Source organism: Cytophagaceae bacterium ABcell3 (genome assembly GCA_030913385.1).
Classification (GTDB): domain Bacteria; phylum Bacteroidota; class Bacteroidia; order Cytophagales; family Cytophagaceae; genus ABcell3.
Genome location: CP133159.1, coordinates 2079286 through 2194628, shown reverse-complemented (window position 1 = coordinate 2194628; position 115343 = coordinate 2079286). Strand labels below are relative to the sequence as shown.

Genomic DNA, 115343 nt, shown 5'->3' with positions numbered 1-115343 from the left:
AAGCTTGTAATAACCTCCAAACTGGCAAGGGCCGAAAAGTAGACAAATAGATTAACACAATAATCAGCAGTCCGGTAGCTACTAAGGGCGGGTGGGGATTCTATGGCTGGCGTGGGCATATTGCGGCTTGTGGGGTGCCGGATTTTTAAAAATGCCGCCCCACTATTCATTTACATTACCCCATTACCCCAACGTCATTGCGAGGAGGAAACGACGAAGCAATCTCATCGTCAGGTTTAGTATTAAACACTTACACTGTCAAGAAAAGGTTGTGCGTTTAGTGCGTGGCAATATGCCTTTCAGCCATAGTGTCCTTTTTTGGTTACCTTTTTTGGACAAGCAAAAAAGGTAAGAAAAAATGGAGAATGAGCTTTAGGTAACATTAGCTCATTAGGTTTATTAACAAGGTGATCACCTTAATAATTTGATAATGCTATAATCGTCAGGTCTAGTACTATTCCCCACAAAGAATCAACCAGCACAGCTTACCGCAAACAGATTGCCGCGGCATTTTTTCATAAGAAACTTAAAGACTTAAAATTCAACCCAAAGAACTTTACCCACTATTACCTCGTGCCTCGCAATGACGGTTACATTCTGGTTTTTCTGCTAATTAAAACCTTCACTCATAATTGGTATCGTTACTGATCAATTAAACAACCACAAGTCCTTAACCCAAACAGACCCCGCAACAGGTGCGGGGAGACAGCTATATTGTTTATTTTTAGCGTTTAAAACAACTGTCTGAACCGGGATTTTCAGGATTAAAGGATAGACAGGATTAAAGGGAAGATGTTTTTACAATCTATCAAAAAAACTAACACCCGAAGCTTGTAATAACCTCCAAACTGGCAAGGGCCGAAAAGTAGACAAATAGATTAACACAATAATCAGCAGTCCGGTAGCTACTAAGGGCGGGTGGGCTTACCCGTCAGCGTCCAAAGACCTGACGGCGTATGGAGGCAAGAAGGATCTGTCAGACGCTGGCATTTGCTTTGATGGTGTAAAGATTTGAATGTAGTGCCGATTTTTTATCGGCATGAACTATATTGTTTGTTTTAGACCTTTTACCCCAACGTCATTGCGAGGAGGAACGACGAAGCAATCTCATCGTCAGGTTGTTTAACACTTACGCTGTCAGGACCAAAGGACGCTGACAGGTAGTAATCAACTTGGGTATTTAATACGCTCCCGCAAACAATCAACCAACACAGCTTATTGACATAGTTTAATATTTGGAAAGTCACATCCTACCTTACCCCAACAGACCCCGCAACAGGTGCGGGGAGACAGCTATATTGTTTATTTTTAGCGTTTAAAACAACTGTCTGAACCGGGATTTTCAGGATGAAAGGATAGACAGGATTAAAGGGAAGATGTTTTTACAATCTATCAAAAAAACTAACACCCGAAGCTTGTAATAACCTCCAAACTGGCAAGGGCCGAAAAGTAGACAAATAGATTAACACAATAATCAGCAGTCCGGTAGCTACTAAGGGCGGGTGGGCTTACCCGTCAGCGTCCAAAGACCTGACGGCGTATGGAGGCAAGAAGGATCTGTCAGACGCTGGCATTTGCTTTGATGGTGTAAAGATTTGAATGTAGTGCCGATTTTTTATCGGCATGAACTATATTGTTTGTTTTAGACCTTTTACCCCAACGTCATTGCGAGGAGGAACGACGAAGCAATCTCACCGTCAGGTCTAGTAATATACTGTCTGAACCGGGATTTTCAGGATGAAAGGATAGACAGGATTAAAGGGAAAAGATGTTTTTACAATCTATTAAAAAAACTAGCACCCAAAGCCAGCGGTAACCTCCAAACTGGTAAGAGCCAAAAAGTAGACCAAAAAAACAACTTCATAATCAGCAGACCGGTAGCTACTAAGGGCGGGCGGGGACTCTATGGCTGGCGTGGGCATATTGCGGCTTGTGGGGTGCCGGATTTTTAAAAATGCCGCCCCACTATTCATTTACATTACCCCATTACCCCAACGTCATTGCGAGACCTAATTTTTGGCTCTGCCAAACACACAAAATAAGATGACGTGTATTATTTTTATTTTTGTAGAACCTGTACCCATGGCCGCGTTACATTTAGTGCTATTGCCTGCTTGCGAGTATGGTTGGGAAGGATGGAGTCACAAATTTTGGTACTTTCTTTTAATTGGAAATGTCCGTTCGGTAGTCTTTCATGCGATATCTCCTTCCTGTACAGGATTTTATCACTAAAAGTTAATATGATCGATGGAAAAATTAAGAGCTAATGCTGCTGGAGTAGACATTGGGGCAAAGAAGATCTTTGTCTCAGTTGGAGGAGAGCAAGTGCGCTCCTTTGGTACATTTACAGAAGAATTTCGTTTGGCCTGTGATTACCTGGTGTCAAAGGGCGTCGAATCGGTAGCGATGGAAGCTACCGGTGTTTACTGGGTTATCTTATATGAGATACTAGAAAAGGCCGGTTTAGATGTATGGTTGGTGGATGGAAGACAGACCAGACAGGTTCCCGGCCGAAAAACAGATGTTAAAGACTGTCAGTGGATACAGCAGTTGCATAGTTACGGACTGTTGAACCGGTGTTTTGTGCCTGATGAGCAAGTTAAAGAAATCAGGAGATATCAGAGGTTGCGGGAGGACCATATCAGAACAGCATCGATGCACATCAACCATATGCAAAAAGCTTTAACCGAAATGAATATCCGCCTCAAAGAGGTTATAAACCAAATACAGGGAGCGAGTGGCCTGAGAGTCATAGAAGCAATCATAGAAGGAGAAAGGGACAAGCACAAACTATTAAGCCTTTGCCATAAAAGTATCAAGGAAAAAAAAGGGGACTTGGTATTGAAGGCTTTAGAGGGACATTATACAGAAGCTGGGCTATTTGCTTTACAGCAAGCTTACGAAGCGTATCTTTTTTACCAAGGGCAAATCTCCCAATGCGATAAAAAAATACAGCAAGCGATGGAAAGAAGTAACAGGTACCACCAGGACAAAGACGCCAAAGACGAAATAGAGTCAGTAAAAGGCCGTAAGCCGATCAGGCACAACAAACCTCAGGTAGATAACCTGGGAGGCCATTTAATTAAAATATTTACAGGTAGAGACGCTACAGACCTACCTGGCATAACGGACTATACATGGCTACAACTCTATGCTGAAGTAGGGTATGATCTAGAAAAGTGGCCTTCGGAAAAACAGTTTACATCTTGGCTAGGGTTGTCCCCCGGACAGAATGATTCCGGGAAAATGAAAAAAAATGCAAAAAAGAAATTTAGGCCAAAAGCAGGGCAAATTTTCAGGCAGATTGCACAAAGTTTGATTGAGAGCAAAAAAATTGCACTAGGCGCATTTGGCAGAAGAATAAAAGCCAAACGAGGCCCTGGCGTAGCTGTGAAAGCAACAGCTAGAAAACTTGCTGTTCTATATTGGCGGTTAATGGTTAAAGGGCTTGACTATACAGAAAGGGGAATAAAGAAATATGAAGAACTAATGAAAATTCAGCGAGAAAAGTGGTTGATGAAAACGGCAAAGAACCTAGGATACCAACTTACTGTTTGTGAGGAAGTTTGAAAGATACGTCATCGGTAGGAGGAAACGACGAAGCAATCTCATCGTCAGGTTTAGTATTAAACACTTACACTGTCAAGAAAAGGTTGTGCGTTTAGTGCGTGGCAATATGCCTTTCAGCCATAGTGTCCTTTTTTGGTTACCTTTTTTGGACAAGCAAAAAAGGTAAGAAAAATGGACAATGAGCTTTAGGTGACATTAGCTCATTAGGTTTATTAATAAGGCGATCAATTTAATGATTTCAAAAGAATACATCCTGCCTTAACCCCAAACAGCCCCCGCAACAGGTGCGGGAAGCCAGCTATATTGTTTGTTTTAACAAACCTACATCACCTAGCTAAACGATAGGCAACACCTCCGGTAAAACCATAGTTAATATTCCCTTTTGCATTATACATAGTACGAAGAAAAACACCAGCGAAACCGCGGATTTTGTCGGCTATGTAAAACTGAACACCTGGCTCAATTTTTAATCCAAATGCAAGGGCGGGGATATCATTATACTCAAAATCAGCTTGTCCGTCTGAGAAAGTTCTACGATTGGCAATGAGATAGTTTACATTAGGACCAAAAGCAAGGTAAAAGTTGCCCTGGGAAATAATCATCTCCGCAGGTAGGGACAGGTAATAACAATACATCCTATCTGCCCTCACCGGGTAATTATTAGGCTGCCTGGAGTAGTAGGTTTTGTAGCCGTTGCTAAGCAAAAACAAACCTGTACGGATACCGATTCCTTCTTTAAAGTAGTGGGTAAACTCTACCCCACCGGAATGGGCAAACCTAGAACGGATTTCCTGATACTCCGACTGAAAGCCCCAAGAAGGCTTGTCCCAGAAAAGCAAGTTGGCAAACCCAGGCTCTGACCGCAACCCTATAAAAGTTTGGCTGCTTGCCTGAAACGACAAAAATAGTACAAGAGTAGATAGTAGAATATTGCGCATAGCTGTAAAAATATAAGAAACCTTTGTACAACCCAAGTTACACCCGAACTGTTTGTACCTCAGCATCAAATTTAATAAAAATATTTTTCTTTCTTACTACAAAATTTCTTTAACCGAAAAAGAACTTTGACTAAAAATCATAATACTTGTTTCGTAGATTCGTGCTTAAGCCTACGGAAACAAAATTCATTCCCTGCTGTCCCAGTTCAGAATGTTGATAGCGGCGCATGAAGTTTACCTCAAAACGCATATTGGTATGCGGATTTATAATGTAGGCAAACAAACACCCGAACCAGTGCAGATGGGTAGTGACACCTTGGCCGATCTCTCCTGGAATCTGGTTAGAACGAATATTAATGTCTGATTCTGTTAAAAGAACATTCTGTCCCCAAGCAACATTCCCCGTATCAGCACCAAACATTGCATAAGAATATCTGCCTTCTATAAAAAAACGCTTATAGCGATAGCTAATAAAATTCACATTCTCTCTAAAATTAGCTCCTAAAGGATGCGCCAATGCCTGATTGTAGTGGGTATAGGTCTGTGAGGCTAGACGATGGGTATAGGTATAAGGACTTACTTGATTATATTCGCTTTGCAGCCTCAGGTTTTCCACCTTGAAGGCGTCCAACCATACAAAACCTGTCTGAAAGCCCCACTTTTGGCGGTAATGTGTGGGGTTTCTAAACTCAGAAAGTCTCAAATCATCTATTACCCCTTGTCCATAGACCCAAAACCTATCTCCAATAAGGTATTTGAGGTTAATCCCTATCAATGCCCTGTCTTCTGAACCGAGTGCAAACTCCAAGGGACGGTACATAATGACCGGGTTCAGGTAATTGACATCAAAACCTCTGGATATGGAATCGCCACTATGCCACATCACATTTTCAAACAAACCGACCTGTAGCCGTTTACCAATGGTGGTACTGAGGTAGTGAAAAGCGGAATACTTTTTGGGGTGTGTGACATTCCTGTCCTCGGCAAGGTTCAAGAATTCGGTAAACATATTGGTATATTGAAACTTCCAGATGGTGGTGGTCAACTGTATATAAGGATAAGCAAATGCATTGTCTGACAACAAAAGCGAGCGGTAACCGTCTCCTATAAAATGTTTTCCATGTCCTGCACGGACATTAAAGTATTTGGAAGGCGTCCACGAAATATGCCCCATGGCCATATTGTAGTCAAAAAACTGTCCTTTAAAAGGTTTCTGTTGCCCTTGCCCAGGTACCACGTCATATTCCCGCACCCATGAATCCAAATAGTGGGGGAAAGCCGCCTGATTTTCATAAAAAGAAGACTCAAAGGAAAAGTTTTTGCCTATCGCCCCCCTTACCCAAACGCCGCGAGTATTTACCCAAGTATGTTGACGCCTATTGATATCCATCCCCCTTTGAAAGTCAAACAAAGGATCTATGGTTAGGTAAAAATCTCCCGTGTCTACTTTGATGAAATGATGGTTCAAGAAATTATCAAGCGCCCGTCCGAAAAACCTTTTTCTACTGATCTTATAAGGCTTAAAATCATATAAAGGATCTTCTTGTAAAACAGTATCAGCCTGCGGCTGCAAAAAAGGCCGCATAGAAGTATGCATCTTTATCTCCCCATCCTGGTGAATAAAAGGTTCATACGCCTGGTGTACATGCCGGTTCAAAGGAACATTGAAGGGCTGAGCCAAACCTGATGAAGAAAATAAAAGAAGTAAAATCAGTATGCGATACACAGTATCTCAGGAATATAAATTATAATATAAATTAACCACCAAAGTCGACAATCCAAGCTACCTAATCACATCATCGAATCATCAATAACCGTCATTGCGAGGAGGCAACGACGAAGCAATCTCATCCCCCAAACGTCATTGCGAGGAGGTAACGACGAAGCAATCTATCGTCAGGTCTAGTATCATTACCCCACAATTAACAACCACCCACCCCAACGTCATTGCGAGGAGGAAACGACGAAGCAATCTCATTACCCCCAAACGTCATTGCGAGGAGGAACGACGAAGCAATCTATCGTCAGGTCTAGTATCATACCCCACTATTAACAACCACCCACCCCAACGTCATTGCGAGGAGGAAACGACGAAGCAATCTATCGTCAGGTCTAATATCAACCCCCCAAACAATCAACCGACACTGCTTACCCACACAGATTGCCGCGGCATTACTTAACCCACCACCTGCTAAAAACTAAAAACTTCCCCCCTTAATCCATCAAAACCTCGCGCCTCGCAATGACGGTTAATAAATAACGAAGAGGAACAACGAAACAAAATAAACGTCAAACCAACAACGAACAACCTAACCGTCACCCCTCAACGTCATTGCGAGGAGGCAACGACGAAGCAATCTAATCGTCAGGTCTAGTATCATACCCCACAATTAACAACCACCTACCCCCACGTCATTGCGAGGAGGTACGACGAAGCAATCTAACCGTCAGGTCTAGTATCATTACCCACAATTAACAAACACCCACCCCTACGTCATTGCGAGGAGGAACGACGAAGCAATCTCATCGTCAGGTCTAGTATCATACCCCACAATCAACAACCACCTACCTCCACGTCATTGCGAGGAGGCAACGACGAAGCAATCTCACCGTCAGGTTTAGTATTACCCCCAAACAATCAACCGACACAGCTTACCCCAAACAGATTGCCGCGGCATTCTTTCATAAGAAACTAAAAGCCTTTAAATTTCAAACCAAGCACTTTATCCACCGCTACCTCTCGCCTCGCAATGACGGTTAAATTCTGGATTCCTGCAAATTAAAATCTTTGACTAGTATAATAAAAACCCACCGTAAACATTATTCATCACATTACCCCAAACGTCATTGCGAGGAGGTGACGACGAAACAATCTAATCGTCAGGTCTAATATTAAACTCCACAAATAAGCACCGAAACGACAAAGACCAAACAGATTGCCGCGGCATTGTTTCATAAGAAACTAAAAGCCCTAAATTTCAAACTAAGCACTTTATCCACCGCTACCTAATGCCTCGCAATGACGGTTAATAAATAACGAAGAAGAACAACGAAACAAAATAAACGTCAAACCAACAACGTCATTGCGAGGAGGAACGACGAAGCAATCTATCGTCAGGTCTAGTATCATACCCCACAATTAACAACCACCTACCCCCACGTCATTGCGAGGAGGTACGACGAAGCAATCTAACCGTCAGGTCTAGTATCATTACCCACAATTAACAAACACCCACCCCTACGTCATTGCGAGGAGGAACGACGAAGCAATCTCATCGTCAGGTCTAGTATCATACCCCACAATCAACAACCACCTACCTCCACGTCATTGCGAGGAGGCAACGACGAAGCAATCTCACCGTCAGGTTTAGTATTACCCCCAAACAATCAACCGACACAGCTTACCCCAAACAGATTGCCGCGGCATTCTTTCATAAGAAACTAAAAGCCTTTAAATTTCAAACCAAGCACTTTATCCACCGCTACCTCTCGCCTCGCAATGACGGTTAAATTCTGGATTCCTGCAAATTAAAATCTTTGACTAGTATAATAAAAACCCACCGTAAACATTATTCATCACATTACCCCAAACGTCATTGCGAGGAGGTGACGACGAAACAATCTAATCGTCAGGTCTAATATTAAACTCCACAAATAAGCACCGAAACGACAAAGACCAAACAGATTGCCGCGGCATTGTTTCATAAGAAACTAAAAGCCCTAAATTTCAAACTAAGCACTTTATCCACCGCTACCTAATGCCTCGCAATGACGGTTAATAAATAACGAAGAAGAACAACGAAACAAAATAAACGTCAAACCAACAACGTCATTGCGAGGAGGAACGACGAAGCAATCTATCGTCAGGTCTAGTATCATACCCCACAATTAACAACCACCTACCCCCACGTCATTGCGAGGAGGTACGACGAAGCAATCTAACCGTCAGGTCTAGTATCATTACCCACAATTAACAAACACCCACCCCTACGTCATTGCGAGGAGGAACGACGAAGCAATCTCATCGTCAGGTCTAGTATCATACCCCACAATCAACAACCACCTACCTCCACGTCATTGCGAGGAGGCAACGACGAAGCAATCTCACCGTCAGGTTTAGTATTACCCCCAAACAATCAACCGACACAGCTTACCCCAAACAGATTGCCGCGGCATTCTTTCATAAGAAACTAAAAGCCTTTAAATTTCAAACCAAGCACTTTATCCACCGCTACCTCTCGCCTCGCAATGACGGTTAAATTCTGGCTTCCTGCAAATTAAAATCTTTGACTAGTATAATAAAAACCCACCGTAAACATTATTCATCACATCATTACCCCCCCCAACGTTATTGCGAGGAGGTACGACGAAGCAATCTAACCGTCAGGTCTAGTATCATTACCCACAATTAACAAACACCCACCCCTACGTCATTGCGAGGAGGAACGACGAAGCAATCTCATCGTCAGGTCTAGTATCATACCCCACAATCAACAACCACCTACCTCCACGTCATTGCGAGGAGGCAACGACGAAGCAATCTCACCGTCAGGTTTAGTATTACCCCCAAACAATCAACCGACACAGCTTACCCCAAACAGATTGCCGCGGCATTCTTTCATAAGAAACTAAAAGCCTTTAAATTTCAAACCAAGCACTTTATCCACCGCTACCTCTCGCCTCGCAATGACGGTTAAATTCTGGCTTCCTGCAAATTAAAATCTTTGACTAGTATAATAAAAACCCACCGTAAACATTATTCATCACATCATTACCCCCCCCAACGTTATTGCGAGGAGGTACGACGAAGCAATCTAACCGTCAGGTCTAGTATCATTACCCACAATTAACAAACACCCACCCCTACGTCATTGCGAGGAGGAACGACGAAGCAATCTCATCGTCAGGTCTAGTATCATACCCCACAATCAACAACCACCTACCTCCACGTCATTGCGAGGAGGCAACGACGAAGCAATCTAATTGTCAGGTCTAATATCATTACCCACAATTAACAACCACCCACCCCCAAACGTCATTGCGAGGAAGAATGACGAAGCAATCTCATCGTCAGGTCTAATATTATTACCTACAATTAATAACCCCCACCCCAACGTCATTGCGAGGAGGCAACGACGAAGCAATCCATCGTCAGGTCTAGTATCCTGCCATTTACCAATCCATAACATCCTCATATAAGTCCTTCCATTCAGGATTAAACTTATCAATTAATTCAACCTTCTTCTTCCTTGACCCACCTTTCAACTGCTTCTCCCTTGCAATAGCCTCTTCTATACTGTGAAAATTTTCATAATAAACAAGTACAGTAAGATTATAACGGGCAGTAAAACTATTTGGATACAGTTTATATCTATGCTCTTGTACTCTCGCAACTAAATCTGCTGTAACACCTATATACAGCGTAGTACGGCTTTTATTCGTCAGAATATAAACAGAACCACCTTTTTCCATGCTAAAAAAATATTAATAACACCCCCAACCGTCATTGAGAAGGGATGCGAAGAAGCAATCTCTTTACCCTCCACGTCACTGCGAAGAGATGCGAAGAAGCAATCTAATCGTCAGGTCTAGTATCAAACCCCCAAACAATCAACCAACACAGCTTACCTCAAACAGATTGCCGCGGCATTATTTCATAAGAAACTAAAAGCCCAAAATTTCAAACCAAGCACTTTATCCTACGCTATCTTACGCCTCGCAATGACGGTTAATATTAACGAAGACCCACAACGAAACATAATAAACGTCAAACCAACAACGAACAATCTCATTACCCTCCACGTCATTGCGAGGAGGAAACGACGAAGCAATCTCATCGTCAGGTCTAATATCAACCCCCCAAACAATCAACCAACACAGCTTACCACAAACAGATTGCCGCGGCATTGTTCCATAAGCAACTAAAGGCTATAAATCACAAACCAAGTACTTTATCCACCGCTACCTAATGCCTCGCAATGACGGTTAAATTCTGGCTTCCTGCAAGTTAAAATATTTGACTAGTATAATAAAAACCCACCGTAAACATTATTCACATCATCACCCCCAACGTCATTGCGAGGAGGTGACGACGAAGCAATCTCACCGTCAGGTCTAGTATCATTACCCCACACCCCACAATCGCATCATCACATCATCATATCATCGTACAACCTTCTCCTTAATCTTACAATAAATCTGCGTAAAATACGCCATCTTCATAATAGCAAACGCCAGACCACGTGCCCCATCTTTAAATCCCCCCATCAAAAAGAAACTACCAAAGAAATATGCAGGGCCAATAAAAGGACTATTCATCAAACGGTATTTCACACGTTGTTTCCAAGTCCAGCCAGACTTGTTTACCGCACTTTTTATGAAACGAAACGCCTCCCAGTCTGAATAATCATTATGCTTTGCAATATAATGTGAAATATCCCTGAAGTCCCTATGGTCAATCTTGCTCTTAATCGTCCCGACTTCTCCATTCAATACCGGGTGCTCGTGAATCTCCATATCCAACCTGCTCCAGTTATCCTCTTCTATCTTTTCATATTCACCAGCTCCGACCTTAAACAAAGCCAGTTTGCGCAAAGGATATCCTCCCTTCAGTTCCTTACCAAGAAAGTAAATAGTATAACTCAGCCAGAATCCAACTTTATGTTTCTCAGACAAAGCTGTTTTTAATTCTTGCTTAAAACTGTCTGTTAAATATTCGTCAGCATCCAAAAACAAAACCCACGTGGTATCAGGTGTGTGGTTTCTCAAATACCAATTCCGTTTTTTAGGAAACTTTCCATTCCATTTGAAATCAACTACCTCTACCCCATACGTACAGGCAATCTGACAAGTTTTGTCTGTGCTGCCAGAATCGATGACTACAATTTTTTTTACAAAATCTTTCCCAATGGACGCTAGACAACCCGGCAAAAGTTTTTCTTCATTTTTTACAGGTATGGCAATGGTAAGGTCAAGCATCTACAGCAGGTTTGTTATCTTTTAGTATATATTCTCTTTCCTTCAAAGGCTTACAGGCAAACCCTGCACAAACCATCCATTCTGGCATGTCTTTGGTCACCACCGACCTGGCACCTACCACACATCCTTCTCCGACCGTAACCCCAGGATGGACAAAAGCCTCTGCGGCTATCCAAGCATGAGCGCCAATATGAATGGGTTTCGTTACCAAAGGAAACCCTGGCTGGTTATAATCATGGGTACCAGCACACAAATGCGCCCCCTGAGATATGACAGCATAAGCGCCGATACTGATTTTGCCCTGGGAATACAATGTTGTATCACTGGCAATACCGCAATGATCCCCTAATTCCAAATTCCATGGCGCCCAAATGTTTACACCAGGGTACACATGCACCCCCTTCCCCACCTTCGCCCCGAACAAGCTAAGCAAAAAAGCCCGCCAAGCATGTAAAGGCCTTGGGGAAAAGCGAAAAAACAAGATATAGACAATTCCCCATACCACACGCATCAAACGGTTTTTCAAAGAGAATGATGGCCCCGTATGGGTATTTTGATTATGCATTAGTAACTAATTCTTTACACCTTTTAAATACGGTAAAACAAGCACGAAATTATAAAATTGCTTGAAAAGATCTGTAGATTTGTTAATTTATATTTCATACTATTCATCAACCACGCTCTTACAAAGATGAAGCACTAACAAAGGTCATTGCCAGGAGGGACGGCAAAGGCAATCTCACCGTCAGGTCTAATATCATTACCCACAATTAACAACCTCACCCCCAACGTCATTGCGAGGAGGAACGACGAAGCAATCTAATCGTCAGGTCTAACATAAATACCCCCATTAACCAACCGTCACGGCACCTAACAAACAGATTGCCGCGGCATTACTTTAACGCACCAACTGCTATAATCTATCACTTCACCCCTTACCTTATAACCATCTCGTGCCTCGCAATGACGTACGTTGTTAAAGCCGTCACTGCGCAGCCCCCCACCGTCATTGCGAGGAGGAACGACGAAGCAATCTAATCATCAGGTCTAACACAATATCCCCATTAATCAACCGTCACTGCCTTAACAAACAGATTGCCGCGGCATTACTTTAGCGCACCAACTGCTATAATTACCACCTTCACCGCTTACCTTATAACCATCTCGTGCCTCGCAATGACGTACGTTGTTAAAGCCGTCACTGCGCAGTCCCCCACCGTCATTGCGAGGAGGAACGACGAAGCAATCTAATCGTCAGGTCTAACATAAATATCTCCAATAACCAACCGTCACTGAACCTAACAAACAACTTAAATAACATCACCAATCACCTCCACCATCCTCTGCGCCGCAGGCCCTATCGAAAACTTCCCCTCAAAAACCTTCCGCGCATTTAAACCCATATCCTTTTTACCCTCCGCTTCCATTTCAAACCACGCCATCAACAAACGTTCCGTACCCTCCAAAGTATCCGGCGCTACCATACCACCGCCACCCTCTTTGATCTCCCGCCAAATATTCACCTGGTCCGAAATAAGCACCGGCTTGCCACAGGCCAGGGCCTCCGCCACGGCAATGCCAAAATTCTCCTGGTGACTGGGCAAAACAAAGGCCTCACAGCCATAAAATGCGCCCCATTTCGCATCACCACTCAACATCCCAGGAAAAAGTATGTCAGGATCCCCAGCAGCAACTTTTTCTAACTGCCCCCCATATTCCGTATCCATGCCTGGGCCGGCAACAACCAGCTTTGGAATTGGCAAATCCGGATGCTGAGCTTTAGTATTTAAATAAGCCTGGATTAGAAAATCCACACCTTTTTTCTCATGCACTCTACTGAGGAATAGTATATATGAAGCCCCATTTAATCCTGGACAAATATTTTGAAAAGCTTTTATTTGCGCTTCGGATTTTCCCGGTGGCGCAGGGACGCCATAACCGATATTTAATTCCCTTTTAGGTCGATAAGGCTTAAAAGGCTTCCTGGCCAGGAGCAGTTCCTGTTCGCAGGTAAACAAAACCCCATCAGCACCATTGACGACTTCACTTTCTATAAACTTCCAATACAGTACATTTCTAAGCGCCTTTAGCTTCCGGCCTTCTGCTTTTTGAAAATATGGATCCAGCATGCCGTGAGGCATAACAAAAAACCTGGGGAGCTTATTGGGCGACTTTTTTCTTAAAATTTTCAAGGCTTTTAGAACTGCAAAGCCATGAAACAGCCAGAGCCCATGAACAATAACCGCATCATACTGAGCAAGATTGTTTACCAGCCAAGGGACAAATTCTTTAGTGTACCTCCAGGGATTTTCCGCAGGCCCTAGGGTCTGGATGGGAAAATTATCCTTACCCAAATAAGAGGCAGAAGGACCATCAAGACAAAGCACTTCGTTATGAACTCCCAACTTCTCCTGTTCAGGAATGGAATTTCTGATGCCCTGGCAAGGCCCTCCGCTGACAGGATCCATACTGGCTATAACCCGAAGTAGTTTCATTCAGAATTAACTTCTATTAGTTTTAAATCTTGATTTAACCATCCGAAAATAAGACCCTTTAATTTTATACAACCTTTTTAACTTTTGATAAGAAAGTGTATGCCATGACTTATACCCTTTCTTACTAGTCTGATCCAAAAAAGACTTAAACCACTGATAATTAGGATGCAAAAATTCACTACCCATCTCCCATGGTTTAGGACTACCCAAAAAATGATATACACCCGGAGCAGCCTCAGTTTCTAGCGCTTTACCCAATGGATAACAATGAATATTATAATGAGATGAAATAATTTTAACCTCATTATTGATTACAGCATTAAGCAAGGTCTGGTCTGCTGTATGTAAATCATTTGGATACTCCGACGCCAGTTTAAGGCAACGTTCTGTAACACTCCTCTTTTTCCACTCATTGATATTAATAAGCACAACACCTGTATTAAAATAAACAGACTCACCCGACAAACCTAAACTTAAAAGGAAGTTCTTTTCTTTGTTCCAGCAACTATTAACTTTTGTTCCATGAACAACTCCGGCTACTGAGTTTTCTAAATCTTCCTCAAATAAAGTAGACAAGTCAGTTTTCACCACCATATCCGCATCTATACAGAGAACCTTATCGGATTCTACATAGTGAGGAACATTTATTATTAAATAAGGCATCTTATTCCCATGAAGGCCTATTCCATTTCCAGTTTCAATCTGATCGGCGTCAAAAACATTAAACTTGTACCTGTCACAAAATGGCTTTAGAGACGTATGTAAAGAGTTAATATGAAGAGAGGTATAATCCTTAAGAAAAAGATTGAAAATCACAAAAGCATTTTGGTTAATGTACTTCAAACAGGAATATAATGCCACATGAAGACCTATTTCCATATTCAAGTCTGCACATACGGCAATATTAACATGACGTATTTTATCTAAATTCATTACCAGATATTTTTATTTGTACCTAATCAGGATTACCTTATAAATTTCTTCTATTTTACTTAATGCCTCCTCACTGTCAAAACGTCTAGAATTTTTGATCCCCCTTTGGATTAACTTTTCTCTTTCATCTAAAGGTAAAGCAATTACAGAATTAAGCACATTAGCAGCATTACGAGTTTTGGCACTGTTTTCTACAGTTTTCTTAATAAAAAAAGCAGCCTCACCCGTCACTTCGGTCATAGGTGCCTCTCCAGTAGTAATTACAGGACAACCACAGGCCATAGCCTCTGCAATGGGCCAGCCAAAACCTTCTGCCAATGATGGGAAAAGAAAAACACTTGCCCCAGCATACGCACTGTTGATCAGTGCATCACTTATTCCGGACAGGAAGTGAATATCCCTTTTGAAAGCGGAACCTTCTCTTATTTGCCTCAACTTCTCTGTAGGTTCAGCACCTATGAGCAAAAGTGGTATTTCTCCTCCAAAATTATTTCTCCAACAGTCGTAAATCTGTATTACACCAGCCCGATGCTTATACCACTGATTACCGCCTACATGCAAAATATACCCCTTGCTTAAATCCTTAGCTATCGCTTTTCCAAAAGCTTCACGGGCTTCATCACTATTTTGAGGATAAAAATTTCTGTTCAAGCCATTATACACCACTTCTGACACATAGACTTTGCTCTTCAGAAACCGGTGCAGATCTTCCTGGGTCTTTTCCGAAACGGAAATAAAATTCTTGCCTTTTGAATAGCCCTTACGTATAAATTTCTGATAGAGACGCCCTGTAAAACTTGTAGGATTCTCAGGAATTTCTCCAAGGGCAGAACGCTGTGCCAGAAAGTCGTGGCAGTGAATTACATGAGGTCGGTTACTTACAAGTGGCACCCAAGGCCCCTGGGCATGATCTGTAAATACAAAAAGTGTATCTACAGGCAGTTTCTTTACCTGTTTTTTTACCCATTCAGGAAAAATAACATATTGATCTATATAGCCAAGCCACTTTTTAAATATCTTAGGAAAGGGAAGCTTATAAAATTTCGGCTCCGGCGCCCAGACCTCTACTTTATGTCCCTTTGCCCGCATCCCTTCCAACAACATGGCTGCAAAACGTGGCATGCTTTGGGATGTCATAAATGAAGGATGAGCAAAAAAAATAATATTCAAGGCTATTTATTGCTTTTCTTTTGTGGTTCATTGAAAGATGCCAATATTAATCCTCCTATTAAGGTACTAAAGCCCAAAACTGTAGGTTTTGCCCATTGGCTTTGAGGTATTACTAAAAGGCCAAAACTTAAGAGCATCCATGGTAAAGTATCACCTTTTAGCATTTTAACAAAGCCTTTATTAGCTACATTAAAACTAAAGGACAAGCGAAGGATAATAAGCAAAATACCCAATATAGGTCCCATTTCTCCTATAAGACGCCCCCACTCTCCTTCAGAAATTAAAAACTTCCTTTCACCTGACAACAACATACTACCCACATTTGTCCCCATGCCCATACCATGCCCCCAAAAAGGAGTATCGGCAGAACCAAATAAAGCTTTAATCATCCCGCCAAAATAACGGTCAAGTAAAACCCCCTCCATGCCACCCTCAATTCTATTTGCTGAATCAAAACGGTGACTAAAAACTTCAATACCTATTTGAAAAATAGGGGTACTAGCCAACACCAATAGTAATATAAAACCAACAAAAGCAAATTTTAGTAGTTTTGCAAAAGTTTTATGGTTACCCAAAACTGTTAATGACGCAAAAATAAGGCTCACTCCAGTATGAAACAACAAAGAACGGCTTATAGCAAGCGGAATAGCTATCATTAAGGAAAGAGACGCTAAACATAGTACTGGCAAATTACATTCCTTTTGATTTAACCAAAAATATCCTACAAAGCATGCAACAAAAGCAAAAAACAAGGTATTCCCATCTGTAAAAGAAAAAGTACCGGAAGGGCGGTAATACCCTAACGCTCCAGGAAACCCAGCTCCGGCTTCATCCCCTCCTACACCAAGGTTCACCCAAGCATTCTGAGGGCTGGTAAACTGTAAAGCAATTAAGATAGCCATCGGAATAGCCATAAACAAAACCACGTTTCCCACTTTCTGAACATCACTTCGTGTAAAAACTGTGCCTATAATAAACATAACAGGAAAATGGATTAAAAAAATACGCGCTCCATATAAAGCAACTCCAACACTTCCATGCCCAAATAATAAAGCAGTATAAAAACCAATTAAGGTTATAAAAAATGCTGACAATAAATAAGGGTTTAAAACTAAAATTTTACGATGAATACTTATCCCTATCAATACTAACGCAACAGGATCCCTTACAATCAACAATGGATTAGCCAAGCCTGGTAGAAACCATTTTCGAAGCGCACCCTCCAAAATCAATAGGAAAAAATATAACCAGACACCTCGTTTTAACAACTTAATAGTAGCACACTCATCGACCATTTGTTGTTGCATGTCATCTGATATAAGAGCCGTTGTTTGAAGTCTAGTACTCATTAAGTTTCTCCAGTATAAGGGGTTTAAGTAAGTCAGCTATTTGCCTCTGCCCTTGACAATTTGGGTGTATCTGATCCCTGTAATACTGTTCATTCCAAAAAGATAAAGCCTCTAAAACTTGAATATTATTACTATGAGCAAAAGACACAATCTCATTGCCTTGTTGGTTATAAGCTCCATTCTTAACTTCTTTCCTTTCAGGATGGAGATATATCGTAAATGGAATATTCAAGCTATCTGTTAAGCGTTTAAGGTCTCCAAAACCAGTATTAAAACTCTTGCCCTCCTTGTTGATCATTGTTTGTCCTTGACCAGCATTATTTCGATTTTTTTTAACATATCTACTCCAGACATATCGGCTAAAAAATTCTGAAACCGCACTCATAGGCTGTTCGGTGGGATAAGAAGCATGAACCCCAACAATATTTTTAAATTCCATATTATCATGAGCATCATGAGAGGAAGCGACTAAAACAACCATATCTGCATTAAAAACACCGTGTTTTTCCAAATATGCATAACAGTTATCAGGCCCCCATGAACCTGCTGAAATATTTAATACCCTTACTTCTCTTTGAGACTCTTGCGACAATTCCTTTTCAAGAATAGTAGTAGCCAAACTATCATGATCTGTTAATACACCACCATTAATAACTGAATCACCAATAAGAAGAATTACCGTAGTATCAGAGGGTTCTATCTTCAAACTTCTCATTCCATATTCATTAACCAAAACCTTGTTGCCAAACCTAACAAGATCCTGATTAGGTGCCGCAATATACTCATATTCTTTACTATCGGTAAAAAGCAATGTCTTACCAAGTCCATACTGGGCTCTTAGCAACACTTCAAGACCTACAGCAAGGAGGCTAACAACTGTTAAAAGTAATATATATATGTTATACTTTTTGAACATCAATTACTACAGATGTAAAAATTTTTAAAATTAATTATTTACTTGAACGTGTTTAACTGTCTGATAATTGCTTCCGACAGCTCTATACCATAAACTTTCCACGGCCGCTTTCTGGCTGTTTCCATAGCTGCCTGTCCAGTTTTCGCGACAAGTCCAGGATTATGCAAAATATTCTCAATACTTTCTAGCAAGGCTGCAGTAGATCCGGCCCTTATCAACCACCCATCTTTCCCATGGGTAATCAAATCTGGCCCCGCCGTACGATCTGTGGTAATGACGGGTGTGCCCTGGGACATGGCTTCGGTAATGACCAGGCCAAAACCTTCGAAAAGCGAAGGAAATAACAAAACATCATGGTTTCGCATGAGTGTTAAAACCTCCTGGTGCGGCAAGGAAGGGATATAGGTATGTTTGGCCAATGCTTTTCTCAAAGGGATACAATCCATGTTCCCCTGGCCCACCACCGTCAAGGTGACCGCATCCCCCAAGGACTCCGCTACGGAAAACACATCGGCGATGCCTTTACGCTGCGATAAGCCTCCAACAAAGAGAAGCTTTAAGGGGCCTTTGTCCCTTAAAGGGGTATAAGTTCTGTCCTTGGCGACAGGAGGAAAGCCATAAGGGATAATGTCAATGGGTGCAAGTGTCCCAGGAAAATCCTCTAAGGTTTTGGCCGTAAAACTGCTGGCCACAAAAATTTTATCGGCGAGACGCAATTCACCCTCTTTCCTAGCAAGTTTTTCCTCTGAGTCCCTAAACCCTCCTAAGGTGGAGGCCCAATCCGGCCAGCGTTCCTTTTCGGCTTCCAGCATTTTACGCATGGCCCGCCAATACCCTATAGGAAGATCATACAAACATTGTATACTCTTGGTTTTGGCTGCTTGAAAGGATGCCAAAGCACCGTCTTCATAAGCATAAATCCCAGCTATCGGGCTTTGAGTTGTTTTATCTATTTTCTTTGCCACCCGCGCATCAAAATTCTGGTAAACGGCATCGACACTAAAAACACCCCGCTCATGTTCAACCAGCCCCTTCATTCCTAGTTTATTAGCCATCATCCTGCCAATTTCAACCCATGGCCACATACGGATAAAAGGTTTTAAACTTTCATCATATTTTCGACGGTGTATTTCTTTAAGGGGTTTTATATGACCAAGAGTATAGAGAACACTGCCTGGCACAGCGGCTATGCAGGTATAGAAGTCCGACAGCATATCTGCATCCTTCAACCCATTTACGGCGTTTCTGACATTGGCATTTCCTGTGGGATGGGATAAAGCTATCATTTTATGTTTTCTATATTTATGATAAAGTCAACACTTGTTTCCATTGCTTAACTAAAGCATCTGAGGAAAAATGAAGATCATACATATTCACCTGCGATTGCTTGTTCATCTTTCCAGCACGAATATCATTTGCAAAGTCAACAACATATTCCTTAAGTTCTTGATAATCGGCTGTAGCATCAACAACCCTTGTTGCCATAGGGTCAAATGCTATATCAGAAATACCACCTTTATTGGTAGCAAGCCAGGGAAGCCCGGCACTCATAGCCTCCAACAGACAAATAGGGAGGCCTTCAGGGTGAACCGACAACAACAGAAAAGCATCTATTGAGGACACGACAGTTTGCAGGCCTTCCAAACCGTAAAAACTTCCATGGTAACCGACGGATGGGTAATTTAGAAAATATGATGGAGGGTATGCAGGACCAGCCCCCCAAATATGGAACTCAGTATTTTCCAACTCTGGTTCTAAACTTAACTGGCACAAAGTAGAAATACCTTTCTCAGGAATTAATCTTCCATAATAACCAAAACGAACTATATTTGAGGATTTTGTTACTAAAGGTTTTTCTACTATTACTTTTCTTGAAAAGCAGGTAACTACTTTAACATTCCGTGCAAGAGCAAGTGTTATATCAGTAGCATTAATTTTAGAACAAGCAACTACTGTATCGGCACGTAACAATGACCTTTTATAACTTGATGACCAAGTATTCTGATCAGCTTCATCTCCTGATGTATGGTGGTGATGAACCCAAACACTCCTTCTAATCATAGAGGCAATTAATTCAATACTACTACCTTGCCCATTAGTGTATAAAGCATTGTACTTATTAAAGAAAAGTCTTAAGCCAAGTAAAAAAAGCCAGGCAATTCTTAAATGTGACTTCCCAATTTTACAAACATATACCTTTCGACATCTTTTTCTCAGAAAACTTTCTGTTTCTAAGGACATACATGAATTTAACACTACAAGATCGATGGATGAACCAGCTTTAGAAAAATGCAAACAAAACTCGTTCAGGTGGCTCTCTATACCTCCTGTTTCCATAATCTGAGTGGTAAACACTAAAACTTTTGACACTTAATAATATTTATGTTTAAAAACAGATAATGCATCCTAATTATTAAAAACTCTATTAATTTTAGAGTTGGCAATGCCAAACATCTGTAAAAAAAGAACACCTTTTCTGAATAAAAAAGCTAAAACCCTGCTTTTTAAATTAATAAAAGCATAAGAAAAGCTATCAGGTTTAGCCAAAGGATTATACCCAACTTCAATTGCTTTAGAAACAAAATCAGAAAGAAATTTTTTCCTTCTATTTAAAACATCCTGATTTACTACCGGAACCTCTAAAGAGTCCATCTTTTTAACGTCTTCATAAGAAATTATTTCTATAAATTGAGAAAGAGGCTCCAACCTTTCCTCTAAAGGGTTAGGGTGAATAAATAATACCTTAACTCCCATACCAAGACAAGGTAAGGCACAATGAATTTTGGTAGTAATCAACAGTTCAGCATTACAGTATTTGGTAAGTAGTGATTCCATATGCTGTTCACTTTTTTGCGCATACTCTTCTATAGTGCCTGATATATCAGGCGGATTGTGTGAAATACTAGTTAATGGTTTACCTGCAAGCCTTTCAAGCTTTATCCTAACATCCTCAGGAATAGGATGATCAACATTGTCCACAAGTAAAACATCCCCAGTGGTAGGTATCACTGAAGTCCGAGGCACACAAGTTGTAGTTAAGCAACCTGAATAATAAGCAGGAATACCCCAACCTAAAAAAAGCTTTAAAGTCTTTTTATCCCGGCATCCTATGGGACTATGTTTTTTAAAATGTGCGCGCACTTCAGTACTTAAAAGAAGAGCAGAGTTAGCAATATGCACAGAGGCATAAACTGGAGAAACATTCTCTGGAGGAGGGAACTTGTCAAAGGAATGCATATACCACCCATTAGCAATTAGTAACAGCTTACCTTTATCATTAAGATCAGCCAAAGCCTCACGATCAGCCACACGTGCATTACCAGGGAGAAATCTTTTAGCTACCATTCCTTGTAGAACATCACCAATATTGTTTCTTAAATGCCCTTCTATTTGATAATAATAATTCATAACACTGATTAATGGGAAGTCCCAGTGGTTAAAGAAACTTCATGTAAAAAATCTAAAAATTTTTGACTAAACTTATTGACACCAGCCATAGGTTTATTTTTTTGTGGCAATGAAGTAATAAGATCATTATAAAATAAGATCTGACTTCTAAAAGAATTACAAAGAGCACTATTATTAGGCCGCTTACCTCTAAGAATTACAGGTAGGCCATGTTCAAGCATAGCAGTAGTTGTACCACTCTTAGTAAACAAAATAGCGTCAGCTCTTGAAATTCCAATATCCGACTTCAACAGAGCCCTTGAAATATCTGATGGTGATAGTTCGCCCATATCTGTTATACACCCTTTACCAACAATTTCTTCAACGACTTCTAAAGATTGATATTTATAAGTCCCGCCCCTTCCTATTACAATGAGGTGAAACTTTTTACCTTGTACTTCAGAAATATGATTTATAAATTTAATTTGACTTTCAAAACCTTTGATATCATTTGAAAAAGTACCAAAATAAACTGCTGTAATTAGATTATTATCACAAAAACTTTTATTACTTTCACTTATAGGTATATTTCCAAAAAGAGGAAGAATTTTAACCCCCTCACATCTAAGTTTCCTTTTATAAATTTCTGTAGTAGTGGTTATTAATTTAGGAGAAGTATTTTTAACTAGTTGAAAAATAGCTTTTTTCTGCAAATAAGCTATAAGCAATTCCTTAAAAGAAATTTTTCCATGTATACCTAACCAAAGTTCATGAAACATAATGTGCCACTTTTGACTACCCCGAACTTTAGTTAGCTCTTTTATAAAGGAAAAAGGCAATCCCCTTCTTTGAAAAGAGTAAGGAACAAATTGAATACTTACCCACGAAGGTTTATATTCATCAATATATTGTTTAGCTATTTTAAATTTATCACTATATTTCAAATTAGAAGATAACCTGACCACATTCAATTTGACATTATTGATATCTTGGACATCGTACAGTATACCTTCAACATTTTTATCATTTATAGAAAGGATGCTTATACCAATCCCATTATCAACAAGTTCTCCTGCCAGCCTTCTTGTATAATCCCCCACCCCATCTTTTCCTGGTTCTAAAGAACCGCATATGAATATAATTTTCATATAAATATCACAAAGTAGTCAATTCAACATTAAATAAAAAAGTCAAAACACCTTATTAAAGTTGGCTAAAGGTATAAATTCTACTCAATATTTAATTTAGACAAGGCTTTCTACTTAATTTATCATTAAATATTTCAACACCCATTTTATAAATCTCCTGATCTAAGCTATGGTTTTCTTCTAGAACTTGCACAACTGACTTATCGAAACTTACAGGCTTACTACTAGTGCTTTTTTCTCTTTGGGTAGGCGCAAACGACCAACCGAAATAAGTCTCAAATAAATTTATGGAATCTTGATAATATTCTTGAATTCCCAAAAGCTGGTATTTCTCTAAATTCTTTTTGGCAACATCAAGCATTTGATCCTTATTAGTTAGCCAAAACCCATGTCTTAATCCTGCTAAATATCGAGTTTGCAAATTATCTTTTAGAGGAAAAAAATAAAATGAAGATTTTTTAGTTTTAGAAAACAAGTCAACTAACGGCGTGCTGTCATAAAACTTCCATTCAGGGTGTTCATAGTTATTACTCTTAGTTTGTTTAACCCAATAATAGTGTGATATTGCTCTTTGAATGGGTTCTCGTAAAAATGTAAAATATTTAGGACTACCTGGAAAAAAATGATGTCCTCCATAAGGGAAGTGTCCCATAAAAACATCGATTTTCTTTTTATCTTTTAACAGTAAATTTTTAAACCCTTGATACTTATATAAATTAATTTTATCAAAATTATTATATAGAATAGAATTTATAAATGATGTTCCTGCAGTCTTAGGTATATGAGTAAAAATAAAGATATTTTTCATTATTAAGTTAGTTTTTAAATATTTTATAAAGTTGAAAAAAAGTAATTATAACTATTATAAATAGAATTTTTTTTTGACATAAAATAGTGTTTGACACCCTAAAGTTTTAAGTAGCCGAACATTCTATGTTTTAATAAGACAACATACTCCTTAACTTTAAAGATAAAATAGCTTATGTAAGGGTTGAATATAATTGAAACCCCTTCTCTACTTACATAAGAAAACTCACTATCTGTACGTATTAAACCCTTATCAACTTTTTCATAAAACATGTTTGAATATTTAAAATTTCTAACACAAATTGCTTTATAGGACTGTATTAAATAATGTTTATGTAGTGCTAATCTACGTGACTTACTCAACAAAAGATTTTTACTATACATTTCATCTACCTTCTCTAGCATTACAAATGTGTTCTGAACTAATTGTTTTTTCCCTTGATTACTAATTCTAAACGCACTAGAATGAACCCTAATCTTGCAAACATCTTCATCCACATAGAGAAATTTAAACTGGTTCAATATAATGCAGAACCAAAGAAATTTTTCCTGCCCAGACTTTAAATCAATTTCCCACCTAATAGTATTGAACACCTCGGCTCTTAATAAAACAGCACTAGTATTTGGGTGATTATCCAAAATCCCAACAAAACGATCACTTGTATTAATGTTTGGTTTTTTTACTTTAAAAGGTTTATTCAAAAAATCATTTTGATAATAATATTCATTACCACATACACCATCAAAATCACCAATATTATTAACAAGCGTTTCTATAGCACCTTCAAATAAAGCATCATCAGAATCTAAAAAATGGACAAAATCACCTTTTGCCAACTCTATCCCCTTGTTCCTTGCAGCAGGGGCACCGTTTTTAGACTCAAATGCAGTAGTAACTTTACTTGGATATCTTAACTGCAGTTCTTTTATTTTATATTTTGTATTATCTTTAGAATTATTATCTACGCATATAATTTCAATATTATCATAAGATTGTTTAATGCATGACAAAACAGCTTCTTCTATAAAGGCTTCACAATTGTAACAAGGAATAATAATTGAAACTAAGTCTTTATCTTTAGACATAAGGAAAAATTTAACATTGCAAAAACGTATAAAAATAATAATATATTGCTAGTCTCACAAAAATAAACATAATAATGGATAAAAAAACTATAGAAATTACTGGAACAAATTTTCATAACAAAGGAGCGGAGCTTATGCTTCAATCTGTTGTTAAAACTTTTCAGCCATTACATGACCAAGTTCGGTTAGCTGTTCATGGATACCAAGGCTCCTATGAACAAAAAGCAGATCTCAAACTTTACAGTAAAGCTGTCTATAAACGCTTTAGGAATAATTGGCTTAATATTTTAAATTTAGTACCGGAAAATTTTTTACTAAAGCAAGGGTTAACAACTGATAAATTAATATCTGCTTATTTAGATGCCTCCGGTTTTGCCTATACGGATCAATTTCCCGAATCTTTCACTAAAAACTTTGCATTAAAATACCAAAAAGAAAAAAAAGCCGGAAAGAAAGTTATCCTTTTACCTCAGGCCTTTGGCCCTTTTACAAAACAGGAAACGAAAAAACACCTTAAAATACTAGTCGATTCATCTGATTTAGTATTTGCAAGAGATATAGTATCTTATAACAACATCATAGAACTTACTGGGGAACAAAGCAAAGTCAAAATAGCACCCGATTTTACAAATCTAACAGAAGGGTTACTTCCTGAAAACTTCAATATACAGACAAAAAGCATATGCATCGTACCCAACCAAAGAATGTTGGACAAAACAAGTAAAGAAGAAAGTAAGAATTATATTAAATTTATTTCAACTTGTATAGAGTTGACCATTTCCAAAGGGTACAATCCATTCTTTCTAGTTCATGAAACTAGTACCGACCTTGCTTTAGCAGAAAAAATCAAGAATGCTGTAAAGTTAGAAGTTGAAATTGTCAAAGAAAGTAATCCTATACATATAAAAGGAATTATACAAAATTGTGATGCCGTAATTGGTTCAAGGTTTCATGGTTTAGTTGCCGCCTTATCCCAAGGAGTACCTGCAATAGCTTCTGGATGGAGTCATAAATACAACATGCTCTTTAAAGATTACGACTGTGAAGAACTTATTCTAACGCCATCTTCGTCTGAACAAAACATTAAAGAAAAAATTGATTTAATAACAGATAAAGACCATCGAGAAATGTTGATCAAAAAATTAAAACAAAAGTCAAACGAACAAAAAGAATTGACAAGAAAAATGTGGCAAGATGTATTTAATGTTCTTGGTGTTGTTTAAAACATCAGGGATATTAAGTTTTTAACCACATAAAATAGGCTACAGGCAGCTCCGAGCAAAAGCACTTTCTTAAAAATTATAGAAAGTGCTTTCAATTTTAATAAATTTAATATTAAATAATTATTAATCAAATAACCAATTAAATTACCTGTACAATATCCAGCAACAACTAAAACAGGATCGTTCATGTATACACCTACAGCTAAACCAGTAGTTCTTAAAACAACTAAGACAATGCTTATATAAAGAGTATGCTGTTCTTTTCCATAAAGCCTTCTAACGGAAATAATGGAAGTAGAAGAAAGCTTAAACAAGGATACAACGGCCATAAGCTGAACAAAAACTCCTGCATATTCCCAGTTCGTACTAAAAACAAATGAAAACAACCAATCGGCATTCACAATTAAAAAACTTATTGGAAGCAATCCTAAATAAAAAATTCTATTATGAAGCTTTAGGGTAAGACCAGCCAATTGGTCAGGGTTAGAATGATAAACCTCGGCTCCTTTCTGTAAAAAAACAGATGAAAATGATCTTGCCAATAAACTCATAGGCATAGATAGCATAGCCCCCCCAAATCCATAAGCACCGGTAAAAGCAGTAGAGAAATACGCTCCTAAAACAAAAAGTGGCAACTGTTCGGAAAATAGGTTGATATAATTACCAGGCAAAACATACTTTGGGTACGAACTGTATTCAAAGAAAGTGCTTTTTATCTTTTTTAAAGAAAAAGACCTAAAAAGTCGCTTAAAACGATTAGATGTAAAAAGGGAAAATCGTGCAATAAAAAATGTGGTACGGGAAAAAATATCACTAAATATTAATCCAAATGAATTACCAGCTAAAAAATACCCAAAAAAAACAGAAATTGCTTTTGCATTTAAGCTACTAAATACTTCTACTCCTGCATTAAGCTTAAACAATTTTTTTCTAAGACAGTACGCTTTAACAATCTCATTGGTAATGACCAATAACACTACAAAAGGGATTACAAAATACCATCCTCCCAAAGCTTCCAGACCAAAAGTCTTTGTAATTAAAGCTTTGAAGCTATATAAAGAAAAACCAATCAAGAGGATATAAATCAGTCCAAGTAAAATTGTCAGTTGAAAAAGTGGCCGAAACTGTTTAGTGTTTTTAGGCAAAACAAAAGCTTGGGTGTATCTTAATGTACCCAGCATACTAAGGTTCAGGACAATTGCAGAGAAAAGAGAAAAGACTCCATAAGCATCAGGCGCATACAATCTTGTAATAACAGGGCTTAGCAATAAACTAAGTAGTGCTGTAAAAAAACCTCCTGAAAATGTGAATGTCACATTTTGTGCAAAAGAGCCTTTTTTTAAAATTGGGGCAAGCGCATTTTTAAACTTGGTTCTTAACAATAACATGTTAGTATTTATAGATATATCTTTTTCCCAACCTTCACCTTAAAACGCTATGATGTTCCCTCTAAAATTGTTTTAAAAGAAGCATAACAGGGAGAATTAGCTATTATTAGACAAGCAAAAAATTTATCATTTCCACTTCACTTGCGCTCTAAACTTCATAAAATAAAGGTTTATACTTGTGTTTTATTCCGGCGAAAGAGCTTTTTCAATCGTAACTTTTTCTTTTCTTCGGATGCATCATATCCATAGTTCGTATAATACCCATAGGAATACCCATACCCATATCGGGCATCCCGCTCACATAAATCGTTGATGATGATGCTGACATTGTCCAGCTTGCCTTCCGCATGGAGGGTATCGACCTTTTCCAGCATTTTCTTGGCGGTATATTTATGGCGGACAATGTATAGGTTCACATCCGAATACCGCATCAGTAGAAGGGCATCCGCCACGAGTCCCACGGGGGGCGTGTCAATGATGATGTGGTCATAAGATTTTTTCAAAGCTTCTATCAGCCCCTCCATCCTCGGCACCTGGAGCAGGTCCCCAGGGTTGGGCGGCACAGGGCCGGAACAGATAATGTCCAGGCAATCCACCCCGGTAGGGTGTATAATTTCCTCCAAGGCTGCCTTTCCGGCCAAAAAGGTGCTCAGCCCGATATCGTTGGAAAGCTTGAAATCCTGGTGTATTCTAGGCTTCCTCAGGTCCCCCCCGATCAGCACCGTCTTCTTTCCGGAAATGGCAAAGACCGAGGCCAGGTTCATGGAGGTAAAGGTTTTGCCCTCCCCGGAAATGGTAGAAGTAATGGCTATGACCTTTTGGCCCTTGCCCAGGTACTGCATGTTCACCCGTATGGACCGGAAGGCTTCCGCAATGGCAGACTTGGGCTGCTCATGCACCACCAATTGGCTGTCCTTGCGGCTGTGGCCCACGGTGCCCAGCACGGGAATTTCCGTATTGTTTTCTATATCTTCCCGGCTCTGTATCTTATCGTTCAGGAAATCCCGCAGGAAAATGCCTATAATGGGAAGGAGAAAGGCCAGACTGAAAAAGGCGATCTTAATGGAATCCTCCTTGGGGGCAATCTTAAAGGAATTGAGGAGGCTGGCCTTTTCCAGGATTTTATGGTCTATTTGGGTAGAGGCCTTGGTAATGCCTGCCTCCGCCTTGCGCTCCAGGAGAAAATTGTAGAGGTGGTCGTTGAGGTTAAACCTACGCTGAATGTCCAAGAGCATGCGCTCCGTCTTGGGCAAGCTGTTCACAGTCCTCTCTATGCTGGTAATCCGGGTATTCAAATCTTTCAGGGTGACCCTGGTGCCATTGATCACGTTTTTGATGCTTTCCTCCAAGGACTTCATGGTATAGTCAATCTTACGGTCCAGGGCCCTCAGATAGGGGTTTTTTTCCGTGGAGGTTTCTTCCAGCTGCGTCCTTTCTGCTTTATATTGTATCAGCTCCCCGATGAGCTTGTTCAGCACCGGATCGGCAATGCCTATGGCCGAGGGCACCACCACCTCCCGCATGTCCTTGTTGCTGCGCACATAGTCCTGTATGTAATCATAGTACTTCAGCTCCAGGAGCACATTGGATTTTTCATTTTCAAAACGCTCCAGCTTGGCATAGGCCTCCTCGGCGGTAGCCCCCAGGTTCATGACCCTATGGCTGGCCCGGAAATCCTCCATTTCCCCTTCGGCGTTTTTCAGGGCTGCAGATACCTGGGTAATCTGGTCGTCTATAAAACTGATGGTACTGCTTGCTATTTGCACCTTTTCATCGTAACCGCTCTGCAGGTAGACCTCCGCCACCTTGTTCACAAAATCGATCTCCTTTTTCAGGGCCGGGCCACTGACCGCAAGGTTGATGATGGAAGACTCCTTACTGGCCGGCCCCACCTGTAGGCGGTTTTTGTATTGGTGGGCCAAGCGGTTGCGGTCATTGATGTAAAAATAGTTCTTACCGTCGCCCTGTTGGTAATAGGGGTTTTTCAAGTACACCGTAAAAGAGGTATTTTCCAGGGATACCGGCTCTCCAAAGGTGCACTTCTTTTTAAGGGTAAAGGGCTCCAGGCGTCCCTCGCTTTGTTGGGTTTCCAGGTTGTGGAGGCTGGCCCCATTGGGGGCTTCCGCCTCCAGGACAAAAGTATTGGCCGAAAGAATGGTAATGTAAAAAGGTACTTGGATGATCTGTGGGCTGCCGCTGTCCGGCACCACCCGGAAAGGGGCGTCCTTGTAGAGCTCATTGGTCAAGATCTTGCCCTCATGGTAATAAGAAATATCAAAATCCAGTTCGGACATGACCCGGTACATCATGTCAAAGGACCGTATGATGCCTATTTCATTGTGCAGGTTTTTTTGGTCCCCGAACATGTCCAGACCGCCCAGTCCCCGCATATTTTTGCCATCGTCCTTGATCAGCAATTTGGAATTGACCTGGTAAACATTTTCCTGATAGCGCAGGTACAGTTCACAAAGCCCATAGGAGATGGCCAGGGAAATCACGAACACATACCAGCGGCTGGCAAAGCGCATGCCCAATTGCTTATAGTCAATGGTTCCTTCCTGTATGTTGTTGCTATGCTTTTTCACCTTATCCTTTTAAAATGTTTGTATCACAAGTCTGGCCACAATTGCTAGTCCAGAAAGAATACCAACCACTCTGGCCACTGCAGAGATATTTTCCCGTTTAGACTTCTGCTTCAGGGGCTCTACATAAAGAACATCATTGGGCTGCAGGTAGAAGTAGGGCGAGGCAATAAGCGCACGGTCGGTCAGGTCCAGGTTCACAATCCTAGTCCTGCTACCCTCCTTACGCACCAGGCGCACATTCTGCCGATCCCCAAGCTCCATGACATCCCCGGCATCAGCAATGGCCTCCAAGATGGTATATTCATTGGCCTCCACCGGATACAGTCCGGGTCTACGCACCTCCCCAAGGATGGTTACTTTAAAGTTTACCAGTTTCACAATGACATTAGGACCCGTCACATACTCCCCAATCTCGTCCCGCAGTTTTTTTTGTATGTTCTGCACGCTCATGCCCGCCACATGAAGGCTGTCCAGCACCGGCACATGGATATAGCCGTTGTTGTCAATGGTATAGCCTGTATAAAAGAAAGCCGTGGAGCTATTGCGTTCGGCCGTTACGTTGAAGAAATCCGTCAGTTGGCTGTTGTAACTGCTGACACTGATATACAATACATCGCCAGGCTGAACCCTATATTCAAACTTTTGCCGTTCTAAGGTATCCCTAGGAGGTTCACCGTCCTGTAAGTAGACGATGTTTCTGTGCGGGACACAGGAGTAAATCAAAATCCCTAACAATAAATAAGGGAAAACTTTTCTTAGCATTTGGAATGGTGTATTTGCTACAGTTTAAAACGACAATTTATGCAATTTTAACGGAAGGGAACAAAGGAAATTTTAATATGTGGAAAAAAATTCCATATTTTTTTAAACAAACTCACTCTAAGACAGTTTAGATACATTTTCATATTCAAATAGTTATATTTGGGAATGGAGGGGTGGTGCTCTAATCGTCAGGTAAGGTATTTTACTGTCTGAACCGGGATTCGCAGGATGGAAGGATAGATAGGGTTACAATTCACCCCTCGCCGTCATTGCGAGGAGGCAACGACGAAGCAATCTCATCGTCAGGTTGTTTTAATACTTACGCTGTCAGGAACAAAGGACGCTGACAGGTAGAGTCTACTTGGGTATTTAATACGCACTCATAAACAATCAACCAACACAGCTTACCGCAAACAGATTGCCGCGGCATTGTTTCATAAGAAACTAAAGACTTAAAATTCAATCCAAAGAACTTTTTCAATCATTACCTCATGCCTCGCATGACGGTTAAATTCTGGCTTTCTGCTAATTATAATTTCAAGATATAACAAAATTTCCAAGCTATCCCTGCTCACTGTAGCCTGTAAAGGCAAATAACGAATCAATCGAACACAACCATCCTACCATACCCAAACAGACCCCGCAACAGGTGCGGGGAGGCAGCTATAGTGTTTGTTTTTGAGTCTTAAACACCACCCCAAAAAATAACAACCAAAACCTGCGATAACCTCCAAACTGGTAAGAGCCGAAAAGTAGACAAAAGAACAACTCAATAATCAGCAGTCCGGTAGCTGCTAAGGGCGGGCGGGGGCTCTATGGCTGGTGTGGGCATATTGCGGCTTGTGGGGTGCCGGATTTTTAAAAATGCCGCCATAAAATACTGCCTTTGACAATGAATCGTCAGTTAAGGCATTTTTTTGGCAGGGAGGGATTGTGCGTTTAGCGCGTGGCAATATGCCTTTCAGCCATAGTGTCTTTTTTTGGTTACCTTTTTTGGACAAGCAAAAAAGGTAAGAAAAAATGGAGAATGAGCTTTAGGTAACATTAGCTCATTAAGTTTATTAATAAGGCGATCAATGTAATGATTTGATAATACACTAATCGTCAGGTCTGGTACATAACACCCTCTATTACAACTCACACTTAACATCATTGCGAGGAGGAAACGACGAAGCAATCTCATCGTCAAGTTTAGTATCATTCCCAACAACCAGTACAGCTTATCGCAATCAGATTGCCGCGGCATTGTTTCATAAGAAACTAAAGACTTAAAATTCAATCCAAAGAACTTTTTCAATCATTACCTCATGCCTCGCATGACGGTTAAATTCTGGCTTTCTGCTAATTATAATTTCAAGATATAACAAAATTTCCAAGCTATCCCTGCTCACTGTAGCCTGTAAAGGCAAATAACGAATCAATCGAACACAACCATCCTACCATACCCAAACAGACCCCGCAACAGGTGCGGGGAGGCAGCTATAGTGTTTATTTTTAGAGCTTAAAACTACCATACTATAGTTTTATTAATAGAGAAAAGCAGAGTCTCAAAAACTAACAACTAAAACAATCGGTAAGCGCTGCCCCTCCAAGTGGTTACAACCCTTGGAGGGGTGAAGTCTCCCCTCCCCCATTAACACCTTACATTTCTTAACAAATCCACACTTCTTCTGCTTAGTATACAAGGGCGACTATGCCAAAAACTGGTTCATTTATGAGAAGGGTTGGAATTAAACAAATAGCAAACAATGGATTACGACAAAGGCAAGAAAAGAAAGCGTCTTAAAAGGACAGAAAAGACTGTCAGGGTTGTGCTGGCGGTATTATTGTTCTTGCTCAGTGCCCCATTTTTTGCATACGGGATCTATAACATAATAGAACATTGGCCTGAAAACTGGCTGCTTGTCACCTCTTTATTTATAATAGGACTGGTTTTTCTTGTCCCTGCTATTGTATTACTAGTGTGGCCATTTAAAAATAAACTATAACAGCAATGACTAAATTATCAAAATATGGGTTGGTATATTCTATAATAAAAAAGTTATTCCCTGAGGTATCCAAAGCGGAAAAGAAGTTTCTAAAAACGTCGGGGATTTTTATGATTGTCATCAGTCTGCCTTTTTTGGGCGTAGGGCTTTATTATGCCACACAACATTGGGATGCACATTGGCTACTGGCAACCATACTATTAGTCATAGGAGCAGTAATGTTTATTCCAGGGCTGATATTGTTTATACTTTCTTTCACTTCATCTGATGATCAATAGGTACGCTGCGGAGTGGGCAACCCTAATAATTCCAATGAAATGATTGTATTTTTTATGGTTACATCTTTTTTATGTCACCCCTTCGGGGTTCATCGGTATTGAAATGTTTGTTCTATAATCATATCGCCCCTTTCGGGGCTTTGGCGTATCCCTGAAATCTGAAGGTTAGCAACCAAATGTTTTGTTTTATAGGATGATAAAAGGTCTCAAAGCGCAGATGGGGGTCGAAAGAAGATATGTTGCGGAGTGGGCAATCCTAAGAACCCCGACGAGGTGAAATGATTACAGTTATTTGGTTGAATTATTAAACCAAGCCCTGAAGGGGCGTTATAGGGTTCCATGATATGGTTAGGTACTTTTTATGCCACCCCTTCGGGACTCATTGGTAATGAATTAATTACCCTATAGTCATATCGCCCCTTTCGGGTCTTTGAGGTATCCTTGAAACCTGACGGTTAGCAACCAGAATATAATTTTGTAGCATGATTTAAGGCTCCAAAATTTAGATGGAAGACGAAAGAATATATGTTCCGGGAACGGGCAAACCTAAGAATCCCGACGGGATGAAATGATTATAGTTATTTGGTTGAATTATTAAACCAAGCCCTGAAGGGGCGTTATAGGGTTCCATGATATGGTTAGGTACTTTTTATGCCACCCCTTCGGGACTCATTGGTAATGAATTAATTACCCTATAGTCATATCGCCCCTTTCGGGTCTTTGAGGTATCCTTGAAACCTGACGGTTAGCAACCAGAATATAATTTTGTAGCATGATTTAAGGCTCCAAAATTTAGATGGAAGACGAAAGAATATATGTTCCGGGAACGGGCAAACCTAAGAATCCCGACGAGGTGAAATGATTACAGTTATTTGGTTGAATTATTAAACCAAGCCCTGAAGGGGCGTTATAGGGTTCCATGATATGGTTAGGTACTTTTTATGCCACCCCTTCGGGACTCATTGGTAATGAATTAATTACCCTATAGTCATATCGCCCCTTTCGGGTCTTTGAGGTATCCTTGAAACCTGACGGTTAGCAACCAGAATATAATTTTGTAGCATGATTTAAGGCTCCAAAATTTAGATGGAAGACGAAAGAATATATGTTCCGGGAACGGGCAAACCTAAGAATCCCGACGAGGTGAAATGATTATAGTTATTTGGTTGAATTATTAAACCAAGTCCTGAAGGGGCGTTATAAAAAGTTTTTTGTGGTATGGCTTACGTTCTTTTCATTATCAGATTACCAGGGCAATGCTTTAAAATTTATCCTAATTACACCTCGTTTAATGGCATAAAAAAATGCTCCAACGAGAACGAAGGAGCATTTTCAAAAAAAATTAAACTTAAATAAACCTGAAATATGCAATAGAATTTTCTATTACGTAATTCAAATTAAAAGTAGAAGAACAAGTTAATATTAGCATTGATCTGGTCTAATCCAGCACCTAAAAACCTAAAGTTTCTACCATCATTAGCAGTAGACTCCACGTCATAAGAAATAACATCGTTCGTGTTAGGATCGAAAGCCTCAATAGTGTTAACCTGAGTCCCGGCAGTTCTCATGCCCAAAGTATAACCTAATTCACCACCTAAAGAAATTTTAGGGGCAAAGAAGTATTCTATACCAGCAAAACCTCTAGCTCCGAAGAACCAGTTCATGCCAAGGTTTTCTTCTACAGTTCTAGGTCCTGGACTTTCAGGCGTCAAAGGGTTTCCAAAGTCTCTTGAAATAGACTGAGAAGCCATACCAACAAGAAGCTCACCTCCATAAACACCTTTTACTCTGCCTTGCCCTCTTCTGAATTCTAAACCACCGGCAAGAAGCGCATTAGAAAACCCTACAGTTTCAACATTTTCAACCATTTGAGGCTGTAATGGGTCAGGAAACTCTACCGTTTGATCAGCAACTAAGTCAACTTCTGACTCCCTATAGAAATCTAACTGTAATCTACCTCTAAAAGCAACATCATCAGAGAGCATGTATTTAAACATAATGGCAGCCGGGATATTTCCCAATGGCCTTGTTTCTAGCCCAGCAGGTGCGTCAATCACAGGAGCATTGGCACCGGCAAGACTAAAGAAGCCACCCACATAGTTAAGAAAAGGGTTAGCAGAGAAACCCAGTGAAAAATCACCAGCTTCAGGGAAGATATAGACACCTCTTTTAGATACCCATTGTCCCCTGTCCTCGCCTGGCTCCTCAAACTCTTGCGCACTAGAAATCAAAGGTGCGCAAAAAGTCAATAAAAATATTGATAGGAAAAATTTCAACTTCATTTTAAATGTATTTTGGTTCTTAAATCAAAGAAAGTAAAAGTAGTATTAAGCGTCATCTTCTTCATCTTCAGGATTGATAGCTGCTTTGCTATATGTAACTTCTACATACTCAGTAGACCCGCTAAATACACTGGCACCACTATCTCCGGAAGTTTTAGTATATCTATAGTTTCCAGCACGGTGCTCCTCAAACCTGAAAGAAATTGTATTACCAGAAGCTCTTGCAGGTACACTAAAGCTAAAGTTACCAGCAGCATCGATCCTACCTTCAATTAGTCTTTCTGCCGGGCGACCATCAAGGTCTCCATCTATTAATTGAGAGTTATCCACTACAGCAAATATTTTTGCACCATCAAGTTCTGAAATATTGGCGTCTTCATCATCAATTTTAGCTGTTCCATTAATGGTAGCAGTACCGATAGAGCTAGAAGGGCTTGTTTCCTCTTCTTTTTTACAAGAAGTTAATGCAAAAAACGCAGCGAAAATAACCGCAGCAAACTGACCGAAATGTAATCTTTTCATCGAGTTTTAAATTAAAGTTTAAACAAGTAACATTTTTATCTAAATGCAAATATAGTTTTTTTTTCTAAAGTACAATACAACAAACCTCATTCTATACCACACAAACCCTCCCTTCAAGAACAAAAACCTATTCCTATGGAATACACAAGGGTTATTAAAGAAAAAATAAAAGTATTCAAAACATTTTCCCTCAAATTATATTATAAAAAAAATCATAAAACATATAACAATTACAAGTGTCATGATATGATGATGTGATGATTTAAATGTAGAGCCGATTTTTTATCGGCACAGCTACATTACCCCACCACGTCTGCGAGGAGGAACGACGAAGCAATCTAGTCGTCAGGTTTGGTATGATACTGTCTGAACTGGGATTTGCAGGATGAAAGGATAGACAGGATTACAACTCCCCCCCACATAAATGCGAGGAGGAAACGACGAAGCAATCTAATCGTCAGGTTTGGTATTAATCCGCCACAATCAACCTATACATCTCACCGCTAACAGATTGCCGCGGCATTGTTTCATAAGAAACTAAAGGCTTTAAATTTCCAACCAAGAACTTTACCCACTACTACCTAATGCCTCGCAATGACGGTTAATTTTTGATTTTCTGCTAATTACAACCTTCATAATAACCTGTCATTCCGAGGCACGAGGGATATGTCAGACACTGGCACTAAGGCAATAAAAGAGCAAAAGGCGAACATAGATCAATTAACAAACACAAGTCCTTTAACCAAACAGATCCTTCCTGCGTCAGGATGACAAGAAGAAGTGTCAAGGGCAGAGGGTAATACGGCATTGGCTACAAATTGAGAAAAGCAGAGTCTCAAAAATTAACAACTAAAGACAGCGATAACTTCAAACTGGCAAGAGCCGAAAAGTAGACAAAAAGAACAACTCAATAATCAGCAGTCCGGTAGCTACTAAGGGCGGGCGGGGGTTACCCGTCAGCGTCCATAAGACCTGACGGCGTACTTCCCCAAGTAACTATGACGCTCTCGCAGGGTACAACAAATAGATTTTTCATTAATTCTCATATGATATGACAAAATTTATTATATTTAATCTTGTAAAAGTCTAACTACCGTTTATGATCCGTTTTTTGCTAAGTTTTTCGCTTTTTCTGATCCTTCAACCATCTTTTGGACAAATCAAAACCTTGTCAGCACCTACCCCAGAAGAAAAAAAGGGTGCCTTACATATTGTTGGCGCTTATAATGCATTGACCAATGTCATGCGTACAGACAATGAAGCGCTAAGGAAGAAAATATCGCAGGAGTTCTTGAAAAAATATATGGTTCACACCAATACGTTAGTTTACAACGACATTGACACTTCTGCCGCTCCTGATGACAATATAAGGTTCTTTTCGTATACCATGCAGCTAAAAGATGCTTGGCACCCAAAAGCTAAAGTAAACACCGATAAAGAGAACATTAAATTAAGTCCTGTCAAATATGATCAATTAAGAAATTACCACTTTTTGGAAATAACAACCACTAAGACCATTGAGTGGAAAGAGTTAAAAGACACGCTCCAAGAGGTTTGGGACGCACCTGAGTTCTTTACTGCCGACGGTGGAGACTCCGCAGATTTTGCTCCCCAAAGAATATTGATGCCTGCCAGGGAAAATGTCACCCATACAATCACCGTTCCGCTTGTTTTCTATATTCGCTTTGTCAAAACCGAACATGCTTCCAGCGAGTTTAAACTATTGGCGATTACCCATCCCGACGGGGAACCGTCTCTAGACCCACTACACCGCTTGCAAACCTGGTGGCTTGAAATGGACCCTGAATGGAAAAGTTACATTAGAAAAACTCAAGGACTCCCTGAATTTCCAGCTATCCATGAAATACAAAAAGTGACCGGAACATACGAACTAGATCTATCTGATGCCCAATTCAAGAACTTTAGTGGCTTGAGCCATTTCAACAATGTAAAGAAATTGACCTTGACAGGATCTTCTATTGCCACCTTAGAGGACATTAAGGGCATGAGTAGCCTAAAAGTGCTAGATATGAGCAAAACGAAAATCAATGATCTCTCTGGCATCGAGTCATTAACAAACCTTGAAGAACTTATCTGCAAAGGACAAAAACTTACCAGTCTAGCCCCTTTAAAGAGACTAACAAACCTTATCGAACTGGACGCTTCCGAAAATGAGCTTGAAGACATTGAAGCTTTAAGGGGTCTGAAAAACCTTCTCAAATTAAATATTTCCCTTAATTACTCTTTAAAAGATATAGAGCCAGTTTCCGGTTTGACCAATCTGGAAAAGCTCGATATGCGAAAACTTGAAATAAAAACTTTAGAACCAATAAGAAACCTTACCAATTTGGTTTATTTAGACTGTTTTAATTCAGGTATAGAAACACTTGAGCCAATCCGCAACCACCGTAAACTAATGTACCTTGACTGCGGCCATAATAAAATAACATCGCTAGAACCTATCAAAAACCATGTGTTTATTACTGATCTGATCATTTCAGGAACATCGATTACAGACCTTTCCGATATAAAAAACTTTGAATACCTCCGTTCATTCATTGCCAACAACTCACCTCTTGCCTCTTTAGGGCCGCTGCATAAGTTCGATACCTTACAGGAAATAAAGGTTTACTATACCAAAATCGACAAAAACGAAATTCAAAAATTCAAGAAAAACCACCCAAAGTGTAGGATTACGTATTATTAATAAATCTAATGATTTGAGGATGCGATTATACGACGTTAAAATGTAGAGCCGATTTTTTATCGGCCAAACTACATCACCCCACCGCGCCATTGCGAGGAGGAACGACGAAGGATCTAATCGTCAGGTTTGGTATGATATTGTCTGAACCGGGATTCGCAGGATGGAAGGATAGGCAGGATTTAAGGATAGATGTTATTACAACCTTCCCCCTTGTTGGTGTTTTCACCAACAAGTAAACCCCTTACACATCAAGATACAGGGTCTGACAAGTCAAAGTTATTTTTCACAAAATCGGGCAATATTTCTGGGCTTTCGACCAACTGGCCTTTCTGGCAACAAAGGACTGCTTTGGAGGTCTCGCCATCAATCAGGTAAAAATTATCGAACTCAGAATAGCTATTTTTTACGTTACAAAGGCCATTCTTGAACCTATGCTCTATCTCTTCAGCCGGTACGTAGTGTCCTCCGAGCTTTACACGTATGTTTACTCGCTCTTTGGATATCTCCACATCTTGCAAATAAACAAAATAAAGATCTATATCATACCCTGCATTTTTAAATCGTCTGGGCGTATCCATGCAGGTCTCAGTGAAAAAATTTGTTTCGTATGCAAAGGAGTCCTTTTTATTCAAGGCATTCTCTTTAGCTGCTTCAAAAGCCTTCTGAGCTTTGGCATGCGCAAACTGCTCCCTAAATTCGTGATCTTTATCAGCTTTATAAAAAGCCTGTTTCAACTCGTCAAAGTCAAAATGATCTAGTTCAGGAACTATATCAGGGGCGTTAAAGGATTTTCCCGCACCATTAGGGCCAGCGATGAGAATCAATTTAGGTTTCAATTCACTAATGTGCTTTATGTATTCAAACAAATACTTTCAATATTTGTTTGAGCCACAATCGCCGTTTTACCATTGGCCCATTCATAAATCATTTGACCCTGAGGATCTCTGGTAACGATGGGAAGGTTAAGTTTAGAGTGGTGTGCCAAGGCTTTTCGTTTGGACTGTTTTATCCTGTTTTGCAGCTCTTTCAGACTTGGACTTTTCATAACTATGCAGTTTAGATAACGAATATACAAAAAAATGCGCGATTTTATAAGAGAAACATAAGTTAAATGTAGGCAGTTCTTCTAGGCATACGAAAAAAGGTACTTATAAGCCCGTTTTTACCGGCAAACCAGGAATTGATGATTTAATGATGCGATGATATGAATGTAAAGCCGATTTTTTATCGGAAAGACTACATCACCCCACCACGTCATTGCGAGGAGAAACGACGAAGCAATCTAAACGTCAGGTTTAGTATTATACTGTCTGAACCGGGATTCGCAGGATGAAAGGATAGACAGGATTAAAGGAAAGACGTTATTACAATCTACCAGATAACAACATCCCCTATTACAACGCACCCCCAACGCCATTGCGAGGAGGAACGACGAAGCAATCTCATCGTCAGGTTTAGTATCATTACCCACAAAAATCAACCTATACAGCTTATCTCAAACAGATTGCCGCGGCATTGTTTCATAAGAAATTAAAGACTTAAAACTTCAAACCAGGAGCTTTAGCCTCTACTACCTAATGCCTCGCAATGACGGTTAGTTTTTTTTTAATTTTCTGCTAATTAAAACCTTAAAAATAACCTGTCATCCCGAGGAACGAGAAATGTAGTGCCGATTTTTTATCGGCACAGCTTGTTACCTCTAACGCTGTCAGGTACAAGGGACGCTGACAGCTAACCAACATATCATCCCACTCAACCGTCATTGCGAGGAGGAACGACGAAGCAATCTAGTCGCCAGGTTTGGTATTATACTGTCTGAACCGGGATTCGCAGGATGAAAGGATAGACAGGATTAAGGGATAGATGTTATTACAACCTATAAGATAATAACACCCCCACAATCACCAAATTACCCCCAACGTCATTGCGAGGAGGAACGGCGAAGCAATCTAATCGTCAGGTCGGGTATTATACTGTCTGAACCGGGATTCGCAGGATGAAAGGATAGACAGGATTTAAGGACAATAGATGTTATTACCACCTATCAAAAAACTAACAACTAAAGCCAGCGATAACTCCAAACTGGTAAGAGCCGAAAAGTAGACTAAAAGAATAACTTTATAATCAGCAACCCGGTAGCTACTAAGGGCGGGCAGGGACTCTATGGCTGGTGTGGGCATATTGCGGCTTGTGGGGTGCCGGATTTTTAAAAATGCCGCCATAAAATACTGCCTTTGACAATGAATCGTCAGTTAAGGCATTTTTCTGGCAGGGAGGGGCTGTGCGTTTAGTGCGTGGCAATATGCCTTTCAGCCATAGTGTCTTTTTTTGGTTACCTTTTTTGGACAAGCAAAAAAGGTAAGAAGAAATGGAGAATGAGCTTTAGGTAACATTAGCTCATTAGGTGTATTAATAAGGCGACCAATTTAATGATTTGATGATGCTCTAATCGTCAGGTCTGGTACATAACACCCTCAATTACAACTCACCCCAACGTCATTGCGAGGAGAAACGACGAAGCAATCTCATCGTCAGGTCTAGTATTATACTGTCTGAACCGGGATTCGCAGGATGAAAGGATAGACAGGATTTAAGGACAATAGATGTTATTACCACCTATCAAAAAACTAACAACTAAAGCCAGCGATAACTCCAAACTGGTAAGAGCCGAAAAGTAGACTAAAAGAATAACTTTATAATCAGCAACCCGGTAGCTACTAAGGGCGGGCAGGGACTCTATGGCTGGTGTGGGCATATTGCGGCTTGTGGGGTGCCGGATTTTTAAAAATGCCGCCATAAAATACTGCCTTTGACAATGAATCGTCAGTTAAGGCATTTTTCTGGCAGGGAGGGGCTGTGCGTTTAGTGCGTGGCAATATGCCTTTCAGCCATAGTGTCTTTTTTTGGTTACCTTTTTTGGACAAGCAAAAAAGGTAAGAAGAAATGGAGAATGAGCTTTAGGTAACATTAGCTCATTAGGTGTATTAATAAGGCGACCAATTTAATGATTTGATGATGCTCTAATCGTCAGGTCTGGTACATAACACCCTCAATTACAACTCACCCCAACGTCATTGCGAGGAGAAACGACGAAGCAATCTCATCGTCAGGTCTAATATTCATTACCCCACAAACAATCAACCTATACTGCTTATCTCAAACAGATTGCCGCGGCATTTTTTCATAAGAAAACTAATGGCTTATAACTTCAATCCATAGAACTTTACCCACCACTATCTTGCGCCTCGCAATGACGGTTAAATTCTGTTTTTCTGCTATTTACAACTTTCGGTTATAAGATAATGCGCAACTTATCCTTATCAACCTATAAACAAAAACAGGCTGAAGGATATCCCCCAGCCTGTCTTGCTAAATCAACTTATTATCAATTAATACCCGAAAATATCATCTAACTGAAGTTGTTGCACTTTACCAAACTTATCGAGTGCGTCAAAGTCAATATGATTTTTCGAACCTACTATCAATATTGCTTTAGGTTGCCCTTTCACATACTTTTCTTGGAAAGCTCCTATTTCCTCTAAAGACAAGTTGTCGATAGCTTTAAACATGTCCTTTCTAACATCATGCTCCAAACCTAGTTTTAACGCACTTTCATAATTGTACAGCTTGCTAGCCTTGGTAATTCTGGAAGAGGTGATACTTTCCCTTAAAGACTGTCTGGCATTCTTAAAGTGAGATTTTGAATGTGGCATATTGTCCAGCAGATCTTCAAGTCCAGTAATAGCTTCTTCTATTTTATCTGCTTGGGTTCCTATATAAGAAACGATATAATTAGGTTCGCCTTTACGGGAAGCATTTTCATATCTAGACCTTACAGAATAGGCCAACGCTTTTGACTCCCTCATTTCCTGGAACACCAGCGATCCCATGCTTCCACCGAAATACTCATTGAACAATGCACTTACAGGAACCAGCTCGATATCAAATGGTACACATTTTGACAGCATCAGCACTTCCGCTTGTACCATATCATAGTCTACCCAATAAACCACATTCTCATCTATAGGCTTATGAGCAAAACGCTCTACAGAAGGTGGTTCTTCAAGCTTGGACTTCAACTTAAAGTTTTTCGCCAAGGACTTAGTTAGTTTTTTAGGCTTCTTTGGCCCATAGTAAAGCACCTTATGGTCATACCCTTTCATCTTACTGATCCTTTCGGTAAGCTCTTCAGGCTTCAGCTCCATAAGTTCTTCCTGAGAAAGCACATTTTTAAAAGATGACTCTGTTCCATATTTAGCATAGCTAGGCATAGCACTTCTTAAAATAGCATCTTTAGAAAGCTTCTTGTCTCTTCTGGACTTCAATATGTCCGCAATTTTATTGTTCAAAACATCTTGGTCCGGCTTTGCATCAGAGACAATTTCATCAAGTAGCTTTAGCGCTTCCCCAAAATTTTCGTTAAGCCCACTTAGGACTATATGAAATTCATCGTCAGACACAGAGAAATTGTAAGAACAACCGAGTTTAAAGAACTCCTTCTTTATATCCTCCGCACTCTTTTCCGAGGTGCCCAAGTAATTCATAAAACCAGCCGCTACTGAAAGTGCAGGGTCTGCGTCTTTACCAGTATTCCACTTCATATGCAGGGTAAACAGATCGTTTTCCTCATTGTGCACATAGTTTACCGGTATCTTATTCTTTGTTTTTAACTTTTTGATATCCTTATCATAGTCAAGAAAAACAGGCTCAATGGCAACAGATGGTTTGGCCATAACCTCTCTGTAAAAGACAGATGAGGTGTCACGATTTACAGGCACAGGAGTTATTTTAGGCTTCGGCACTTTTTGTATGGTCGTGTCCCTACCGGTTTTCTTAAGCACGGAAACAAAGTTGTCTCCATAGCGTTCATTGGCAAATGCCATCAAGTCTTCTTTTTCAATAGATTCAAGCGTCTCTATTTCTTTCAAATACGCCTCCCATGAACGGTTAGAAATGAAAGCATCAACAAAAGCATCAGCCCTTGACTTGTTGCTTTCGAACTGCTTCATTCTTGTAATCTTATAGTCATTGATTACCGCTTCCATAAGCCATTCATCAAACTCTCCCCCTTTGATCATTTCAATTTGGGTTAGCAGATGTTCCTGCACTTCTTCCAGCGATTGTCCGTCTCTTGGTCTTCCGCCCAAAATATGAGCAGAGTAATCATTAAGTGTCAATTCGTAAGAATAACCACCTATTATTTTTTGCTGTTGGTTCAGGTTCAGGTCAATCAGTCCCGCCTGACCATTAGACAGTAACATAGAAATGAGTTTGACATAAGCTGGATCTGGAACATCATTACCATAATCATTGCTTACACCTCCAAAACGGAAAGCCAAAGCTATGTTTTCAGCATCTGGTCCATAAACCGTTTTCACTATCGGCTCCGTGATTTCCTCTTCAACTCCCGGTTCAAACTCTGGCACCTCTTTGGCTTGTAAATGCCCAAAACTCTTCTCTATGGTTTTAATAGTCTCAGTATAGTCAATATCACCACTAATACATATAGCTATATTGTTAGGCACATAGTAAGCATCGAAATACTTTTTAATTTCTGTAATAGAAGGGTTTTTCAAATGCTCTACCGTTCCAATCGTAGTTTGGGTACCATAAGTGTGGTTTTTAAACAAACCAGAAAGCATAGCTTCCCAGGTTTTCCTTCTATCATTGTCAAGACCTTTGTTTTTCTCCTCATACACAGCTTCCAATTCTGTATGGAAAAGCCTAGGGACAACTTCACTGAACCTTTCCCCCTCAATTTCAGCCCACTTCTCAATTTGGTTGGCCGGAATATTGTTTACATATACCGTTTGCTCAACAAAAGTATAGGCATTGGTTCCCGTAGCGCCGATGTTGCTCAACATTTTGTCATACTCATTGGCAATGGCATGAGATGCGGCCACCAGCGATATACTGTCTATCTGATGGTATATATCAGCACGAGCTTCTTCATCAGTAGTCCGGCGATAGGTTTCAAAAAGCTGCTCAATCTTATCGAGTTCAGGCTTTTCAGCGCCCCAGTTAATAGTACCAATCTTGGACGTACCTTTGAACAAAATGTGCTCTAAATAATGGGCAAGTCCAGTAGCGTCGGCCGGGTCATTTTTACTACCAGCCCTCACGGCAATATATGTCTGTATCCGGGGGCTTTCTTTATAATCTGACAAATAAACCTCCAGCCCATTGTCCAAGGTGTAAATACGAGCGTTCAGTGGGTCGTCCTCTACTGTTTCATAAGTATAACCATCTTCTGTATGGCTTGTAGTCTTAGCACTTTTTCCTTCTTGAGACCAAACCTGCGTGCTGGATACCCCAACCAGTAAAAGAATAAAAATAAATATGCGATGCTTCATGAAATGAAAACTATTGTGATTTAAAACAAATTTGATTGACTTCATCAGAGAAACCAAAAATTATTCCAAAAGATTTCTAAAAAGGTCAAATTTTACGATAGCAACAAATATGAAACAATGATCCTTAAATCTAAAATATGCATTAGAACTTTTTTACTAAGTAGCAAAACAACTTCAAATTAGCCGCTTGATCGCATAAATGCACTGATTTATTGTTATTTTGCCCCATGACAAATCTATCGCATAATTCAGGTTTAACTGTGAATGGAGGGAATCTGTTCCCGGTAATAAATGCTTAAACTACTTCAAAGTTCAACAATTGCCCTATAGCAGCCTTTAATAACCTCTGCCATTTTTTCGTAATCCAAGGTTTCAGGCGTGTCAGTTTTTTCGTGGTAATTTTTGTTGCGGTAGAACGATGTGTTCGTAATCATTATCGCAGGGTATCCAAAAATCCAATAATTCAGGTGGTCTGAAAAATCAATTCCCTGAACAAATTTTGGAGCATTAATAGATTTAACAGGAATGGCTGAAGCACTTATCATGCTAGTCTTTACTTTTTTCGTCAGACTCCTCTGCCCTACTTTGCCAACCACTGCAATAAAATTCCCCTTAGTCGGGTACAGTAATTTCATCAGGGAGAAAGGGAAGTCTTGGGAGTCCTCTTCCTCTGAAAAATACCCAATCATTTCAAGAGAAATCATTGCCTTTACAGGTATCTCATTATCCTTTAAATATTTTGCATGCACATAACTTCCCATATGTGGCGTTTTGAAGAAAGGTGGTTCTTCAAGAGAGTAAGCAACTAAATCTATTCTGTGTTCTGGACTTCTTACTTTCAGTATCCGTGCAAGTTCAAGCAATCCAGCCACCCCACTGGCGTTATCATCAGCACCAGGTTGTTCATGGCATACATCGTAATGTGCGCCCACGATAACACGTTCACCCTCTTCTGGTCCAAATGAGCAAATTATATTTCTGAAGTCATTGTTTTCTACCTGATAAACTTGTTCTTCAACCCGATCAGAAATATTCGAAAACTCTTGCTTAATATAATCTGCTGCCAAGTTTAATGATTGAATATTAAAAGAATTTCTAGGCTCAGGCGTATTGGTCAATAGATATACATCATTTTTTATCCGCTCAATATCGACAGGTACATCTAAAGACCTTTCAGGTAAAGAATATACCGGGCTAACAATGTAATTGACTATAAAAAAGTCTGCAAGCAGGAATACTGATATAATGTATACCAAAGCTTTACGCATTTTGATCCTCTGTTAACAACGCAAAAAAGTACCTTCTGTTAAAAATATTTATTACCGATCAATCCTCAAATACAACTTTAAAATTGTACATCCAGTCCCAACCTCACCCTCATTTCATCCAGCAAAGGGTATTTTTCAACCAGATACCGATATTTATCTTTATCGGTATACAGCATATTTTTCTCATTCTCAGGAGGAAGTTCAATATAATGTTCCAGCATAATACTGCTGTTGCACAGATTTTTACGTAGGAAATCTAGTAGCTCACTTCTAAAGCTGTTTAGAATATCCTGCTGAAGCACATTATCTAATCGGAGGATTATTTTTGTTTCTTCAAGTCGGAATTCCCTGTCCATCACCACTATTTCATTCTTCATTCCCTTTTTTCGGAAATCTTGGGTATACTGTTCCCAAAGGCGCTTAACATCCTCAAAAGAAAAAGCTTTACTCTCCTGTTGGTAAGGGTTTACAGGAAGTTCTTTCGGCTCTTCTTCAGCTTGAGCAGTAACTGGAGCGGGCACCCCCTTTTTTAAATCCTTTAAAGAGGGTATTTTTAAAGTACTTTTAAGGCCACTTGTAGCAGGCCTTTGCTTGACCGAAGGCGAAATGGCAGCCTTTCCATCATTTTCGCTTAGGTCGTCATTTTTTTTTTTACATCTCCATTGATCAAAGACTGAGAAGCCATTTGAAGCGCTGAATCGAGATAAGCCATCTTCATCAGTGCCAGTTCAACATGAAGGCGTTGATTTTTGCTCCCTTTATATTGCATATCACATGCAGAGGCAATGCTCAAACAAGACATAAGCCATGAAACTGGCAGGGAGGAGGCCTGCCCAGCATATTTCCTTTGTACTTCTTCCGAAACCTCGAGAAGCTTAACGGTGGCAGGATCTTTACAGACCATCAGGTTACGTAAATGCCCTGCAAGCCCAACAATAAAATTATGACCATCGAACCCTGCCCTAATAATTTCATCATAGGTCAAAAGGATATTGGCTGTATCGCCACTATGCATTAAGTCTACCATTTTGAAATAGTAGTCATAGTCCAGAATATGCAGGTTTTCTATGGTAGTTTGGTAGGTAACATTCCTATCAGAAGAAAAAGTAACAATAAGGTCAAAGATAGAAAGCGCATCTCTTAAGGCGCCATCAGCTTTTTGTGCTATCAGGTGCAATGCTTCCGGTTCGGCTTTGATACCTTCTTTTTCAGCAATTTTTTCGAGGTGTCCAGAAATATCTTTTACCTGAATCCTGTTAAAGTCAAAAATTTGACACCTTGACAGGATGGTAGGGATAATTTTATGCTTTTCTGTAGTAGCCAGAATAAAAATGGCATAAGAAGGCGGTTCTTCCAATGTTTTCAGGAATGCATTAAAAGCTGCATTTGACAGCATGTGCACCTCATCTATAATATATATTTTATATTTTCCTGAGTGAGGCGGGTAACGCACCTGGTCAACCAAGTTTCTGATATCGTCTACAGAGTTGTTTGAAGCTGCGTCAAGCTCATGGATATTAAACGAGGCGCTTTTGTTAAAGCTGGTACATGATTCACATTCATTACACGCTTCTACATCTTCCGTAATGTTTTGACAGTTGATGGTTTTAGCCAAAATCCTGGCATTGGTAGTCTTTCCTACCCCTCTTGGGCCACAAAAGAGGAAAGCCTGTGCCAAATGATTGTTTTTTATGGCATTTTTAAGCGTAGTAGTAATATGTGACTGTCCTACAACGGTATCAAAGGTTGCGGGTCTGTATTTACGTGCTGAAACAACAAAATTATCCATCAGTGCAGCTATAATTGATTCTGATCTGTCGCTAAAGTTAACGAAGATTTTTCAAACTACATTGCTAAAAACAGGAAAAATGATTTTCGAACATTCTTTGCATGCTAAAGAATGAACTTCAAGCATTGTTTTACAGTTATAATTGGAGTATAAGGAAATTAAATGTAAATTTGCAGTAACTTATACAAGTTCTTTCACATATGGGGCCGACTGGTTTTGACAGCATGAGTAGTCGTAAGTAAGCATGCCGGGTGTTGTAAGTATTACCTGATAACAAACTTTCAAACCAATAAATGGCGAAGAAAACTACGCCCTTGCTGCTTAATTAAAGTAATTTTGTAGCATGTGTTCCGCGAACCCTTTGCTTTGCCGGGTTTGCAACTCGGAACATCGACCGCAAAGCTGGCTGTGCTGCTTGGTATGACAGTACAGTGAGATTAAGTACCTAAGGTAGGAATACGGTTTGTTACCAGCCAGTTCCTTCCCGACAATTAATTGGTAACTAAGCATGTAGAAAGCTTAATGATTTCCTTGCCTGGACCAGGGTTCGACTCCCTGCGGCTCCACAATTAAACCTGAAATATGCGAGGCAAAATCTAATGCATAATCCAGGTTAAAAGACTTAAACTTACCTATTAGATCAAGCTTGCTAACATTAGCAGGCTTTTTTTGTTTATCCCCAAACGGACAGAGGGCGATAAAGCATTGTTTATCATTACTACAATTAGTAATAACCAGTCACCTCATATATATGTAGAGCCGATTTTTTATCGGCATGACTACATCCCCACCACGTCATCAGCAGGCGGAACGACAAAATAAATCTCATCGTCAGGTTGTTTAACACTTACGCTGTCAGGACCAAAGGACGCTGACAGGTAAACAATCTATATACCAACACTATAGCTCTCTCCGTCATTGCGAGGAGGACGACGAAGCAATCTCATCGTCAGGTTTAGTATTATACTGTCTGAACCGGGATTCGCAGGATGAAAGGATAGACAGGATTTAAGGATAGATGTTATTACAACCTATCAAAAAACCAACACCCAAAGCCAGCGGTAACCTCCAATCTGGTAAGACCCGAAAAGTAGACTAAAAGAATAACTCCATAATCAGCAGTCCGGTAGCTACTAAGGGCGGGCGGGGACTCTATGGCTGGTGTGGGCATATTGCGGCTTGTGGGGTGCCGGATTTTTAAAAATGCCGCCATAAAATACTGCCCTTGACAATGAATCGTCAGTTAAGGCATTTTTTTGGCAGGGAGGGTTGTGCGTTTAGTGCGTGGCAATATGCCTTTCAGCCATAGTGTCTTTTTTTGGTTACCTTTTTTGGACAAGCAAAAAAGGTAACCAAAAATGGAGAATGGGCTTTAGGTGACATTAGCTCATTAGGTTTATAATAAAGCGATCAATGTAATGATTTGATAATTCGAAGAAATACATCCTACCATACCCAAACAGACCCCGCAACAGGTGCGGGGAGACAGCTATAGTGTTTGTTTTTGAGTCTTAAACACCACCCCAAAAAATAACAACCAAAACCTGCGATAACCTCCAAACTGGTAAGAGCCGAAAAGTAGACAAAAAGAACAACTCAATAATCAGCAGTCCGGTAGCTACTAAGGGCGGGCGGGGACTCTATGGCTGGTGTGGGCATATTGCGGCTTGTGGGGTGCCGGATTTTTAAAAATGCCGCCATAAAATACTGCCCTTGACAATGAATCGTCAGTTAAGGCATTTTTCTGGCAGGGAGGGACTGTGCGTTTAGTGCGTGGCAATATGCCTTTCAGCCATAGTGTCTTTTTTTGGTTACCTTTTTTGGACAAGCAAAAAAGGTAAGAAAAAATGGACAATGAGCTTTAGGAGACATTAGCTCATTAGGTTTATTAATAAAGGATCAATTTAATGATTTGATGATGCTCTAATCGTCAGGTCTGGTATATAACCTCCACTACTACAACTCACTACACCAACGTCATTGCGAGGAGGAACGACGAAGCAATCTAATCGTAAGGTCTAATATCATTCCCCACAAACAATCAACCTACACCGCTTACCCCAAACAGATTGCCGCGGCATTTTTTCATAAGAAAACTAATGGCTTATAACTTCAATCCATAGAACTTTACCCACCACTATCTTGCGCCTCGCAATGACGGTTAAGTTTTGATTTTCTGCTAATTAAAACCTTAATGTTAGACGCTGGCACCTGCCTAATATTTAGCAATTCACATTCCTGCTTTACCCCAACAGCCCCCGCAACAGGTGCGGGGAGACAGCTATAGTGTTTACTTTTAGAGTTTAAAACACCATCCCTAAAATTAACAGCTAAAACAAGCGGTAACCTCCAAACTGGTAAGAGCCGAAAAGTAGACAAAAAGAACAACTCAATAATCAGCAGTCCGGTAGCTACTAAGGGCGGGCAGGGACTCTATGGCTGGTGTGGGCATATTGCGGCTTGTGGGGTGCCGGATTTTTAAAAATGCCGCCATAAAATACTGCCCTTGACAATGAATCGTCAGTTAAGGCATTTTTTTGGCAGGGAGGGACTGTGCGTTTAGTGCGTGGCAATATGCCTTTCAGCCATAGTGTCTTTTTTTGGTTACCTTTTTTGGACAAGCAAAAAAGGTAACCAAAAATGGAGAATGGGCTTTAGGTGACATTAGCTCATTAGGTTTATTAACAAGGTGATCACCTTAATGATTTGATAATGCTATAATCGTCAGGTCTGGTATTATACTGTCTGAACCGGGATTCGCAGGATGAAAGGATAGACAGGATTAAAGGAAAGATGTTTCTACAATCAACCAGATAATAACACCCACTATTACAACTCACCCCTCCACGTCATTGTGAGGAGGCACGACGAAGCAATCTCATCGTCAGGTTTGGTATTATTCCCCCACAAACATATCAACCAACACAAATTACCCCAAACAGATTGCCGCGGCATTTTTTCATAAGAAAACTAATGGCTTATAACTTCAATCCATAGAACTTTACCCACCACTATCTTGCGCCTCGCAATGACGGTTAAGTTTTGATTTTCTGCTAATTAAAACCTTAATGTTAGACGCTGGCACCTGCCTAATATTTAGCAATTCACATTCCTGCTTTACCCCAACAGCCCCCGCAACAGGTGCGGGGAGACAGCTATAGTGTTGATTTTAAAGCTTAAAAACACCATCCCCAAAAGCTACACCCAAAGCCAGCGGTAACCTCCAATCTGGTAAGACCCGAAAAGTAGACTAAAAGAATAACTCCATAATCAGCAACCCGGTAGCTACTAAGGGCGGGCGGGGACTCTATGGCTGGTGTGGGCATATTGCGGCTTGTGGGGTGCCGGATTTTTAAAAATGCCGCCATTAAAAACTGCCTTTGACAATGAATCGTCAGTTAAGGCATTTTTCTGGCAGGGAGGGACTGTGCGTTTAGTGCGTGGCAATATGCCTTTCAGCCATAGTGTCTTTTTTTGGTTACCTTTTTTGGACAAGCAAAAAAGGTAAGAAGAAATGGAGAATGAGCCTTAGGCAACATTAGCTCATTAGGTTTATTAATAAAGAATCAATTTAATGATTTGATGATGCTCTAATCGTCAGGTCTGGTATTATACTGTCTGAACCGGGATTCGCAGGATGAAAGGATAGACAGGATTAAAGGAAAGATGTTTCTACAATCAACCAGATAATAACACCCACTATTACAACTCACCCCTCCACGTCATTGTGAGGAGGCACGACGAAGCAATCTCATCGTCAGGTTTGGTATTATTCCCCCACAAACATATCAACCAACACAAATTACCCCAAACAGATTGCCGCGGCATTTTTTCATAAGAAAACTAATGGCTTATAACTTCAATCCATAGAACTTTACCCACCACTATCTTGCGCCTCGCAATGACGGTTAAGTTTTGATTTTCTGCTAATTAAAACCTTAATGTTAGACGCTGGCACCTGCCTAATATTTAGCAATTCACATTCCTGCTTTACCCCAACAGCCCCCGCAACAGGTGCGGGGAGACAGCTATAGTGTTGATTTTAAAGCTTAAAAACACCATCCCCAAAAGCTACACCCAAAGCCAGCGGTAACCCCCAATCTGGTAAGAGCCGAAAAGTAGACTAAAAGAATAACTCCATAATCAGCAGTCCGGTAGCTACTAAGGGCGGGCGGGGACTCTATGGCTGGTGTGGGCATATTGCGGCTTGTGGGGTGCCGGACTTTTAAAAATGCCGCCATAAAATACTGCCTTTGACAATGAATCGTCAGTTAAGGCATTTTTTTGGCAGGGAGGGATTGTGCGTTTAGCGCGTGGCAATATGCCTTTCAGCCATAGTGTCTTTTTTTGGTTACCTTTTTTGGACAAGCAAAAAAGGTAAGAAAAAATGGAGAATGAGCTTTAGGTAACATTAGCTCATTAAGTTTATTAATAAGGCGATCAATGTAATGATTTGATAATACACTAATCGTCAGGTCTGGTATTTGACACCCTAACAATCAACCAACACTGCTTATCTCAAAAAGATTGCCGCGGCATTGTTTCATAAGAAACTAAAGGCTTAAAATTCAATCCAAAGATCTTTATCCACCATTACCTTGCGCCTCGTAGTGACGGTTAAATTCTGGTTTTCTGCTAATTAGAACCTTAATGTTAGACGCTGGCACCTGCCTAATATTTGGCAATTCACATTCCTGCTTTACCCCAACAGCCCCCCGCAACAGGTGCGGGGAGACAGCTATAGTGTTTGTTTTTGAGTCTTAAACACCACCCCAAAAAATAACAACCAAAACCTGCGATAACCCCCAAACTGGTAAGAGCCGAAAAGTAGACTAAAAGAATAACTCCATAATCAGCAGTCCGGTAGCTACTAAGGGCGGGCGGGGACTCTATGGCTGGTGTGGGCATATTGCGGCTTGTGGGGTGCCGGATTTTTAAAAATGCCGCCATAAAATACTGCCCTTGACAATGAATCGTCAGTTAAGGCATTTTTCTGGCAGGGAGGGACTGTGCGTTTAGTGCGTGGCAATATGCCTTTCAGCCATAGTGTCTTTTTTTGGTTACCTTTTTTGGACAAGCAAAAAAGGTAAGAAAAAATGGAGAATGGGCTTTAGGTGACATTAGCTCATTAGGTTTATTAACAAGGTGATCACCTTAATGATTTGATAATGCTATAATCGTCAGGTCTGGTATTATACTGTCTGAACCGGGATTCGCAGGATGAAAGGATAGACAGGATTAAAGGAAAGATGTTTCTACAATCAACCAGATAATAACACCCACTATTACAACTCACCCCTCCACGTCATTGTGAGGAGGCACGACGAAGCAATCTCATCGTCAGGTTTGGTATTATTCCCCCACAAACATATCAACCAACACAAATTACCCCAAACAGATTGCCGCGGCATTTTTTCATAAGAAAACTAATGGCTTATAACTTCAATCCATAGAACTTTACCCACCACTATCTTGCGCCTCGCAATGACGGTTAAGTTTTGATTTTCTGCTAATTAAAACCTTAATGTTAGACGCTGGCACCTGCCTAATATTTAGCAATTCACATTCCTGCTTTACCCCAACAGCCCCCGCAACAGGTGCGGGGAGACAGCTATAGTGTTGATTTTAAAGCTTAAAAACACCATCCCCAAAAGCTACACCCAAAGCCAGCGGTAACCCCCAATCTGGTAAGACCCGAAAAGTAGACTAAAAGAATAACTCCATAATCAGCAACCCGGTAGCTACTAAGGGCGGGTGGGGACTCTATGGCTGGCGTGGGCATATTGCGGCTTGTGGGGTGCCGGATTTTTAAAAATGCCGCCATTAAGAACTGCCTTTGACAATGAATCGTCAGTTAAGGCATTTTTCTGGCAGGGAGGGACTGTGCGTTTAGTGCGTGGCAATATGCCTTTCAGCCATAGTGTCTTTTTTTGGTTACCTTTTTTGGACAAGCAAAAAAGGTAAGAAAAAATGGACAATGAGCTTTAGGTAACATTAGCTCATTAGGTTTATAATAAAGCGATCAATGTAATGATTTGATAATTCGAAGAAATACATCCTACCATACCCAAACAGACCCCGCAACAGGTGCGGGGAGACAGCTATAGTGTTTGTTTTTGAGTCTTAAACACCACCCCAAAAAATAACAACCAAAACCTGCGATAACCTCCAAACTGGTAAGAGCCGAAAAGTAGACAAAAAGAACAACTCAATAATCAGCAGTCCGGTAGCTACTAAGGGCGGGCGGGGACTCTATGGCTGGTGTGGGCATATTGCGGCTTGTGGGGTGCCGGATTTTTAAAAATGCCGCCATAAAATACTGCCCTTGACAATGAATCGTCAGTTAAGGCATTTTTCTGGCAGGGAGGGTTGTGCGTTTAGCGCGTGGCAATATACCTTTCAGCCATATGGAATGTATATATTTGATAGGACAGTAAGTTAAGCTCTTTTTCTTAAATTTGGAACGATGAGTAAAAGAGAAAGAAGGTCATATGACCACGAATTTAAAACAATGGCTGTAGAGCTGCATTTAAGCGGGAAGACCAGTACCGCTGTTGGGAAAGAATTAGGCATTGGTCCTGATTTAGTAAGGAGATGGTCACGTGAAATGAAGACGAATGGCGCTGCCAGTTTTCCAGGAAATGGGAAACAGAACCTTTCAGAAGAACAAAAAGAAATTCATGCCTTGAGGAAAGCCTTAAAGGAATCTGAGCTTGAAAGGGAAATCCTAAAAAAGGCGGTAAGCATCTTTTCCAGGGGAGACAGCAAATATACCAATTCATAATGGATCATAGAAAAGAGTATGCTGTTGAAAAGATGTGTAGGACATTTAATGTTGCCAGGAACAGCTTTTATGAGTGGAAGAAGGAGAAACAACTCAAACTGGCTCAACAAAGAGCGATATTGCTAAAGGAAATCAAAACAGTGCATGAGTTAAGCAATGGTACCTATGGAAGTCCTAGAATTACATTAGATCTTAGAAAAAAGGGTTTTGCAGTATCCAGGCCAAGGGTTGCCAGGATCATGAAAGACCACGGAATCAGGAGTGTTGTAAGTAAAAAATTTAAAGTCTGCACAACTGATTCAAACCATGGATTTAGCATCAGTCCTAACGTTCTTGATAGATCTTTTAAACCTGAAAGCCCTTCAAAATCATGGGTATCAGACATAACTTATATCCGGACAAATGAGGCATGGTTATACCTGACCATGATTATGGACTTATATGATAGGAAAATAATAGGATGGTCTATGTCCACTTCGATGCATGCATATGAAACAGTAGTGCCTGCATGGAGGATGGCACTGATAAACAGACCTGTTTTTCAAGAGCTGGTTTTTCATTCAGACAGAGGCGTGCAGTATGCATGCAAAGAGTTCAGGGATGAGCTTGGTAAGCTAAATGTTACTCAGAGCATGAGCAGAAAAGGGAATTGCTGGGACAATGCAGTGGCTGAAAGCTTCTTCAAAACCCTGAAATCTGAAACTGGTTACCGGAAATATGAATCAATAAAGCAGGCAAAAAAGGGATTGTTTGAATACATTGAGATATGGTACAACAGGACCAGAAGACATTCCTCTCTTGGATATCTTTCTCCTGAAGAATTTTATAATATTCATAGAAAAAGTGCTGCGTAAAAGAAGCATAAACCTCGAAATCCTCCTATGATTTTTCTTCTAAATCATAGGAGGATTTGAGGAGCCCTGCGGCAGGCATTAATTAATCAAAAAAAGGGCTTAATTATTTGTACGGTTTTTTGTTGCAATTCCAATAGTGTCTTTTTTTGGTTACCTTTTTTGGACAAGCAAAAAAGGTAAGAAAAAATGGACAATGAGCTTTAGGTAACATTAGCTCATTAGGTTTATAATAAAGCGATCAATGTAATGATTTGATAATTCGAAGAAATACATCCTACCATACCCAAACAGACCCCGCAACAGGTGCGGGGAGACAGCTATAGTGTTTGTTTTTGAGTCTTAAACACCACCCCAAAAAATAACAACCAAAACCTGCGATAACCTCCAAACTGGTAAGAGCCGAAAAGTAGACAAAAAGAACAACTCAATAATCAGCAGTCCGGTAGCTACTAAGGGCGGGCGGGGACTCTATGGCTGGTGTGGGCATATTGCGGCTTGTGGGGTGCCGGATTTTTAAAAATGCCGCCATAAAATACTGCCTTTGACAATGAATCGTCAGTTAAGGCATTTTTCTGGCAGGGAGGGTTGTGCGTTTAGTGCGTGGCAATATGCCTTTCAGCCATAGTGTCTTTTTTTGGTTACCTTTTTTGGACAAGCAAAAAAGGTAAGAAAAAATGGACAATGAGCTTTAGGAGACATTAGCTCATTAAGTTTATTAACAAGGTGATCAACTTAATGATTTGATAATTCGAAGAAATACATCCTACCATACCCAAACAGACCCCGCAACAGGTGCGGGGAGACAGCTATAGTGTTTACTTTTAGAGTTTAAAACACCATCCCTAAAATTAACAGCTAAAACAAGCGGTAACCTCCAAACTGGTAAGAGCCGAAAAGTAGACAAAAAGAACAACTCAATAATCAGCAGTCCGGTAGCTACTAAGGGCGGGCAGGGACTCTATGGCTGGTGTGGGCATATTGCGGCTTGTGGGGTGCCGGATTTTTAAAAATGCCGCCATAAAATACTGCCCTTGACAATGAATCGTCAGTTAAGGCATTTTTCTGGCAGGGAGGGACTGTGCGTTTAGTGCGTGGCAATATGCCTTTCAGCCATAGTGTCTTTTTTTGGTTACCTTTTTTGGACAAGCAAAAAAGGTAAGAAGAAATGGAGAATGAGCCTTAGGTAACATTAGCTCATTAGGTTTATTAATAAAGGATCAATTTAATGATTTGATGATGCTCTAATCGTCAGGTCTGGTATCACTCCCCCACAAACAATCAACCTACACTGCTTATCTCAAAAAGATTGCCGCGGCATTGTTTCATAAGAAACTAAAGGCTTAAAATTCAATCCAAAGATCTTTATCCACCATTACCTTGCGCCTCGTAGTGACGGTTAAATTTTGGTTTTCTGCTAATTAGAACCTTAATGTTAGACGCTGGCACCTGCCTAATATTTGGCAATTCACATTCCTGCTTTACCCCAACAGCCCCCGCAACAGGTGCGGGGAGACAGCTATAGTGTTGATTTTAAAGCTTAAAAACACCATCCCCAAAAGCTACACCCAAAGCCAGCGGTAACCCCCAATCTGGTAAGAGCCGAAAAGTAGACTAAAAGAATAACTCCATAATCAGCAGTCCGGTAGCTACTAAGGGCGGGCGGGGACTCTATGGCTGGTGTGGGCATATTGCGGCTTGTGGGGTGCCGGACTTTTAAAAATGCCGCCATAAAATACTGCCTTTGACAATGAATCGTCAGTTAAGGCATTTTTTTGGCAGGGAGGGATTGTGCGTTTAGCGCGTGGCAATATGCCTTTCAGCCATAGTGTCTTTTTTTGGTTACCTTTTTTGGACAAGCAAAAAAGGTAAGAAAAAATGGAGAATGAGCTTTAGGTAACATTAGCTCATTAAGTTTATTAATAAGGCGATCAATGTAATGATTTGATAATACACTAATCGTCAGGTCTGGTATTATACTGTCTGAACCGGGATTCGCAGGATGAAAGGATAGACAGGATTAAAGGAAAGATGTTTCTACAATCAACCAGATAATAACACCCACTATTACAACTCACCCCTCCACGTCATTGTGAGGAGGCACGACGAAGCAATCTCATCGTCAGGTTTGGTATTATTCCCCCACAAACATATCAACCAACACAAATTACCCCAAACAGATTGCCGCGGCATTTTTTCATAAGAAAACTAATGGCTTATAACTTCAATCCATAGAACTTTACCCACCACTATCTTGCGCCTCGCAATGACGGTTAAGTTTTGATTTTCTGCTAATTAAAACCTTAATGTTAGACGCTGGCACCTGCCTAATATTTAGCAATTCACATTCCTGCTTTACCCCAACAGCCCCCGCAACAGGTGCGGGGAGACAGCTATAGTGTTGATTTTAAAGCTTAAAAACACCATCCCCAAAAGCTACACCCAAAGCCAGCGGTAACCCCCAATCTGGTAAGAGCCGAAAAGTAGACTAAAAGAATAACTCCATAATCAGCAGTCCGGTAGCTACTAAGGGCGGGCGGGGACTCTATGGCTGGTGTGGGCATATTGCGGCTTGCGGGGTGCCGGACTTTTAAAAATGCCGCCATAAAATACTGCCTTTGACTATGAATCGTCAGTTAAGGCATTTTTCTGGCAGGGAGGGACTGTGCGTTTAGTGCGTGGCAATATGCCTTTCAGCCATAGTGTCTTTTTTTGGTTACCTTTTTTGGACAAGCAAAAAAGGTAAGAAGAAATGGAGAATGAGCCTTAGGTAACATTAGCTCATTAGGTTTATTAATAAAGGATCAATTTAATGATTTGATGATGCTCTAATCGTCAGGTCTGGTATATAACCTCCACTACTACAACTCACTACACCAACGTCATTGCGAGGAGGAACGACGAAACAATCTAATCGTAAGGTCTAATATCATTCCCCACAAACAATCAACCTACACCGCTTACCGCAAAAAGATTGCCGCGGCATTGTTTCATAAGAAACTAAAGGCTTAAAATTCAATCCAAAGATCTTTATCCACCATTACCTTGCGCCTCGTAGTGACGGTTAAATTTTGGTTTTCTGCTAATTAGAACCTTAATGTCAGACGCTGGCACCTGCCTAATATTTTGCAATTCACATTCCTGCTTTACCCAAACAGACCCCGCAACAGGTGCGGGGGTACAGCTATAGTGTTTGCTTTTAGCGTTAAAACACCATCCTAAAAATTTAGATCCAAAGCCAGCGGTAACCTCCAATCTGGTAAGACCCGAAAAGTAGACTAAAAGAATAACTCCATAATCAGCAGTCCGGTAGCTACTAAGGGCGGGCGGGGACTCTATGGCTGGTGTGGGCATATTGCGGCTTGTGGGGTGCCGGATTTTTAAAAATGCAGCCATAAAATACTGCATTTGACAATGAATCGTCAGTTAAGGCATTTTTTTGGCAGGGAGGGACTGTGCGTTTAGTGCGTGGCAATATGCCTTTCAGCCATAGTGTCTTTTTTTGGTTACCTTTTTTGGACAAGCAAAAAAGGTAAGAAAAAGTGGAGATTGAGCTTTAGGTGACATTAGCTCATTAAGTTTTATTAATAAGGTGATCAAATTAACAACTCCTACCTTTCACTGGAAATTTACCTAAACATCAAATGTGCAATAGCATTGTTGTCTTTGCAAGAATTACATATATTTGCCCGACAATTTAGCTCAGGTATATGAGTGTGGTTTTAATTAGGTGGCAAAAACACTTAGGGTCAACCAACTCATTAAGATATCATTGACTAAATTAGAACAAGTATGGTTGTAAGAGATCAAGTTCGACATGACCAGTTTTTGTACAACATATAATGTTAACTTTTATTAATTACTAACAAAAATATTTAGACAATATCCAATTCTAAGAGACAAGTTCTCCTTTAATTAATGAGCAAATGACAAACACATCAAGAATCAATTACACAATAACAGATGAAGCCCCTGCACTGGCGACTTTTTCGTTATTGCCTATTGTTAAAAAATTCACCAAAGCTGCTGGTGTAGACGTAGTAACCAAGGACATATCGCTTGCCGGAAGGATTATTGCGAATTTCCCTGAGCAGCTTACTGAAGACCAAAAGATAAGTGACCACTTGGCTGAGCTAGGTGAGCTGGCAAAAACCCCTGAGGCTAATATTATCAAGCTTCCAAACATCAGTGCTTCAATCCCTCAACTGGTAGCTGCCATAAAGGAACTCCAGGCGCAAGGATATAAAGTACCTGACTATCCTCAAGAGCCAAAAAATAATGAGGAGAAAGAAATTAAAGCTCGTTACGCTAAAGTATTGGGTAGTGCTGTAAACCCTGTTTTAAGAGAAGGTAATTCCGACAGAAGGGTGGCTGCTGCTGTAAAGGAATACGCAAAGAAAAACCCACACTCCATGGGTGCATGGTCGGCAGACTCAAAATCTCACGTTGCTCATATGTCTTCTGGAGATTTTTACGGAAGTGAAAAGTCGGCTATTATGGAAAAAGCTGGTAATGTCAAAATTGAATTTACTGACGCTTCCGGCAACACTACCCTTCTTAAAGATAAATTCCCTCTTCAAGAAGGAGAAGTAATAGATGCCGCTGTAATGAGCAAAAAAGCTCTTCGCTCTTTCTTGGAGAAAGAAATAGAAGATGCAAAGAGTGCAGGTGTATTGCTGAGCTTACACCTTAAGGCAACTATGATGAAGGTCTCAGATCCAATCATGTTTGGCCATGCTGTTACTGTGTTCTTTAAGGATGTGTTTGACAAGCATGCTGATACTTTCAAAAGCATTGGTGTAGACCCTAACAACGGTTTAGGCGATGTATACGCAAAAATTAAAAACCTACCATCTGACCAACAAGCTGCTATAGAAGCAGACATTAAAGAAGTATACAAAAACCGTCCAGAGCTTGCTATGGTAGACTCTGACAAAGGAATCACGAACCTTCATGTTCCAAGTGACGTGATTATAGATGCTTCTATGCCTGCTGCCATTCGTTCTTCAGGCAAAATGTGGGGCCCTGATGGCAAGCTGCATGATACAAAAGCCATCATCCCTGACAGATCTTATGCGAGAATTTATCAAGAAATAATCAGCTTCTGTAAAGAAAACGGTGCTTTTGACGTCAGCACCATGGGCAGTGTTTCCAACATTGGACTAATGGCCCAAAAAGCAGAAGAATATGGATCGCATGACAAAACCTTCCAAATAGCTACAGAAGGCACGGTAAAGGTTGTAGATGATTCCGGCAATGTGGTTCTTGAGCAAAAAGTAGAAGAGGGTGACATATTCAGAATGTGCCAAACAAAAGACCTTCCTGTTAAGGACTGGGTAAAATTGGCTGTTACCAGAGCAAGAGTTACCAACACCCCTGCTATCTTCTGGTTAGACAAAAACAGAGCTCATGATGCCAACCTAATCAAAAAGGTAAACCAATACCTAAAAAATCATGATACCAATGGGCTAGACATACAGATACTTGCACCTGTAGATGCTATGCGCTTTTCTTGTGAAAGGGTAAAAGCCGGAAAAGACACTATCTCTGTTACAGGAAATGTACTTAGGGATTATTTGACAGACTTATTCCCTATCTTAGAATTAGGTACAAGTGCAAAAATGCTTTCTATTGTACCACTTCTTGCAGGTGGAGGATTGTTTGAAACAGGTGCTGGTGGTTCTGCGCCAAAACATGTTCAGCAGTTCGTTCAAGAAAACCATTTAAGATGGGATTCTTTAGGTGAATTCCTTGCTCTTGCAGTTTCTCTCGAAGACTTGGCAATGAAGTCTAAGAATGAAAAAGCTCAAGCGCTTGCAGAAGGCTTAAATCAGGCAAATGCCAAATTCTTGGACAATGACAAGTCTCCTTCTCGTAAAGTAGGCGAACTGGACAACCGTGGAAGCCACTTCTATCTAGCACTATACTGGGCACAAGCACTTGCCGAGCAGTCAAAAAATGCAGAGCTTAAGGACAAGTTCACTAGCCTTGCAAAAGAGTTGACTGACAATGAAGAAAAAATTGTCAGCGAACTAAATTCAGCACAAGGCAAAAGCATTGATATGGGAGGATACTTCCGTCCAGATGCTGAAAAGACAGAAAAAGCAATGCGTCCAAGTGCTACTTTAAATGCTATTTTAGAGAAGTTCTAATCATAAACGCATCAAATATAAAAAAAGGCCATCAGTTTCAGGTGGCCTTTTTTGTTATTATATGATCATGTAAAGCCGATTTTTTATCGGCTAAAGAAAGTTTTAAATGTAAAGCCGATTTCCTTTCGGCAAGCCTACTACCCACCACGTCATTGCGAAGAGGAACGAGTAAGCAATCTCATCGTCAGGTTTAGTATCATTCCACCGAACAATCAACCAACACAAATTACCCCAAACAGATTGCCGCGGCATTTTTTCATAAGAAAACTAATGGCTTATAACTTCAATCCATAGATCTTTATCAACCATTACCTTGTGCCTCGCAATGACGGTTAATTTTTGGTTATCTGCTAATTACAACCTTCATAATAACCTGTCATTCCGAGGCACGAGGGATATGTCAGACACTGGCACTAAACTGTCTGAACCGGGATTCGCAGGATGAAAGGATAGACAGGATTAAGGGATAGATGTTATTACAACCTATAAGATAATAACACCCCCACAATCACCAAATTACCCCAACGTCATTGCGAGGAGGAACGACGAAGCAATCTAGTCGTTAGGTCTGGTATTTGACACCCTAACAATCAACCTACACTGCTTACTGGCACCGTATAATATTTGGCAAGTTACATCCTACCATACCCAAACAGACCCCGCAACAGGTGCGGGGAGACAGCTATAGTGTTTATTTTTAGAGCTTAAAACTACCTTACTAAAGTTTTATTAATTGAGCTCAAAAACTAACAACTAAAGACAGCGATAACCTCCAAACTGGTAAGAGCCGAAAAGTAGACAAAAAGAATAATTCCATAATCAGCAGTCCGATAGCTACTAAGGGCGGGCGGGGACTCTATGGCTGGTGTGGGCATATTGTGGCTTGTGGGCTGCCGGATTTTTAAAAATGCCGCCATACAACACTGCCTTTGACAATGAATCGTCAGTTAAGGCATTTTTCTGGCAGGGAGGGACTGTGCGTTTAGTGCGTGGCAATATGCCTTTCAGCCATAGTGTCTTTTTTTGGTTACCTTTTTTGGACAAGCAAAAAAGGTAAGAAAAAGTGGAGATTGAGCTTTAGGTGACTTTAGCTCATTAAGTTTATTAAAGATATATTGATGATGCGGTTATTTAATAAGTCAACGATGCAATCTCATCGTCAGGTCTAGTATTATACTGTCTGAACCGGGATTCGCAGGATGAAAGGATATACAGGATTAAAGGAAAGATGTTTCTACAATCAACCAGATAATAACACCCTCTATTACAACTCACCCCTCCACGTCATTGTGAGGAGGCACGACGAAGCAATCTCATCGTCAGGTTTGGTATTATTCCCCCACAAACATATCAACCAACACAGCTTACCACCAACAGATTGCCGCGGCATTTTTTCATAGGAAACTTAAGGATGATATGATGATGCAATGATATATAACCTGTCATTCCGACGCAGGAGGAATCTGTTAGGCACTGGCACTAAACTGTCTGAACCGGGATTCGCAGGATGAAAGGATAGACAGGATTAAGGGATAGATGTTATTACAACCTATAAGATAATAACACCCCCACAATCACCAAATTACCCCAACGTCATTGCGAGGAGGAACGACGAAGCAATCTAGTCGTTAGGTCTGGTATTTGACACCCTAACAATCAACCTACACTGCTTACTGGCACCGTATAATATTTGGCAAGTTACATCCTACCATACCCAAACAGACCCCGCAACAGGTGCGGGGAGACAGCTATAGTGTTTATTTTTAGAGCTTAAAACTACCTTACTAAAGTTTTATTAATTGAGCTCAAAAACTAACAACTAAAGACAGCGATAACCTCCAAACTGGTAAGAGCCGAAAAGTAGACAAAAAGAACAACTCAATAATCAGCAGTCCGGTAGCTACTAAGGGCGGGCGGGGACTCTATGGCTGGTGTGGGCATATTGCGGCTTGTGGGCTGCCGGATTTTTAAAAATGCCGCCATACAACACTGCCTTTGACAATGAATCGTCAGTTAAGGCATTTTTCTGGCAGGGAGGGACTGTGCGTTTAGTGCGTGGCAATATGCCTTTCAGCCATAGTGTCTTTTTTTGGTTACCTTTTTTGGACAAGCAAAAAAGGTAAGAAAAAGTGGAGATTGAGCTTTAGGTGACTTTAGCTCATTAAGTTTATTAAAGATATATTGATGATGCGGTTATTTAATAAGTCAACGATGCAATCTCATCGTCAGGTCTAGTATTATACTGTCTGAACCGGGATTCGCAGGATGAAAGGATATACAGGATTAAAGGAAAGATGTTTCTACAATCAACCAGATAATAACACCCTCTATTACAACTCACCCCTCCACGTCATTGTGAGGAGGCACGACGAAGCAATCTCATCGTCAGGTTTGGTATTATTCCCCCACAAACATATCAACCAACACAGCTTACCACCAACAGATTGCCGCGGCATTTTTTCATAGGAAACTTAAGGATGATATGATGATGCAATGATATATAACCTGTCATTCCGACGCAGGAGGAATCTGTTAGACACTGGCACTAAACTGTCTGAACCGGGATTCGCAGGATGAAAGGATAGACAGGATTAAGGGATAGATGTTATTACAACCTATAAGATAATAACACCCCCACAATCACCAAATTACCCCAACGTCATTGCGAGACCTAATTTTTGGCTCTGCCAAACACACAAAATAAGATGACGTGTATTATTTTTATTTTTGTAGAACCTGTACCCATGGCCGCGTTACATTTAGTGCTATTGCCTGCTTGCGAGTATGGTTGGGAAGGATGGAGTCACAAATTTTGGTACTTTCTTTTAATTGGAAATGTCCGTTCGGTAGTCTTTCATGCGATATCTCCTTCCTGTACAGGATTTTATCACTAAAAGTTAATATGATCGATGGAAAAATTAAGAGCTAATGCTGCTGGAGTAGACATTGGGGCAAAGAAGATCTTTGTCTCAGTTGGAGGAGAGCAAGTGCGCTCCTTTGGTACATTTACAGAAGAATTTCGTTTGGCCTGTGATTACCTGGTGTCAAAGGGCGTCGAATCGGTAGCGATGGAAGCTACCGGTGTTTACTGGGTTATCTTATATGAGATACTAGAAAAGGCCGGTTTAGATGTATGGTTGGTGGATGGAAGACAGACCAGACAGGTTCCCGGCCGAAAAACAGATGTTAAAGACTGTCAGTGGATACAGCAGTTGCATAGTTACGGACTGTTGAACCGGTGTTTTGTGCCTGATGAGCAAGTTAAAGAAATCAGGAGATATCAGAGGTTGCGGGAGGACCATATCAGAACAGCATCGATGCACATCAACCATATGCAAAAAGCTTTAACCGAAATGAATATCCGCCTCAAAGAGGTTATAAACCAAATACAGGGAGCGAGTGGCCTGAGAGTCATAGAAGCAATCATAGAAGGAGAAAGGGACAAGCACAAACTATTAAGCCTTTGCCATAAAAGTATCAAGGAAAAAAAAGGGTACTTGGTATTGAAGGCTTTAGAGGGACATTATACAGAAGCTGGGCTATTTGCTTTACAGCAAGCTTACGAAGCGTATCTTTTTTACCAAGGGCAAATCTCCCAATGCGATAAAAAAATACAGCAAGCGATGGAAAGAAGTAACAGGTACCACCAGGACAAAGACGCCAAAGACGAAATAGAGTCAGTAAAAGGCCGTAAGCCGATCAGGCACAACAAACCTCAGGTAGATAACCTGGGAGGCCATTTAATTAAAATATTTACAGGTAGAGACGCTACAGACCTACCTGGCATAACGGACTATACATGGCTACAACTCTATGCTGAAGTAGGGTATGATCTAGAAAAGTGGCCTTCGGAAAAACAGTTTACATCTTGGCTAGGGTTGTCCCCCGGACAGAATGATTCCGGGAAAATGAAAAAAAATGCAAAAAAGAAATTTAGGCCAAAAGCAGGGCAAATTTTCAGGCAGATTGCACAAAGTTTGATTGAGAGCAAAAAAATTGCACTAGGCGCATTTGGCAGAAGAATAAAAGCCAAACGAGGCCCTGGCGTAGCTGTGAAAGCAACAGCTAGAAAACTTGCTGTTCTATATTGGCGGTTAATGGTTAAAGGGCTTGACTATACAGAAAGGGGAATAAAGAAATATGAAGAACTAATGAAAATTCAGCGAGAAAAGTGGTTGATGAAAACGGCAAAGAACCTAGGATACCAACTTACTGTTTGTGAGGAAGTTTGAAAGATACGTCATCGGTAGGAGGAACGACGAAGCAATCTAGTCGTTAGGTCTGGTATTTGACACCCTAACAATCAACCTACACTGCTTACTGGCACCGTATAATATTTGGTAAGTTACATCCTACCATACCCAAACAGACCCCGCAACAGGTGCGGGGGTACAGCTATAGTGTTTGCTTTTAGCGTTAAAACACCATCCTAAAAAACTACACCCAAAGCCAGCTATAACCTCCAATCTGGTAAGAGCCGAAAAGTAGACAAAAAGATTAACTCCTTAACCAGCAGCCCGGTAGCTACTAAGGGCGGGCGGGGACTCTATGGCTGGTGTGGGCATATTGCGGCTTGTGGGCTGCCGGATTTTTAAAAATGCCGCCATACAACACTGCCTTTGACAATGAATCGTCAGTTAAGGCATTTTTCTGGCAGGGAGGGACTGTGCGTTTAGTGCGTGGCAATATGCCTTTCAGCCATAGTGTCTTTTTTTGGTTACCTTTTTTGGACAAGCAAAAAAGGTAAGAAAAAGTGGAGATTGAGCTTTAGGTGACTTTAGCTCATTAAGTTTATTAAAGATATATTGATGATGCGGTTATTTAATAAGTCAACGATGCAATCTCATCGTCAGGTCTAGTATTATACTGTCTGAACCGGGATTCGCAGGATGAAAGGATATACAGGATTAAAGGAAAGATGTTTCTACAATCAACCAGATAATAACACCCTCTATTACAACTCACCCCTCCACGTCATTGTGAGGAGGCACGACGAAGCAATCTCATCGTCAGGTTTGGTATTATTCCCCCACAAACATATCAACCAACACAGCTTACCACCAACAGATTGCCGCGGCATTTTTTCATAGGAAACTTAAGGATGATATGATGATGCAATGATATATAACCTGTCATTCCGACGCAGGAGGAATCTGTTAGGCACTGGCACTAAACTGTCTGAACCGGGATTCGCAGGATGAAAGGATAGACAGGATTAAGGGATAGATGTTATTACAACCTATAAGATAATAACACCCCCACAATCACCAAATTACCCCAACGTCATTGCGAGGAGGAACGACGAAGCAATCTAGTCGTTAGGTCTGGTATTTGACACCCTAACAATCAACCTACACTGCTTACTGGCACCGTATAATATTTGGTAAGTTACATCCTACCATACCCCAAACAGACCCCGCAACAGGTGCGGGGAGACAGCTATAGTGTTTATTTTAGAGTTTAAAACACCATCCTAAAAATTTAGATCCAAAGCCAGCGATAATCTCCAAACTGGTAAGAGCCGAAAAGTAGAGGAAAAGAATAATTCCATAACCAGCAGCCCGGTAGCTACTAAGGGCGGGCGGGGACTCTATGGCTGGTGTGGGCATATTGCGGCTTGTGGGCTGCCGGATTTTTAAAAATGCCGCCATACAACACTGCCTTTGACAATGAATCGTCAGTTAAGGCATTTTTCTGGCAGGGAGGGACTGTGCGTTTAGTGCGTGGCAATATGCCTTTCAGCCATAGTGTCTTTTTTTGGTTACCTTTTTTGGACAAGCAAAAAAGGTAAGAAAAAGTGGAGATTGAGCTTTAGGTGACTTTAGCTCATTAAGTTTATTAAAGATATATTGATGATGCGGTTATTTAATAAGTCAACGATGCAATCTCATCGTCAGGTCTAGTATTATACTGTCTGAACCGGGATTCGCAGGATGAAAGGATATACAGGATTAAAGGAAAGATGTTTCTACAATCAACCAGATAATAACACCCTCTATTACAACTCACCCCTCCACGTCATTGTGAGGAGGCACGACGAAGCAATCTCATCGTCAGGTTTGGTATTATTCCCCCACAAACATATCAACCAACACAGCTTACCACCAACAGATTGCCGCGGCATTTTTTCATAGGAAACTTAAGGATGATATGATGATGCAATGATATATAACCTGTCATTCCGACGCAGGAGGAATCTGTTAGGCACTGGCACTAAACTGTCTGAACCGGGATTCGCAGGATGAAAGGATAGACAGGATTAAGGGATAGATGTTATTACAACCTATAAGATAATAACACCCCCACAATCACCAAATTACCCCAACGTCATTGCGAGGAGGAACGACGAAGCAATCTCGTCAGGTTTAACATTAACACCCTAACAATCAACCAACACAGCTTACCCAAACAGATTGCCGCGGCATTTTTTCATAAGAAAACTAATGGCTTATAACTTCAATCCATAGATCTTTATCAACCATTACCTTGTGCCTCGCAATGACGGTTAATTTTTGCTTATCTGCTAATTAAAACCTTAAGGTTAGACGCTGGCACCTGCCTAATATTTGGCAATTCACATTCCTGCTTTACCCCAACAGCCCCCGCAACAGGTGCGGGGAGGCAGCTAGTGTTTGCTTTTAGCGTTTAAAACACCATCCCAAAAAACTAACACCCAAAGCCAGCGGTAACCTCCAATCTGGTAAGATCCAAAAAGTAGACTAAAAGAATAACTCCATAATCAGCAGTCCGGTAGCTACTAAGGGCGGGCGGGGACTCTATGGCTGGTGTGGGCATATTGCGGCTTGTGGGGTGCCGGATTTTTAAAAATGCCGCCATACAACACTGCCTTTGACAATGAATCGTCAGTTAAGGCATTTTTCTGGCAGGGAGGGACTGTGCGTTTAGTGCGTGGCAATATGCCTTTCAGCCATAGTGTCTTTTTTTGGTTACCTTTTTTGGACAAGCAAAAAAGGTAAGAAAAAGTGGAGATTGAGCTTTAGGTGACTTTAGCTCATTAAGTTTATTAAAGATATATTGATGATGCGGTTATTTAATAAGTCAACGATGCAATCTCATCGTCAGGTCTAGTATTATACTGTCTGAACCGGGATTCGCAGGATGAAAGGATATACAGGATTAAAGGAAAGATGTTTCTACAATCAACCAGATAATAACACCCTCTATTACAACTCACCCCTCCACGTCATTGTGAGGAGGCACGACGAAGCAATCTCATCGTCAGGTTTGGTATTATTCCCCCACAAACATATCAACCAACACAGCTTACCACCAACAGATTGCCGCGGCATTTTTTCATAGGAAACTTAAGGATGATATGATGATGCAATGATATATAACCTGTCATTCCGACGCAGGAGGAATCTGTTAGACACTGGCACTAAACTGTCTGAACCGGGATTCGCAGGATGAAAGGATAGACAGGATTAAGGGATAGATGTTATTACAACCTATAAGATAATAACACCCCCACAATCACCAAATTACCCCAACGTCATTGCGAGGAGGAACGACGAAGCAATCTAGTCGTTAGGTCTGGTATTTGACACCCTAACAATCAACCTACACTGCTTACTGGCACCTGCCTAATATTTGGCAATTCACATTCCTGCTTTACCCCAAACAGACCCCGCAACAGGTGCGGGGAGACAGCTATAGTGTTTATTTTAGAGTTTAAAACACCATCCTAAAAATTTAGATCCAAAGCCAGCGGTAACCTCCAATCTGGTAAAAGCCGAAAAGTAGACTAAAAGAATAACTCCATAATCAGCAGTCCGGTAGCTACTAAGGGCGGGCGGGGACTCTATGGCTGGTGTGGGCATATTGCGGCTTGTGGGGTGCCGGATTTTTAAAAATGCCGCCATACAACACTGCCTTTGACAATGAATCGTCAGTTAAGGCATTTTTCTGGCAGGGAGGGACTGTGCGTTTAGTGCGTGGCAATATGCCTTTCAGCCATAGTGTCTTTTTTTGGTTACCTTTTTTGGACAAGCAAAAAAGGTAAGAAAAAGTGGAGATTGAGCTTTAGGTGACTTTAGCTCATTAAGTTTATTAAAGATATATTGATGATGCGGTTATTTAATAAGTCAACGATGCAATCTCATCGTCAGGTCTAGTATCATTCCCCCACAAACAATCAACAGACACAGCTTACCGCAAACAGATTGCCGCTGTTGAACACCTCCAAGGTTTGTTAAACACTTGGAGGTGAAATAAAACTTGCTGTTAGTTTTGGGGATTATCTTTTATTCGAAAATTTACCCATGCCCATAAAAAATCGCCACTACAGGAATACGTTTAGCCGATAGGAAATCGGCTCTACAATCACCAGGTGCGGGGGTACAGCTATGTAGCCTACTAAATCTTAATTTCTATCAAACTTATACGTAAGACCAATATTTAACACTGTTCTTAATTGTGTGGCGGGTCCTACGGTGCCGTCTTCTCTAGGGATATCAATGTCGTCATCATAAAGGAGGTGGGTAGAAAAGCTAGCAGCCAAATACTCGTTGATCTTCATAAGAAGCAAAAATTCCCAATTAACATCAATACTGGTAATATTTTGATAGTTTCCGAAAAGGTTAATTCGGGTATCAACAGTAACGTTCTCAAAAATTTCTCTTTTAAACCTAGCATTAAAGAGCGCTCCATATTCAATTCTAAAATTCTGCCCAGGATCTACCCCAAACCTACCTTCTTCTGCAAACCTATCATGTATTACCAAAGTCTGTTTGGTGGTTACAGGGGCTAACACTACAAAAAAGTTTTGACTTCTACGGTATTCCCACCCTAGAGAGGTAATAATAAAGCCGGGAGCAAGGAAATCCGATATCATGGTTCTGGTTTCTTGTCCATCTACCATTGCATAATTGTATCCAGCAGCCATTTGGGTCCTGAAATCTAGCAATCCAGTAAACATCCAATTTCCAGTGGCCCTACGGCTAAATTTGGATATAAAAATCAACCGGTCATCACTTTTTCGCAAACCTGTTCTTTCCTCTCCCTGACCTTGCCTGATAAGGCCAAAGCCCAGCTCAAGGTTATTGTTCCACATGAACCTTTCACGTTCATAATTTAGAAAAAGAGTTTGTATGGTATTTAATGCTATAGAGCTTTGCCCTCCCCCTATCCAATTTCTTAATCCTACTTGGGCAAAAGTAAGAGAAGAGTTCCCTCCAAAGTGCCAGTATTTTACGGTATCTTCGCCAGTGGGAGGCTCTGGAATTTCAATACCAGGGGAACTAGGGCTTGGAGGTGTGGCAGGTTCTACTGGGTCAGGAAGGTCTGGTAAAATATCTTCTTGTCCATAGGAAGGTATAGAAGACAATACAATCAACAAAACTAAAACAAGGGAATGGTACTTATTCATCTAATAAAGACCGATAATATAAAATATTACTATTTACAAAGATTGATACTGGAAAGATACAAAAGCCACAATTTCTATAGATACCACCTATTACAACATACCTTTAAGTTCATCTAAAGCTTCTTCAGAAAGCGGTTTGGTAATGAAATTAATCACGTATTCATTGTCGACAATTCTATCGATATCCCTTTTACTATCTGAACTGGAAAGGATGACAATGCGACATTTTTCTTTGATCTCCTGGGGGAAGTTTTCGTATTCAAAAAGAAAGACAAATCCGTCTACAATAGGCATATTGATATCCAGAAAAATCACTGCTGGAATTTTACTAAGGTCGTCTTTGTGTTGGTCTATATATTCCAAAGCACTTTTCCCTGAATTCTTAACAATAATATTATTCGAAAACCCTGTTAGTTCAATCACACGCTTATGGATAAAATTATCAGTATCGTTATCATCCACAAGCATAACGCTTTCGACTACTTTACTTTCACTCATTTTTACTTTGTAAGTCTTTTATCAGATTAGGAATATGTACTATAAATTTACTGCCTTTTCCGGCAATAGATTCAAGTGCTAATTCTCCGCCAAGTTTTGCAACATTATTTTTTACAATATACAGTCCAAGGCCTGAACCATCACTATCTTCAGAAGCACGGAAAAACATGTCAAACACACGGTCTTGGTAAATCACTTCAATACCTTGACCGTTATCTTCGATAATTATTTCAGCGCGATTTTCATCTGCTGTAATTCGAATGTTAATATAAGGATTATTGTCTTCATATCTATGGTATTTGTAAGCATTAGAAAGCAAATTACTAATTACTGAACTAATACGCATATCGTCAGAGTAGAATTTTCCTTTTACTTTAACATCCTTATGAACTTTTACCTTCTCAGCATTTTCGGCAAATTTAAGATTATTAAGAGCTTCACCGACCATTTTTTCAAAATTTATTTCCACCCTCTCTAAACCTGGCCTGCTGTTCCGGGAAAACTCAATTAATTCTTTTATAAATGCAGAAAGTCCATCTATGCTATTCTGCATCATGTCGAAGTATTTATCTAATATAGGCTCAGAAGATTCAAGTCGTGCTAATTTCACCAAGCCTGTGAGCGATCTGAGTGGAGCCTTTAAGTCATGGGATGCTTTATAGACAAAGCTATCTAATTCATGATTAATGGTTAGCAACTCCCTTTCACTTTCCACCCGCTTAGTAATGTCATGGCAATTAACTATTATACCATTCACCACTTCATCCTTCAACAAGTTCACCCCTACCACTTCAAAGGAATGATATAAACCTTTATTATTGCGCAGCCGCACACCATCTAATACTTGGTTCTCGCCCGGATTGGCCAGCACATCGGCCAGTGACTTTGACACCATGTCTATATCATTGGGATGGACAAACTCAAAGGCCACTTTTCCTAACATACTATCAGCTTTGTAACCAAGAATTCTCTGACAAGAGTCTCCTACAAACTTGATCCGTAAATCTTCGGAAAGTATAGCAACGAGATCAGAAGAGTTTTCGATCAGCATCCTAAACTTATACTCATTATCCTTCAATACCTTTTCCAACTTCTTTCTCTGGGTAATGTCCCGCACTATGGCCTGGTACCGTCCATCGTCCAGTAAGCTGGAACTAATTTCGACTACAACATCACTACCATCTTTCCGACGGCACATGCATTCTTTGACAACCGGCTGCGCTTTTGTTAAAGATTCTGCTGATACGGTATCACCTGATCGAGCGCTGACGCTAGCAAGTTGCAGAATAGTCAGTTTTGTAAATTCAGCTAGTTCATAACCAAAAATTTCACAAGCCTTAGCGTTTGCGTCAAGGATATTACCCTCTACATCATACAAATAAATACCATCAGATGCCTGCTCCATGAGCATTTTATACTTAAGTTCACTAGACCGAATGCTTTGTTCTGCCGCTTTAAAGTCAGAGACATCAATACTTACATTTAGAATACCTATCTGGTTTTCCTCTTGAAAAAGAAAAGGAACTTTTACAGAATGTATATGAGTAATATTTTCAGGCATTTTTTCCTGAAAGGCTTCAGTAATAAATTTTAACCTTCCCCGCTTCATCACGTCCATTTCAACGTCGGCTATTTTCTGGGCCTGCTCGTTGGGGTAAATATCAAAAGCAGTTTTTCCTGGCATCTCTTCTGCTGTCAATGCAAAGTTCTCAGCAAAAGCATGGTTCACAAACACAAACTTACCTTGATGGTCTTTCAGGTAAATCTGATGGGGCACCAAGTTAATCACCTGCTTTAGCATGTCTTTATGATCAGCTAGGCAATCTTCCACCAGTTTGATTCTTAATACCCTATATTGCCGGCTACCGTATGTACATTGACTGATGTAGGTAGTGTTTTCTTTCAAACCCTTTCCATTATTTTTTAGATACTCTAATTTGAAGTTAGCCGGAGAATTTGCATTTCGGTTTAGAGTTTCGACTGATTTCTTTGATAAGATGCTATTTATAGCAAGCCCGTGAAGCTTAGCATGGTTAGCGACACCCAAGAAATCCGCAGCCTGCTTGTTGACATAAAAGATTTTTGCTCCATCAAGAATAATAAGAGGGTCATTAGAATCATCAAAAAAAGCAGCGATCACACTCCGAATATTCTTGGTGCGAAAGACGAGCCAACCTCCTATACCCAATAGCAATAAAGTTATAAAGGAGAAATATATATAGCCATTCATGTTTATAAGTGCAATATGATCGGGTAGCTGGTAAGCGACTGTTCCTCTCTCTAGTTTTCAAAGCCAGCATTACCCAGAGAAGCAATAAAACCCTATTAGTAAAGCAATAAACAGTTTTTCTACTGTTCCACTTCCTTCTTGTTGGCTATATTGTTAGGAACCCTAATGTAAAAGCTAGTTCCTGCCCCTTGAGAAGACTCTACGGATATATTTCCATTTAGTTTTTCCACTACTTGTTTTGTGATATACAAGCCAAGCCCTGAGCCATAAGAGCTGTGCGAGGCCCTAAAAAACATATCAAAAACCCGGGACAAGTAATCTTCTTTAATACCTATACCATTGTCTTTTATAGTAATATCTGCAAAAGCTTCGGACACTTTTACATGTACTTTACAAAATGAATCCGATATATACCGGTTTTTATATTTAATAGCATTAGATAAAATATTATGAAAAATAATGGAAATACGCATTTTATCAGAATAAAAAGGAACTGTTCCCTCTTGAGAGAACTCCATATGCACATCTCCCATATTGTCCATAAACTTTAGTTCTTCTACACACTCCTCATAAATTCTTTTAAAATCAATTTCTTCACATGAAAGATCCAGACGACTATTGCGGGAATAGTTTGTAAGGTCTGCAATAAAATTATCTAATTTTTCTATGCTTTTATTAATGAGGTCCAAGTAGTTGTTTCTTTGCCCTGCATCCTCCTCATTCTTCACCAAATTGGACAACCCCAGCATCGAACGCAAAGGCGCCCTAAGATCGTGAGATGCACGGTAAACAAAACTATCGAGTTCAAAATTGGTTTTAATAATAGCTTTTTCAGAAGACTTCCTTAATGTTATATCTCTAGCAAAAACACTGATCCCTGACACACTTCCCCCTGGGCTTGAGATAGGGTTGTATGAAATTTCATAAGAGGTTTCATTGCTTTGTCCAGGAAAACTCACAAACTCCGTAGAGAACCGCTCTCCTCTTAATGCTTTAAAATGCATGGCTAGCCACTCCCTTTTCACACCTTCCGGGAAAACATCATTGAGGTTATCGCCGACGCTTACCTCTTTCTTATAATGCACCTTCAAAAACAAACGGAAAGCCGAGTTCAATGTGGTAAAGTTCAAGCTTTTATCAACAGACCATATCATGTCAGAGGTATTCTCTACCAAAGCCGTTAACCGGGCTTCGCTCTCTCGGAGGTTCTCCTCCATTTTCTTACGTTCTGTATTGACAGCCAATGTAACCAAAATAACTTTGTGGTGTCCCTCTACATCATTAATAACAGAATGTCGGTTATCGACCCATTCATAGCCACCTTCTTGATTTTTGACTCTATATTCGATAGAAGAACTGTCAGCGATCTCCTGTTTCACAAAAATGCTCCAATGCTTCAGGACTCTTTCTTTATCAGAAGGATGTATCAGGTTATATTTGTCTTTATTAAGTTCAAACCAGTTGACTGGATGCCCGAGAAAAGTACTCTTATTAAAATAAAGCGGTTTCTTCTCGGACAGGTCTACTATAAAAATAAGGTCAGGGGAATTTTCTGATAATATCCTGAACTTTTTTTCGCTGTTTTTCAAGGCATGTATATATACATCCCTTTCGAGTTCAGCAGAAACGCGTACTGAGAAGATATTTAAAAGGCTTTTTGCTAAAGATAAATTTCTAAATGGAGTAGCATTCCGAATTTCCAATACCCCGATTTTTTTACCCGACGAATCAGACAAGGGAACCCCCATATAATATAAGGTATCTTCTTCAGGCAATTCTAACTCCGGAACCGGATCGGATACTCCTTCCAAATATAAGTCACTGTTCTCTTCGAGTACTTTGAGCCCCAAAGAGTGGTTTACTGGCAGTACAAAATTTGTAAGGACTTCCCCATTGCGAAACAACACCTTGGAACGGATTTTACTTTGGGAATACTCGCCAATAAAAACAGACTGAACATCAAGAACTACAGACAAATGTTCGGCCAAGAAAACATAAAAATCTTTTCCTGAAACACCTTTTGTAATTTCAAGCAAAGAGTCTTCGGCTATTTTTCTTTCACTAATATCATTCAGCACTCCAATAAAATTAACCAGCTCGCCCTTCCTATTGATTACTGGCGATACGCTCAGTTCATTCCAAAAAAGTGTCCCATCTTTACGATAGTTCTTCAATATGACCGTAACCTGCTTTTGCTCAGCAACAGCCTTACGCAAAACATCTAACCCCAACTGGTTCCGTTCTTTATTTTGAAGGAAGCGGCAGTTTTTACCTACAACCTCTTGATATCTGTACCCAGTGATTTTTTCAAAAGCCTTATTGGCATAAACAATGGGATTGTCTGGCAGATTGGGGTCAGTTATAACAATACCATTGTTACTACTATCTATAGCCCGTTCCAGCAATAGCAAATTCTCTTCTTGCGCTTTTTTAAAAGAGACATCTCTAACATTTATGACAATGCCATTGATAAATTCATTATTAAACTGGTTATTAAAAGTGGCCTCAAGATAAAGATAATGACCTTCATTGCTCAAAAAGCGAAACTCACTAATAAAAATTTTATTTTCAGTCTTTAAGGTATGGGAAATAATATCCTCCAACCCTTTTTTATCTGAAGCATGAACGAAACTTGTAAACTTTTTGCCCAAGATCTGATCTTCAGCAAACCCAAGGACATTCTGCACAGATTCACTACAGTATGTGACCTGGCTGGACTCTTCTAAAACCAGGATGACATCGGAGGAGTTTTGCACCAAAGAGCGAAAACGCGCTTCACTTTCTTTCAAGCTTATCTCAGACCGTTTCCTGTAACTGATATCATTAGCAGTCAAGCAGATTTTGTCAACATTGCCATAGGCATCATAAACAGGGTTGGCATACACTTCAATCCAAAGATCAGGATTAATCCAGGTGGCATGGAACTCATGCTGCATAACATTGCCTTTTACCACCTCGTCGAACAAAGGCTTGATATAACTGATAGTTTCAGCGTTCATGCCTTCAAAGACAGATTCCCCTATAGCAAGCCCTCTCCCCCTCTGCTCACGAAATACTTCATCAGCCCTTTTGTTGAAGGTAATAATGGACCCGTGGACTGAAAGTAAAAACAGTGACTGGTTGTTATTGTTAAGGACAGCTTTAAGGTTAGCTTCAGATGCTTTCAGGGCTTTTTCTGTAAGTTTCTGCCCGGTAACCTCAGAAAACACACCCAGGTGTAAACCAGGAATAAAATTGGTTCTAGCGTCAAATTCTATATAAATCGGCTTTTCCCTGCCTATAGGTTTAAATTTGTACAAGCCACTTAAAAAGCCCGTACGCATAAACTCCCCCCATATCTGATCAGCCTCTTTAGATGATTTGTGGGGAAATAAGCTTTTAACATTTATTGTAGAAAGATAATCTGCTGAGGCATTATATATTTCACATGCAGAAGGGTTGGCCTCCTTAATCCTTCCAGTTTCATCAAAAATTACAATACCTTCGCGGATATTCTCAAACAGCTTTTTGTACTTACCATGGACTTTTGGAACAGAAGGCTTAAACTTAATTAAATATCCTATAAAGTCTTGAGAGTGAAAAGGGCTGACTTTAATAAAGTAATTTTCAATCCCAATATCCAGAAGTTCAGGTTTATCTATAAGTTGGGTCAGGTTTTCCACCTTTATTCCCAAGCCCTGAAAAAGAGATGCTATTGGTCGCTCATACAAATCTTTTAGTACCGGGAACGCATTTTCTGCAGATTTATTAGCTATCAGAATCTGTAGCTGTTTACCTGTAACAACTACAGGAAAGCCAACATCCTCTATCAGCTCTTCTAGCATGGTTCTGATACCTAAAAAATCCATATTTAATTCTCTTTTTCAATTTCAAAAAAAAAAATACCGGACCTGTAAAAAAATTACCCAATGAGGTAATTACTTTTTGATTGTAATCTTTTCCCCCACAGAAATACTAAAATCTTCTTTATTGTTCCACTCAAGTATTTCGGTTACAGAGACACCATATAAACGTGAAATTTTATAAATAGTATCCCCAGGCTCCGCAACATGTACTTTGGTAATAGGGCCATCGTCATCCATATCAAGTACCTTACCGACAATAACCTTTTGCCCACTTTTCAAGGTTGTATTAACAAGCTCATTCCAGACTATAATACTATCTACAGGCACATTATACTTTCTTGACAAGGCATAAACAGTTTGGCCAGGCTCAACTAAATGATATTTATAAGACCCTTCAACAAAAGAAGAACCATCTTGTGCATATCCATCTTCGTCATCATAGTAGTCTACTATTTCTTCTTCATACGCTTCATCCATATAAGGTTCTTCTACCTCTTCAGGCACCTTATTGACCTGACTATTATAAGATGGTGCATCTTTATAGGTATTGCCCTCAGGTGCACGCTGTTGCTTATCCTGTCCATTTGGATAATTCTTCTTTTCATCAACAAACTGTATAGGGGCATCTTTTGGCATTTTATTTCTTAACCACAGCACCCTACCAGGCTTAAGCGGCTCATATTTGTCCATCCGGTTCTTTTTCCTAATAGCCCTGGTCCTTATTCCATATTTATGCGCCACATCCCATATAGTTTCCCCCTTCTCTACAGTATGCATTATTACTAAAGCTTTACCTCTTTTAGGCTGCAGATAATAGTACTCGCCAGGAACAGGCTCATCCCTTTTTCTCAATTCATTGTATTTTATTATGTCTATTAAGCCAACCCCACCCCTTTCGGCAAGTTGTTCAAAAGACTCCCCTTCTTTGGCTTTGATGGCTTTAAGGTTATTGACAATGGTTTGGTGCTCATTTTCAGGCTTAGGGTTTCGAGAAAAAAGCCTGCGAAAAAAGCCGCCCCTTTCCTTAGGTTGGTGAATTTGATGCTCCGGATCCTCAATGACTACATCTTCATGAACATCGTCATCAGACTGATAGGCAAGCAGGTCTGAAGGATCCCTTTTTACAGGTAAAATTACTGCATAAACTTTATCATCAGGAACTTTAGACTTCAGAATCCATTTGTTGTACATTTCCAAATCTTCCAAAGCAACATTGGTTTCTTTGGCAATTTCCTTAAGGCTCATATTCGCGCCTTTAGTATACTTTACGAGCTTTAGCTCTGGGTGCTCAGCCTTTCCAACTTCATTTTCATAAGCAATTTTATGCGCAAGAAAACGTACAACATACCAGTGCATGTTTTTATCAATAGTCATTTTCCGCGCCCCCACATACTTATTGTCCACATGCGATCTCACGCCACCTGGCCCTAGGTTATAGGAAAGGAGTGCATAAATCCAGTTATCGAGTATAGAATTGTTTTTCCTAAGATACCTTGCAGCCCCTCTAGTAGCAGATACAATATTAATACGCTCATCCACCTCATTGTCAATCCTTAGGCCAACCTCCCGAGCAGCCTCTTTCTTAAATTGCCAATAGCCTACTGCGTTTGAAGAAGAAACGGCATCAGAAATCAAGCTGCTTTCCTGCAAAGCAAGGTATTTGAAATCATCAGGAAAATCTTCGTCTTTGAAAACCTTTTCAATGATCGGAAAATATAAATTTGCCCGCTCAACTTTAATATTAAAATACTTCGGATTCCGTGTGATCGCCTCTACCTCTGACTTTAATACCTTTCTTACCTGACTGGTCAGCGTAAGCTCCATATTAGCAAATGTCATTCGCTCAGGAATATACACCTCTTGGCCATAGCCTAAAAAGGAGCAAACTAATAAGGTGAGAAGTAAAATATATTTCATCGATCTATTTTTTTCTGATAATCATTAAACCGTCTCTTATATTGATTATTGTATTGTCCACCCTTTGATCATTTTGAACTTTATCGTTAAATGAAGCCAATGCCCGGGTATCTTTGTCCTTTGCTTCAGGATCTAACACTTTGCCTTTCCATAATACATTATCAGCAATTATAAAGCCACCCTTCCTCACTTTGTCAATAACCAAATCAAAATATAAAGAATATCCTGCTTTATCTGCATCTATAAAAACTATATCAAAAACTTCATCAAGGTTGGGAATAACCTCAGCCGCACGTCCATAAACCAGTTCAATCTGGTTTTCCATGTTAGCTTCCTTAACATACCTCCGAACCAGATCTTCTAGTTCTTCATTGATGTCTATGGTAATAAGCTTCCCGCCGGCTTTTAAGCCTTCGGCCATACATATGGCAGAATATCCTGTAAAAGTCCCAATTTCAAGAATTCTTTCCGGCTGGATCATATGCGATATAAGCGACAAGAATCTACCTTGTACATGCCCCGAAAGCATATTAGGCATAAGCACATCTGCATATGTCTCACGTGATAGCTTTTGTAGAACTTCAGGTTCTCCTGAAGAATGCTCCTTTATATATTTCTCAAAATCAAGCATCTAAAAAACTCTTATAACCAAAACACAAGTAACATTAAACTCCGTTAGGTGAAACCTCAGTGAATGTTCCTGATATACAATTTCCACCAATCGTCCCGCTACATCTGAACGTAAGAAGCTTTACCAAAATATACCACTTTCCAGATTCAAAAATGCTATAAAAATAATAAAAAAACAGATAATATTTATATTTATCTAAATTTACCACCATCTATTTTTCTCTATAGTTATTATGTACTGAATACTAATTGAAAAAGTTGCCCAAACTGATCTATAAAAATCACAAATTTTATAACAAAGGGGGACATTTTTACAGAAAAATAACTTGCCTCTCCTTTTGCTACCCAAGCATCCAAAAGAATTCAGTTCAGTTCTCAGTAACGACAAATTATGTCTTATGGCTACGAAGTAGGTTTGTAAGTAAGCATGGAAAGCTTATCAGGGTCAAAAACATCATTGGCCAGCTCTTGAAGGTCGGTAGCGGACACATTTCTTATTCTATTGAAGATATTTTCCAAACTTTCTATATGTCCTAGGTCAAGCAAGCTCTTACCCATCATTTGCATAAAACTGATATTGCTTTCCTCGGCCATGGCTAGCTGTCCCATTAGTTGTTCTTTAAAGTTATGCAACTGTAGCCTTCCTAATGGCTTCTCCCGCATTTTTCGTAGTTCTTTCAGAGTAAGGTCAATACTTTTTTGAAGTTGCTTGGGCTCTGTCCCAAAATAAATTCCAAAAAAGCCTGTATCAGTAAAGGGGGTATATGAGGCCTCAATATTATATACATACCCATACTTTTCCCTCAAAGACATATTCAATCGGGCGTTCATGCCTGGGCCGCCAAGAATATTGATAAGCATAAAAAAAGGCAATCGACGTTCGTCCTGCAAGGCATAAGCAATATTGCCGATCATACAATGTGCCTGTGCCAAAGGTTTGTTCACCTGCACATGCCCAGGTTTATAGTGGTCAAATTTTTTCCGTTGAGGAACACCCGAAAATTCAGGGATGTCTTTCAGGTACTTCTCCGCCATCCGTTTAACCTTGGAAATAGGAAAATTGCCCACTGAGGAAAAAATAATCCTATTGGTATTAAGGTTTCGCTTAACGAACTTATGAAAATCCTCTTGCTTAAAAGACTTGACGGACTCTTCCGTGCCTAAAATATTTACCCCTAAAGGATGTCCACCAAAAAGTAAACTTTCATATTCATCCAAAATAGCATCCTCTGGTGTATCAAGATACATAGCCATTTCTTCCAAAATCACCCCTTTTTCCTTTTCTATCTCTTTGGCCGGAAAAACCGAGTCAAAAGTTATATCTTTTAATAACTCAAGGGCTTTTTCATAGTGGTTGTCCAATACAGAGGCATAGAAACAGATTTTTTCTTTAGTTGTATAAGCATTTAATTCGCCCCCAACAATTTCCAACCTGTTTATAATATGATGAGCTTTGCGTTTAACAGTACCTTTAAAAACCATGTGTTCCCAAAAGTGGGCAAGGCCTTCTTCCCCTTCTAATTCATCCCGGCTTCCTACGTCCAAGATAAAACCACAATGCGCAATCTTAGTATGTGTAACCTGTCTGTGCACAATACGGATCCCGTTTCCGAGCTCCACAATGTCATACTCCATCCTTCTATCTCCGCTTAAAGTAGATTTTGATATATTTTTACTAATTGAGGAATTGTATTTTCCTTTCGAAATTTTAATGCATGAGCATACCCGTTTTCTTTCATTTTCTGCTGCTTCCCTTCATCTGTCAAGATATTTTGAATAGCAACCGCCAACTCTTCAGGGCTTTGAGGGTCTGTATAAACAGAGTCAGGCCCTCCTGCTTCGGAAAAGCATGAGCCTTTGCTACTGATAACAGGCACCCTGCTGTTCAATGCTTCCAGTAAAGGTATGCCAAAACCCTCAAAAATGGAAGGGTAAATAAATAAGGATGCACCTTGGTAAAGGGCAGGCAAAAAACGAAAAGACACATACTCAACGATATTTACATAGTCTCCAAGGTTGTGCGCTGCTATATAAGATTCAAGTTCCTTTTTATAATCAGTTGCCTTTCCGGCAATGACCACATAAGGGCGATCTGCCTCCTTTAAGATACTTAAAGCTTTCAATATGTTCAGGTGGTTTTTTCGAGGCTCCAAGGTTCCTACTGAAAGCACATAGTTTTCAGGAAGGTTAAACTTTTTTTTAACCTCAGCTATTTGTTCCGGTGCGACAGTTTCATGAAAAACAGCTAAGCAATCCTGATAATTGATTTCAATCTTTTCTTCACCAATGCGAAAAAAGTCTACTAGGTCCTCTTTCGTTTGCTGGCTAATGGCTATAATCTTGTCAGAAACCTTGCAAGCGCTGAAGAATTTTTTTCGGTAAATATACCTATCAATGCTATTGTAGAGTGAAGGAAACCTCAAGAATATCAGATCATGCACGGTAACCACCTTGCCCAACTTTACCTTGTTGATACCTATGGGGAGCTCGTTGCTCAAGCCGTGAAAAATATCAGGTTCACACTCCTTCAAGTCCTCCACGACAAAGGAAGCCCTCCATAAACCAGGGACCTGCTTATGCAAAAAAGATTCAGGGCCGCAAACCTTGTAATTTCCCTGATGCCGAATGACACTTTCTTTACTAATTCCTTGAGAGGGTGTAAAAAACAAATATTCTTTCTGAGGATAAAACTCAAGAAGGGCATTAATAATGTACCGGCTGTAGTTTCCCAAGCCGGTAACATTATTAAATGCCCTTTTGGCATCAAATGCTATTTTCATTATGTTACTTCGTGTTCTTTTTTTGGTCCCAGAAGACTTCTATTACCTGATTATCTATAACGATGGTGCTTCTTTCCACACCTTCTGGTTTATCAAGCATCACTTTTTTAGTGCGGTTGGCTTTACGCTTCTTCTTTCTTTCGTACCTACGCTTCTGACGCTCATTCATCCCTTCTGTTTCTTTACTGTCATCTTCGGAGATAAGGCCAAGCTCTATGTATATTTCTTCAGCCTCGCTCATTTTCTTCTTATTCCCGCCTTTGAGCATTTTCTCTTTTACCACCACATGACCATTGCTTTTATGGAATACCAGTGCGTCCTTAAGATACTTACGCTTAGCTTTAATTTTGTACTTATCTTTTCCATTTAGAAACTTTTCAGATACAGTACCGAAGTCATGATCATCACTTTCCAGTAAAGTTAGCGCCCTATCAGCAAGAGGCACTCCATACCCGATGTGATTATTGCCATAAGGATAAAGGTGCGCACTTTTTTCAACAATTTTTTTCAAGTCCTGACTGCTCATGTCCGGTGCTTCTTCCATAAGGCAGGCAACAAAACCCGTAATGGCCGGCGCAGAAAAAGAAGTTCCATTTGGTGAGAAACAAGAAACATTAGGTTTCATGTAAGGCAAAAAATCAGGTCCGATACTGCTATATCCGATCCTGCCCCAAACAGTCTTTTTAGTAGCACCTACAGAAAGCACCCCCTCTGCATCAGCCGGGGCCGAAATGATTCTCCAGTCTGCATTGCCTTCATTTCCGGCAGAAACTACAAGGAAAACACCTTTTTCCATAGCTGCAATTTGCGCAGCCCTGGTGATTCTTGCGGTCTTACCGTCCATTTCCTCTTGTTTATAATTATCATCAGGATCATCCATTTTGGTAGAATAACCCAAAGAAGTGTTGATCAACTTAACCCCTAGGCTGTCCATCCACTCCATTGCTTGAATCCATTGGTCCTCTTCTCCCCTATGTTCTCTGTCCCCGTCTTCTGTACGAGCCAGATAATAATTGGCATTGATGGCCATACCGCTCTGGAAATTATTTTTTTCATCATAACCAGCTATCATCTTCAAAACCATCGCGCCGTGATAATCGGCATCTGTAGCTGCCTGAGTCACAATATCCGTTCTCGATGGGTCGATAAAGTCTCTTTGAGCTACTATTTTCTCCTCATTCATTATATGTAGCAAAGACTTGTCAGAATATGCTCTATAAAAACCTGCATCAATTACCCCAATGTCTACACCTTTACCGGTCAGGCCTTTGTTTCTAAAAGCTTCCGCATTCATCTGCTCCATGGCAATGGCATAGGAAGCTGGATCTGCATCAAGGTTTGTTGAAGCGATTTTAATGTCAGAAGAAATTCCATAGATTGTGTCGACAAAAGAAAAACCCTTAACCTGCTCTAACTGCTCAGCGGTAAGTGTAGAAGATACGGAATTCAACCACTTAGACTTGGCGTGAACAGGAATATCATATACTGACAAACTGTCAAGGTAAGCAGTGTTTACAGGCACATCAGAGTATTGAAACACCGGCAACCCTGCTTTTCGGCGGTTTTCGGCAGTCTTTTCACTAATATATTTCCTATAATCTTTACTTTCTATATTTTTATCTTTGAATTCAATCCAGAATTTATCCTGTGAAAAAGCAGAGGAGGAATAAAAACATAGTATTAAACTATACAGCAGAATAACTTTTTTCATAAATTAGAATTTAATGCAATATATAAACTTTCCTGACATTCTATGAAATACGAAATTATAAATTCAGACCTTTTCAAAAGTAACAGAAAAAACTATGCCGAATTTCTAAAACCCGAATCTATAGCAATATTCGTTTCCAATGATATTTTCCCCACCAATGCTGACGGCACTATGCCTTTTAAGCAAAACAGTGACCTTTTTTACCTTAGTGGGATAGACCAAGAAGAAACCACTCTTGTGGTTTGTCCTGATTATTATAATCACAACTACCAAGAAATGCTATTTGTTAAAGAAACCAATGAACATATAGCAGTATGGGAAGGAAACAAACTTACCAAAAAGGAAGTTTCAGAAAGATCTGGGATTTCTTCTGTTTATTGGACTTCGGAATTTGAGAGCATAGTATCTGTTATAATTCCAGAGTGCAAAAACATATATTTAAATGCCAATGAACATAGTAGGGCATCAAAAACACTGGACACCAAACAAGATAAATTTATAGAGTGGTGCAAAAAGAATTTTCCGCTCCACAATTATGAGCGTTCGGCACCAATTATGCATAAACTTAGGGCAGTAAAATCGCCGCTTGAAATCGCACTGATTCAAAAAGCTTGTAATATTACAGAGAAGGCGTTTAAAAGAGTACTGGAATTTGTTAAACCCAACGTAGCTGAATACGAAATTGAAGCAGAAATCCTTCATGAGTTTATCAGAAACCGCTCCAGAGGACCTGCGTATGCGCCTATTATTGCTTCTGGGAAAAACGCCTGTATTCTCCACTACACAGAAAATTCAGGCACCTGTAAAGACGGTGAGCTTATACTCATGGATATAGGTGCAGAATACGCCAATTATGCTTCAGACTTAACCCGCACCATTCCTGTAAACGGTAAATTCTCTCCAAGACAAAAAGAAGTTTATGAGGCCGTGCTCAGGGTGTTGAAAAAAGCAACTTCTATGTTAGAGGTAGGCAACAACCTAATAGACTACCATAAAGAGGTGGGGAAACTAATGGAGTCAGAACTCATCGGGCTGGGCCTTTTGAACAAAGAAGATATAGCCAAACAAGATCCAAATAAACCGCTGTATAAGAAATACTTTATGCACGGAACCTCTCATTATTTAGGCTTAGACGTACACGATGTGGGAGCAAGAAACAGGCCTTTCGAATCTGGCATGGTATTCACTTGCGAACCAGGCATCTATATTAGAGAAGAAGGTATAGGCATACGTTTGGAGAATGATATCCTCATTACCAAAGATGGTCCTGTAAACTTAATGAAAAACATCCCGATCGAAATTGAAGAAATAGAAAGCTTGATGAACCAATAATTGCTCTTGCTGAACAGACTGACTTTTTGAAGCAATTAATTCCTGGGACTCCCCTTTTGAGTCCCGGGGGTTTGATCTAATAGTACATTAACTTTTATATTTTTAATTTTCGAGGTAAATCACCACTATCCGCCGGCTAAAACTTCTTCTAAGAGACACAATACTTTAGAAGAAAACATGCTAGTCCCAGAAAATAAACTTCAACAGAATTGCAAGTAAAACCTTACATATAGCCTTCCAACGAACAACCTGAGCTTTTCCAATACGTATTATAAGCTATGTAGCCGGATAAAATGAGCATATTTTGCACAATAAAAATCCCGGATTTAAAGAATAGCAAAAAATTAACTTAATGTTATGCGTAGCTGTTTTACCATTCTACTAACGTGCTTATTCATAGTCACGTCAGGTTTCACCCAACCTGACCCGCAGACTTTCTATGAAAACGGTATAGCGAGTTTGAACAAAAAAGATTATATGTCAGCCATTGGTGAGTTTACCAATGCCATAAGCCTAAAACCCGACTTTGCAGAAGCCTACTACCATAGGGCCTATGCTAAAGACCTATTAGGGAAAAAAATGGGTTTTATGAGCACAGAATTATGTGCAGACTTTGTAGAAGCCCTACGTTTAGGCAAACTAGAGTCTGCAGCAAAGCTAGAACGTGCATGTATGGGAGAATGCTACCCTTTAAGTACTGCATTAAAAGATCCTGAAAATGTATACTGCGCTGACTTTTCAGAAAAAGAGCTAAGCGATTTGCCTGAAGGAGCAGAAAAATTGGTATTTCTCGTAAAGCTTGACATAAACGACAACAACATTACGACACTTTCTGACAACTTTGGCAAGTTGCCAAACTTGGTTTCTTTAGATTTAAGCAAAAACAAATTAGAGAACATAACCCCAGTCATTGGCGAATTAGCAAACCTAAGAGAGTTGAGCCTGAACAAAAACAGGATCAAATCGCTACCAGCTGAATTTGGTAATTTAAAACACTTGAAAACATTAAACTTGCGCCAAAACGGGTTAACTGACTTACCAAGAACGATAGCTATGCTATCTTCATTAGAAAACCTAGATTTGGCATTAAACCAGTTAGAAAAGTTACCAGTGGAAATTGCTAACCTTAAAAACCTTAGAACACTGACACTGGTAGGAAATGATATCCCTAAAAAAGAGCAGGAAAAAATTATAAACTTGCTTCCGAACACAACAATATATTTTGAGTAAAAGCCCCAAAGAGTAATAAGAAGGTAAAAGGCAAAAAAAATCCCGCAGTTAATACGGGATTTTTTTATTCTTAAGCTCAAAGCAAAATTAACTGCCAATAGCAATTCTTTTAAATTCTTTAACTGTAAGCCCCTTAGTAACTTCACTAAGTACTTGAGCGATAGTTTTAGAATTATCTTTAACAAATTGCTGATTTAGCAAGGTATTTTCTTTGTAGAACTTGTTCAGTTTACCAAGAGCAATTTTTTCAAGCATAGCTTCAGGCTTACCTTCTGCTCTTGCTTGGTCTTTACCTATTTCAATTTCACGGTTTACCACTTCAGTATCTACATCATCTTTGTCTACAGCAATAGGTTTCATCGCAGCGATTTGCATAGCCACATCTTTACCTACTTCAGTAACATCAGCACCGTTAACACCTTTAAGAGAAACAAGTACTCCAAGTTTAGAGCCATAGTGGATATAAGGAACCACTTTGTCACCGCTTAAGCGCTCATAAGCACTCACCTCTACTTTTTCACCAATTTTACCGATCAAGTCAGTAATATGGTCTTTCAGAGGTCTTCCATCTACAGAAATTGTAAGAAGCTCTTCAACGTTAGCAGGCTTTTCAGAAAACGCTTTTTCAACAAGTGCATTTCCAAGGTTTTGGAATTCTTCGTTTTTAGCTACGAAATCAGTTTCGCAGTTAAGAGCAACGATTACACCTTCAGTACTGTCTTCGTTGGTTTTTACAAACACGGAACCTTCAGAAGCTTCCTTGTCAGAACGTGCTGCAGAAACTTTCTGACCTTTTTTTCTAAGGATGTCAATAGCAGCTTCAAAATCTCCGTTGGCTTCGGTAAGGGCTTTTTTACAGTCCATCATACCCGCGCCAGTCATTTGCCTGAGTTTGTTAACGTCTTGTGCAGTAATGGCCATAGTTATCAGTTATTTATAATAAATTTAAAAGTTGAGATTCGTGAAAAACAGTAATGCAATACACCTATCAATTAATAAATCCCACTACATGCATAGGGTGAATAAATTAATACGATGTATTTAAAACTAACAAACAATAGAACCTTTATAAGCGGCGTGACATTCTTGCTTGTCAACGACCATAGGTTTTTAAAAACCTTTAGGTAAAAAAGCTTTAATTAAAGCTCCATTATTTCCCCTATAGGAGTTCTATTGCTTATACTGGTTTAAAAAAAAATGAACAATGATTTTAGAGTAGTCATTGTTCATTTATATTAATGTTTACTCTTCAACAATCAATCAAGATTGAGCGCCTTTAGAGTCAACTTCTTTTTTACGAGATTCTTCTTCCTGAAGCGCCTTTTCGTCCTTCTCTTTCTTTCTTTCAGCAAGACCTTCTTCGATTGCTTTACCGATAGCCTGAGTAAGGATAGCTACTGATTTGTAAGCATCATCATTACCAGGTATTGGGAAGTCAATACTAGTAGGGTCACTGTTTGTATCAACGATAGCGAAAACAGGGATATTAAGTTTTTTAGCTTCTTTTACAGCAATATGCTCTTTTTTAGCATCTACAATAAACAAAGCAGCCGGCAATCTTGTAAGATCAGAAATACCACCTAGTACCCTGTCAAGCTTTTCTCTTTCACGGGTAATAGTAAGTCTTTCTCTTTTAGCCAAGTTCTTATAAGCTTCATCTTTCATAAGCTTATCGATTGACGACATTTTTTTCAGAGATTTTCTAACTGTAGCAAAGTTGGTAAGCATACCACCTAACCATCTTTCAGTAGCGTAAGGCATTTTCAACCTTCTTGCTTCTTCAGCAACGATTTCCTTAGCTTGTTTTTTGGTCGCAACAAAAAGGACTTTTCTTCCCGAGCGAACAATGTTTTTAATAGCAGCGGAAGCTTCGTCAAGAGAAGCAATAGTTTTATTAAGATCTATGATATGAATTCCATTCTTCTCCATGAAGATATATGGAGCCATACGCGGATCCCACTTTCTAGTCAAGTGTCCAAAGTGTACACCTGCATTTAATAAGTCTTTATATTCTATATTTGCCATTCTAAATAGTATATATAAATGTTAACGTTTGCTGAACTGGAATTTCCTTCTAGCTTTTCTTCTACCGTACTTCTTCCTTTCTACCATTCTTGGATCTCTGGTCAGGAACCCTTCTTTTTTCAAAGCAGGTCTGTTTGAAGCGTCAACTTCAACAAGGGCTCTTGATATAGCCATCCTAATAGCTTCAGCCTGGCCGCCTACGCCGCCGCCTTTAACATTTACATGTACATCATACTTTCCGTCTTCTGAAAGTACTGCAAATGGCTGGTTTACAATTGTGTTTAGAATATCAGAAGCAAAATATTCCTTGATATCTCTATCATTTACCAAAACTTTACCGCTACCTGGTTTAAGATATACCCTGGCAACAGCCGTTTTTCTTCTTCCTATAGTGTTTACTATTTCCATTAATAAAGAATTATAATTTTATTTCTTTTGGTGTTTGGGCTGCATGTGGATGCTCTGCGCCTTCGTATACATAAAGGTTATTAAATAAAGCTCTGCCCAGTCTGTTCTTAGGAAGCATACCTTTTACAGCTTTTTCAATAATTAATGTTGAAGACTTTTGCTTTAACTGTCTTGGGGTTGTAAATCTCTGTCCACCAGGATAAGTTGTGTGCCTAACATAAACCTTGTCTGTCCATTTTTTTCCGGTCAGTTTGATTTTGTCAGCATTGATAACGATCACATTATCACCACAATCGACGTTTGGCGTATAAGAAGGCTTGTTTTTACCTCTTATAATGGCGGCCACGCGACTAGCCAACCTTCCCAGTACAGCAGATTTTGCATCTACTACTACCCACTCTTTGTTTGCTGTCTCTTTGTTGACGGAAACAGTCTTAAAACTTACGCTGTCCATTTATTTGGTTAATTTTATCAGTATAAAATAACTCTGCATTCCCCTCTCTGAAAAGGGACACAAAGATAATCCTTTGACAATAAAAATGCAACCGAAGCCATACTATTTTCAGCTACATTTTTTTCAAGGTGCAAAAATAAATATTTTTTATTAATTATCCTTTAAAAATTTAAGTTCATTTTTCACACCTTACAGAATTGGTCAGCTGTACTTTCCCAACTGGCGAACCAGTACTTCAAAATCTTTGGGATAAGGGGCTTCATAATAAAGTATGTCCCCATTAGGCAGCCTGAACTCAATAGACCAAGCATGTAAAGCAAAGCGGTTGGCCACCGGACGCTCTTCTGTATCTTTCTTTAAGTTAAAATGCTTTTTAAGCGACGATAAATAAACAGGCTCTCCCCCATATTGTTCATCTCCGGCAATAGAAGCTTCCAACTGCGCTAAATGGACTCTGATTTGGTGCATCCTACCTGTTACTGGCACACATTCTACCAGCGTATGTTTTTTAAACGCACGTATGGTATTGAAGATGGTTTGGGCTTCTTTGCCCCTCAAGCGGTCTATCTTAACCACTCCCCTTGACAAGGTATAAATAGGTAGGTCTACGAGAATACCCTTAAAATCATGTACTCCATTTACTACCGCATGGTATACTTTTTCTACCTGTCTGTGTTCAAACTGCATGGCAAGATTACGGTAAGCCTCAGCATTTTTGGCAATTACCAAAATACCTGATGTCTCTTTGTCAATACGGTGACAAACTTGACTGTCGGCGTGATACTCTTTGGCCAGACTTAATATATTTTGTGTACCCAGCCCACGGTCGTCGAGTGTAGAAATAAATGGGGGCTTGTTAACTACTATATAATCTTCGTTCTCAAAAAGAATAATATCTTTAAAATTAATCCTTTTCGTCATCTTCATCCCTTTCTTGATTTATTACTTTACCTTTTTTGAGTTTAAATGAGAAAATAGACCCTTCGCCCACTTTGCTGGACACATAGATTCTAGAATCATGAGCTTCCAAAATGTGTTTTACAATGGCCAACCCCAATCCTGTTCCACCTTTTTCTCTGGAGCGACTTTTGTCTACCCTGTAGAAGCGCTCGAAAATTCTGTTCAAATGATATTGTTCAATACCCGGGCCATTGTCCTTTACGGACGTATACACATTTTTATTCTCCACAGCAAAAGAAACCGATACGGTACCTTTGTCTTTCCCATATTTTACGGCATTCACAATGAGATTGGTGAGCACCTGCCTGATTCTGTTCTTATCTGCATATACGTAACAAGATTTAGGCGAGAACTTGTAGAACTTAAGTTTCGTTCCCCGCTTCATGGCAGTGTCCTCCAATTGATCATAAACCTCTTCTGTTAGCTTATGGATATCAAAATGCGTGAAATTCATTTTAATATCCCCACTTTCCAATTGGGATATAGTTATTAGATCCTCTACCAAAATGTTCAGCCCATCTAGACTGCGTACGGCTTTGTTCAAAAAGTTGTCCCTAACACTTAAATCTTCGACAGCTCCGTCCAACAAGGTATGGACAAAACCTTGTGCTGCAAATATAGGTGTTTTCAACTCATGGGAAACGTCTGCCAAAAACTCTCTACGGAAAGTCTCTAATTTTTTGAGTTCATTTATTTCTTTCTGTTTTGTCTCGGCAAACTCTGCAATTTCTTTCTTTAACAAGCCTAAAGGGTTATCGTCTTTAATATTAGCCCCTATATCAAGATCATATTCTTTCCTTTGAATGTTTTCGAGCAGGGAATGAATTTTTTCAATTTCTCTAAAAATAACATATTTAAGCACCAGGAAAGCAGAAATAAAAGAAAGCAGAAATGTAACGACAAGTAGCCATACAGACTCTTGGAGCAGGCCGGGGAAAATAGAAAGGAAAAAAATAAAACTTAGTGTTGCACCCAAGGCGATTAGAAAAGCCAACACTTTGGAGTTAAAAAACATATTCAGAAGTCAGGTGAAAATTTATATCCAATACCCTTGACTGTGTGAATGCAATTATCTCCCAGCTTTTCGCGGACTTTTCTAATATGTACATCTACGGTCCTGGCTACCACATAAACGTCAGCGCCCCAAATTTTTTTGAGAAGTTCATCGCGGGAGTAAACGGTACCGGGGTTAGAGGCTAAAAAAAACAACAATTCAAATTCCTTTTTGGGCAGCACCACTTTTTGATCACCTTTCATTACAGTGTAACTCCCCCTGTCAATAGTCAAATCTCCTTCAGATACTACATTGTTATCCTTAACAACCTGGCTATCTCTTTTAAAATAAGCAGATATTCGACTCATCAACGCACGAGGTTTAATGGGTTTTGTAATGAAATCATTAGCTCCTGCCTCAAAAGCGGCAATTTCGGAATATTCTTCAGAGCGGGAAGTAAGGAAAATGATATAAGTGTCCTTGAGTACTTCTAGATCCCTCATTTGAGATACCGTGCTAATGCCGTCCATCTGCGGCATCATTATGTCCATTAGGATAAGGTTAGGCTGAAACTCTTTGGCGAGCTTAATGGCATCCACCCCGTTTGAAGCGGATTTTACATCATAGCCTTCCTTATTGAGGTTGTATTGAAGCAGCTCTACAATATCAGGTTCATCATCAACAATTAGAATCTTTTGCTGCGAATTACCCATAGTCTTAGTTTAACATTTCCTCTAACATTTTCTCAAGGCTCTCCCCTCTCAGGTTTACAGCCTCAATCTTCCCATCTCTTCCAATAAGGTAAGTAGCAGGAATACCTTTAACTTGGTAAAGTTTGGCAGGTTCAGATTGCCATCCCTGAAGATCAGATACATGAGTATCCCAGCTTAAGTTATCTTTCTCTATAGCTTTAAGCCACTTTTGCTTATCTGTATCAAGAGATACGCTGAACACTGTAAAACCTTTATTCTTATATTTATTGTACGCCTTGACAACATTAGGGTTTTCCATTCTGCATGGTCCACACCAAGAAGCCCAAAAGTCCAGTAAGACTACCTGCCCCTTTAGTTGGGAAAGTTTTAGGGTATTGCCATCAGGATCGTCCAACACGATGTCAGGAGCTATATCTCCTTTAGCAGGAGGCCCTGAAGGAATAGAAGCCAACAGGGTTGGCGCAACTAAAGAAGAAGGGTATTCTTTGGCATATCCCTCAGCCAATTGACGGGCATAGCCTTGATCGTAAGGCAATACTAACCTAACCAATGAGATGTATAAGGCTTCTCGACCTGGTGAATCTTTAGGGGCTATGTTTAGTAGTTCGGAAAAAGATCTTTTCCACGCATCAAGTTTAGGGTCTGAAAACCGCTGTAAGTAGTTAGACACCTTTGAAAGAATCATATCCCCTCTGGCTAACTCAGGATCTTCAAAGAAAGACTTTGTAAAAAAGTTATCTTTTGTCACATTAGGGTCTTGAACAAAAAGACCGATGATTTTCCCTATAAGTAAATCTTTGTTATCATTGACCAAGCGTTGATATTCGCTTCTTTGGGCACTGTTAAGCGAGTCTAACTTTACCTGCAACTTAGACATTTCAGCATTATATGTATCAGGATCGGAAGATTTTGCGCCACTAAGCTCCTGCGCCCTATCCTGAAGCTCCTGTACCTGCTGGTTGTAAAATTCATTAAACTCCCTGTACTCATAAAAAGCTTGATTTTCTTTAGAGCCGGAAATTTCTGGGGACTGAGACAAGTTTTCCAAATCTGCGATCAAAGAAAATGATTCACTCCCCATGACCAAAGTCAAGGATTTCTCTTCAGACACACCTATTCTATATAACCCGCGGTCTAATCCTTCTTTGATTTTAAATTTGAAACTACCGGCTTTGTGCGCAACGGAATCTTTTTTCAAGATTTCCGGCCCAACATATTGATAAAGGTAAATAAAAGAAGCACTACCTACATTTTTGAAACTTCCTTCAATTGTTATTCCTTTAGCCAAAACAACCGTCGGCAAAACAAAAAAGGCAATAACAGCTAATGTCCTTTTAAGATCAATGAAACTCATATGGTAAAAGTAATAAGATTTTCTAATTCACTGTAAATTTATGACACTATAATAAAGTCCCCACAAGCACCTTCTTTATTTTTTAGTAAATAAACTAAAAAAAAGCATAATCTTCTCTACCCGAATTATACAATAACACTTGTGACATCTGGACAGAAGGCATTAACAACGCAATTCCAGCATAGCAAAAGCTATGGTCAAGACACAAATGTGAGCAAAGCGATTGATTTGAAGTTGTTTTGCTACGTAATACAAAGCCCTATTGTACATTTCAGGTTTAACCGTACACAAAGTTACCTGATAAAAACGATTTAGAAGAAAAGAGATTGCAGTAAATTTATTAAATATAAGCGTATGGTTTCATAAAAGAAACAAGCAATAGAGGGTAAAAAAATATCAGCTAACCGTAATCCATTCACTGAACGAAAAGTGACTAGCTGATAGAATGCATTTATTGACCGCCTCTGGGTAGAAGGGTTATTTTTTTCTGAAATTTACCGGGTGGCGGAGTCCTTCATATTTTTCCAGGTCCATAGCCACGGAACCCAAAAACAATTCAGCTTCAATTTTAATCGGAATCCTGTTCTTATCATCGGTAACCCAAAACTTGATACTTTCCCCGCCCTTAAACAGGTCGTTGTCCGGCATAATAGGTGTTAGCAAAATACCATCTACCTTTCCAAACTTAGTAGACACTTCGCCTTTGCCCATATATTTCAGTTTAAAGTCGTAAAGCTTATCCTCAAAAAAAGCATCTACAGTCAAAGTGTCACCGGTTTCATAACTGTCAAAATCCAGCGTCCTTAAATAGTAATACCCACTGACCATATCCTGGACACTAGGTTTAATTTCCAGCGTATCATGTACAATAGTTCCTTTTTTATCCGCCTCTATCTCAACACGCTTACCCGCATGGTCATAATTTACAGTTTCTTTGTAGCGATACTTTCCTTCTTCAATATTTCTAAAAGACCGCTGTGGAACCAAAGCGTCTGAATCGATATAAGAGCCCCAGGTATCTCTAATGCGCAACATGAGATCAAAAGCACCGGTAGACCTCCCAAAAACTGTGGCTTTGTAGCAAACCCTGTCGTTGACTTTATAAAGTTTAGGAGAGAGTTCCATAGTGGCCTCTCCGGCCTTTATAATACCATAATGCACTTTATACTTAAGCACCTCCCCCTGAGCAAAATTCTTTTGCTCTACATCTTGATAGTCAAAAGTATTTTCAGGCAGGTCTGAAGTTACTGTAAATGACATAAGAATGAACAAAAGTCCCGGAAGCAAAAACAGTCTTTTCATACTAATTGTTTTTCATATCTAACCTAAGGCAAAAGGAAACTTTTTTGCTTATAACGAAGGATATGTATCCTTTAAGTATTCCATATAGCGTTTAAAATCCGAATCAAATTTTTCACGAAACTCTTGTTCGAACATGTCCTGCTTTTGCCTATATCTACGATAATCAAGAAAATAAGTATTGTTTAACTTTTCAACCTTGGCGTAAAACCTAGGGTTAACTTTTTTATAGCTATCAAAAAACTCTTGTAGGTCACCTCTAATGTCTTTCAGGAGCGCTTGCTTCAAACGTTCTTTTTCCCCTATTTCCAAGTCTGCCGAAAAAGAGTTATACAAACTATCCAACCGCTCGCCATTCCTTAGTACCCGTTGGGAATAAGCCTCATGCATCTCCTTGCCATTCAGGTACTGCTCATACTCTTTGCTGTCCACGCCATATTTCTGTTCAAGGAAAATCAATGCACCCTGGTCGCCTACAAAACTTGCTAAGTTTTCATTATATTCTACGTTATTCTTTACGTAAAGGGTGCCATGTGTAAGCTCGTGAATAATCAGGTTGGCCAGGTTTCCAACAGAGCGGTTAAGCATATTGCTTAATATAGGGTCTTTAAACCAACCTAAGGTCGACCAGCCTTCTACTTCATCTATTGACACATCCATTCCTTTCGCCTTAAGCTTATCGGCCTCTTTCACGGCTTTTTCATATTCAAAGAACCCTTTATATGAAAAGCACCCAAGTATAGGGAAGCACCATTCCTTCGCTTTAAGTTCATAAGGTTCACTGGCAGTAACGATCCATAAAATAGGTTTTCCTTGCTGGTCAAACAGTGTGGTATAATTAGCATTTCGTTTTAACCCCAAAGAATCGAAAGAAAATTCCCTAAGCTCTTGGACAAGCAATATCTTGTTTTTGAGTGAATCAGGATAATGCTCGTCGGAAAGGAACTCCTCTATAGGTTTAGCACTGAACAGAATATTCATCTGCCCCCTGGCCTGGTTCAGTCCATACCATACAGATTCATAAAAAACAGCCAATAGTACAACTACCAGCAGGAGCAAAACTTTAACGATCTTTTTTATCACGGTCCTGTTATTGTCAATTTTAAACAAAAAGCAAAAGGAAAAACGTTCCCTGTCCAGTAAAAGAACTGAATCTATTATTTTAAGCTTATGCTTCTTTCCTCTTTTTTACCTTACTAAAAAATCATTTACAAATAAAAAACAAAAAACAAGCCAAAAAAAAACGCAACGCAGATAGGCTGCGTGATGGCTCCGTACCTTTGAATAAATTATTAAAGAAACAGGACGGTAGCGATAAGCATAGAAGATTTGCTTAAAAGAAAAGTGGACGGTTATTCAACAAACAGCAAACTAAGCTATCGAGGGTCTTATTTGTCTTGCAAAAACAACTTAAAACCAATAGCAAAATTAAAAGCGGGTTAAATTTTGTACTTTTGCCACACATAAAAGTCCCTATTGCATAATCCGGGTATAAATATTATTTTCACAATAAAAAACAACTCTACAAATATGAACAGCAACTCAGAAAAACTAAAGGCCCTGCAACTGACTATAGACAAGCTGGAAAAAGCCTATGGAAAAGGTACTGTAATGAAACTCAGCGACGAACGGGTTGTAGACGTGCCAGCTATCCCTACAGGTTCTCTGGGTCTGGATTTAGCGTTAGGAATAGGCGGTTTGCCTAGAGGTAGAATAGTTGAGGTATATGGCCCTGAATCATCAGGTAAAACCACACTTGCCATGCACTGCATAGCAGAAGCCCAAAAATCGGGAGGGCTTGCTGCTATTATAGATGCAGAACATGCCTTTGACAAAAGCTATGCAGAGAAGTTGGGCATTGACACAGAAAACCTCCTTATATCCCAACCTGACAATGGAGAACAAGCTTTAGAGATAGCAGAACACCTGATCAGGTCTGGCGCACTTGACATTATCGTTATAGATTCAGTAGCTGCACTTGTACCTAAGGGCGAATTAGAAGGAGAAATGGGAGACAGTAAAATGGGTCTTCAGGCAAGGCTAATGTCTCAAGCATTGAGAAAGCTGACCGGTACCATCAACAAAACAGGTTGTTGCTGTATATTTATTAACCAGTTGCGTGACAAAATAGGCGTAATGTTTGGCAACCCGGAAACTACTACCGGTGGTAATGCTTTAAAATTCTACTCTTCCGTACGTCTTGATATCAGGAGAATAGGGCAAATCAAAGAAAGTCCTGACAATATTACTGGTAACAGAACGAAAGTAAAGGTTGTAAAGAACAAAGTTGCTCCTCCGTTTAAAGTTGTAGAGTTTGACATTATGTATGGTGAAGGTATTTCTAAAGTAGGCGAAATAATAGACCTTGGCGTTGAGCTGAACGTTATCCAAAAGTCTGGCTCTTGGTTCTCGTATGAAGGTAGCAAGCTTGGTCAGGGACGTGACACTGTACGTCAGATCTTGTTAGACAATCCAGAGTTGACAGAAGAGGTCGAAGCCAAAATCCGCGCAAAAGTAAAAGGAGAAATAGCACCGGCAGAAAAAGAAGCCCCAGAAGCCGAAGAAGTAAAATAAATCAGCAACTTTTTTCGTATTATATATAAAAAGGCAGCCCAAGAAAAACTTCTGACATTTGGCAGGTAAACTATAATAAGGAGGTATTTTATGAGCAATTGTTGATAAAATGCCTCCTTTACTTATGCAAGAGATCAAAGACTGCTTTTTTTGAGCTTATTTATTACATGTTATACCCTTTTAAATAAAACAGTTATTACTTTTGCAGACCTTAAAATTCCCCCCTTTGGGGAATACAGTTAATCTAGTACCGTAATACTACTAAATCAAATATGAAACTTTCAGAATTTCGTTTTTCGCTTCCTCCTGAATTACTGGCCCTTTATCCTTCAGAAAACCGGGACGAAGCAAGGATGATGGTTGTCAACAGAGCTAACGGCACCATTGAGCACAAAGTTTTCAAAGATATCCTTGATTATTTTGATGATGGCGACGTAATGGTCGTCAACAATACCAAAGTATTTCCAGCACGCCTATTTGGTAAAAAAGACAAAACAGGCGCTAAAATCGAAGTTTTCCTACTTCGTGAGCTAAACAATGAATCTCACCTGTGGGATGTACTGGTAGATCCTGCAAGGAAGATAAGGGTAGGGAACAAATTATTTTTTGGTGACGGAGAACTTGAAGCTGAAGTAATTGACAATACAACTTCAAGAGGACGTACCATAAGATTTTTATTTGACGGCACCGACGAAGAGTTTTACAAAACCATTGAATCGTTGGGCGAAACACCTTTGCCTAAATACATAAAGCGAAAGGCTGAGCCAGAAGACAGGGAAAGGTATCAAACCATTTATGCAGAACATACTGGTGCTGTAGCTGCCCCTACCGCAGGGTTGCACTTTACAAAACAGGTAATGAAGCGCCTTGAAATAAAAGGTATTGACATTGCCCCAATTACCTTACATGTGGGACTTGGCACCTTTAGGCCTGTAGATGTAGAAGATTTGACCAAACATAAAATGGATTCGGAGAACTATCTGATTCCTGAAGAAACAGCCAATAAAGTAAACACCGCCATCGATGAGAAAAAGCGGGTCTGTGCGATTGGCACTACGTCGGTAAGGGCGTTAGAATCTTCAACTTCAGCAAACTCTAGATTAAAGCCTAATGAAGGGTGGACAGATAAATTCATCTTCCCGCCTTACGACTTCAAAATAGCAAATACACTGCTTACCAACTTCCATATGCCAGAGTCTACATTGTATATGCTAGCAGCAGCTTTTGGAGGGTATGAGCTCATACAAGAAGCGTATAGAAAAGCCATTGAAGAAAAATATAGGTTCTACAGTTATGGTGACTGTATGTTGATTCTATAAAGAAAGTATTTCTTTTTTAGGCAAAAGCTTCAGATATTTAAATCCGGAAATATGCAAGGAAACTTCTATTGCATGAAAAACTTTTTTCAACAATCCGGGTTAAACGTCTGAAGCTTTTTTTATGGAAATACTGAACAGATATGCCATTATTGTTGCCGGTGGAAGTGGAACACGGATGAACTCGTCTGTGCCAAAGCAGTTTCTTAAGGTTGCTGGAAAACCTATTCTCATGCATACCATAGAGAAGTTCATAGAAACTGACCCTCAAACAACTATTGTACTTGTACTTCCACTCCAGGAAATAGCAACGTGGAAAAGCCTGGTAAAAAAACACCAGTTTAAACACCAAGTACAAATTGCAGAAGGTGGCAGGTCGCGTTTTGCCTCTGTTAAAAACGGGCTTAAAGTAATAGAAGAGGAAGAGGCACTGGTAGCCATTCATGATGGTGTAAGGCCATGCATATCACCTGAAACCATTGAACGGAGTTATGAACACGCCGCTATTTATGGAAGCGCAATAACTTCTGTTCCTTTAAAAGACTCTATAAGGCTTATCAAAGAGAAAAACAGTAATGAAGCTGTAGATAGGAGCATGTACAGGCTTATACAAACGCCACAAACATTTAAGCTTTCACTTATTAGAGATTCTTATCAAACCACAGAGTTACCTCACTTTACTGATGATGCAAGTGTAGCGGAACACGCCAGTAATAGAATACACCTTATAGAAGGCTCTTACCTAAATTTAAAAATCACAACGCCTGATGATTTGGTAATAGCCGAATGTTTGTTAAGCTATTAAAAGAAAAGTAGGAGGCACTTATACTTGTGCATGTTTATAAGGGTAAGGAAAAGAAGTGTTCAATCACCTCTTTTTCTTGTGTACGCAATATTGAAGCTGTTTATCTTTATTACTTCTTTCTGCAGACTCTAAGTAAAAACGAGACACATCCAAACTTTACTCTATTAAAAAAGGTCAGAGTTATTAAAACCCTGACCTTTTTTTATCTGAATCACTAATTCACCATTACTTAATTTCAACTGGGAAGCTAACTTCTATTTCAGTTTCACCTTTAGTAATATCACCTTTATCGTGGGTATGATGGTACTCTTTCAACACCACCTTAAGGGTTCCAGTGCTGGCGTCTCCAGTATTAAAAATATTTTTAAGACCAATCGGTTCGCCATTTTTATCCTCGTCATTATAAGTATGGCTAAGCTTTAAACCATCTGATATCTTAAAGAAAAACTTGTGCTCTGCCCCTTCTTTTTTAATCTCAGCAGTATGATCTTCTACTTTATCAGGATTTGATTTATCTAGTACCTGAATTTCGCAGTGATACTTCACTCCTGCCTGAAGCTTAATATGATCTTTGTGCTTAGGGCCATGATCATGGTCATGGTCATGATCGTGATCACCATGCTGTACTCTATGGTCGTGCCCATTATGGTGGTCGTCATGGTCGTCATGGTGGTGGTCATCATGATCATCATGATCATCATGATCGTCATGTCCGTGACCTCCATGATAGTTTCCTGAATCGTCATAAACAAACTCCAGTGTTTCAGAAGACCCTTCGGCAGTAAAGCGCATTTTCAAGGTGGTCACATGGTGGTGGTCATGGCTATGACCTGGCTCATGAACATCATCATCATCTTTGCGGCAACTGGTAAAAAGCACGGCACCAGACAATAGCAAAAGAACAGACTTTCTTAAAAGTTTTTCCATTTTTCTCGTGTTAAATAAATATAAGTACATTAAATTATTTACCATTAAAAATTAAGGGGTACCCGTACCCTCAACATCACATTCCTTCCCATCGCATCTACATAGTACCTAAACCGATCCATATAGTCCCTGTAGCTTGTGTTAAACAAGTTGTAAACTCCTAGCGAAACCTCCGTTGGAGTATTGCCCAAAACAACCGTACCACCTATATCCAAATTCACCAACATATACCCAGGTGGAGGCGGCGCATAGTCTCCGTCTTCTGGCGCCATAAACTGCCTGGCCACAGCTACATGTCTTACTTCTGCATAACTATTCCTTAACCAACCCAGCCCCGTTTTAAACCAATACCTAATTCCATTCTCCCATCTAACAGGAGGGATCCAGATCAAGTAGTCGTCCTCCGTTAAGTTATATCCACGAACGAAAGAGAACCTAGAGCTCACAACAAAGTTGCTCCCAATAGAATCATTGATGGCAATATCCGTTCCTGTAAACATGGCATTGACCTGTCTGTAATGAAAAGTAGGGAAAGCCCCTCTAATCGTCACTGTAGGTCGTTCTGATGGAGAGAGATAGATAAAATTATGCATAAAATTATTAAACACACTTACCTCTCCATATACCCTCTCGTAGGCAAACTTAGCAGAAACCGTGGCATTATAAGCCATTTCCGGCCTCAGGTTCTTATCGCCTATTTCATAAGAAGCAGTACCATGATGCACCCCATCACTATATAGTTCATTGACCGCTGGCGGTCTAAACGCCGTCCCAAAGTTTCCCCTGAGTTTCCAGTTGGCAGAAAGCCTGTAAATGGCTCCTATATTCCCTGAAAAATTCCCGAACAGGAAGTCATCAGTAACAATATCCTCCCTTTCCCTCAAGAAAACAGTCATTGTTTTCATATCATACCGCGCCCCTGCTTCCAATTCCAACCTTTTACTTTTCCACCTTTCAATGATAAACAGCCCGCCCGCATAGCTTTTAAAATTCGGAATAAAAAAACTCCCTCTCCACGTATTTTCCTGAGCAATACCACTAAAACCAATTTGTCCCTTAATTCTGCCCAACGGCTTGTGTTCAAGCACCAAGTTAGAAGTATGGGTTGTTATTTTAAATCTAAGTTGCGGTACTTCAGGTCCTAAACTTAAAATATGCGTATCAAACTCCGATCTGTCATTAAATTGCCTACCGTAATCAAACAACAGTTTACCTGCAAAGGTATTTACCCAAGCAGACGCCTTAAACAGCTCATGGTCAATATCCTGATAAGGCCTCTGAATTTCACGAGTAAATCCAGCCGTAACCAAAGGCACATCACTGGCAATGGCGTGATTCAGGTCTGTGAGGTTGCCTATATGCGCTCCCCTATACACCCCTAGCGTAGTTTTATACCTGCTATAATAAGCCTCTACTCCAAACCTTTTCTTTTGATATTCTGCCGCCCATGAGTAACTATACTCCCTTAACCCTGTATTATCAATATAGTAATCAGGCGCCCGTACATTTCCTGCATTCCTTATAGTCCCTTGAACCCTCCCGCTCAATCCTTTAATAAAAGCAGGCGCAAAGTCTAAAGTAGCAGAGGCTGCCCCCATTCTATTATTGCTAAACCCTGCTAAGTTTACCTCTCCCGACACACCAGGTTCTTTACGCAAAGGTGGAGGTTCGACCAAAATCACACCTCCAATTGCATCAGATCCATATCTTACACTGTTAGCCCCTTTTATCACAGTAATCCGCGAGGCTACATAAGGATCTATTTCAGGTGCATGCTCATACCCCCACTGCTGCCCTTCCTGCCTCACCCCATTGTTGAGGATCAAAATCCTGTTACTATGCAAACCTTGTACAACAGGTTTAAATATAGTCGGCCCTGTTTGCATAGCATAAACCCCAGGTATACGGCTAACCGCCTCCCCTAGCGACTTACCCCGGGTTTCCCTCAGCTCCTTACCAGACAAAGACACTTCCGGTAATGGCTCTATATTAGGAGCTTTAGAACCTTCTACCACCACAGAGGGCAATTCGCACACCTCTTCATGAAGGATAAAATTCCGCTCCTGATCATCGTCAATGGTTACCGACACCTCTATAGGCTTATAGCCTAAAAAAGATACTTTTACTAAATAAGTAGTACCAGGGCATAGCTTCTTGAATTCATAAGTTCCATTATCATCTGTATAGGCTGACTCAATCACAGCGTTCTCCAAAATCACCTCAGCATATGCCAGAGGAAGTCCCGTTTCTCCATCTGAAATCTGCCCACTCAAGGAGTGAACGCAATCAACTTTCTCCTGTGCACTAAGCCCACTTATAGACAATAACAAAATGCTTAAAAATACAACCGGCCATTTACTAGTATCCTTAAGCTTCTGCTTTATATATATAGACATTCAATTCTCTTCCAAATAGGACTACAAAGCTACATCAGCAGTTAATTAAATGCAATAAAGTTGCATTGAAACTTAAGGAAAAACTTTTAAGAAAAAGAGCTAATAGAAAAAACTAGTTGATAATCAGAAATATGAAACTCCCAGACAAATGTAACCTATAGACACGAAATTCCGTTAAAAGAAGCAAATAACCTTAGCTATGCCCTCCCCAATCACTGGTGCTGACAAAGTGCCTGTGCTATGCTGTATATTCCAAAAAGTTAAACCTGAAATATCCATTTCTATTGCGCAGCGGAAAGCGTTCAAGACATGCTGACACAAAAGTGGTTTGGGTCAGAAAAAAGCTTTAGAATAAATAAATGTTTTTTCAAACATTATATTATCGATACCAGTTAATAGCCTGCTTAAATACTTGAAATTAAACTAACCAGTAAATTATGAAAGATGTAAGTCAATCTCAGGATATAGCTTTTGCTTTTCCTGCCGCCAACCTACTTGAATTGAAAAACTGCTATAGGATTGATATTCCTGCGCCAGCCTTTAAAAATCAAGAAGTCAGTGTGTCATTAAATGACAAAAAGCTCACTATTACCTCAAGGAAAAATTCATCGACAGATAAAGTAACTTTTTTAAGAACCGTACGTGTTCCTGAAAGCTTTATCACATCAGAAGATTTTTCCTATACCTATATAGGAGGTATTTTCTCGATCAAACTTTTTAAGCCTGTTGCTGAAAAAGTCAAAGCATCATAACAGCAAAGCCTTACCAAGCTTACATCACGCAGAGCAGCGTTAAAAATCACCCTCTAGGGACTGAGAATACATCTAGCTGCTAGCTTTGTTATTTCAAACATTTTAGTTCCGGTTACATTATTTATATATAAAGTAACCGGAACAATTATGTTAAAAGGCTATTATAACCACTACATAGTTTTAATCGTTTTGACTGCCATCATATCTTTGGCCCAAGTAAAGATTTCTGATGCAGACTTAAGACTTCTTACTTTCTTAAATCCTTTTTTTAGCCAAATATTATCTCCTGTGGTCATCACAACCATAATGATGGTAATATTTTGGTACACAGGAAAGAAACCTGTACCATCGCTCGCTTTCAAAACCTTTTTGATTTCATGGATCATTGTCATTATAATTAGTTCAATTTTGCTTTTCACGACTGGGCATCACGCCTATTCTTAATTATGTCATTTTATATACCTTTAGAGACACAAACTGTTAAAGTTTGCCCATAGGCAATATTTTGCCCATCCGAAAGTTGAAATTTTAAGCAAAAGAAATTTAACTTTAGGGTGTGAAACGCTTTTTAACCTTAATAACCTCCATACTTCTACTCGTTAATATTCATTTATCAGCGGAACCGTTGTCTGACACCACTGTGCTGAACAAAAAGAGGTTTATTCCCCTAGTAACAGGCACAGGTCTAGCATATGCGGGCAGTATGGCATGGTTAAGTTCAACATGGTATGACAGCTATTCCTCCTTTCACTTTTACAATGACAACCATCATTGGTTACAAATGGACAAGGTTGGCCATGCTTATTCAGCTTTTCACATAAGCCAATTTGCAGTCAAGTCATTGATGTGGTCTGGGGTAGAGAAAAAGAAAGCGATCTGGTATGGCGGTCTATCAGGCTTGATTTTACTCACCCCTATTGAAATATTTGATGGTTTTTCTCCCAATTATGGCGCCTCATGGGGAGATATGGTGGCCAATGCCAGTGGGTCTGCATTATTGTTAGGTCAGTATTTACTGTGGGATGAACCTAGAATACAGATGAAATTTTCTTTTCACCGTACGCCATTTGCAGCCACAAGACCAGAAGCGTTAGGAGGCACTTTAGCAGAGCAGGCATTGAAAGATTATAATGGCCAAACCTATTGGCTTTCGATTAATATCCACTCTTTTTTACCTGAAGGCAATATATTTCCAGCATGGCTTAACCTATCGCTCGGGTATAGTGGAACCGAAATGCAATATGGGACAATTTACGAAAGTCAAGCAGTCGGTTTTAATCCTTACCGACAATACTTCCTTTCTCTGGATTTTGACTTAGAACATGTCAAAACCAGAAAAAAATGGCTAAAGGTATTGGCTTACCCGCTAAAGGTTATCAAAATCCCTTTCCCTGCCATTCAGTTTAACCGTCATGGCACTAGCTTACATCCTTTATACTTTTAACCTGAAATATGTATTAGAACTTTCTAATGCAGAATTTAAGTTAAAAGCAAAAAGCCAGAGCATTCAATACCCTGGCTTTTACTATTATATTCCTGTAATTTTATACATTATTATCAGCACTACCCGAATGCGGTGTATGAATGAACTTTTTATCTGCTCCTTTAAGTTTAAACAAGTTCATAAACATAAGTACTACCGCTTTAGGCACATGCAGTGCAGCCCTGAAGGTCTGCTTGTTATAAAACTTGTCCGGTATGGCCAAGAAAATACTCAGAACATTTAATCCGGCCAACCCAAGCCAAAACAAAGTACCGGGTGCCATGCTGTAGCCAATAAATATATTCAGAAAGAAAGCTACCACACTTAAGCCGATAACTGAAAACAACAACATGACCCTCGGCAACAAGGTAAATTGAAATACTTTGTCAAAGAAGTCAATATTACCTTTTGAGAATAAATGTCTAACCCCCTCAAGAAAATACTTCTTCAAGAAGATAATCTGAGCAGACATCCATCTTCTTCGTTGGTTCTTAAACACCTCAGGGTTTTCAACTTTTTCATCATACACCAAGGCAGATTCCAGATAATGAATCTTGACCCTGTCTCTGTTCAAAAGCACCTCCAGTTCTTTGTCAAACCCACCTATGGCATCTATAGACTTCATTACCTGCTTAAAATAAGCATAGTCAAATGCCATACCAGATCCGATCAGTCCAGATGAAAGCCCCAAAGCCCGGTGACCTTTTCTATAAATATGATTATTAACCTCCTCACTAACTGCATCCAAAATAGCGAAATTGGTATTCAAGTTTTTCGCCACTCGATGCCCTTGGATAGCCATTGCATTGGTATGACAGAAGGCATTATTAAACTTTACCAGAAAATCCCTTTCCATCAAGTTGTCAGCATCAAGTACCAAGGCATAGTCATAAACCTCAGGTAGGTCAGCTAGCGCCTTATTCAAAGACCGTGCTTTAGTGCTCAAATCAAAGCTAACTTCTATGACCTTTATAGGCATATTCTTGAGCTTTCCTACGGTCTCTGGCTTGAGACTGTCAGCAATGACTACCACATCATAGTCTTCTGCCGGATAGCTTTGTTTCAACGCATGTTCGGCAGAACTTAAAATCACCTCATCCTCTTTGTAAGAAGGAATGAAGACCGCAAACTTCCTATTGTATGTAGCTTTGGAAATTTCAGGAAACTCCCGAGCCCGGCCGGCTATTGAATACACTAAACCATATACAACCATAACGCCCAGCCAGGCAAACATTAAATTCAACAATATATCAACCACCATCTCTCTCCTCTTCCTTATTTATATTTTTGGATTACCAAAAATCTTATGATTTGTCAAATTCCATGCTACACCTCTATAAAATGCTTTAAGCAAATCTTTTCTCCGTGCAGCCAAATGAGACAAGGTATGCTTAGGCATGGCTATAACTGTAAAGTATAGCATACTTATAAACAGTTTAATGCCCCTAACATTTCTACGCATGTACACAAGCCTGTTCCTGGTCATATAATATGTCTTAATTGGATTTTGCTTGCCTACAGACATAGATTCTTTATGATAAACCACAGAGGTACCTATGTACCAAATAGCGTACCCTGCCTCCTTGATTCTCTCGCAAAAATCAAGCTCCTCATAATATAGAAAATACAAGTCAGCCATGAGACCAACCTCCTCGACCACCCTCCGCGGAACCATCATAGCGGCACCATGAGCATAATGTGTTTGACAACACACATCATACTGTCCTTGGTCTTTTTCCTTTTGGCCAAGAAAACTACTGCGTCCCGTGTAAGGGTTTATCATACTACTTCCAGCATATTGAATAATGCCATCAGTGTTATGATAAATAAGCTTAGAGCTAACAGCCCCTGCCAAAGGGTCAGATTCCAAACGGGCAACAAGTGGATGAAGAAATTCAGGATGAACCTCTGTATCATTGTTCAGAAGCATAAAATACTTCCCACTTGCAGCACGGAAACCTGCATTGTTTCCTCCGGCAAAACCCAGGTTTTCTTTATTTTTGATCAATACCACTTCAGGGTATCTTTCTTTAATTATATCTGGATTTTCCTGAGAAGCATTATCTACAACAATTACTTCAAAATTAGGATAAGTAACATTTCTCAACGATTCAATCAGATCGCATGTAACGGAAGCCCCGTTAAAATTGATCGTAATGATTGACACTTTAGGGAATTCAACATACTTTTCCATCTCCATCTTTTCATTCTCCTTATATATAATCAACTGTTGAATAGCCTTACAGTTTATCAGACTTCCCTATTTTCTGCTTTTTTTTCTCCCAATCAGGCATTATATACAAATATGACAAGCTCATGAAGAAAAACACAAGCGTAGGAATCTGTCCGATGACTTGGTTTCCATAGCTAGCCACCGCCACCCCAAGAGCTCCTGCATATATAGCCATCATCTTTTGCCGTATAATGGGGTCTCGGATATTCCAAGCTTTAATAAAAGTAAGTATGAATACGAAAATTAAAATTCCTAACAGCAAGACAAGGCCTACCACACCCGTTTCAACCCAAACACGTACATAAAAACTATCTGTTGGAGTTTCTGCCAACAATGTACCTGGGCTAAACCTCAAACCCCAATAGCCCGCAGTACCAACACCTCCGCCAAAAGGCCTCGATTCCATATAAGCTTTAAGTTTTCTTTGGTTCTCAAGACGCACCTGAAAAGAAGGGTCGTCTGGGTCTAGGGAGCTTCTCATCCGCTGTATATTATAGTTACCCTGCCCTATGTAAGTAAATTTCAACATGCAGAAAAAAGCACCTAACAGGATAAGCCCCACCGTAAGTATCTTAAATTTTTTAGTCATAAGAACATAGACCAAAAAGCCTATCATCAACACAAAGTTAGCCCCTCTTGTACCAGAAATCAGCATACCGTAAAAGCATATACCGGCGGTGGCCCAAAACAATATCCTACGCCAAAATTTATCAGTTTTCAATGCCAAGATAGCGGCAACGACCATGGTATAAGCCTGAAAAGCACCAAACTGACCTGCATCTGAAAAGAACGAAAACACCCTAAGCTTACCAAAAAGCAAGTGTGTCTCATCAGCACCGGCTTCCAGCCAAGCAAGCTCTGCCGAGTCCAATCCCAAGTGTAATTGTTTAGCCCCATATAGCCCACTGATGATACCTCCCCACATCCACACGGTAATGAAAGTATTGAAATGCTTTTCTTCCCTAAACATCAAAAATGTAAGGGCAACGACCAAAACCCAATACAATGCCAAGGATCGAGAGGCATAAAACCAAGCCGCATAACTAACAGCCTCAGGATTCATAACCTGAAAAATTATATATACCACCCAAATCACAAGCAGTATAAACAAGCTATTGTTCAGCCACTTTTTATCTTCCTGTTGAACTTTAAAAATAGTGGCTAAAAATGTCAACAACAACATGACATCAATACTCAAACCTAAAGGCACACCAGATATATACCTTGTAGGACCGATGATATATATCCCTAACAGCATGACCAAAACCATACCAACAGCAGGTTTAAGGAAAATAGACAAAACAAGGAGTGCCCCTAGAGGCAGCGCAAATAATGCGCCGGCTGCCATTATGCCACCTTCGGTGACCATATAAGCTGCCGCAACAGTTGCTGCCACCATGAACGAAAACACGATCAACCGTTTAATGCCAACCCCAAGCCTACTATTGTTTAGTTTAAGATCCATCAGGCACAGTTTTAAATTTAGAAATTAGTTTTGCCGGTAAACTTTTACATTCATTAAAACCAGTAACAACAGCGTCTCTAATAGAAAACTCTTGAAGTTTTTTGAGGAAGATTACCCCAAAAACCAGCCCACTAAAAAAGGTAAGGAATGAAACCGCCGCTACAGCCCAAAGCTTTCCTAGAAACATGATAGCCAATACATCACCAATGATATTTACAGAAAGCATAACGACCACTTTCCAAAAGTTCAGCACGGGCTTGTTCAATACATCAAGCGACACACCGCTATACTTATCTAGTGGCATGATAAAGGCAAATAGTCCAAATACGCGTAAAATAGTTGCAGATTCAAGATACTGCTCACCTCCCAGCAACCACACCATAGGCTCTGCAAACAATACACATGCAAGCCCAAGTGGAATGAAAGAAACTGTCAGCATGCCAGCGCTTTTCTCAAAATATTTCCTAAACCCCTTTCGGTCATTATTATTGATATGGGCAGACAAGGTAGGCAAAGCAGTTGCCATAAAGCTACGTAGAGGAATTTCCATAACCTCCATTAGCCGAAGCGGTATACTATAAATAGCAACAGCCGAAGGGCCAAGGAAAGCACCAATGAGTAAAGTATCTGAACTTCTCAGCAGATTTGCCCCCAACATTGTACCCATACTAAACTTCCCAAAATGAAAAAGTTCTTTAAGTAAACTCTTGGAGAAAAACCGAACCGAACTGATGTTTGTCCAACCAAGCGCCAGGCATATGACACTGGTAAGTCCATGCGCCGTCAGGTAACTATAAAGGACAAAGTACAAACCATACTCGTAATATGCATTGACACCCAACAGTACCAAAAATACACTTAGCACCATCAACCGAATATACAAGATCCGGTTAAACCTCATCTCTACCTGCAAGACCCACGTAGCAAGGTTGTAAGGAAGCGTTACAATATTCAACAACCAAAACCACTGTAGAAAGAAAATCACTCCTTGATTATCAATAAAAGACCCAAAGAGCGCCCAAACAAGTAAAGTAACAGCTCCTAGTAAAAATGTAACAATAGTACCAAACAGCCAAGATGTTCCGTGCACCACATTCTTTTTGCTTTCCTCGGTACCAGAGGAAAACTTAATCAAAGGTGTTTGCACAAAGCCGGTCCTCAGCAATTCAAACAAAGTGGCAATGGTTATAAAAAGTACCCAATTACCAAAGTCCCCTTTATCCAAACTTCGAGCCAGTACACCAAAGCTGATAAATCCCAACAAAGCTGCAGAAGCATTTCCCAGAAGCGACAAGAAATTGTTGTTCTGAAAAACCTTGTTCAGCAAATCCCTAACCATAAGCGCTCTTTTTTCACCTGCTGAGCAGATTTCCTTCCCTAGTTGTCAATTTTTCTTTTTCAGTCAAAGTTTCAATCAGAACAGTGGAAAACTCTTCCACCCTATGTTCCCAGGAGTTTTTCCTGGCAGTATCTATCCTCTGCGCTTGTTTTTCGTTGTTATCGCTCTCTAGTTCAAATTTTAAAGCACGCAAGAACTCTTCTTTGCTTTCGACAAAACTCACCAAGCCCTCAAATTCATTCAATTCGGCAAACTTTGTCATTACCACAGGTTTCCCAGCGGCCAAATATTCATTGATCTTGAGAGGGTAAACACCGCTAGTGACTTCATTTTTCAGGTACGGGATAACCCCAACATCCGCCTTTTTCAGAAAAGTAGGGACTTCTTCTGGCGCACGGCTACCTAAAATATTAACATTAGGATATCGAGACATAGCTGCCGCTGCCGAAAAGTTTGTGATCCTGCCTACAAAAGTAAAATCGACATCAGGCATATGCTCAATAGCATGCACCATGACCTCTGTATGGAATCGCTCATCTATGCTGCCCGTATATGCCACAACTTTACGCTCACTTCCATGATTTACTCCACCGGAAGCTTTATGAAAAAGCTCAAAATCCACCCCGTTTTTTATTACATAACAGGACTTACAGCAACTTGCTTTCGATTGATACAAAGCATCAGATGTAGTCACCACCAGGTCGGCTTTTGACAAATACTGCTCTTCAATCCTAGTGCCATGATATTTATATCTTTGGTCACCTTTTATTTCGTCATAACAGTAATACACATTCAGCTTTTCATTAAAGCTTCCCGCAGTTGCGAGCCCGTAAAAAGGATTATAACCAGAAACCACTATTGGGTCATTGATGCCTAGCCTTTCAGAAGCCTTAACCACACTTCTACGAACGATTTCCGCATTTACCCTCAGCATCTGATCATGAATACTATAGTTCTTCAACCAGTTGACCGGCAGCACTGGTGGTACATTAAGCACATACACTTCAGACCCATATTTAGTCTTAACGACCGACAACCGGTCATCCCAACCTGCTATTTTCCTTACTGGAATACCCTTGTTGCCGTACATAGCGACAACAAGGTCTTTTATAGTAAACTGATAGTCAACATACAACACTTTATTATATTTACTCATCGGCCCCATGATCTGAACGAGCGTGTTCATATGATCGCTATCCCAAGTATTTAGGGCCAGACAAATAAAAGATTCACCTTTGATCATAGTCTCTCCTTTCTTACTTCTTCGTTCTTCCCAGGCTTGATTTTCTTCACTTTTTTAGTCTTTCTGTGCCTGCGAGGAATTCCTCCAAGAATTTCTTCCAGGCGTTCAGCTGGAACTTTGTTTAAAAGAAGCATCGGATCTTTACCAGACGCTTTTTTCAACAGTCCATTGATATAATTGTCCGTATCTGTCCATTCTCTACTTGCATCCACTACAAGCAAGGTCAGATCTGCACCTTTTATAATGGACAAAGGCAATTGATTTTCTACCAATGGAGGTACCTCTATAATTAAATAGCGATACTTTTCCCTGTCCTCTTTATTGACACCTGCGTAAGCGGCTGGGTCAGCACTCCTTATAAAATCTTTACCCTGTTTGTATGTTCTCAGGTCAAGGGTCGTAATGTCCACTTGACGGTTTTCATTCATCAAGTCCCCTTCACCATCCTCTTCTTCAGGATGCAGTAACAAAACAGGTCCATCTATTTCTGAAAGCTTATTAGCAAACTTAAGTGTACTCCTGGTTTTTCCTTCACCAGCCCGGGTACTGCATATCATAATTGTTTTTTGTGCTTTATCAGGGGCAGTTTCCTGTAAACCCAACATAACCGAGCTCAAAGTCTGATCCATGAGGCTTTCCTCGGCATAAGACAGGTATTGAGATTTTCTGTTACTAGGCAGAAAAGGCACCACACCAGCCAAAGTCAGACCTGTCTGTTTCTCAGCTTTTCTTGGGGTAATAATGCGGTTGTCCAGCAGTTCTCGCCCTACCAAAACAGACCCTATCAAAGTTATACCTCCAAAGAAAGAAGCCAATACGACCATCATCCTTTTAGAAGAGTCGGGCTTTACCGGAAAATAAGCTTTGTCTACCACCCTGGCATTTGTAGCCATCTCTATATTCTGCTGCCTCTCTTTGTTTGTATTCAAAGCTTTCAGGGCCTGCAGATAATCTTCCTCAGCGATATCTACCTCCCGCTCCAGTCCATTAAGCGTAGCCTTTAAAGGAGCTAGAGCGTTTAAGCGGTCATCATACTCCTTGATTTTCTTGTTCAGCACAAGAAGCCTGGCCTTACTTTCGTCCATGATGAGTATTTGCTCTAGCCATTGCTCCAGCATACCATCTTTAGGCAATCCTTCTTGACTGTTGTTAAGCACATATAGGTCGTTTACCAAGCCTTGGATTTCATTTTTCAGCTTTTTAGCCTTCTTATCCAAGTTGGATTTCTTTTCATCATCATCATTATACAAACCTGAATTGGCTATTTGATAATTGACCTCAGAAAGCTCTTTTCGCTTGGTTGAAATTTTTTCATTAGTTTCCAGCAGCCCCTTTCTAAGATCTATTTTTTCATCAAGCTTTTTAACTGACGCCTCTGCAGAAGAGTAAACCATTTCTTCCTTCTGAATAGCTGCATTCAGCTCTTCTCTGGCAGCGGAGACAGATTTAGCCTGCTCCTCATAGTTCACTATTTTATTGTCGACCCCAAATTTTCTTAATTTATCCTCGGCATACTTAAGGCGGTTTTTCTTAATTTCCACCTGGTCCGTAAAGTATGAGACCACATTTCTTATTTCTTTAAGCTTTAGGTCTTGATACTTATCAAGGAATATGTCTGTCAATATATTTAAAGTCGTATAGCTAACTCCTGGATCGTTAGTAGTAATCCATATGTCCAACATATCGCTGAACTCTTTTCTTTCCGACTCAATAATTTCCTTTAGGTAATCTATGCTATAAATTTCGTCATCAGAATCGAGCACAGCTTTTACCTTGTTATCCTTCGTGCTATGGAAGTTACTCCGCAGATTAGCAAGCGTTTTCTCCCTGGAATTTTCAACAACAATTTTTTTCCGCTCGTCTTCCGGAAAAATCTCCTGCAAGCGCTCGAAATTGTCATTTGAAATATAAAAAGGGTCAGGTTCATTAAGCATCAAATGCGTAGCCAACAACCTCAACGCCACCTCTTCTATGGTTTCCCTTGAATGCAAGGTCACTACCAAATTGTCAAAAGTGTTGTTGACCGCATTATGGTCAAAGTGCGGTTTATCGTCAGTTGTTATTTTAAACCCACTACCTACACCTGTATAGATAAGAACACTGGAAGTATATTCCCTAGGTTGCTGTTTGGTGAAATGGTTAACCAACACCGCCAGCATAACCGGAAACAAGATAAGCATCCAGAGATTCCTTCTAATTATCCTTATAACATCCTTCAGATTCATCGCTCTCTCATTAAAGTAGTTATTGGTACACCAACTAAATTTTCGAACTGCATGTACAGGGTATTGAAATTCCTTTTCATTTCTTCAAAGTTAATTTCAGCATTCGTTGCAATTTCATTTACCCTGGCCAGTTCTTCTACAGTAATAACCCCGTCCCTAAACTGACGTTCAGCCATTTCCTGCATAATACTGGAATTCTCTTTGTTCGTGCTGACAATCCGCAGTACTTTTTGGGCGGAAAGGAGCGCATTGTACTCCTCTACCACCTGCCTTTTAAGCTCAATCTCTGCCTGTCCCATTCTGGACCTGGCCGCATCCAATTCAGCTTGACTAACCCTAATCTGCTGTTTCCTGGTTGTGAAATCACTTAAAGGAATTTGCAGGTTAAGGCTTATCCTATAACCGTCCAAAAGGTTACTTTGCATACCGGCACCTTGTGCACCATCAATAATGAACCTTTGGTTACCAGTAGCATAATTACCCATTAATGCTAAATTTCTATGAAAGTCCCTTTTGGCAATGGTTACTTGTTCTTTATGGCTTCTTATTTGCGCCTCTTCAAATGTTAGAAAAGGCGAGTTTTCCATAGCTATTCCAATAATATCTCCTAGTGGGATCAATTCCTCTTCAAGGTCTTGTCCCATAGGAGACCGTAATATATCAAGTTCGTCTTCTGTTTGTGGCTCGTCCTGCCCTATAGCCTCTTCAGACAAAAAAGCCATAAAACAGGCAGCTGCCAATCCTAAAAGTTGCTTATTGCTAAATAAAAATTTCATATATGGCATAAGTATAAATTTTCCCTTTAGACATTCTCTTTCTGCAAGAGTGCCGGAATAGTTTTAAGTATTATTTTTATGTCTCTCCAAAAACTGTAGTTTTTGGCATAGTCGTTATCCAATTGCATTCTTTCCTCCTCAGACATTTCAGAAGTTCCTCTTTTAGTTACCTGCCACAAGCCTGTAATTCCAGCAGGAGCCATAAACCTAAGGGTAAATTGGTCTACAGTAATTTTTTCTGCTTCATACAAAGGCAAAGGCCTGTTGCCCACTATGGACATATCGCCTTTGAGTACATTAAATAACTGAGGCAGTTCATCAATACTGGTATT

The 115343-nt window shown here is 40.0% G+C and carries 73 protein-coding genes and 1 other RNA gene (1 of these 74 running past the window's edge); 16 read left to right on the top strand and 58 right to left on the bottom strand.

Features of this window, described 5'->3' with window-relative positions; translation table 11 throughout:
- The first annotated feature begins 2247 nt into the window (after nt 1–2247).
- A complete protein-coding gene (locus RCC89_08890) occupies nt 2248–3570 on the top strand; it encodes an IS110 family transposase (GenBank protein WMJ73277.1) in 1323 nt (440 codons plus the stop codon).
- A gap of 326 nt (nt 3571–3896) precedes the next feature.
- Here the strand turns inward: RCC89_08890 and RCC89_08885 are convergent, their stop codons facing one another.
- The 16 genes from RCC89_08885 to RCC89_08810 form a co-directional block, all read right to left on the bottom strand.
- On the bottom strand, nt 3897–4508 hold the full coding sequence (locus RCC89_08885) for an outer membrane beta-barrel protein (GenBank protein ID WMJ73276.1): 612 nt from the start codon (nt 4506–4508) through the stop codon (nt 3897–3899).
- A gap of 130 nt (nt 4509–4638) precedes the next feature.
- Nucleotides 4639–6189, bottom strand: coding sequence for a hypothetical protein (locus RCC89_08880; protein ID WMJ73275.1), 1551 nt, complete (start codon nt 6187–6189; stop codon nt 4639–4641).
- A gap of 3491 nt (nt 6190–9680) precedes the next feature.
- On the bottom strand, nt 9681–9980 hold the full coding sequence (locus RCC89_08875) for a GIY-YIG nuclease family protein (GenBank protein ID WMJ73274.1): 300 nt from the start codon (nt 9978–9980) through the stop codon (nt 9681–9683).
- A 690-nt stretch (nt 9981–10670) separates the two neighbouring features.
- The gene (locus RCC89_08870; protein ID WMJ73273.1) at nt 10671–11486 is read right to left on the bottom strand and encodes a glycosyltransferase family 2 protein; all 816 of its coding nucleotides are present in this window, start codon (nt 11484–11486) and stop codon (nt 10671–10673) included.
- On the bottom strand, nt 11479–12051 hold the full coding sequence (locus tag RCC89_08865; GenBank protein WMJ73272.1) for a putative colanic acid biosynthesis acetyltransferase: 573 nt from the start codon (nt 12049–12051) through the stop codon (nt 11479–11481). The genes RCC89_08870 and RCC89_08865 overlap by 8 nt, the downstream gene beginning before the upstream one ends.
- Before the next feature lie 745 nt (nt 12052–12796).
- Nucleotides 12797–13981 carry a glycosyltransferase gene (locus tag RCC89_08860; protein WMJ73271.1) on the bottom strand — a complete coding sequence of 395 codons (1185 nt, stop codon included), beginning with the start codon at nt 13979–13981 and terminating at the stop codon, nt 12797–12799.
- Nucleotides 13982–13987: 6 nt separating this feature from the next.
- Nucleotides 13988–14914 (bottom strand): glycosyltransferase, encoded by a 927-nt coding sequence (locus tag RCC89_08855; protein ID WMJ73270.1) that lies wholly within the window; start codon nt 14912–14914, stop codon nt 13988–13990.
- A 12-nt stretch (nt 14915–14926) separates the two neighbouring features.
- Nucleotides 14927–16036 carry a glycosyltransferase family 1 protein gene (locus RCC89_08850; protein ID WMJ73269.1) on the bottom strand — a complete coding sequence of 370 codons (1110 nt, stop codon included), beginning with the start codon at nt 16034–16036 and terminating at the stop codon, nt 14927–14929.
- A 50-nt stretch (nt 16037–16086) separates the two neighbouring features.
- Nucleotides 16087–17433: a hypothetical protein gene (locus RCC89_08845; protein WMJ73268.1), complete on the bottom strand. Its 1347-nt coding sequence runs from the start codon at nt 17431–17433 to the stop codon at nt 16087–16089.
- The gene (locus RCC89_08840; protein WMJ73267.1) at nt 17423–18352 is read right to left on the bottom strand and encodes a hypothetical protein; all 930 of its coding nucleotides are present in this window, start codon (nt 18350–18352) and stop codon (nt 17423–17425) included. The genes RCC89_08845 and RCC89_08840 overlap by 11 nt, the downstream gene beginning before the upstream one ends.
- A gap of 35 nt (nt 18353–18387) precedes the next feature.
- Nucleotides 18388–19635 carry a glycosyltransferase family 4 protein gene (locus RCC89_08835; protein WMJ73266.1) on the bottom strand — a complete coding sequence of 416 codons (1248 nt, stop codon included), beginning with the start codon at nt 19633–19635 and terminating at the stop codon, nt 18388–18390.
- A 16-nt stretch (nt 19636–19651) separates the two neighbouring features.
- Nucleotides 19652–20719, bottom strand: coding sequence for a glycosyltransferase family 4 protein (locus RCC89_08830; protein WMJ73265.1), 1068 nt, complete (start codon nt 20717–20719; stop codon nt 19652–19654).
- 36 nt (nt 20720–20755) lie between these two features.
- Nucleotides 20756–21757, bottom strand: coding sequence for a polysaccharide pyruvyl transferase family protein (locus RCC89_08825; protein WMJ73264.1), 1002 nt, complete (start codon nt 21755–21757; stop codon nt 20756–20758).
- 8 nt (nt 21758–21765) lie between these two features.
- A complete protein-coding gene (locus tag RCC89_08820; GenBank protein WMJ73263.1) occupies nt 21766–22884 on the bottom strand; it encodes a glycosyltransferase in 1119 nt (372 codons plus the stop codon).
- Between the two features lie 91 nt (nt 22885–22975).
- Complete coding sequence (locus RCC89_08815) at nt 22976–23692, bottom strand: sulfotransferase family 2 domain-containing protein (GenBank protein ID WMJ73262.1); 717 nt, start codon at nt 23690–23692, stop codon at nt 22976–22978.
- A gap of 98 nt (nt 23693–23790) precedes the next feature.
- A complete protein-coding gene (locus tag RCC89_08810; GenBank protein ID WMJ73261.1) occupies nt 23791–24777 on the bottom strand; it encodes a glycosyltransferase in 987 nt (328 codons plus the stop codon).
- A 74-nt stretch (nt 24778–24851) separates the two neighbouring features.
- Here RCC89_08810 and RCC89_08805 point away from each other — a divergent pair, with 74 nt between their 5' ends.
- Complete coding sequence (locus RCC89_08805) at nt 24852–26000, top strand: polysaccharide pyruvyl transferase family protein (protein ID WMJ73260.1); 1149 nt, start codon at nt 24852–24854, stop codon at nt 25998–26000.
- On the opposite strand, the gene RCC89_08800 is transcribed toward RCC89_08805, so the two are convergent.
- From RCC89_08800 to RCC89_08790, 3 genes are all read right to left on the bottom strand, one after another.
- Nucleotides 25997–27316, bottom strand: coding sequence for an oligosaccharide flippase family protein (locus RCC89_08800; protein ID WMJ73259.1), 1320 nt, complete (start codon nt 27314–27316; stop codon nt 25997–25999). The two genes, RCC89_08805 and RCC89_08800, sit on opposite strands and share 4 nt — an antisense overlap.
- A 242-nt stretch (nt 27317–27558) precedes the next feature.
- The gene (locus tag RCC89_08795) at nt 27559–29973 is read right to left on the bottom strand and encodes a polysaccharide biosynthesis tyrosine autokinase (GenBank protein ID WMJ73258.1); all 2415 of its coding nucleotides are present in this window, start codon (nt 29971–29973) and stop codon (nt 27559–27561) included.
- 9 nt (nt 29974–29982) lie between these two features.
- Complete coding sequence (locus tag RCC89_08790; GenBank protein WMJ73257.1) at nt 29983–30735, bottom strand: polysaccharide biosynthesis/export family protein; 753 nt, start codon at nt 30733–30735, stop codon at nt 29983–29985.
- 1993 nt (nt 30736–32728) lie between these two features.
- On the opposite strand from RCC89_08790, the gene RCC89_08785 reads away from it, so the two are divergent.
- Entirely contained in the window at nt 32729–33001 is a 273-nt protein-coding gene (locus tag RCC89_08785; GenBank protein ID WMJ73256.1) for a hypothetical protein, read from the top strand.
- A 1397-nt stretch (nt 33002–34398) separates the two neighbouring features.
- Here RCC89_08785 and RCC89_08780 read toward each other — a convergent pair.
- A complete protein-coding gene (locus RCC89_08780) occupies nt 34399–35283 on the bottom strand; it encodes a hypothetical protein (GenBank protein ID WMJ73255.1) in 885 nt (294 codons plus the stop codon).
- A gap of 45 nt (nt 35284–35328) precedes the next feature.
- Nucleotides 35329–35805, bottom strand: a complete 477-nt coding sequence (locus RCC89_08775; protein WMJ73254.1) for a hypothetical protein — start codon at nt 35803–35805, stop codon at nt 35329–35331.
- Between the two features lie 1099 nt (nt 35806–36904).
- Between RCC89_08775 and RCC89_08770 the strand changes: the two genes are divergently transcribed.
- Nucleotides 36905–38512 carry a leucine-rich repeat domain-containing protein gene (locus RCC89_08770; protein WMJ73253.1) on the top strand — a complete coding sequence of 536 codons (1608 nt, stop codon included), beginning with the start codon at nt 36905–36907 and terminating at the stop codon, nt 38510–38512.
- A gap of 248 nt (nt 38513–38760) precedes the next feature.
- Here the strand turns inward: RCC89_08770 and RCC89_08765 are convergent, their stop codons facing one another.
- The 6 genes from RCC89_08765 to RCC89_08740 all read right to left on the bottom strand — a co-directional run bounded on the left by RCC89_08765 (nt 38761) and on the right by RCC89_08740 (nt 47922).
- Nucleotides 38761–39348, bottom strand: a complete 588-nt coding sequence (locus RCC89_08765) for a zeta toxin family protein (GenBank protein ID WMJ73252.1) — start codon at nt 39346–39348, stop codon at nt 38761–38763.
- A gap of 14 nt (nt 39349–39362) precedes the next feature.
- On the bottom strand, nt 39363–39557 hold the full coding sequence (locus RCC89_08760) for a hypothetical protein (protein ID WMJ73251.1): 195 nt from the start codon (nt 39555–39557) through the stop codon (nt 39363–39365).
- A 2344-nt stretch (nt 39558–41901) separates the two neighbouring features.
- Nucleotides 41902–44865, bottom strand: coding sequence for an insulinase family protein (locus RCC89_08755; GenBank protein ID WMJ73250.1), 2964 nt, complete (start codon nt 44863–44865; stop codon nt 41902–41904).
- 305 nt (nt 44866–45170) lie between these two features.
- On the bottom strand, nt 45171–46133 hold the full coding sequence (locus tag RCC89_08750) for a M28 family peptidase (GenBank protein WMJ73249.1): 963 nt from the start codon (nt 46131–46133) through the stop codon (nt 45171–45173).
- A gap of 77 nt (nt 46134–46210) precedes the next feature.
- Complete coding sequence (locus tag RCC89_08745) at nt 46211–46654, bottom strand: hypothetical protein (protein ID WMJ73248.1); 444 nt, start codon at nt 46652–46654, stop codon at nt 46211–46213.
- A 110-nt stretch (nt 46655–46764) separates the two neighbouring features.
- A complete protein-coding gene (locus RCC89_08740; protein ID WMJ73247.1) occupies nt 46765–47922 on the bottom strand; it encodes a DNA polymerase III subunit gamma/tau in 1158 nt (385 codons plus the stop codon).
- Between the two features lie 202 nt (nt 47923–48124).
- On the opposite strand from RCC89_08740, the gene ssrA reads away from it, so the two are divergent.
- The 3 genes from ssrA to RCC89_08725 all read left to right on the top strand — a co-directional run bounded on the left by ssrA (nt 48125) and on the right by RCC89_08725 (nt 55560).
- Nucleotides 48125–48491: a transfer-messenger RNA gene (ssrA, locus tag RCC89_08735) on the top strand.
- A gap of 5897 nt (nt 48492–54388) precedes the next feature.
- On the top strand, nt 54389–54706 hold the full coding sequence (locus tag RCC89_08730) for a transposase (protein ID WMJ73246.1): 318 nt from the start codon (nt 54389–54391) through the stop codon (nt 54704–54706).
- Nucleotides 54706–55560: an IS3 family transposase gene (locus RCC89_08725; GenBank protein ID WMJ73245.1), complete on the top strand. Its 855-nt coding sequence runs from the start codon at nt 54706–54708 to the stop codon at nt 55558–55560. Before RCC89_08730 ends, RCC89_08725 begins: the two co-directional genes overlap by 1 nt.
- Before the next feature lie 3027 nt (nt 55561–58587).
- Here the strand turns inward: RCC89_08725 and RCC89_08720 are convergent.
- A complete protein-coding gene (locus RCC89_08720) occupies nt 58588–58953 on the bottom strand; it encodes a hypothetical protein (GenBank protein ID WMJ73244.1) in 366 nt (121 codons plus the stop codon).
- A 530-nt stretch (nt 58954–59483) separates the two neighbouring features.
- Between RCC89_08720 and RCC89_08715 the strand changes: the two genes are divergently transcribed.
- Nucleotides 59484–61709, top strand: a complete 2226-nt coding sequence (locus RCC89_08715) for an NADP-dependent isocitrate dehydrogenase (protein WMJ73243.1) — start codon at nt 59484–59486, stop codon at nt 61707–61709.
- Between the two features lie 2909 nt (nt 61710–64618).
- Nucleotides 64619–65941 carry an IS110 family transposase gene (locus RCC89_08710; GenBank protein ID WMJ73242.1) on the top strand — a complete coding sequence of 441 codons (1323 nt, stop codon included), beginning with the start codon at nt 64619–64621 and terminating at the stop codon, nt 65939–65941.
- Nucleotides 65942–70092: 4151 nt separating this feature from the next.
- Here the strand turns inward: RCC89_08710 and RCC89_08705 are convergent.
- The 9 genes from RCC89_08705 to RCC89_08665 form a co-directional block, all read right to left on the bottom strand.
- Complete coding sequence (locus RCC89_08705) at nt 70093–71097, bottom strand: DUF3078 domain-containing protein (GenBank protein WMJ73241.1); 1005 nt, start codon at nt 71095–71097, stop codon at nt 70093–70095.
- 90 nt (nt 71098–71187) lie between these two features.
- Nucleotides 71188–71595 carry a response regulator gene (locus tag RCC89_08700; protein WMJ73240.1) on the bottom strand — a complete coding sequence of 136 codons (408 nt, stop codon included), beginning with the start codon at nt 71593–71595 and terminating at the stop codon, nt 71188–71190.
- Nucleotides 71588–73825 carry a PAS domain-containing sensor histidine kinase gene (locus RCC89_08695; GenBank protein WMJ73239.1) on the bottom strand — a complete coding sequence of 746 codons (2238 nt, stop codon included), beginning with the start codon at nt 73823–73825 and terminating at the stop codon, nt 71588–71590. The genes RCC89_08700 and RCC89_08695 overlap by 8 nt, the downstream gene beginning before the upstream one ends.
- A gap of 119 nt (nt 73826–73944) precedes the next feature.
- Nucleotides 73945–77673, bottom strand: a complete 3729-nt coding sequence (locus RCC89_08690; GenBank protein ID WMJ73238.1) for a PAS domain S-box protein — start codon at nt 77671–77673, stop codon at nt 73945–73947.
- A gap of 69 nt (nt 77674–77742) precedes the next feature.
- Complete coding sequence (locus tag RCC89_08685; GenBank protein WMJ73237.1) at nt 77743–79587, bottom strand: LysM peptidoglycan-binding domain-containing protein; 1845 nt, start codon at nt 79585–79587, stop codon at nt 77743–77745.
- 4 nt (nt 79588–79591) lie between these two features.
- Nucleotides 79592–80218 (bottom strand): O-methyltransferase, encoded by a 627-nt coding sequence (locus RCC89_08680; GenBank protein ID WMJ73236.1) that lies wholly within the window; start codon nt 80216–80218, stop codon nt 79592–79594.
- A gap of 401 nt (nt 80219–80619) precedes the next feature.
- A complete protein-coding gene (locus RCC89_08675) occupies nt 80620–81852 on the bottom strand; it encodes a pitrilysin family protein (protein WMJ73235.1) in 1233 nt (410 codons plus the stop codon).
- Between the two features lie 14 nt (nt 81853–81866).
- Nucleotides 81867–82997, bottom strand: coding sequence for a glycosyltransferase family 1 protein (locus tag RCC89_08670; protein WMJ73234.1), 1131 nt, complete (start codon nt 82995–82997; stop codon nt 81867–81869).
- Nucleotides 82998–83001: 4 nt separating this feature from the next.
- Nucleotides 83002–84708: a S8 family serine peptidase gene (locus RCC89_08665; GenBank protein WMJ73233.1), complete on the bottom strand. Its 1707-nt coding sequence runs from the start codon at nt 84706–84708 to the stop codon at nt 83002–83004.
- A 42-nt stretch (nt 84709–84750) separates the two neighbouring features.
- Between RCC89_08665 and RCC89_08660 the strand changes: the two genes are divergently transcribed.
- A complete protein-coding gene (locus RCC89_08660; protein ID WMJ73232.1) occupies nt 84751–86040 on the top strand; it encodes an aminopeptidase P N-terminal domain-containing protein in 1290 nt (429 codons plus the stop codon).
- Nucleotides 86041–86517: 477 nt separating this feature from the next.
- Nucleotides 86518–87270: a leucine-rich repeat domain-containing protein gene (locus RCC89_08655; GenBank protein WMJ73231.1), complete on the top strand. Its 753-nt coding sequence runs from the start codon at nt 86518–86520 to the stop codon at nt 87268–87270.
- Nucleotides 87271–87357: 87 nt separating this feature from the next.
- On the opposite strand, the gene tsf is transcribed toward RCC89_08655, so the two are convergent.
- From tsf to RCC89_08605, 10 genes are all read right to left on the bottom strand, one after another.
- The gene (gene tsf, locus RCC89_08650; protein ID WMJ73230.1) at nt 87358–88191 is read right to left on the bottom strand and encodes a translation elongation factor Ts; all 834 of its coding nucleotides are present in this window, start codon (nt 88189–88191) and stop codon (nt 87358–87360) included.
- A 339-nt stretch (nt 88192–88530) separates the two neighbouring features.
- Nucleotides 88531–89295 carry a 30S ribosomal protein S2 gene (gene rpsB, locus RCC89_08645; protein WMJ73229.1) on the bottom strand — a complete coding sequence of 255 codons (765 nt, stop codon included), beginning with the start codon at nt 89293–89295 and terminating at the stop codon, nt 88531–88533.
- Nucleotides 89296–89316: 21 nt separating this feature from the next.
- Complete coding sequence (gene rpsI, locus RCC89_08640; GenBank protein ID WMJ73228.1) at nt 89317–89703, bottom strand: 30S ribosomal protein S9; 387 nt, start codon at nt 89701–89703, stop codon at nt 89317–89319.
- A gap of 10 nt (nt 89704–89713) precedes the next feature.
- On the bottom strand, nt 89714–90157 hold the full coding sequence (rplM, locus tag RCC89_08635) for a 50S ribosomal protein L13 (GenBank protein WMJ73227.1): 444 nt from the start codon (nt 90155–90157) through the stop codon (nt 89714–89716).
- A 201-nt stretch (nt 90158–90358) separates the two neighbouring features.
- Entirely contained in the window at nt 90359–91084 is a 726-nt protein-coding gene (locus RCC89_08630; protein WMJ73226.1) for an RNA pseudouridine synthase, read from the bottom strand.
- On the bottom strand, nt 91062–92132 hold the full coding sequence (locus RCC89_08625; protein WMJ73225.1) for an ATP-binding protein: 1071 nt from the start codon (nt 92130–92132) through the stop codon (nt 91062–91064). The genes RCC89_08630 and RCC89_08625 overlap by 23 nt, the downstream gene beginning before the upstream one ends.
- Nucleotides 92133–92134: 2 nt before the next feature.
- Nucleotides 92135–92824 carry a response regulator transcription factor gene (locus RCC89_08620; GenBank protein WMJ73224.1) on the bottom strand — a complete coding sequence of 230 codons (690 nt, stop codon included), beginning with the start codon at nt 92822–92824 and terminating at the stop codon, nt 92135–92137.
- 4 nt (nt 92825–92828) lie between these two features.
- Nucleotides 92829–94178 (bottom strand): TlpA disulfide reductase family protein, encoded by a 1350-nt coding sequence (locus tag RCC89_08615; protein WMJ73223.1) that lies wholly within the window; start codon nt 94176–94178, stop codon nt 92829–92831.
- A 477-nt stretch (nt 94179–94655) separates the two neighbouring features.
- The gene (locus RCC89_08610; GenBank protein WMJ73222.1) at nt 94656–95480 is read right to left on the bottom strand and encodes a DUF3108 domain-containing protein; all 825 of its coding nucleotides are present in this window, start codon (nt 95478–95480) and stop codon (nt 94656–94658) included.
- Between the two features lie 48 nt (nt 95481–95528).
- Nucleotides 95529–96560, bottom strand: a complete 1032-nt coding sequence (locus RCC89_08605) for an aminopeptidase (GenBank protein WMJ73221.1) — start codon at nt 96558–96560, stop codon at nt 95529–95531.
- Nucleotides 96561–97007: 447 nt separating this feature from the next.
- Between RCC89_08605 and recA the strand changes: the two genes are divergently transcribed.
- From recA to RCC89_08590, 3 genes are all read left to right on the top strand, one after another.
- Complete coding sequence (recA, locus tag RCC89_08600) at nt 97008–98051, top strand: recombinase RecA (GenBank protein WMJ73220.1); 1044 nt, start codon at nt 97008–97010, stop codon at nt 98049–98051.
- 272 nt (nt 98052–98323) lie between these two features.
- Nucleotides 98324–99370, top strand: a complete 1047-nt coding sequence (gene queA / locus RCC89_08595) for a tRNA preQ1(34) S-adenosylmethionine ribosyltransferase-isomerase QueA (GenBank protein WMJ73219.1) — start codon at nt 98324–98326, stop codon at nt 99368–99370.
- 121 nt (nt 99371–99491) lie between these two features.
- Complete coding sequence (locus RCC89_08590) at nt 99492–100172, top strand: 2-C-methyl-D-erythritol 4-phosphate cytidylyltransferase (GenBank protein WMJ73218.1); 681 nt, start codon at nt 99492–99494, stop codon at nt 100170–100172.
- 225 nt (nt 100173–100397) lie between these two features.
- Here RCC89_08590 and RCC89_08585 read toward each other — a convergent pair whose 3' ends face one another.
- Complete coding sequence (locus RCC89_08585; protein WMJ73217.1) at nt 100398–101099, bottom strand: hypothetical protein; 702 nt, start codon at nt 101097–101099, stop codon at nt 100398–100400.
- Between the two features lie 44 nt (nt 101100–101143).
- Entirely contained in the window at nt 101144–103495 is a 2352-nt protein-coding gene (locus RCC89_08580) for a TonB-dependent receptor (protein WMJ73216.1), read from the bottom strand.
- Between the two features lie 437 nt (nt 103496–103932).
- Between RCC89_08580 and RCC89_08575 the strand changes: the two genes are divergently transcribed.
- Complete coding sequence (locus RCC89_08575; GenBank protein ID WMJ73215.1) at nt 103933–104247, top strand: Hsp20/alpha crystallin family protein; 315 nt, start codon at nt 103933–103935, stop codon at nt 104245–104247.
- A gap of 170 nt (nt 104248–104417) precedes the next feature.
- Here the strand turns inward: RCC89_08575 and RCC89_08570 are convergent, their stop codons facing one another.
- Complete coding sequence (locus RCC89_08570; GenBank protein ID WMJ73214.1) at nt 104418–104639, bottom strand: hypothetical protein; 222 nt, start codon at nt 104637–104639, stop codon at nt 104418–104420.
- A gap of 164 nt (nt 104640–104803) precedes the next feature.
- Here RCC89_08570 and RCC89_08565 point away from each other — a divergent pair, with 164 nt between their 5' ends.
- Entirely contained in the window at nt 104804–105691 is an 888-nt protein-coding gene (locus RCC89_08565; GenBank protein ID WMJ73213.1) for a DUF2279 domain-containing protein, read from the top strand.
- Nucleotides 105692–105791: 100 nt separating this feature from the next.
- Here the strand turns inward: RCC89_08565 and RCC89_08560 are convergent, their stop codons facing one another.
- The 8 genes in view from RCC89_08560 to RCC89_08525 are tightly spaced (at most 45 nt apart) and all read right to left on the bottom strand, a layout consistent with a single transcriptional unit that may run on beyond the window.
- A complete protein-coding gene (locus RCC89_08560) occupies nt 105792–106964 on the bottom strand; it encodes a glycosyltransferase family 2 protein (GenBank protein WMJ73212.1) in 1173 nt (390 codons plus the stop codon).
- Nucleotides 106965–107009: 45 nt separating this feature from the next.
- The gene (locus tag RCC89_08555; GenBank protein WMJ73211.1) at nt 107010–107957 is read right to left on the bottom strand and encodes a glycosyltransferase family 2 protein; all 948 of its coding nucleotides are present in this window, start codon (nt 107955–107957) and stop codon (nt 107010–107012) included.
- A 13-nt stretch (nt 107958–107970) separates the two neighbouring features.
- Nucleotides 107971–109428, bottom strand: coding sequence for an O-antigen ligase family protein (locus RCC89_08550; protein ID WMJ73210.1), 1458 nt, complete (start codon nt 109426–109428; stop codon nt 107971–107973).
- Complete coding sequence (locus RCC89_08545; protein ID WMJ73209.1) at nt 109418–110767, bottom strand: oligosaccharide flippase family protein; 1350 nt, start codon at nt 110765–110767, stop codon at nt 109418–109420. Before RCC89_08545 ends, RCC89_08550 begins: the two co-directional genes overlap by 11 nt.
- 13 nt (nt 110768–110780) lie before the next feature.
- Nucleotides 110781–112010: a glycosyltransferase gene (locus tag RCC89_08540; GenBank protein ID WMJ73208.1), complete on the bottom strand. Its 1230-nt coding sequence runs from the start codon at nt 112008–112010 to the stop codon at nt 110781–110783.
- Complete coding sequence (locus RCC89_08535; GenBank protein WMJ73207.1) at nt 112007–114235, bottom strand: hypothetical protein; 2229 nt, start codon at nt 114233–114235, stop codon at nt 112007–112009. The genes RCC89_08540 and RCC89_08535 overlap by 4 nt, the downstream gene beginning before the upstream one ends.
- Nucleotides 114232–115011 (bottom strand): TolC family protein, encoded by a 780-nt coding sequence (locus tag RCC89_08530; GenBank protein ID WMJ73206.1) that lies wholly within the window; start codon nt 115009–115011, stop codon nt 114232–114234. Before RCC89_08530 ends, RCC89_08535 begins: the two co-directional genes overlap by 4 nt.
- Before the next feature lie 26 nt (nt 115012–115037).
- A protein-coding gene (locus tag RCC89_08525; GenBank protein ID WMJ73205.1) for a sugar transferase crosses the window boundary here: on the bottom strand, nt 115038–115343 show its end. 1059 nt of this gene lie beyond the right edge of the window; the window shows 306 of its 1365 coding nt (coding positions 1060–1365); its start codon lies beyond the right edge, outside the window; the stop codon is at nt 115038–115040.

Excerpts from the sequence above, each read along its gene's own strand:
- RCC89_08890 (WMJ73277.1), top strand. The coding sequence starts at position 2,248 with ATGGAAAAATTAAGAGCTAATGCTGCTGGAGTAGACATTGGGGCAAAG.
- RCC89_08885 (WMJ73276.1), bottom strand. The coding sequence starts at position 4,508 with ATGCGCAATATTCTACTATCTACTCTTGTACTATTTTTGTCGTTTCAG.
- RCC89_08875 (WMJ73274.1), bottom strand. The coding sequence starts at position 9,980 with ATGGAAAAAGGTGGTTCTGTTTATATTCTGACGAATAAAAGCCGTACT.
- RCC89_08870 (WMJ73273.1), bottom strand. The coding sequence starts at position 11,486 with ATGCTTGACCTTACCATTGCCATACCTGTAAAAAATGAAGAAAAACTT.
- RCC89_08865 (WMJ73272.1), bottom strand. The coding sequence starts at position 12,051 with ATGCATAATCAAAATACCCATACGGGGCCATCATTCTCTTTGAAAAAC.
- RCC89_08860 (WMJ73271.1), bottom strand. The coding sequence starts at position 13,981 with ATGAAACTACTTCGGGTTATAGCCAGTATGGATCCTGTCAGCGGAGGG.
- RCC89_08855 (WMJ73270.1), bottom strand. The coding sequence starts at position 14,914 with ATGAATTTAGATAAAATACGTCATGTTAATATTGCCGTATGTGCAGAC.
- RCC89_08850 (WMJ73269.1), bottom strand. The coding sequence starts at position 16,036 with ATGCCACGTTTTGCAGCCATGTTGTTGGAAGGGATGCGGGCAAAGGGA.
- RCC89_08845 (WMJ73268.1), bottom strand. The coding sequence starts at position 17,433 with ATGAGTACTAGACTTCAAACAACGGCTCTTATATCAGATGACATGCAA.
- RCC89_08835 (WMJ73266.1), bottom strand. The coding sequence starts at position 19,635 with ATGATAGCTTTATCCCATCCCACAGGAAATGCCAATGTCAGAAACGCC.
- RCC89_08825 (WMJ73264.1), bottom strand. The coding sequence starts at position 21,757 with ATGAATTATTATTATCAAATAGAAGGGCATTTAAGAAACAATATTGGT.
- RCC89_08820 (WMJ73263.1), bottom strand. The coding sequence starts at position 22,884 with ATGAAAATTATATTCATATGCGGTTCTTTAGAACCAGGAAAAGATGGG.
- RCC89_08815 (WMJ73262.1), bottom strand. The coding sequence starts at position 23,692 with ATGAAAAATATCTTTATTTTTACTCATATACCTAAGACTGCAGGAACA.
- RCC89_08810 (WMJ73261.1), bottom strand. The coding sequence starts at position 24,777 with ATGTCTAAAGATAAAGACTTAGTTTCAATTATTATTCCTTGTTACAAT.
- RCC89_08805 (WMJ73260.1), top strand. The coding sequence starts at position 24,852 with ATGGATAAAAAAACTATAGAAATTACTGGAACAAATTTTCATAACAAA.
- RCC89_08790 (WMJ73257.1), bottom strand. The coding sequence starts at position 30,735 with ATGCTAAGAAAAGTTTTCCCTTATTTATTGTTAGGGATTTTGATTTAC.
- RCC89_08785 (WMJ73256.1), top strand. The coding sequence starts at position 32,729 with ATGACTAAATTATCAAAATATGGGTTGGTATATTCTATAATAAAAAAG.
- RCC89_08780 (WMJ73255.1), bottom strand. The coding sequence starts at position 35,283 with ATGAAGTTGAAATTTTTCCTATCAATATTTTTATTGACTTTTTGCGCA.
- RCC89_08775 (WMJ73254.1), bottom strand. The coding sequence starts at position 35,805 with ATGAAAAGATTACATTTCGGTCAGTTTGCTGCGGTTATTTTCGCTGCG.
- RCC89_08770 (WMJ73253.1), top strand. The coding sequence starts at position 36,905 with ATGATCCGTTTTTTGCTAAGTTTTTCGCTTTTTCTGATCCTTCAACCA.
- RCC89_08760 (WMJ73251.1), bottom strand. The coding sequence starts at position 39,557 with ATGAAAAGTCCAAGTCTGAAAGAGCTGCAAAACAGGATAAAACAGTCC.
- RCC89_08755 (WMJ73250.1), bottom strand. The coding sequence starts at position 44,865 with ATGAAGCATCGCATATTTATTTTTATTCTTTTACTGGTTGGGGTATCC.
- RCC89_08750 (WMJ73249.1), bottom strand. The coding sequence starts at position 46,133 with ATGCGTAAAGCTTTGGTATACATTATATCAGTATTCCTGCTTGCAGAC.
- RCC89_08740 (WMJ73247.1), bottom strand. The coding sequence starts at position 47,922 with ATGGATAATTTTGTTGTTTCAGCACGTAAATACAGACCCGCAACCTTT.
- RCC89_08730 (WMJ73246.1), top strand. The coding sequence starts at position 54,389 with ATGAGTAAAAGAGAAAGAAGGTCATATGACCACGAATTTAAAACAATG.
- RCC89_08725 (WMJ73245.1), top strand. The coding sequence starts at position 54,706 with ATGGATCATAGAAAAGAGTATGCTGTTGAAAAGATGTGTAGGACATTT.
- RCC89_08720 (WMJ73244.1), bottom strand. The coding sequence starts at position 58,953 with ATGGCTGCATTTTTAAAAATCCGGCACCCCACAAGCCGCAATATGCCC.
- RCC89_08715 (WMJ73243.1), top strand. The coding sequence starts at position 59,484 with ATGACAAACACATCAAGAATCAATTACACAATAACAGATGAAGCCCCT.
- RCC89_08710 (WMJ73242.1), top strand. The coding sequence starts at position 64,619 with ATGGAAAAATTAAGAGCTAATGCTGCTGGAGTAGACATTGGGGCAAAG.
- RCC89_08705 (WMJ73241.1), bottom strand. The coding sequence starts at position 71,097 with ATGAATAAGTACCATTCCCTTGTTTTAGTTTTGTTGATTGTATTGTCT.
- RCC89_08700 (WMJ73240.1), bottom strand. The coding sequence starts at position 71,595 with ATGAGTGAAAGTAAAGTAGTCGAAAGCGTTATGCTTGTGGATGATAAC.
- RCC89_08695 (WMJ73239.1), bottom strand. The coding sequence starts at position 73,825 with ATGAATGGCTATATATATTTCTCCTTTATAACTTTATTGCTATTGGGT.
- RCC89_08690 (WMJ73238.1), bottom strand. The coding sequence starts at position 77,673 with ATGGATTTTTTAGGTATCAGAACCATGCTAGAAGAGCTGATAGAGGAT.
- RCC89_08685 (WMJ73237.1), bottom strand. The coding sequence starts at position 79,587 with ATGAAATATATTTTACTTCTCACCTTATTAGTTTGCTCCTTTTTAGGC.
- RCC89_08680 (WMJ73236.1), bottom strand. The coding sequence starts at position 80,218 with ATGCTTGATTTTGAGAAATATATAAAGGAGCATTCTTCAGGAGAACCT.
- RCC89_08675 (WMJ73235.1), bottom strand. The coding sequence starts at position 81,852 with ATGGAGTATGACATTGTGGAGCTCGGAAACGGGATCCGTATTGTGCAC.
- RCC89_08670 (WMJ73234.1), bottom strand. The coding sequence starts at position 82,997 with ATGAAAATAGCATTTGATGCCAAAAGGGCATTTAATAATGTTACCGGC.
- RCC89_08665 (WMJ73233.1), bottom strand. The coding sequence starts at position 84,708 with ATGAAAAAAGTTATTCTGCTGTATAGTTTAATACTATGTTTTTATTCC.
- RCC89_08660 (WMJ73232.1), top strand. The coding sequence starts at position 84,751 with ATGAAATACGAAATTATAAATTCAGACCTTTTCAAAAGTAACAGAAAA.
- RCC89_08655 (WMJ73231.1), top strand. The coding sequence starts at position 86,518 with ATGTCAGCCATTGGTGAGTTTACCAATGCCATAAGCCTAAAACCCGAC.
- tsf (WMJ73230.1), bottom strand. The coding sequence starts at position 88,191 with ATGGCCATTACTGCACAAGACGTTAACAAACTCAGGCAAATGACTGGC.
- rpsB (WMJ73229.1), bottom strand. The coding sequence starts at position 89,295 with ATGGCAAATATAGAATATAAAGACTTATTAAATGCAGGTGTACACTTT.
- rpsI (WMJ73228.1), bottom strand. The coding sequence starts at position 89,703 with ATGGAAATAGTAAACACTATAGGAAGAAGAAAAACGGCTGTTGCCAGG.
- rplM (WMJ73227.1), bottom strand. The coding sequence starts at position 90,157 with ATGGACAGCGTAAGTTTTAAGACTGTTTCCGTCAACAAAGAGACAGCA.
- RCC89_08630 (WMJ73226.1), bottom strand. The coding sequence starts at position 91,084 with ATGAAGATGACGAAAAGGATTAATTTTAAAGATATTATTCTTTTTGAG.
- RCC89_08625 (WMJ73225.1), bottom strand. The coding sequence starts at position 92,132 with ATGTTTTTTAACTCCAAAGTGTTGGCTTTTCTAATCGCCTTGGGTGCA.
- RCC89_08620 (WMJ73224.1), bottom strand. The coding sequence starts at position 92,824 with ATGGGTAATTCGCAGCAAAAGATTCTAATTGTTGATGATGAACCTGAT.
- RCC89_08615 (WMJ73223.1), bottom strand. The coding sequence starts at position 94,178 with ATGAGTTTCATTGATCTTAAAAGGACATTAGCTGTTATTGCCTTTTTT.
- RCC89_08610 (WMJ73222.1), bottom strand. The coding sequence starts at position 95,480 with ATGAAAAGACTGTTTTTGCTTCCGGGACTTTTGTTCATTCTTATGTCA.
- recA (WMJ73220.1), top strand. The coding sequence starts at position 97,008 with ATGAACAGCAACTCAGAAAAACTAAAGGCCCTGCAACTGACTATAGAC.
- queA (WMJ73219.1), top strand. The coding sequence starts at position 98,324 with ATGAAACTTTCAGAATTTCGTTTTTCGCTTCCTCCTGAATTACTGGCC.
- RCC89_08590 (WMJ73218.1), top strand. The coding sequence starts at position 99,492 with ATGGAAATACTGAACAGATATGCCATTATTGTTGCCGGTGGAAGTGGA.
- RCC89_08585 (WMJ73217.1), bottom strand. The coding sequence starts at position 101,099 with ATGGAAAAACTTTTAAGAAAGTCTGTTCTTTTGCTATTGTCTGGTGCC.
- RCC89_08580 (WMJ73216.1), bottom strand. The coding sequence starts at position 103,495 with ATGTCTATATATATAAAGCAGAAGCTTAAGGATACTAGTAAATGGCCG.
- RCC89_08575 (WMJ73215.1), top strand. The coding sequence starts at position 103,933 with ATGAAAGATGTAAGTCAATCTCAGGATATAGCTTTTGCTTTTCCTGCC.
- RCC89_08570 (WMJ73214.1), bottom strand. The coding sequence starts at position 104,639 with ATGACAATGATCCATGAAATCAAAAAGGTTTTGAAAGCGAGCGATGGT.
- RCC89_08560 (WMJ73212.1), bottom strand. The coding sequence starts at position 106,964 with ATGTTTGCCTGGCTGGGCGTTATGGTTGTATATGGTTTAGTGTATTCA.
- RCC89_08550 (WMJ73210.1), bottom strand. The coding sequence starts at position 109,428 with ATGGATCTTAAACTAAACAATAGTAGGCTTGGGGTTGGCATTAAACGG.
- RCC89_08545 (WMJ73209.1), bottom strand. The coding sequence starts at position 110,767 with ATGGTTAGGGATTTGCTGAACAAGGTTTTTCAGAACAACAATTTCTTG.
- RCC89_08540 (WMJ73208.1), bottom strand. The coding sequence starts at position 112,010 with ATGATCAAAGGTGAATCTTTTATTTGTCTGGCCCTAAATACTTGGGAT.
- RCC89_08535 (WMJ73207.1), bottom strand. The coding sequence starts at position 114,235 with ATGAATCTGAAGGATGTTATAAGGATAATTAGAAGGAATCTCTGGATG.
- RCC89_08530 (WMJ73206.1), bottom strand. The coding sequence starts at position 115,011 with ATGAAATTTTTATTTAGCAATAAGCAACTTTTAGGATTGGCAGCTGCC.